This is a genomic window from Paenibacillus luteus, from assembly GCF_006542765.1.
GTDB classification, from domain to species: Bacteria; Bacillota; Bacilli; order Paenibacillales; family Paenibacillaceae; genus Pristimantibacillus; species Pristimantibacillus luteus.
In genome coordinates this window covers 1-115,343 of record NZ_SKCD01000022.1, presented here as the reverse complement: position 1 = coordinate 115,343, position 115,343 = coordinate 1, and the positions used below count along the sequence as shown (strand labels likewise).

The window sequence follows — 115,343 nt, the reverse complement described above, 5'->3', positions numbered from 1 at the left end:
TGGGAAGATTATTTGCGGACTATGCGCGGCAAAGCGAATTTCGTCATTTATCGTACGGCATTCTGGATGATGGAGGGGCGGTCATCATTGACTCCGATCCAGGCCGGGGAGCAAGCGAGGGGCCGCCATCCTGGATGGGGGAAGCAAAGGCGATGAAATACGGCAGCATCCAGAAAATCATTGACGAGAAAAAAATGGTGATTAGCTTTAGTCGAATGGAAAGCACCGGATGGATTTCCTATATTGAAATTCCTGTGAAAGATGCGCTGCAGGACTTAAATGCTCTGCGCAGATATTCTACCTTTTTCTTGATCCTTATGCTGGTTGTCTCTATTCTTCTCGCCTATGGGATGTCGGTATTTATCACAAAGCCGATTAGCCGGATGAAGAAAGCGATGAAGCTAATGGAGCGCGGCAATTTTCATATCCATATCTCCGAGCAGGGGCGGGATGAATTCGGCCACTTGATCCGGACGTTCAACCATATGAACGACCGCATTCAGACGCTCATTGAAGAAAACTATGCTTCGCGCTTAAGGGAAAAAGACGCGGAGCTGATGGCGCTTAATCTCCAGCTTAACCCTCATTTTCTCTACAATACGCTTACGACGCTTTATTGGATTGCGATAGAGAATAATCAGAAGGAGATGAGCCTGATTATTCACCATTTAGCGGATATGCTGCAGACATCGACGAGGAACAAGAAGGAGACATGGCCGCTGCGAACGGATTTGGACTGGTTAAATAAGTACATTTATATTATGTCCAGCCGGTTCGAGGAGCTGTTCCGCGTGCAAATGGATGTAGAGGAGGGGCTTATGGATAGGGAAGTGCCTAAGCTGTTCTTGCAGCCGTTTGTTGAAAATGCGATTATTCATGGGTTTGCCGAGAAGGAGCAGGGCGGGGTGATCGAGATTAAAGGTTGGTCTGACGGCGAAATGGTCTTTTTCACCGTTGCGGATAACGGCAGAGGGATCGAGAAGGAACAAATCGATCAACTAAGGTCGGGCAAGATCGGCTCGACTGGCATGCTGAATGTAGAGAAGCGGATAAAGCTGCTGTATGGCAGCCAATATGGGCTGGAGGTCCATTCAAATAAAGGCAGCGGGACGACCATTGTTATTCGAATGGGAACGTTCCCCGGCAAGCAGGACAAAACGGAGGTTCAATGATCGAGGAAAGGAGAGAGCGACGAGTGAAGAAATATGGGGGCGCAATGATGGTCATGCTATGGTTAGGCTTGCTGCTGCTTGCGGGCTGCCGCGAGCCTGACGTCGCATTGCCTAACAATGCAGTGAATCAGGAACCAGCTGCTCACGGTAAGGAAAAAGTGATCTTGACCTACGCATTCTGGGGTTCACCCAATGAGAGGCAGGCCAAGGAACGCATGATTAAAGCTTTTATGGAGAAATACCCATGGATTACGATACGATATATGTATGAGCCAGGCGATTATACGACAAAGCTTACGACCATGTATGCAAGCAACAAAGCGCCAGATGTGTTCATTCTCTACAAGCATACTGCGCTGCAATGGGCGGAGCAAGGCAAGCTTTATAATTTGCAAAGCTTTCTGGCCTCTGATGCGGAAATTAATGAAAGCTCCCTTATTTCGAACTCTATCATGTACTGGGACCAGAATAAAGTAGCGGGAATCAAGGTTGCCGAGGAATCGTTTGCGCTTTATTATAATGCTGATTTGTTCCGGGAAGCAGGCGTAGAGCTTCCTCCGTCCAAAGCGGAAGACGCATGGACTTGGGAGCAATTTATGATGACGGCAAAAAAGCTGACCATCGACCGCAATGGCCATAACGCGCTTCATCCGGAGTTCGATGCCAATCATATTACGCAGTTTGGCGTACGCTTCAATACGTGGATGTGGCATTTAATGGTGCCTTCCAATAATACGAGCGTTATCTCGCCGGACGGAAGCAGGATGAATTTGGACGATCCGGCTGTTATTGATGCGGTTCAAAGGCTGGCTGACTTGATTTACGTCCATCATGTCGCACCATCGCCAGTGCAGGAGAAAAATCTTCCTCAACCTGCCTTAGCTATGCAAAGCAGAAAGGTTGCTATGAACCTCGATGGGCAATGGGTTCAGCTTGATCTTGGCGCAGCGGGCGTTAACTATGGCGTTGGCGTTTTGCCTAAGCTGAAGACGAGTAAGACCATTCAGTTTGGCGAACCTTTGGTTATGTCATCGACAACGAAACATCCAAATGAAGCGTGGCTATTTTATAAGTGGCAGCTGGATGCTCAGAATTCTCTCGATTTACATGCCAGCGGGTTGTGGATGCCGATCTTGAAGGATTATTACACGAAACCGGGCCTAATCGCGCAGTGGGCAGAGGTAAAGCCTGGCCATCCTGATGGCTACAGCGATGCGGTGATGAGGCAGACGATTGAGAATGGCGTCAATTCATACGATTATTATCTCAAAAACAATGAAAACATTTCGGCGATTTTGCATCCGGTGCTTGATCAAGTTTGGCTGGGCAAGACCAGTGTCAAGGAAGCCTTTGAAAGCGTCTCGGATAAGATCGATGCCGCATTTCAAGGAACGTATCCGCAATAATCAAAGCAGTGGGCCTACGGCATAGCCGAGGCTTTTTTTTATTGTTTAGTTAGGCGCACCCAGCACGGCATGCTCCTATCCGGGTACCTAATGGTTATCACCTAAATCCAATGATTTTACGTATTGTCCGCCATGTAAACGCTTGCTAAGCTAGAGGCTGTCAAGAGCTGCAGCGAAAGACAAGCGAGCCTGAGCAATTGAAGGGAACAGCAATCGAAAGAGATCAGACTTATTTGTAAGCGATATCAGAATAGAAAAGGGAGGCGCTTTAACATGAAGAAAACGTTGAGCCTTGTTCTGACAGCATGTTTATTAACTCTATTGCTTGCAGCCTGCAGCAATAACGGCGGTAATCAGGAGCCGCAGAAGACAGGAGAAGATAAAGGAAATGCGAGCGGCGCGAAGGTAAAGCTAACCGCGATTATAACGAAGCATCCGTTAACAAAGCCGCTAGCGGAGATGGAATGGCTGCAAAAGGCAGAGGAAGCTGCTGGCGTGGACATTGAATGGCAAGAGATTACGGCGGATTGGGAGCAGAAGAAAGGGACCATGCTGGCGAGCGGCGATACGGCAGATTTGTTCGTAGGACCGAACGTCATTACGGATGCCGATTTTGCCCAGTTTCAAGGCCTGTTCCAGGATCTGACCGAGCTGCTGCCGGAAGCGCCAAATGTGCAGAAGATGTTCGATGAAAAACCGGAAACGAAAATCATTGCGACGCAGCCTGACGGCAAAATATACGGGTTGCCCAAATATCAGCGCTTTTGGCCAGCGTCCGCTTCAAGACAATATATTAACCAAACTTGGCTTGATCAGCTTGGCCTGAGCATGCCAACCAACTGGGATGAGCTATACGATGTTTTGGTTGCTTTCAAAGAAAAGGATGCGAATGGCAACGGCGATCCGAATGATGAAATTCCGATGGACTGGCCAGGCGGAATCGGCGGCTTCTTCAACCCCGCAGTCCTGCTCGGCGGCCTTGGCATCACATTAACGGACGGCAGCGGACAAGGCTACTTCGTGGAAGAAGGCAAAGTGAAAAACTTCCTGACCGATGACCGCTATAAGAAAATGGTCGTTTTCCTTAACAAGCTTTACAAAGCCGGACTGATTAACCCGGAAGTGTTCACCCATGATTATACGAAGTTCCAATCGGTTGCTCGCGGTGAGGGAGACCTAGCGAAGGTCGGCTTTACTTGGGGCTGGGTAGCCTCGGACCGTTTCGGCGAGCAGCTGGCGCCGCAATATACGTCCATGTCCCCTCTCAAAGAGTCAGCGGGCTATTCCGGCAAAGTCTCCTGGAGCTATGACTTTGCTACACTGAATTATGGAGTTAACCAGATTGTCATGTCAGCCAAAACGAAAAACAAGGAAGCGGCTATGCGTTTCATCAATGAACTTTATAAGCAGGAAGTAAGCATGCAGGTGCTCTTCGGATCTCTGGGGACAAACATCAAGGATAATGGAGATGGCAGCTATGCCGTTCTGCCGCCTGCGGATGAGAAAATGGACCCCGGCACTTGGAAGTGGACATCCACTTGGGCAGACAACGGGCCGATGTACCTGCCAGACTCACTTGATTTGGCGCTGGGCAAGGATATGCAGGAGGTGCTTGTGCAGTCAGAGCCGCTTAGCGACGCATTAGCGGTCGATACAGCATCGGATGTTTTCCCAGCCATGTTCATTAAGTACACAACAGCCGACAACAACACGATGAGTCTTAACAATACGAATGTGATGAATCTCGCTAACACGAATTTTGCCAAATGGGTAACCAAAGGTGCAGTAGAGGCCCAGTGGGATGAATATGTGAAGCAAAGCAAAAAAGCCGGGCTGGATCAAAATATCGAAATCATGCAAAAGTATTACGATGAGTATGTGAGCAAAAAATAACAAACAGCAAGGCAAGAAGCTATGCCGCTCTGATGCAGGGCGTAGCTTCTTTTGTTCAAAGAAACGAAGGGGGAAACAGCTTATGGGCTCTCGTTCTATCTTCAGCACCTTCAAACGGGATTATCAGCTATGGGTCATGGTCTTTCCGGCGATTGCCGTCATTCTTATTTTTAATTATATTCCGATGTACGGCATTCAACTGGCATTCAGGGATTTTGATTTCAGCAAAGGGCTTACCGGCGGCGAATGGCGAGGCCTCTTTTATTTCAAGCAGTTTTGGGAGAGCTTCCTGTTTACCGATTTGATGAGGAATACGTTTATGATCAGCTTCACCTCGATTATCATCGGTTTTCCTGCACCGATTCTATTGGCGCTGGTGCTTAATCAGATTCGCAGAAAAAAAATGAAGCAGCTGATGCAGACGACGGTTTATTTGCCTCACTTTATTTCGATTATCGTACTGGTGGGTATGATGAATGTCCTGCTGTCGCCGGAAACCGGCATTGTCGGATATTTCATGAAGTCCGTCGGTTTTGGAAATATCAATTTACTGGCGTCAACCTCAACCTTTATTCCGGTCAATATTATTTCGGAGATTTGGCAGCATTGCGGCTGGAACAGCATTATTTACCTGGCGGCACTGTCGACCGTCGACCCGCAGTTGTATGATTCGGCCAAAATGGATGGAGCAAGCAGATGGCAGACGATCCGTTATATTGATTTTCCGGCACTCATTCCGACGATCGTTATTTTGTTTATTTTAAGCATGGGCAACATTCTCAGCACGGGCTTCGAGAAAATTTTTCTGATGCAAAATTCATTGAACCTGCCTGTATCCGAGGTAATCGCTACCTATGTGTACAAGATCGGCATCGTATCCAACCAATTCAGCTATGCTTCGGCCATCGGCCTGTTCAACACGCTTATTAATTTTATTTTCTTATTTGCCATGAATGCCATTTCCAAAAAAGCTTCCAACACGAGTTTATTCTAACGGGCTGCCTAAGGAGGAGTGCTTGTGATTCGCGAACGTTTAAATGGTAGCGAAATTTTGTTTCGGGTTGTTTTGTCTGTCCTGTGCGCTATCATTTTTTTGTCCATTATCTATCCGCTGTATTTTATCGTGATTGCTTCCATAAGCGATTCCACCCTTGTATCAACGGGAAAAGTGCTGTTTATGCCCAAAAATATTAGTTTTTTTGGCTATAATCAAATTTTTCAGGATGACCGCATTTGGAATGGCTATCGCAATACCGTCTTTTATACGCTCGCGGGAACTTTTGTGAATCTTTTGATTACACTGCCTGCTGCTTATGTGCTGTCCAGGCGCGAATTCCGTGCCAGACGGCTGATCATGGTCGTATTTGTCATTACAATGTTCTTTAACGGCGGCTTGATTCCGACTTATTTGCTAATGAAAGACCTTCATTTGACCAATACGATGTGGATGTTTATTTTACCGTTTTGCGTAAATGTGTTTTATCTCATTATTGCCCGAACCTTTTTTGAATCGTCCCTGCCCTCGGAGCTTTACGAAGCGGCGGCGATTGACGGCTGCTCGCATTTCGGATTTTTTGTCCGCATCGCGCTGCCGTTATCCAAAGCTTTGATTTCTGTGATCGGATTATATTATTTAGTGGGCCATTGGAATGATTTTTTCACGGGGCTGATCTATATTCGCGACAATAAGCTGCAGCCGCTGCAAATCGTCCTCAGGGATATTTTATTATCGAACCAGGTCTTTCAAAATGGGGCAGGCACGGGCGGTGCAGCCGGAGGTTATGCGCAGAAATATGCGGATCAGATCAAATACGGTGTCATTATCGTTTCTACGCTGCCTATTCTGGTCATTTATCCGTTCCTGCAAAAATATTTTGAAAAAGGGGTTTTGATCGGCTCTGTAAAGGGTTGATGGGATCTTGAAAAAATAAGGGAGAGCGGAGCAGGAGGCTTATAAGACATTGGTCTTATAAGCCTTTTTTGTTGTGATTCATGCACGGAGCGGTTAGATAAAAAAAATCCGTTGTATTTCGCTTGGGCCTATGGTAAAGTCGGAAAGAAATTTAACATCTTTAATAAGTGCCATCCCATTATTTCATAATGAGTGATGACTGAAGGGATTTCTCACCATGAACAATGAATTAAAGGCGAAGCCAAAAATTAGCAAGACCTATGCTATGCAGCTGGCGACTATCTTCCTTGGGTTTATCATTTTCGGCATTTCGGAAAATATTAAAGGCCCGGCGATTCCGCGAATTCAATTTGATTTTCATTTGGATGAGATGCAGCTTGGCACGCTGTTGTCGCTCAATGCGCTTGGTTATTTAATCGCCTGCTCCTTTACAGCTGTGCTTACGCACAAGCTTGGCATTAAAGCGGTTAGTCTGATGGCGTTTGGCTTGATGCTGATCTCAGGCGTCCTGATATTTTTTTCGCACAGCTATCCCGTGTTTTCCTCTTCCTATTTCTTGATGTATATTGGCAACGGGATGCTGGAGATTGGCTTGGCCATTCTCGGAGCACGAATTTTCGTAAAAAATACCGGTACGATGATGAACTTATCCCATTTTTTCTACGGATTAAGCTCTACGGTCGCGCCGATGATCGCATCGGGCTTGATGAGCGTAAGCTTGTTTGGCCATATGCTGGATTGGCGTGGGATGTATCTCGTGATGCTTTCATTGTCTGTCCTGCCAATGATTCCAGCTTTTTTGAGCCGGTTTCCGGGCGATGATCTGGCTATGGAGGACCGAATTCCGCTCAAAAGTTTGGTGCGCGATCCCGCTCTGTGGCTGCTGGTTCTGATTCTTTCATTCGGGGTTGTTTCCGAGCTGGCTGTTGGCGGATGGCTGGTCAATTTTTTGGAGAAAGCGTATAAATGGGATAGTGTTTCTGCATCTGGCATGCTGTCCATTTTCTTTCTGTGCTTCTCGGCAGCGAGGCTGCTGCTCGGACCTGTAACGGATAAAATCGGCTTTAACCTCTCGCTTATTATTTTTGCGGCGGTGTCCGCTGTCTGTACCTTCATTGCTATACTTGGCGGAGAATCGGCAGCTTTCTTATTTGCAGCGGCAGGTATCGGGATTGCGCCCATTTATCCGACGGTTATGGCGTTCATCGCGAAGAGATACCCGCGAGGAAGCGACACGGCGATTACGTTTACCGTTACGCTGATGGGGATTGGCAGCGTCATTGGCAATTATTTGATCGGGGCAATTATGAAAGTGGTCCGTAATAGCTACGGAGCGGATACGGAGCTGGGATTGCTGCGCGGATTGCAGGCGGGTTATGGCTTTATTGGGCTGTGCGCTTTCATATGCGCCATATCGGGCTGTATCTTGTACAGATACTTGAAGGCGCGCAAAGAGCTAATATAAAAGTGAGAACGTCAGGGGTACAAGAAGAGCCCATCCTTGGGAAAGGATGGGCTCTTCTTGTTTAAAGCAAGATAAGTCAAGAACTGGCCATCATCCGGTTGAGCGCGAGCCGCTGCAGCCCATAGACATAATCTTGCTCCCAATCACTGATGATCAGCTCAGGAATATGGACCTCTGGCACATAATTGGCGCTGTTTGCCTTAATTTGCTGAGCATCGGAGCTCTGTATATCCCCGCTGCAAAAGATGATGGCATGCGGATTAATAATCGCTACGAAGGTGGCCACCATTCGGCTCATGGCATCAATCATGTCAGGCCCATGCTCCACGGCTTTGTCCGTCTTCTCAACAGCGCTGTGGCTGACCGCTTCAAAAAAATTATAGCGGTCATACTGCGGAATAAAGCTAACTTCACCGGAGAAGAATGTGCTGCCCCTTATAATATCACCGTTCAAGAAAATGCCGGCACCGGGTCCGTTTTTCCCTAAATAAACATAAGCAAGGGTTTCATGATCGGCTCTTCCGCTTCGGCCATGATAGCCGAGTACGGCAGCATTCATATCATTTTCCAATTGCACTGGGATGGAGAAGCGCTCCTCATAAAAGGATTTTAAATCCAACTGCGCAAATTTATCATAAAGGGGAATGAAAAATATTTTTCCGTCCCTGACCGAGCCAGGTACGCCGATGGCGATTGAGCGGATGCTCGGATTGCGGTCAATGACCGTTTGCAACTGCGAGGTTAAAGCTTCAGGCCCTTCCTTCAAAACAGTGGGCTTTTTGAAACGTTCGATCGCTTCGCCTACGTAGTTGATTATGGAATAGACCGTTTCGTCTCTCTCCAGATACACCGCCAGTCCAAGCTGATGTCCAGCATTCAATGCATATCTCGCGGGCCGTCTGCCTCCGCTGGAATCATCGATGCCCGTCAATAAGACCTCGCCGCTCAGCTCCATTTGCTCTATAGCTTTGCTGACGGTAGGGAAGCTGATATCGGTTTTAAGGCTGATCTCTGCTTTTGTTGCATCTCCATATTTTAAAAGTGTGTAGCGAATTTGCTCATGAATGGCTTGATTCATTCGTTTTGGTGTGATAAATGCTTCTCTCATCACGCTCACCCCCAAGTCGTTTTCTAGTGAAGCTATGTTTCGTTCCGGGCAATCCGATTATCGCCATCATATATCAACTAGGTTTGCACGGCAAGCTTATCCATATTGTCCAATCCTGTGAGTCGAGAAATGTCATCATATGGTACAAAAGACCGTTTAAAACGGTTAAGATTACGTTTATATTTAAAAGCGATACTACTAATGAACCAGGTAAGTTCACATTCTAATCAGAAAGAGGGAATGAACATGCATCCAACGTTGTTGAAGCAGCTTAATCTCTGGCACAATCGAAATAAATATAAGGAAATTATCTCAACGATACTGGAGCTTCCTGAGGAAGGACGAGACTATGAGCTCGTTTGCCATCTTGGAAGAGCATTAAATAATGAAGATCGCTACAATGAGGCGATTGCTTACTTTCTATCCGTGCAAGACGAGGGTGCTGCTGATCCGCTCTGGCATTATCGGCTAGGCTATGCTTATTATTACAGCGGGAAATATGAAGCCGCCGTCGCAGCGTTTGAGCATGCCTTGGAGCTTGAGCCGGATGATCAAGACAGCCAAATGCTACTGAACTGGAGCCGGAATGCCGTCAACAAGGAAGCCTTAGGTTCTGATTCTGCCGATCAGATACGGGGCGAAAAGAGGGAAGTGAACGATGAGGAGCTGGCGCCTTTTAAGCTGGTTTCACATGATAATGGCAGCCTCTCGCTGATTTTGTCGGTCGGTAGCTACAAGAGTCATATTTTTGAAGCAAGGGCAGACGAAGGTTTTGAAGGCAACGGATATGACTGGGCATCCTTGGCTGCCGTATTTTTGGACGAGAAGATGCCGGAGCTTGTAAGCATCATTAATTTCGACCCAGAAGCGGGCATGTTTGCAGCTTATACGAGCAATCAGGAGGCAATGGTAAGCTTTGCTGCCGCTTTTAAGGAAGCCTGTGAAAATGACGCTTTAATTGGCGATCTATTTTCTAGAGCAGAGCTAGATTAGAAAAAATATAGGACCAGGTAATCACTTTTAACAGTAATTGTCAACAAAAAGAAAATGAAAAATGATACCGTTTCTAGTATAATTAATATCATTAGTCATTTCTTATGTAAGTTGGTGCTTAGCATGATTATGTCTTTGGATATGAAAACCGTTTTCATTTTAATTGTGCTGGGACATCTGTTTTCAATCGTTCTTATCACGGCATATTGGCGCACGCACAAGAAGGATCGCACGCTAAATATTTTTTTGCTGGCCAAATGTCTACAGGGGATGGCTTGGCTGTTTGTTGTCGTTCGCGGCGGCGTCCCTGACTTGATTACTGTCACTGTAGCCAACTCGTTGCTGTTTGCTGGGTTTTCTCTGGAGGCCGTTGCGATGCTGAAGCTTTTGCTGGTGTTTCAGAGATCGACCAAAATCATGTACATCACGCTTACCGCTGCCACGGCTCTCAGTTTTCATGTGGTTGTTTTGTTTCATAATACGGAAAATATTAGAATCGCCGTTGCCTCGCTCGGAACGGCGAGTTTGTTGGTGCTGCCCGCTTATCACATGCTTCGAATCAAGCAAACTTCACTAATTATGAAGATCATAGGCATGTTGTATGCCATTGCTATTCTATGTCTGGTCGGTCGGGCGGGCATTGCAATTAACTTTCATGAGAAGCTGGGTTTTTTCACACCCGGACACTTCCAGAATTTCGCCTTTTTAGCTTTGTTTTTAATTATGTTTATTGGCAATACAGGGTTCATACTGCTGCTGAAGGAGAAGGTCGACCAAGAATTGCTTCGTTTAGCCAATCATGATGACCTGACGGGCATTTTAAACCGTAGAACCTTCGTCCTGGAAGCAAATCTCTCAATTGAGCAGCATGCCAAATCCCAAGAGCATCTAACGTTGGTATTATTTGATATCGACCATTTCAAGAAGATAAACGATTCGTACGGTCATCACATTGGGGACTGCGCGCTTCAGGAGCTTACGAAGCATATTCGTCTTCAATTGCGTGGAGAGGACTCTTTCGGGCGTTATGGCGGCGATGAATTTGCCATTTTGCTGCCCCGAACCGACGAAGAGGAGTCAGACCGACTTGTGGAACGATTCCGAAATGTGATTTTGCAAAGCAGCATGCCTGACATCCCGCACCCGATCTCGATTAGTCTTGGCGTCGTAACGATTGTTCCTAATCGGCAGACGAATCTAGAATCTCTTTATAAGCTTTGTGACCGGGCGCTGTATGATGCCAAGGAGCTGGGAAGAAACGGAGCGGTTCGTACTCGGGTCGCATAGTCAACCGTAAGGATTGCGAGTTAGCCAAATAGTTTTGTGTATGCGATTACAAATGATTTGCTGAGGTTAAAGTGGATATGCATCAGATACGAAAAGCCGATTGGTCAAGTTTAATAGGCAACCCAGCATATCTGGCAGAAGCTTGCCAAAATCATATTCGATCTTCATAATGAGGGAAACCCTATACGACGGCTAAATGAGGAATTTTAATGAAAATTACAATATACGATGTAGCTCGTGAAGCTGGCGTTTCCATTGCGGCAGTCTCCCAGGTCATTAACGGAAAAGGGAAAATCAGCGAGCAGCGCAGACATGAGATTTTCCAAGTAATGGAACGCTTGAACTATCAGCCAAGCGTCATCGCGTCTGCGTTAACAGGTAAGAAAACGTTTACGATTGGACTGCTTGTGCCAGACATATCCAATCCGTTTTTCGCGGAAATTGCGCGAGCGGTCGAGGATCAAAGCCATCATCTGGGCTACAGCCTTTTTATATGCAGTACTGATAATAAGAAGGAGCGTGCGGAGCGATACTTGTCGCTGATGCAGCAGAAGCGTGTGGATGGTATGATTATCGGAACGGGAATAGCGAACAAGAGCACGCTAGCAAGCCTTGTGAAGAGCCAAATGCCTGTTGTGGTGATCGCAAGGGAAGCAAAGCTGGCAGCTAAAACGGTCATTATTGACGATTTTTGCGGAGGAGGCTTGGCGGCAAGCCATTTGCTTGAGCAGAATCACTCGCGCGTCGGATTGCTCGCCGAAAACGAAGAGGTCAGCAGCAGCCGAGAGAGGATTAGAGGTTTCCTTTCGGTATGGGAGCAGGCGGGCCTGAAGGTAGAAGATGGTTTCATCCGCGCCTGCGGCGATGAGTTGGTCCGTGACGGCAAGGCGCAAGCCAGTGAGCTGCTCCGATCGCCTAATCCGCCGACAGCATTATTTTGCTGCAATGATTTGCTTGCGATTGGAGCATTGCAGGCGGCGAAGGAGCTTGGCCTCCGCGTGCCGGAACAGGTATCCCTTATCGGCTTTGATAATACGATCTTGGCAGAGGTGACGGACCCGCCGCTAACGACCGTGGCTCAACCAACGAAAGAGATGGGGCAGCTGGCTGTCGATTCCTTGGTTGCGATGCTCGAGGACGGCGATAAGGATGACAAGCGCATTGTGCTTCAGCCAGAGCTTGTCGTAAGGCAATCGACTGCGAAGAAGCAGTAGGAGCATTAGGTAGAACTGATTGATGCGAAGAAGCAGTAGGAGCATTAGGTAGAATTGATTGATGCGAAGAAGCAAAAGGAGCATTAAGTAGAATTGAATGAACAAAAGGAAATTCCTTCGTATCATAGATCATTCTGGAGATCGTTCTTGAGAAACGAAGCGACGGTTTTCGTAGCCCGTATTTCACCTTTAAGTTTCTGAGCAAATTAAAGAAGTTGGCCGCATCCGCGCCTCTAGAGAATGATCATCTCGCGTAATGACTATAACGTAAATTGTTAAACGACATATATATATAAGTTAAACTAATGATTTTAGACTCAATGAGTTTCTGAAAGCAGGATTCCATAAGGACGAACAGTCGGTCAATGATAGTCCATTTATAATTGGGGATTTCCTCCATAAATAATCGTGGATTATACTCCCATCTCCAAACAAATCTACCTCAGTGACTTCAAATGGGCAGCTTATAGCTGGGTTTTGGAGATATAGATAAGTTGAACGAGAAAAATAAAGTATATTCGAAGCGAGAAGATCGTTCTGGAGAAACGAAGTGTTCGCCATTGTAGCCGGATTCTTACCTTAAAATGTATTAGCCAATCAAAGAATCTCGTTACAACCGCGACCCTAAAGAATGATCTACTCGCGCAGCGACCAACATGAAAAACTTTAGTTAAACTTATATAGATGGAATTTATCCCGTTAAACAGGATTTATTCGATAGGAATTGAAAATAGCTGGATTTCGTCCTATTAATTTCAATATTTCCCTACAATTTCGGCTGATTTGGCCGAAATTAGATGGAGAAAATTCGTCTAAACGCTTCAAAAAACAAAATAACCTTGATTTAGTGGGAGAAAATCCTTGTAAATCAAATGGAGGGGAGTCATCATTAGCATGGCTCTTTTCTTGTTTTATTAGTCAAAATTTCATCTATGTTCCTCAAATACTCCTCCAATACTCCTCCAATACTCCTCCAATACTCCTCCAATACTCCTCTATGACTCCTTCACTTCCTATGATAATAACAAACTGTTTCTGAAATAAACGATTTGGACATATACATATGCCTATACAGTGCTTAGAATGATTGTTTGATAATGGTTCTTCAAATAATCGTTATATTATGATATTTCAATTGGCTGGGGAATGGATAGCAGCGTTTTTAAGGCAGGACGTGCTGTGGATCATGTTTGCAGCGTTTAAAAAAATAAAAAGATTGCCGGAGCTGAACTTTTGGTGTATATTAAGGTCAATTAAGCGCTTTACTTTGTTAAGTTAAGCGCTATACCGATTTGTGGAGGGAGCATCATATGAACAAGATACGGTTAACGATGGCACAGGCATTGCTGCGTTTTCTTGATAATCAATATGTATCGGTTGATGGCAAGGAAACTAAATTCGTGCAGGGCATCATGGGCATTTTCGGGCATGGCAACGTTACGGGGCTGGGTGAAGCGATTGAGAGAAGCCCAGGAGAGCTGACCTTTATTCAAGGCAAGAACGAGCAGGGGATGGTCCATGCTGCAACCGCTTACGCCAAGCAGAGGAACCGTCTTCAAATTTATGCTTGCACATCCTCCATTGGGCCTGGCGCTTTAAATATGGTAACGGCTGCAGCAACGGCTACAGTCAACCGAATTCCGGTCCTGCTGCTGCCTGGCGATAATTTTGCATCAAGGCAGCCTGACCCTGTTCTTCAACAGCTTGAGGTTGTATCTGATTATACGGTTTCTGCCGTTGATGCTTTTAAGCCCGTGAGCAAGTTCTGGGATCGTATCGTACGTCCGGAGCAGCTCATGCAAGCTGCTTCGCAAGCGATGCGCGTGCTGACGGATCCAGCAGAAACAGGAGCAGTTACGCTGGCTTTGCCACAGGATGTACAGGCAGAAGCTTACGATTACCCAGTGGCATTTTTTGAGAAAAAAGTACATTTCATCGATCGCCGTTTGCCTACGCCGGAATCACTGCAGCGTGCAGTGGATTTGATCGCGAAGAAGCGCAAACCGCTTATTATTGCAGGCGGAGGCGTGCTTTACTCCAGTGCATCGAAGGAGCTGGCAGAGTTCGCAGAAGCATTCGGAATTCCGGTAGCGGAGACGCAGGCAGGAAAAAGCTCGCTGCCTTGGAATCATCCGCTTAATGTCGGCGCGGTTGGCGTGACAGGAACGCTTGCCGCGAATCGGTTGGCTGCCGAGGCCGATCTCATTATTGGAATAGGCACGCGTTATTCTGATTTTACTACCTCGTCTAAATCTGCATTCCGCAGCGAAGACGTGCAATTCGTGAACCTGAACGTAAGCAGCTTCGATTCATTCAAGCTCGATGGCGTTGCCGTTACTTGCGATGCCCAAGCCGGCTTGCAAGGACTGCGTTACGCGCTTGCTGGATTGAGCTATCACTCCGGTTATGGCGACAATGAAGTCGCGGAGCTTAAGCAGCAATGGGATGCAGAGGTTGACCGGCTTTACGCCGCAGAGCATGAGGATGGGCTGGCGCAGACAAGAGCGCTTGGCGTCATCAACGAAACCCTCGGCGATTCGGATATTATTGTCTGTGCCGCAGGCAGCCTGCCAGGCGATTTGCACCGGGTATGGCGCTCGGTTGAGCCGAAAACGTACCATATGGAATACGGCTTCTCTTGTATGGGTTACGAGGTTAGCGGTGCGTTTGGCGCTGCGCTTGCTGAGCCCGAAAAGAATGTATATGCGATTCTCGGCGATGGCAGTTACCTGATGCTGCACTCGGAGCTTGTGACGAGCATTCAAGAAGGCCGCAAATTCACGGTGCTTCTGCTTGATAATCACGGTTATCAGTGCATTCACAATTTGCAAAGGGGCCATGGCAGCGACGGCTTCGGCAATGAATTCCGTTTCCGTACGGAGAAAGCTGGCGGATTGAAAGGCCAGTATATGCCGATTGATTTCTCGGCGCATGCACGCAGCATGGGCGCCGCGACCTATAAAGCGACAACAGCGGAAGAGCTAAGAGAGGCATTGCTGCTTGCCAAGGACGAGAAGGGCACGACTCTCATCGAGATTCCAGTCGTTCCAGGCACAAATACCTCTGGCTATGAATCCTGGTGGAACGTGGGTGTTCCCGAAGTTTCCGTTAGCGACAAGGTTGTCGAAGCACATAAGGAAATGAAACAAAATATCGATGCAGTCAAACTTATCTAATCGAGTAGAGGAGAAATTATCAATGAGCCAATTCCCTTTCAAGCTCGGCATACACCCGATTAATTGGGTCGGCGAAGATGTGAAGGAGCACGGAGACGACACAACCTTCGAGCAAATTGTAGATGATATTCAAGCGCTTGGCTTGACAGGAACGGAAATGGGAAGGAAATACCCAGCAGATCCGTCAGTTCTGAAAGAAGAGCTCGCAAAACGCGGCATTAGCCTCTCTTCCCAGTGGAAAACCGTCTTGTTCTCGGACCCGGCTTACAAGGAATCCGAGCTTGCCGATTATCGCAAGCATGCCAAGTTCTTGCAAGGCATGGGAAGCAAGGTCATCAGCACCTGTGAAGGAGGGGGCTCGCTGCATTTCGATGCGCGGCGCACGCCGAATGAGACGGAAGTGCTGCGACTGGACGAAGCTGGCTGGAGAAGCCTCGCCGACGGATTAAATGCGGCTGGCGCCATCGCCCAGGAATACGGCCTTAAGCTGACGTATCACCATCATGGCGGTACCGTCATCGAAAGCCCGGAGGAAATCGATCGGCTTATGGAGCTGACAGATCCAAAGCTAGTCTATCTGCTGTTTGATACCGGCCATGCCTATTATGGCGGCGCTGATCCACTCGAGGTACTCCGCAAGCATTACGACCGAATTGCCTATGTCCATTTGAAGGACATTCGGCGGGAGGTGCTGGATCGCTCACGCGCAGAGCAAGCTGACTTTGTCACTTGTATTCGCAATGGAGTATTTACAGTTCCGGGTGACGGCTGTATCGATTTTGAACCGATAATCAAGGAATTAGTTACCCGAGGCTACGATGGCTGGGCGATGCTTGAAGGCGAACAAGACCCTGCCGCGCATCCCGCTTACGAATACGCGAAGCAATCATTGCTTTATTTGAATTCCCTGAAGACAACGTAAAGGAGGATGCAGCATGCAGCAAGTGACTTTTCCAAGCGGCAAACCGCTTGATTTTGTAGCTATCGGGCGTCTATGCATCGATCTGAATGCAAACGAGATTAACCGTCCAATGGAAGAAACGATGACGTTTACGAAGTACGTCGGAGGCTCGCCGGCGAACATCGCGATTGGCATGTCGCGACTCGGGCAGAAAACGGCTTTTATCGGCAAAATCGCGAATGACCAGATGGGCCGTTTTATCTCTACTTATTTGCAGAGAGAAGGCATCGATACGTCGAGCGTATCCGTGGACGACACTGGAGCCGTAACCGGCCTTGCTTTTACCGAAATTAAGAGCCCGTCCGAATGCAGCATTCTCATGTACCGCGACAACGTGGCTGATTTGCTGCTGAAGCCCGAAGAGGTAAGCGAGGAAATAATCGCACAAGCGAAAATGCTGCTCATCTCCGGTACGGCTTTGGCGCAAAGCCCTTCGAGAGAGGCTGTTTTCCAAGCGCTTGAATATGCGAAGAAGCATGGCGCAGTGATTGCATTTGATCTTGATTACCGGCCATATACGTGGAAATCGGCTGAGGAAACGGCCGTGTATTATAACTTGGCTGCCGAGAAATGCGATATTCTGATCGGAACGCGTGAAGAATTCGACCAAATGGAAATGTTCGAGAACAATCCTACACACGATGACCGCGTGACTGCGACTAAATGGTTCAGCTATTCGGCTAAGATTGCGATCATCAAGCACGGCAAAGAAGGCTCGATTGCTTATACGAAGGATGGCTCGGAGCATCGTGCCAAGAGCTACCCTGCCAAGGTCATCAAAACCTTCGGTGCAGGGGATTCCTATGCGGCTGGTTTTCTGTACGGCGTCATGCAGGGCTGGACGCTGGAGAAAAGTATGGAATACGGTAGCGCGGCGGCATGTATCGTCATCTCAAGCCACAGCTGCTCGGACGCTATGCCAACTACGGAACAAGTAAACGATTATATAAAGCGCTGCGAGCGCGGTGAAATTACAGCTTCATAAGCCGAGAGGAGAGCGACAAAATGGTAAACACATTAAAAAATTATATCGGCGGAGAATGGGTGGCGGCTTCGACGACAGAGGTAGAGGCAGTCGTCAATCCGGCGACAGAAGAGACGCTCGCGAACGTACCTTTATCAACGAAAGAGGATGTCGACAAAGCGGTCCTTGCAGCCAAACAAGCCTTCCAAAGCTGGAGCAAAACACCGGTACCGAAACGCGCGCGCGTATTGTTCAAATACCAGCAGCTGCTTGTTGACCACTGGGAAGAGCTTGCACAGCTAATTACGAAAGAGAACGGCAAAAGCTACAGCGAAGCTTACGGCGAGGTGCTTCGCGGCATCGAGTGCGTAGAGTTTGCGGCAGGAGCGCCGAACCTGATGATGGGCAAGCAATTGCCGGACATCGCTTCCAACATCGAATCAGGCATGTACCGCTATCCGATTGGTGTCATCGGCGGCATTACGCCATTCAACTTCCCGATGATGGTGCCTTGCTGGATGTTCCCGCTGGCTATCGCATGCGGCAATACCTTCGTATTGAAACCATCGGAGCGTACTCCGCTGCTCGCTCAGCGCTTGGCTGAGCTGTTCGCCGAAGCTGGTTTGCCTGCCGGCGTGCTTAACGTCGTACACGGAGCACGCGATGTTGTAAACGGAATTTTGGAGCATAAAGATATCGCAGGGGTATCCTTCGTCGGCTCGCAGCCGGTTGCCGAGTATGTATACAAAACAGGTACGGCAAACGGCAAGCGCGTGCAAGCGCTGGCTGGCGCAAAAAATCACTCTATCGTGCTTCCGGATGCGGATCTAGACCTTACCGTGAAAGAAATCGTTAATGCTGCTTTCGGCTCGGCCGGCGAGCGCTGCATGGCTTGCGCGGTTGTGGTAGCGGTTGGCGAAGTTGGCGATACGCTCGTCAACAAGCTAACGGACGCTGCTAACAAAATCACCATCGGCAACGGCATGGAGGAGAATGTATTCCTTGGACCGGTCATTCGCGGCGGGGCTAAAGAAAGAACGCTCCATTATATCGAAACAGGCGAGAACGAAGGCGCCTTACTTGTTCGCGACGGACGCAAGGACGCAGCAACTGACGGAGAAGGTTACTTTGTTGGACCAACGATTTTCGATAACGTAGAAAGCGGCATGAAAATATGGCAGGATGAGATTTTTGCACCAGTACTTGCGATTGTACGCGTTGCAACGCTGGAGGATGCGATTGCACTTGCGAACAAATCCGACTTCGCTAACGGTGCTTGCCTATTCACGTCGAACGGCAGCAGCGTTCGCCAATTCCGCGAGACGATCGACGCAGGCATGCTTGGCATTAACCTAGGCGTACCGGCGCCAATGGCATTCTTCCCGTTCTCGGGGTGGAAAAAATCGTTCTACGGCGATCTTCATGCCAACGGAACCGATGGCGTAGAGTTTTATACTCGCAAGAAAATGGTGACGGCTCGGTGGTAACCCTTGTATCGATGAAGGAGATGCTGCTGCGGGGAGCCGAAGAAGGTTATGCCGTCGGCCAGTTCAACCTGAACAACCTGGAGTTTACGCAGGCGATCTTGCAAGCGGCAGAGGAGGAGCAGGCGCCGGTTATTCTCGGCGTCAGCGAAGCCTACATCCCGTATATGGGCGGGCTTGAATTTATTACGGGCATGGTGAAATCGCTGGTTCAGCATTACGGCATTACCGTACCGGTCGCGCTCCATCTGGATCACGGCTCCACGTATGACGTGTGCATCCGCGCGCTGCGTGCCGGCTTTACCTCCGTCATGATCGATGCCTCCCACCACTCGCTGGAGGAGAACATCGATATAACGGGCAGAGTCACGGACGCTGCGCATGTGCTTGACGCAAGCGTGGAAGCAGAGCTTGGCCGAATTGTAGGCCGTGAGGATGACCTTGTCGTTGACGACGCGGAGGGCATGTATGCCGTTCCGGAGGAATGCCTCCGCCTTGTCCGCGAGACGGGCATCGACTGTCTGGCTCCTGCGCTTGGCTCGGTTCACGGGCCTTATCGCGGCCAGCCGAAGCTTGGTTATGCAAGAATGGGCGAGATTCGGCAACTGACCGGACTTCCGCTTGTTCTGCATGGCGGGAGCGGATTGCCGGATGATGAGATTCGGCAGGCGATCAAGCTTGGCACTGCAAAAATAAATGTAAATACGGATAATCAAGCCGCTTTCACGCAGGCGATCCGTGGCTTCCTTGCGGAGCATCCGGACGCTTACGATCCGCGCAACTATTTAATTCCGGCGCGGAAGGCGATTCAGGAATCCGTGAAAGCGAAAATTCGGTTGTTCGGCAGTTCAGGCAAAGCGAAGCGGGAGGTATAAGGATATGACAAAGAAAATTACGATTGGCATTATCGGAGCGGGGCGCATTGGCAAAATTCACGCCGACAATCTGCTTCGTCTGCCTCAAGTACAAATTACAGCGGTGAGCGATCTGTTTGCAGGTCCGGAGCTTAGCGCATGGGCCGCTGAACGCGGCATTTCGAGGGTGACGAAGGACAGCTCTGAAATTATAAATGATCCAGCCATTGACGCGATCTTCATCTGCTCATCGACCGATACGCATGTTCCGTTGATCAAGCAGGCAGCGCAGGCGGGCAAGCATGTATTCTGCGAGAAGCCGCTTAGCATGGACATTAAACGGACCGAGGAAGCCGTAGCGGCTGCGGAAGCAGCCGGCATCAAGCTGCAAATCGGCTTTAACCGCCGTTTTGACCATAACTTCAAGCGTGTACGCGAGCATGTGCTGATCGGTTCAGTAGGCACGCCGCATATCGTGAAAATTACTTCACGCGATCCGAATCCTCCGCATGAAGAGTACATTAAAGTTTCCGGCGGCATCTTTATGGATATGATGATCCATGATTTCGACATGGCACGTTTCCTGACTGGCAGCGAAGTGACAGAGGTTTACGCGCAGGGCGGCGTTCTGATCGATCCGGTCTTCGGTAAATATGGCGACGTGGATACAGCCATCGTCACCCTTCGTTTTGCCAACGGCGCGCTTGGCGTCATTGACAACAGCCGCCAGGCGGCTTACGGTTACGACCAGCGCGTTGAAGTTTTTGGCTCCAAAGGCAGCGTTGCAGTCAGCAATGATCACCCGAACACGGCAGAGGTAAGCTCGGCTGAAGGCGTGACGCGTGACAAACCGCTGCATTTCTTCTTGGAGCGCTACAACGAGGCTTATATCGATGAAACTAGACAATTCGTAGATTGTCTCAGCAACGGACAGCCGCTACCGGTCACTGGCGAGGATGGCGTGAAGGCAGAAACGATCGCGTTGGCCGCCAAGCTTTCCTATCAGCTCGGGCGCCCCGTTCAAATTAGTGAAGCGGTTCAGTTGAAGCAAGAAGCAGAAGGGGCGGGTAGCCATGTCTAAGCTAATCGTCAAGCCAACAACCCCGAACGAAGAAGGCATTGTGCTAGCGGTATCGCCCGAATCAGCCGGCTGGGAATATGTCGGGTTCGAGGTAGCGAAGCTGGAAGCTGGACAAACGTTGAAGCGCAGTACCGATGGCCTTGAATATTGTCTCGTTCTGCTGTCCGGCCTTGCTGATGTGTCGACACAGGAGGAGAGCTGGACAAGTGTGGGCGAGCGGATGAGCGTGTTCGAGAAGAAGCCGCCTTACGCTATCTACGTTCCGAATGCTGATCACTTCGAGGTTACGGCGACAACGGCTTTAGAGCTTGCTATTTGCAGCGCACCAGGCAAAGGGAATTTCAAAGCCCGGCTTATCGCGCCTTCGGCAGCTGCTTCAGAGCTGCGTGGATATGGCAATCTGGAGCGTCAAATTTACAATATTCTGCCCGAGAGCGAGCCGGCGGACAGCCTGCTTGTCGTTGAGGTGATTACGCCGGAGGGCCACTGGTCCAGCTATCCGCCGCATAAGCATGATCAGGACAATATGCCTCAGGAGTCGCTGCTAGAAGAAACGTATTATTACAAAATCCAGCCGGAGCAAGGCTTCGCTGTTCAGCGGGTCTATACGGACAGCCGTTCTCTCGATGAGACGCTGATCATCAAGAATGGTGAAACGGTGCTTGTGCCGGAAGGCTACCATCCGGTAGCAGCGCCTCCGGGCTACGAGGTTTATTACTTAAACGTCATGGCAGGCCCGACGCGGGCTTGGAAATTCGTGAATGACGAGGTTCATGCATGGATTATGACGAAGCCGAGCGACCGGGCCTAATGCCCGAGCAGCTTTGGTTGTCGATAGGCAATCGGCCATAAAGCACCATCATGCAGTCATAGCGTTAACTACAGGAAGGCGGAGAGCGGGCAAACGCTCCCGCCTTTCATTGAAATATAAGCTCTTTACAAGTTTGATAGCTTATAAAGAGGATATCTGGTATCATGCCCAGTATCAATTACAGATACATTTTCGTTAATCAGGTCCATTGCCGCGCGTCACCCGCGATAGTAAGATACAGGTATAGCTGAACGGGGGCCAGCGATAACAATCACTGATCATGGAGAGGGGATCTGTACGATGCTAGAAAAGGAATCCAAACGATTAAAGCCGCTTACGGACGCTCAGCTTGAGCAGTATAAGCGGGATGGATTTATTATTATCAAACAAGGGTGCAGCTCCGATTTAATTGATGCTTTTAACAGACACATCTTTGAGATTCGCTCAGCACCGCTAAGCGAGATGCCCGAATGGGCACGCACCTCGGAGAAGGCGCGTTTCTCGACAAGATTGTTCAATCCGCACCAGCATGACAGCTTTTCGAGGCAAATGATGAAGCTTCCAATCGTACGAGGCACATTGGCCCAGCTGATGGAGCGGGAAGCGGTATGCGTGCAAAGCATGTTTTTCTATAAGGAACCCGGCTCGCATGGCCAGGCTGCGCATCAGGATTATTATTATATTAAAAATGATCCGATGACGATGGTGGCTGCATGGATTGCAACGGAAGACAAGGTGGATGAGCAAAATGGCTGTTTATGGGTCATTCCGGGCACGCATAAGCTTGGGCTGCTACCGCATGGCAAGGTTAAAAATCTCGAGGAGCATGAAGAGTGGACGGATGAGACCGAGGGCGTGGATTTGACGCAGCAAATTCCGGTTATTATGGAGAAAGGCGATATTTTGTTTTTCCATGAGCTGCTGATTCATTCCTCCAACCGCAACCGAAGCACAGATCGCTGGCGCCGCTCTTACGTATGCCATTATATCCGTGAGGATTCGGCCGTTACGCTTCGTGAAGATTTGCGCGAGAAATATTCGTTGGTTTAAACAGCGCAAGGCCCCGGTTAGCTCAGTTTAGAACGCAGGAAAAAGCGGCAAGCTTCAGGCTATTGCAAGATGGCCCAAGCGAGGTCGCAATTTCCATTGTCATCCACCGCTCTAAATTGTTAGAATAGGAACACGAAACTCGTCGATTTTCGTAAGCGCTTACAGATATATGGAGCAGCATCTTGTGAAATGGGGATGAAAATAATGAGCAAAACGTGGTACTACCGCCTGCTCTTCTCTTATATGCCCGTATTTTTCTTAATGATTTCCTTTTTATTTTTTATCTTTTTTCAAATGCTGACGGAGCGCGCCCAGCAGGATACCGCCCATATTTACGCCAGCGTGAACAATCAAATCGTCCAGAGTGTAGAACAGCCGCTGCAGTCGATTGACCATATGATGGTAACCATTCAGACGCGGAGCAGCAATTCCTCCGAATTCAATATGCTCGATTATTTTGACCAGGAGGGGCCGCCGTCCGTTTTTTTTACGTTTCAGATGACCAAGGAATTCAATAATATGAGACAGCTTTACCAAAGCATTCATTCGATTTATTTAGTTCGGGAGCGGGACGGCTATGTACTGAGCTCAAACACGGTTTCGCCAATGGAGCAGTTCTCAGATCGGGCGTTCATCGAAGAACTGCAGCGGGATAACTACTCGTACCACTGGACGAATGAACGAAGGTTTAAGGAGTTTCAAGCCTCGCGAGAGGAGCCGGTCGTATCGCTTGCACGCAAATATTTGACAAGCCGCGGCGAGAGCGGCTTGATGATCATCAATGTCAGGACAAGCTCGCTTGAAGGGCTGGTCTCGCAAAAAATGGATCAAACGACCAGCTACGTTACGATAACCGGCAAGGATCATGAGCCGATCTTCGCTACGGAAAAAGTGGAGGCAGCGAGCCGAAGGGCGATTTCTACCGTCGTGTCCGATTATACGGGCTGGACTTACGAGAGCGGACTGGAGAAAGGCAGCGGCTTTACGATCCTGCAAACCTTCTCGAATGTATGGATCATGCTGGCCGTAATCGTTGCGATATTGGGGCTGCTCTCGATTGTTTATATGACGCATAGAAATTATCGGCCGCTGCGCGCGCTGATTTCCAAGCTGGATAAAATCTCGCAAGCATCGGGTGAGCAAAGCGAGGCAGAACGAAATGAGTTTCATTATATCGAATCGACGGTAGACTCGCTTGTCCAGCGCTTTAATTTGTTCAAATCCCAATCCGACTTGAATAGCGGCTACCGCAAAAAATCAATTTTCCTTGAGGTGATGAGCGGCTCAAGATCGCTTGCCGCTGCGGAATGGGATACGGAGATGGAGCGGCACGGCTTTGCAGGCAGCTTCAGTAAGGCAGTCGTTATCGTCATTTCTATCGATAAATATTCCGATGTTTTATCACGCTACAGGGAGCAGGATATGATTTTGTTTCGGTTCATCATCCAAAATATGTACATGGAGCTGATTCAGAAATATAGCTTGTCGAGCTGGAGCGAATGGATGAACGATAAGGAAATGTGCGGCTTCGTCTATGTGCAGGAGGAGCATGCGGAGCTGTTAATGGACAATCTCCTTAAGCTGTCCGAGAGCGCGCATCAATGGATCAGGTCCAATCTGCCTTTTACGGTCACGATAGGTATCGGGCAAATGACGGATTCCGTGGCGCAGCTCAAGACCTCTTACAAAAAAGCGATGGAGGCTGTCAACTTCAGGCTGGTATTCGGCAACAATCGGACGATTGGCTACTGGGATACCGAAACGGGAGCCACCTTCGAGCTATACAACCAGCTGGAGCAGATTCGCAGCCTGATTTACGCATTCCGGTTAATGGAGCCGGAGTGGCGCCTCAAGTACGGTTCGTTGTTCGAGCAGTTCAGGCAAAATAAGCTCAAGCGCGAGGATATGGTTAATTTGCTCAATTATTTTGTTTTTTATTTATTTGAGCATGTGCAGGGCACCATTCTTAACGATGAGATGATCGAGACGAACAAAGCGATCATGAAGGACGTTATCGATCAATTCGAGACGCTGGAGGATGTGCAGGAAGAAATTCTGGGCGTGATGGAGAAGCTGGAATATGCCCTTGAGCAAAAAACGGGCAAAGGCGGCGGCGCCGAAATTGCCGTTAAGATGAAGCAGTATATCGACGAGAATGTTTCCAATCCGGATTTATCGCTTATCCATCTCAGCCAGCAATTCGATATTCCTTCGAAAAATGTAAGCTCGTTATTTAAAGAACAATTCGATATCAAATTTATCGATTTTCTGATTCACCGAAGAGTAGAGCTCGCGAAGCAGCTGCTGCAGGAGAAGGATTTGAGCGTACAGGAAATTGGGCGAGCGGTCGGGTATTTGAATCCGGTATCCTTCAACCGCGTCTTTAAGCGCGTCGTTGGCATGCCTCCCGGCGATTACCGCAAGGAAAAGCTCGGTTAATCAAGGAAAATGGTTAATCCAGCAGTCGGATCGCGCCGTAATGGCGCGGTCCGATTTTTGTATACCGCCGGATTCTTGTCAATTGCCGGGTGATTCGGTTGTGGGGTATAGTTGCCCCAACAAAACAATCCATAGTCACAAGGAGGCGTTGCAAGGTGTCCAATATGACCCCTATATCTGCCGCAGCCGGCATGCCGGCGGAGCCGCTTCGGCGCACAGCTCGAAGCGAGGTAGCCAGAAAGATGCGCCGTCATTGGCAGTTGTATCTGCTAATTCTGCTGCCGCTGCTCTATTTTATTTTATTTAAATACGTTCCGATTCTAGGCGTGCAGATCGCATTTAAGGATTTGAGCGCGAAGGCAGGCATTTGGGGCAGCCCTTGGGTGGGGTTTAAGCATTTTGAAGCTTTTTTCAACCACCCTAATTTTTGGCTCCTCATTAAGAACACATTGTTTCTAAGCTTGTATACGCTTGCAGTCGGGTTTCCCGCTCCAATTATACTCGCACTCATGATTAATGAGCTAAGGAACGGCATGTTCAAAAGAACCGTTCAAATGGTGACCTATGCGCCATACTTTATTTCTACCGTCGTCATGGTTTCGATGATCCTGCTGTTTCTGGCACCGCGAATCGGCGTGATCGATCATATTCGGACTGCGCTTGGGTTTGATTCCGTTAATTTTATCGGGGAGCCCTCCATGTTCAAAACGATCTTCGTGTTATCGGATGTATGGCAATACATGGGGTACAGCGCCATCATTTATATCGCCGCCCTGGCTGGCGTCAATCCGCAGCTGTATGAGGCATCCAAGCTTGACGGCGCGAGCCGGCTGCAGAAAATCATCCATATCGACCTGCCAAGCATTATGCCAATTATGGTGCTGCTGCTGGTGCTGAATATGGGGCAGCTGCTCAATATCGGCTTCGAGAAGGTGTATCTGCTGCAAAATCCGCTGAACACCAGCGCCTCGGAAATCATTTCTACCTATGTCTATAAGGTTGGTCTGGTGCAAGCGAATTACAGCTTCTCCGCCGCCGTCGGTTTGTTTAATTCGTTGATTAACTTGCTATTAATACTGCTTGCCAACTTCGGGGCAAGACGCGCTACAGGATCGGGGTTGTTCTAACATGGCAAAATCGAATGCGATTAAGGAGCCGTTGTCGGACAAGGTATTGCTCACCTTCATTTACATCGTGCTGATAATCATATTGGCGGCGGTGCTTTATCCGCTAATCTACATCGTGAGCTCTTCCTTGAGCTCGCCGCAGGCGGTTGTATCCGGACGAGTGTGGCTGTTCCCGGTCGAGCTCTCGCTGAAAGGCTATACGGCCGTTCTTAGCAATCCGCGGATTTGGTCAGGCTATTCCAACTCCATCTTCTATATGTGTGTTGGCACGTTGATAAGTGTCTTCCTTACTTTTGCGTTAGCTTATCCGCTATCGAAGAAAACCTTCTATGGGCGATCGACGATTATGTATCTGATTATCGTAACCATGATTTTTAGCGGCGGCCTGATTCCTTATTATTTGACGGTAAAAAGCCTTGGGATGATCGATACGCGCTGGGCGCTGCTGCTGCCTCAGGCCATAGCGGTCTGGCAGGTCTTCATTGCCAAAACCTTCTTTCAAGAGTCGATCCCGGATGAATTGAACGAAGCGGCTGAAATGGACGGCTGCAGCGATCTTCGGTTCCTTTGGTCGATAGTTCTGCCGCTTTCCAAACCGGTCGTAGCCGTATTGGCGCTTATGTATGCGGTTACCGCATGGAATGCGTACTTCGATGCGCTAATTTTTCTGAAAAACGTCAATCTCTATCCGCTTCAACTCATTTTGCGAGAGATTTTGATTCAGAATTCCGTCGACAATTCGATGATGGTAGACGTACGAACAATGGAAGCCAGACAAGGAATGAAGGATTTGCTGAAGTTTTCGCTCATCGTCGTTTCGAGTTTGCCTGTCCTCATCATATATCCATTTGTTCAGAAGCATTTTGTAAAGGGGGTCATGATCGGTTCTCTGAAAGGTTAATCTAAACAGATCATTGGTGGAGAGTAGCAATAGGGAATTATCCATAACGAATCTGAAGGGGTGTCTGACATGAAAAAATCTTGGAAAATGGTAGCTGGAATCGTGCTTGCCGCAACGCTGCTTGTGAGCGCTTGCTCGAATAACAATAATTCTGCAGGTTCAAGTACGAACGGGGCCGTTAACGGCGGCGAATCGCAAACGCCGGTCAAACTGTCTGCATTCATTAATCAATCGCCTAACCTTGCTAGCCTAGACAATCCGTTCACGAAGCTGGTTGAAGAGAAAACGAACGTCAAATTGTCGTTCACGGTCGGCCCTCCGAACGATAATAACGACAAGCGCAACGTGCTTATGGCAAGCGGCGATTACCCAGAAATTTTTCTAAGCGGCAACTTTACGCCAGCGGAACAAATGAAGTTCGGCAAGCAGGGCGTATTCCTGCCGCTCAACGATCTTATTGAGCAATACGCGCCGAATATTAAAAAAATCTTCGAAGAGCGTCCGGATTTGAAAACCGCGATTACTTCCTCTGACGGCAATATTTACGGCATGCCTCAGGTGAATGAGTGCTATCACTGCTGGTATGCGCAGAAGCTGTGGATCAACCAAAAGTGGCTCGACAAGCTAGGCTTGGATATGCCGACAACGACGGAGGAATATGCCGAAGTGCTGCGCGCATTCAAAACGAAGGATCCGAACGGCAATGGCATTGCGGATGAAGTGCCGCTAAGCGGCGCATTGTACACTTGGCACGGTGACATTACAGGATTCCTGATGAATCCGTTCATTTACAACAACGGGGATGGTCAATCCTTCTCCTATATCCGAGTGAAGGACGGTCAAGTGCAGCTTTCGGCTAATCAGCCGGAATGGAAGGATGGACTAGCCTATCTGGCTTCGCTTTACAAAGAGGGCTTGATCGACCCGCAGGCATTTACGCAAAATCAAGAGGGCTTGCAGCAGCTTGGCAACAATGTAGGCGAAACGATACTCGGCTCCTTTGCGATTGGCCACGTACAGATGGCAGTAGCCGCAACCGATGAGCGCAATCAGTATTATGTAGCCGTTCCGCCGCTTAAAGGCCCGAATGGCGTTCAATTATCCGGCTATTACAAATCGGTCGGCAACCAAGGCCGTTTTGTCATCACAGATAAAGCTAGTGAAGAACAGCAAATCGCAGCGATTAAGATGTTGGACTATCTGTGGACAGAAGAAGGAACAAGAGGACAGGTATTCTCGGTGGAAGGGCATTCCTGGAGCAAGGCAAGCGCCGATCAGCTTAACGTGAACGGCAAGCCAGCCAGCTACCAAGTGGACCCGTCCTACCGCAGCGAAACCATCCATACGGATGGCTGGGACCAAGCGGGTCCGGACTTCCGTCCGCGGGACCGCTTCGAATCGGAAGCCGTATCCCAAGATATGCTGTCGCCGGAAGGCTACGAGCTGCGCTTGGTCACGGAGACGAATAAGTATGAAGGGTTCGAGCCGAAAGAGGATGAAATGTTCCCGACGGATATTTTCATCAGCGCGGAGGATGGGGAGAAAGCCGCCCAATACAAAGCGACAGTGGAGGATTACGTTCGTTCGAACATGCTGCAATTCATTACGGGGCATAAAGATATCCAGAAGGATTGGGACAGCTATGTGCAAGGCTTCGGCGGCTTGAAGCTGAGCGATTACTTGAAAATTTTGCAAAGCGCATACGATGCGAACCTGAACAAAATGAAATAAGGTCCTATTGATGGCGTAAACGGCAGCCTGCGGCGCAAGCGCTGCAGGCTGCTCATTTTAGAACGAAGGAAGTGAGACGATGAAGCAGCAGCTCCCGTACATTCAAAATCCTATTTTGCGCGGCTTTAACCCGGATCCGTCGATCGTAAGGGTTGGCGACGACTTCTACGTGGCGACTTCTACCTTTCAATGGTTTCCTGGCGTGCAAATTCATCATTCCCGCGACTTGATTCATTGGCAGCTGCTCACGCGTCCGCTGGATCGATTAAGCCAGCTCAATATGCTGGGCAACCCGGATTCCGGGGGCGTATGGGCGCCTTGCCTGACTTACGACAATCATTTGTTTTATCTGGTCTACACTGATGTAAAAAGCCATGCGGGTGCTTACAAGGATACACACAACTATGTCGTTACCGCTCCCGACATTAAGGGTCCATGGTCGGATCCGGTTTATTTGAACAGCAACGGATTTGATCCGTCGCTATTTCATAACGAAGACGGAAAGAAATGGCTCGTGAACATGCAATGGGATTACCGGAAAGACCGTGACCCGTTTAATGGCATCTATTTGCAGGAATATTCCGAGGAGGAGCAGCGGCTGGTCGGGCCATCCTATTTGATTTATCAAGGGTCCGAGCTGGGGCTGACGGAAGGTCCTCATTTATATAAGAAGGATGGCTATTACTATCTGATGGTTGCCGAGGGCGGCACCAGCTACGAGCATGCGGTAACGTTAGCTCGGTCCAAGGCGCTTACCGGACCCTATGAAACGGATCCTTCGGGAGCGATGCTCTCCGCACGCCATAATCCGGAAGCCATGCTGCAGAAGGCCGGGCATGCCAGCTTGGTGCACACGCAGAGCGACGAGTGGTATATCGTTCATCTTTGCGGACGTCCGCTGACGACAGAAGGCAGGCGCTGCAATCTGGGCCGGGAAACGGCCATTCAGCGCTGCGAATGGTCGGAGGATGGATGGCTCAGGCTAACGGGAGGCGGTAATACTCCGTTTAATGAGATCCAGGCGCCTGCGCTTCCTTGGCATCCCTTCCCTGCACCATCTCCTACGGATCATTTCGAAGAGGGAACGCTCGATATTCAGTGGCAGTCGCTGCGCCAGCCGATGACGGAGCAGTGGCTGACGTTGACGGAGCGGCCGGGATATTTGCGCTTGAGAGGCATGGAGTCTCCCAATTCGCGCTTCAGGCACAGCCTGATCGGCCGACGCCAGCAAGCTTTCCGCTGCGAGGCGGAGACTGCTCTCGAATTCGAGCCCGGCACCTATCAGCAGATGGCAGGCTTAACCTATTATTATAACTCTCAAAACTATTATTACCTTCGATTGGGTTATGACGAGAAGGCGGACACGAACCTTGCGATTCTTGCCAACGATCATGGCGTTTATCACGAGCATACTGCGGAGCCAGTCCCGGTTCCTTCGGGCGCACGCGTTTATTTGCGGCTTGTCATTCAGGATCGTTGGCTGCAATTCTATTATTCCTTGAACGGCAGCGAATGGTTCGCGATAGGACCCGAGCTTGATGCTAGCAAAATATCGGATGAGTATGCGACTCATCTGGTAGATGGCTATTTTACGGATTGGGGCTTTACGGGTGCCTTTATCGGGTTATGCGCGCATGATTTATCGGGCGGGCGCAGGGCTGCAGATTTTGATTATTTCCGCTATGAAGAGAAGGAGTGAGGGAGAATGGCATTATCCAATGATTCATTAATAGGAAAGCATCTCGTATTTGTCTGCGGCGAGGATGAATATGAATCGGAGAATACGATGCCGATTCTAGCAGGGGAGGCAGCGAGGAAGCATGGCGCCAAAGTTACGGTGCTGACTGCTGGCCCAGATCCTGCGAATCCGACAAACATTGCAGGGCTTGAAGCGCTCGAAACGGCGGATTTGGCTGTGTTTTACATTCGCTTCCGCCAGCTGCCGGAGGAGCAGTTCCGCTATATTCGGGAGTATCTGGATGCAGGCAAGCCGGTGATTGGCTTGCGAACAAGTACGCATGCCTTTCTGTATCCGGAAGGACATCCGTTACAAGAATGGAATGACGGCTTTGGCATAGATGTGCTGGGCGCCCCGTGGATTCGCCATTTCGGCCATTCCTCAACGACTAGCGTTTCCGTGGCTTGGGCTGCGGTAGAGCATCCAATTCTGAGAGGCGTTCCTACGCATTTCGAATGCCGATCCTGGCTCTATCAGGTGCTTCCGTATCCGCCAGAAGGAACGATTCCGCTGCTGAACGGGGCGACGATTAATCCCGAGGATAATGGATGGTCCTATACGAGCGACACCCCTCGCGTGCATCCGGTAGCTTGGACCCGGACACACGGGGGCGGCGGACGGGTGTTCACGACGACGATGGGACATCCCGAGGATTTTGAGCTGGAAGCGTTCAGGCGATTGCTGCTTAACGGCATGCATTGGGCAGTCGGAGCAGAGCATTTAATAGAAGGAGGATCGAAATGATGAAACTAGCAGCGATTACAGGCGAGAAGAAAGCAGAGCTGATCGAGCGGGATCGGCCTGCATTGCAGGAGGGCTGGGCGCTCGTTAAGGTCCATGCTGCGCCGATGTGCGCGGAGTATAAAAGCTTCGTCCATGGCGACCATTCGGAATGCTTGGGCCATGAGGCGGCTGGCGAAGTTGTTGAGGCAGCGCCTGGCAGCAAGGTAAAGGTTGGCGACCGGGTAGTGGTCATGCCCCAGTATCCATGCGGAGAGTGCGATCTGTGTATCGCAGGCGACTTCATCTATTGCGAGCACAACCAGAATCATTACGAGCCTACGATGACGCAATATTTGTCGAAGCCTTCCTGGCTGCTTGCTCCAATACCGGATGGCGTCTCCTATGAGAAAGCTTCGTTAGCCTGCTGCGGCCTTGGGCCGTCGCACGGGGCCTTCTCTACGATGGGAGTTAATGCTTTCTCAACGGTATTGATTACAGGACTTGGGCCAGTTGGTCTTGGCGCGATCGTCAATGCGAGGTTTCGCGGCGCAACCGTCATAGCGGTAGAAATGAACCCTTACCGCGTGGAGCTGGCTGAGCGGATGGGCGTTCAGCATATCATCGATCCGCGGGACCCGGAGGCCGTTAGCCGGATTAAAGCGTTGACCGGAGGAAGAGGGCCGGATTTCGGGCTTGATTGCTCAGGTGTGTTAGCTGCGCACCGCCTTCAGATTGACGCGGTCAAGCGCAAAGGCAAGATCGCTTTCGTTGGGGAATGCTTCTCCGAGACACCAATCAAGGTGAGCGACGATCTGCTGCGCAAAGGCATTCACCTGATCGGCTCTTGGCACTACAACTTAAATGAATTTCCGCATTTGATGAAGGTGATTGAGCAATCTCCGCTTGCCGAGCTGCTCATTACACATACCTTTCCGATGAGCCGAATCCAGGAAGCGTTCGAAGTGTCCGCTTCACAACAAAGCGGCAAAATCATATTGAAACCATGGGAGTGATCCGGTCATGAAGGTTGGCATGAATCTGTTGTTGTGGACGGATAAGCCAGATCCCTCCAAGCATCTGCATTTGCTGCAGGACATTAAGAAATGGGGCTTTGACGGCGTTGAGCTGGCCGTCGATAACATGGACGCTGCGGATGCGAAGGCATTTGGCCTGATTTTGAAGGAGCTGGGGCTTGGAATCACGGGCATTGCAGCACTTGACGCAGCTGTGGCAGATCCCGCAAGCAGCGACGAGGCGTTAAGAGGACATGCGCTTGAGATTCTGAAGCATGCGATAAAGAATACACAAATGATTGGCGCTGAGGTGTTGTGCGGCCCCTTGTTTCAAGGACTTGGGCGCTTCAGCGGGCAAGGCCCGCAGCCCGAGGAATGGGGCTATGCGGTGGAGACGCTGCGCGCCGCGGGCGAGTATGCCGCGGAGCTTGGCATCAAGCTTGCGCTTGAGCCCATCAACCGATTCGAAATGTACCTTGCCAATACGCTGGAGGATGGCGCCCGGTTCGTGGAAGCGGTTGGACTATCGAACGTAGGACTGCTCGCCGATACTCATCATGGCAATATCGAAGAGCTGAATGTTCCCGAGGCGTGGCGGAGAGCGGCGAAGCATATTGTTCATGTTCACATCTCGGAGAATAACCGCGGGGTTCCGGGCAGCGGCCATGCGGTGCCTAAGGAAATATTCGACGTGCTGCATGACATTGGCTATGACGGCTGGCTAACGATTGAAGCTTTCGGCCAACAGGTTCCAGGCCTTATCTCACGGCTGCATCTGTGGCGCGATTACGCTGAGCATCCCGACGATGCGGCACGGCTAGGCGTTCAATATATTAGAAGCCATTTGGCTTAACGAGAGGAGAAATTCACCCATGCCTTTGATTCAGACCAATGGAATTGAGCTGTTTTATGCGGAGCGGGGAGAAGGAGAACCGCTTGTGCTGCTAATGGGGCTAGGGGCCGACGGCAGCCTATGGGAGGAACATGTGCGCGCATATGAACAGCATTTCCGCTGCATTCTAGTCGATAACCGCGGCGCGGGCGGCTCCTCCCAGCCCATTGGGCCCTATACGACAAAAATAATGGCAGCCGATACGCTCGGCCTGCTTGATGCGCTCGGAATCGAGCGTGCCCATTTCTCCGGCATCTCGATGGGAAGCGCGATTGCCCAGGAAGCGGCATTATCGGCTCCTGACCGAGTGATCAGCCTAACGCTGAATTGCTCCTGGTCGATGTGCGATGCATATACGAAGCGCGTTTTCGAAACGCTCGGCAATGCCTATTCGCTTATGGAGGCGGATGATTTCCAGAAACTGCTGCAGCTTATCATTTATACGCCAAGCTACCATGAGCAGCATTTGTCGGTGCTGGAAACCGCGCAGCAGGCAGCGCTCGCCCATCCCTCGCCGATGACGATTCATGCGTTCCTGTCACAGTGCGAGGCGTGCATTTCCCATCATACGGCGGGAAGGCTCGGAGCGATTACAGCGCCGACGCTCATTACGGTGGGAGATCAGGATATCTTCACGCCGCTGCCTTTGTCGCTAGCTATCGCGGAGGAAATTACGCACGCCGAGAAGCACGTCTTTGTAGGCAGCGGCCATACGCATCACTGGGACCGGCTTGAGGAGTTCAACCGAGTTACGCTGGACTTTATGCTGCGCCACAGGGAAGCCATCCAAGCGAGGAGAGATGAAGATGAAGCCTAAAATTTCAATCGGATCATGGGCGTTTGCATTCGGTCCTTTTGCAGAAGACCCATGGTCTTTTACACGAATTTTGCAGTATGCCGAGCAGGCCGGTTATGACGGGGTAGAAATGAACGGCTTTGCTCCCCATCCGACACCGGATCTTTATCCAACAGCTGCAAGCCGTCAAGCACTGCTGGAGGAAATCCGGTCTTACGGGCTTGGCATTTCCGGTTATGCGCCGGACTTTACTTCAGCGCCGCCGGACCGAAGCGAACCAGCGGTTTATTTGAAACTGATGGAAGGCTATATCGATTTCTGTACTGACCTCGGCATCGATACGATTCGAGTGGATACGGTCAGCCATCCAGAACAATTGCCAGAGGATGCGTACGAGGACCGTTTTAAAACGCTGGCTTTGACGTGGCGAGCTTCCGCGGAAATGGCTGCGACCAAGAACATGCGCATCGTTTGGGAGTTTGAACCGGGCTTCTGGCTGAATAAGCCTTCTGAAGTGAAGCGGCTCGTGGAAGCGGTCAACCATCCTGCCTTTCTAGTGCTGTTCGATACGAGCCACGCCTATATGAGCGGGGTTGTTGGCGCACGCCAAACGGGCGAGAAGGAGCTGTTATCCGGCGGGATAGTGGAATATGCGAGGCTGTTGGAAGGCCATATCGGACATTTCCATCTGATTGATTCGGATGGGACGCTGCATGATGAAGAAACCAGCACGCATGCTGCTTTTGGAGCGGGAGAAATTGACTTCCAAGCTCTACTGAAGGAGCTAAAGCCGGTGGTGTCAGGCATGGAATGGTGGTGCGTCGATTTCTGCTTCAACGCAGAGGTGGAAGAGTGGGGCCGCCAGGCGGTTCCATTTATACGCAAGGCCATGAAGGAGGCGGAATAAGGCATGGCAATCTCCATTGGTTTCCAAACCTATACGTGGCAAATGTCTTATGAGAAATATTGCGACCAATTGGATCATATTCTCGCGGCGGTAAAGGAAGCGGGCGGTACCGGAATCGAACCGGAGGTGTGCATGCTGGGGTGTTATACGGATGCCCCGGTCGCCTTGCGGGAAGCGCTGGATGGCCAAGGACTTCGCCTTGGCGCGCTTTGCCTTGCTTTGGCGTGGCAGCATCAAGAAGAGACAGCAGAGGAGCGGGCGGAAGCGGATCGCGTGATCGCATATTTGAAGCATTTTCCGAATACGGTACTGACCTTGGTACAGCTTCCGGGCAAGGATCGCAGCGATCTCGCGCGCCGGCAGGCGAATGCGCTGGCTAACATTAATGCGGTTGCGCGCCGCGCTTCAGAACAAGGAATTGCTTGCGCTTATCACCCCAATTCGCCGAGCGGCTCGCTCTTTCGCGTGGAGGAAGATTATAAGGTGCTGCTGAATGGCTTGGATACGCGGTATTGCGGCTATGCGCCGGATACCGGGCATATTGCCAAAGGCGGCATGGACGTCGAGGCGATCTTCCGGACGTACCGGACGATGATTAAGCATGTTCATTTTAAGGATATGAGTGTGTATGACAGCTCGTGGACGGCACTTGGCCAAGGCTCCATTGACCATGTAGGCATCATGCGGTATCTGAGCGAAACCGGTTATGACGGTTGGGTGATGGTGGAGGAGGAATCAAAGGGCGCCGAAGCGGATCCGGATGGGGTTACCTTGCAAAACGGGATATATATTCGCGAGGTGCTCGAACCGTTAGGGAAATAGCCGTTTCGCAGCGCAATTGCATTGCAAACGAACGTTTTTTCAATCGAACAATTAAAGGAGTGCGGATCATGAAACAGCGTATTTATCTCGTTGGCGCAGGAGCCATTGCCGGCTACCACGTGGAGGCCATTGCCAGACTAACTGAATCTGAGCTCGAGCGGCCTACCGTATTTGTCACCGACGTCAATCCGAGCGCGTTAGCAGCGTTTGTGGAGAGGTATTCTTGGGTGATCCCTGCCGAGCAGCTGACTTCGATGCTGGAAGAGCCCGCAGGGGAAAATGATATTGTGATCGTTGCGACGCCACCCCTTACGCATGCTGACATCACCTGCCACGCCCTGCGATCCGGACGGCATGTCTTATGCGAGAAGCCGCTGGCCATGAACAGGGAAGAGGCGGAACTTATGCTCCGAACAGCCAAGGAGACGGGAAAAATGCTGGGATGCTGCAGCTCGAGGTTCGCAGGCCTGCAAATAACTGATGAAGTCAAGGCTAAGCTTGGCCAGGGTGAGCTTGGCGAGCTATATCAGGCACAGTGGATACAGAGGCGGAAAAGATCGCGTACGGGAATCGAGTACCAGCCGACAAGCCGGTGGTTCCTGAAACGTTCGGTAAGCGGCGGGGGGACCTTGATGGACTGGGGGCCGTATGACATGGCGGGCATGACGGAAGTTCTCCAGCCCGTGAAGGTGGAGGTGCTTCATGCCTGGATGTCGAATCCGGTGACGGGACATCCTCTTGAGGCTGAAATCACGAGCGACGTAGAGCAGCATGTCGGCGCACTGTTGAATTTCCAATTGGCGGATGGCAGCGTAGTGCCGGTTCATTATGAGCGGGCGGCATGCTGCCACGGCGAAGAACGGAGCCTAACCGAAATCGAGGGGACGGTGGGAGCCTTGCAATGGGAATGGCTCTGTTTGGATGGGAGCGGCGAGCTGGCTCGGTATTATGATGAGGCTGGCGAACCTGCAGAAGACCGCAGCAGCGTAGCGAATGCCCCGCTTGGGATGATGGATAAGCCCATCGTTTATTTCTTGCAAGCGGTATCCGGACAGGCATCGCACGCGATCGTGAACGAGCAGGCTGTATTCAATTTCAGCATTCTAGCCGCGATCTATGAGAGCATTCAAAGCGGGGAGAAGCTAGTCGTAACGAAGGAGAGGGCCTAATGAAAAACGTCTATGCCATGGATACTTTTTTCTATAACAGCTTAGGCAATTATCCGTTTGCAGTGCGCTGCGAAATGCTCTCGGAGCTCGGTTATGATGCAGCCTATTTGACCCTTTGGGATGAGCAGGCATGGAAGGATCTGGCGTTGATTCCGGGCGTGAAGGACACCTACGGGCTAGAGGTTGCGGCCGTATATGCCGTTCTTGACGTTACCTTGCCGAAGGAACATCCGGACGCAGTTAGAATCGTTGCCATGCTGGAGCAATTGGAGGGCTGCAGCCGGGTGGAGCTTGCGTTAACGATGGGTGACAATCTATACGCGCCGTCGGACCCGGCAGGGGACGCTTTGGCACTGGAATGGCTGTCGTATTTGCTTCCTATTGCCGAGCAAAGAAACATTAAAATTTCGCTCTACCATCATGTCTTCTTCTGGTTGGAGCGCTGGGAGGACGCGCATCGGCTGATCAACCAGCTGCGCCATCCTTTGCTGGGCATAACCTTTAGCTCCTTCCATTGGTATGGGATCGATGGCACGAGGCTGAATGAAGCGCTGTCCGCTTGTGTGCCTTATCTGCATGCGGTCAATGTCTGCGGAAGCCGAAAGCTGCCTCCCGGCGGCTTGCCGGCCTCTATTGAAAGCATTGACCAAGGCGAGCTTGATGTGTTCAGCTTTATTGCTGCGCTGAAGAAGCATGGTTATATCGGAAGCATTGGCTTCCAAGGTTACGGAATGGGCGGGGATCCCTTCCATCATTTAGAGAAGAACATTCAGGTGCTCAGCAAGATTGAGAAGCGCCTCCTTAAGCACCCAAGCTGGTCGTTACTATAAGCAGTTTGTCGAAGCAGGAAGGAACGGGACCGTTGGTCCTGCGTTTTTGTAAGGGGGGCCGGTTGTTGTTTGGGCCGGCTCTTTTAACTAAATAAAAGGTTTTATATGTTTTATCTTATAAAACAGCCTTGTATTTCTACGAGAAACGAATTCGCTTTTCTTATAAAGAAAGCCGAAGCCGTTTCTTCTTGTTTTATGTAAGGATAAGAAAAGAGGGAAAAACATGAATATAAGAAACGCGGTTAATGATGGTACTCATAACGCGCCAAGGCTGGAGCTGCAGCAATCCTGGTGGGCTATGGGGCAGCTCGGAGAGCATGGCAAGGAATGGACGATGGAGCAGAAATTCGAAAAAATCGCAGAGGCGGGCTATTCGGCGATTAGCGCCGCCGTGCCGCCGCCGGAAGAAAGGCAGGAGTGGCACCGCCTGCTGGATCGTTATAAGCTTGGCTTTAACGCCATCGCTTTTCCTTCGAGGGTGGAAGATATCTTACAGAGCATGGAGGAAGCGAGCCAATTTGGGTCTGTGCAATATATGAATTTGCAGGTCATGGATGGATTCGTCATTGATCAGCAGGCGATCGAGCTGCTGTCTGGCTTGCTGTCGAGAGCAAAGGAGACTGGCATGCCAACCTTTATCGAGACGCACCGAGGGACTCTCACGCAGGACCTTATCCGAACGGTATCCTATGTCCGCGAGCTCCCGGAGCTTCGCTTGATGATCGATTTGTCCCATTACGTCGTAGCTGGTGAGTTGAACGGCTCGCTTGCGCGCGCGGAGGAACATTTTGCTGTGCTGCTGGAGCGCACCTCGGGCATTCATGCCCGCGTATCGAACGGCGAGCAAGTCCAAATTGATGTAGGGCCCGAAGGTGATCATCCGATGCTGCCTCATTTTGAACGCTGGTGGCGCACAGGAATGAGAAGCTGGCTTCGGCAAGCACAGCCTGGTGACGTATTGCCCTTTGTAACGGAGCTAGGCCCTCCAGGCTATTATGCGGTCACGCAAAGGACAGCTGCGGGCAACGAGATTGAAATTTCCGATCGCTGGCAGCAGGGGTTATTGTTGAAGAGATTGGCTGAGGTGCAGTGGCAGCAGGCGCATAGCGAGTTGGAGTAAATCGAAGGTAACAGAACAAAGGTAACAGAACGAAGGTAACCTTACAAACGAAAGACTGAACAGAAAATGTTTTTCTGTTCAGCCTTTTTGCATAGGTGCATCTATCTCAGAAGAGACGGTAAACGGTGAGCCAGCTCAATTTAGGACGGAAGCAGTGCTTTTAATTTAAGGTCCGGTTGTGCAAGAGCTTTAGAATCGAGTACCGCCTGAGAGCCAATAATCATTTCAGCAAGCCGTATATCCTTGGCTATGCCGGGACCGCCGATGCCGCTTGCCGCCACGAGTCTATTCTCAGCCGTTAAATGGAAGAACAAGTCGCCTTTGGCGCCGAGGCTGCGATGAACGGTCGTTGTGCCGGCATCGGGCAAGCCCGCGACTTGCAGAGTCAGGTCGTATTGGTCCGACCAGAACCAAGGGACTGCTGCATAGGCAGCTGCAGCACCAAGCATGCTTCCGGCGGCATGCGTGCCTTGGTCCTGGGCGTTGCGCCAAGCCTCAAGGCGAATTCGCCTGCCACCATAAAGCGGATGAGGGAAGGAGCAGCAATCGCCGGCTGCAAAAATATCCGGATCGCTCGTTGCCAACCTCTCATCAACACGAATGCCATTTTCGACGGCTAGTCCGCTCTCAGAAGCAAGTGCTGTTTCGGGAATGGCTCCTATCCCTGCAACGATTGTATCGCAGGCTAATGCTTCACCGTTACTGAAGCGGATGAGGTACTCTTTCCCGCTGCTCGACATTCCGGAAATCGCGCTGCCAAGCTTGAACTGTACGCCAGCCGATTGATGGCGAGCATCGACAAGGCTAGCAATCGCTTCGGGAACGCCTCTCATAAGAATACGCGGACCTGCTTCGATAACGGTAACTTCACATCCGCGTGCTCTTGCGCTTGCCGCAACTTCGAGGCCGATAAAACCACCGCCAATGACGACAATTCGTTTTCCAGGCTGCAGCTGTTCTCGAAGCGAGACGGCATCGCCATAGGAACGAAGATAATGGATGCTAGGCCATGCCAGCGGGGTGTCGGAGCCGGGCAGGGGGCTAGCAAGTTTTCTGGGCTGTGCGCCGGTTGCGAGCAGAAGGCGCTCATAAGTAAGGCTGCTGCCATCGTTTAAAGTAATCCTATGGTTCCTTGTATCAATGGCAACGGCTTTGCATGCTTTCCGCAGCTCGATGCGCTGCTCCGTCGCCTGCTCTGCACGGAGGATAGCTGCAGGGGAAGGCTGATCTTCCTCTTGCAGCATTTGCTTGGATAAGGGCGGGCGCTCGTAGGGAGCATGCGCCTCTTCGCCGATAAGCGTAATCCTGCCTGTCCAGCCCAAGCTGCGGAGCTCAGCGGCTGCGCGTGCGCCGGTTTCGCCGGCTCCAATGATAATCATGCCATGGTCTGACAAATTGACGCCTCCTTAATTGATTCGGATCCAGATATGCCCGGATTCCTGTTTGAGCGGGTAGGTTTTGAGCGCTTGGCAGACGGGGGCCCGCTTGGCTTCTCCAGTCGTGTAATCGAACCGTCCGTTATGCTTCGGGCATTCAATATGATTGCCCATAACCAGTCCGTCTGCTAAATGAAATTTCTCATGCGTGCAGAAGCCATCCGTGGCAAAATATTTGTTTTTTGCGGAACGGTAAATCGCAAAGGTCCGTTCCTCATAGTCGAATCGGATGACATCCTCTTCCTCAATATCTTCTTCTTCACAGGCGGCAATCCAGCCTTCGTATGCCATAGGGGCACCTCTTTTCTTATGATGGTTTGTATTCGACATCGCTGCTACCTTCCGTGCTTGGGCCATAAGCGTAAGGACGGGCCGTTGCTGGAAGCGTTCTCAAAACGGTATATGAAGGGTCTTTACGCTGGCGAATGAGGGCCGAGAACACCTCTTTAAGCGCCGCTCCAAGGCTTGGCGATGGTGCGGGACAGTCATGCTTCATTTCCTCATGCAGCTTAGGCAGGGCATGATAGGGCACCATTGGGAACATATGGTGTTCGATATGGTAATTCATGTTCCAGTACAAGAAACGAAGAACCGGATTCATATAGGTGGTACGAGTATTGAGGCGATGGTCAAGCACATCCTCATAGAGCCCGAGATGCTGGGACAGGCCGGTCATGAGCACAAGGAAGCTTCCGAAGAAGGAAGGCAGAACAACAAACATCGCCGGAAGAATGCTGCCTTTATAGATGCACGCTGCAATGACAACGAGAAAAATCAGCATGTATACCCGGGATTCCGTACAAGTTTTGCGTATTTCCGAGGCGGGAATATATTCCTTCTCCTCTGCGTCGAGCTTCCCAAAGCAATGCAGGAGCATTCGCTTTAAGTCCTTCGGCCCGCCATACAGCTTGAAAAATTCCATCACGATCACATACCAGACTGGCGGGCGCGGGGCTACGATTTCCGGATCCCTGCCTACAATAATCGTGTCGGTATGATGCCTGGAATGGCTCCATCTCCAAGGCGTCGCCGGTCTTAAAATCATAAATGAAGCGATTTGGTAGATGACTTCATTCATCCAGGATGTTTTGAATGCGGTACCATGTCCACATTCATGCCAGCGCGAATCGGCGGGTGAAGCGTAAAGCACCCCATAAAGAGCAAATGCCGGGAGGGCCCACCAGGTTCCCCAAGAGAAGTAAGCCAGAAAGCCGGCAGCGGCAAGTGCGCCAAACCAGATGAGTGTATCCCGGATGGCCGGGCCGTCCTTTCGTTTCATAAGCTCCTTCAGCTTGGAGCGGGGGATGGGGGTGAAATACCATTCTGCTGCGACCAGCCCCTTTTGCTGCGCCAAATCGCTCTCGGGTCCGGTCAAGCTGTAGTCCCGTTTATGTCTTGTTGTGGTCGGCAAGAGCTCTTCCTCCTTCATTAGATGTTTATATGGATCGTACACAATCCGGAAGCGCTAAACAATGCGTGCAATTGATGTTTTTTTATCTGTAATTGATATTATAAAGAAATATAGAATATAGGGATTTTTAGGGTGAAATAAATTGTAGGAAAGCAGGCTCTCCTGTATATTGGGGAAAGTTAAGCGGTTCACTTTGTCGATTTTCTCACGACTTCGATAATTGAAGGAGAAATAACTATGAAAGATCAGTAAGAAAAGGATGGGTCGGAGCGGGGGGTAAAATCATCTAAATGTGTCTATTGGTGGCTTGTGTCTGGTGAATGATCTGGTGCTTGCCGAGTAGAAGAGCCATAAAGGAGAAGCGAGATTGCCTTATGCATAAAGTGCTGTTGGTAGATGACGAAGTATTTGCATGCAAAGGGCTGGGATGACCCTAGGGTGAGTCAAAGAAGAGCATGGCCAGCATGTAAAAACAGCAGCCCAGGAATGTTTTATTCCGGCTGGCTGCTGTTTGATTGCTTTAAGATTTTCGCATGCCGCTCCAAGATAATCGCCTAATTTCCGATGCGGTTCTTCCGGTTATTTGCTTGATCATTCTAGCAAAATGATGCGAGGTCTTGAATCCACAGCGGTGGGCGATCTCAGTCACGTTTAGACCTGTGCTGGTTAACAGCTCGACTGCCCGATCAATGCGGTAGCTCCATAAATAAGCAATTGGCGTCGTATGCTCATACTGCTTAAACAGCCTGACCAGGTGCTCGGGAGACAATCCAACGCGGTCCGCTAGCTCGGCTAGCGTCAATTCGTCCATGTAATGCTCATAGATTTGGGATAATACCTGATAAATGGCCGGATGCTTCTCTTTCTCAAGCAGCGCTCTTCTAGATTCAGTCGGATAGAGATATAATGCAGCTAATCCAAGGCTAATCATGGCCGGATCCTCTGCTGAGGCGTAACGCTGCATGTTCAGCATTAAATCAAGCAGCCGGTTCATTTCTTCCGTGAGCGGCAGATATTCCGGCAGTTGGTCAAGGAGCTGCCTTGTCTCTTCGGGCAGCTTGTTAATATGTACAGCAATCCAGCGATGCCAAGTCTCCTCGGTTCTGGAGAAGGTAAAGTTTTCTTCGCAGCCGGGCTTCAGCAGCACAACATGGCCTGGGCCGATTCTGACCATTCTTCCGTTAATTTCAACGTTCATCTCTCCGGTGTAGAGCATGACTAGCTGAACATCCTGCTGAATGCGAGGGCCGAGCCGGCCTCCTGGCGGATACACGATTGAGCCGGCGGTTGCATGGCCAATGTCCTGAATAGAGAGGTTGAGCGGTAGGCTGGACATCGTATTCACCTCAAGGAAGCATAATAAGGAACTAGCCGCATTATATCAATGATAGGCACAAAATCGCAACATAAAGCCATTGCCACCGCAGGAGCTGCGCAGTATGCTGGTGTAAAAGGCAAAGGAGCCGCATCTATGACTGATTACGATAGCTTTCAAAATTATACTTCGCCGACATACGGGACGATCTTTGCCGGACATTTTAATGAATCGGACCGATATATGACCACTCGTCCTGCGGGAATGACGGATTGGCTCCTTGCCTATACGCTAGAGGGCAACGGTTACTTTCGAACCCCGGCGGGAGAAGAGAGCTGCTCCGCAGGTGATCTTGTGCTGCTGCGCAGCGGCGTGCCTCACCAATACGGGACAGTAGCAGGCAGCCACTGGAATTTCATCTGGGCACATTTTCCGGGCATGATTGAAACCAATTATTTGCCTGAACAAGAGCTTATTATTCAGAGTGTCGGTAAAGCCCAAATGCAGAAGCGGGTTTATCAGGCGCTAAAAAATATTATCCAAGATTCGCGGGAACAGCGGTCCTTCTGGCTGCCGATATGCGAGAATGAAATTCGCGGCATCTTATTGCTAATGGCAGAGCGGGGCAGGCGCAAAGGCGATCCACGAGTAGAGGAAACCTTGCATTATTTGTCCAAGCATATGAGAGAAACCATTCGAATTGAGGACATTGCCGAATCCGTCGGGTTATCGAGTTCCAGATTGTCGCATTTATTCAAGGAAGAAACGGGCTCGACGATTGTGGAGACGGTCAACGCGATGCGAATCCGGCAGGCTGCCTTGCACATCCGGAACTTTGGCCGGACAGCCTCCGAATCCGCCTATGACGTCGGGTTTCACAACTATAACCATTTTGCCGTGTTATTCCGCCAGCAGATGGGCATGAGCCCTAGGGAATATGCCAAGCTTCCCATTAGCTAGTGAGCATGGCCGATTTGCGCAAAGGATGAGTTTAGCCGTTACTGTGGGTGCCGGCCGTAGATCTCTTCCAATCTTCATGTGCAGCCTGTACACGCGACCAAAGCTCATCTTTCTCCGCGCTGCTGTAGTTCAGCAATTTCTCTCCGAAATGATCAGCCAGCGCTTCGAGCCACATGGATTTGGTATGCAGCTCTGTCTTGTGAACACCATACTGATCATGCTTCTTCAAGACACAGCCACGGATCTCAGCGCCTTCTGCGGCGCTTCTATTCCGAATAAGGAACAGATCAAACCAAGGGGACTCGGGTGCGCGGCTATAAAAGTCGTGTTTCGGCTTGAATTCCTCCAAATCCTCTACCGCCATGGGATCAAAATCGACCCCAGTGATGGAAGCCTGCGGATCATGCTCCAGGCGCCAACCCTCTTTGGCAATGCCAGAAGCCGTCACTTTATAAACAAACGGGGCTTGTTTGTACTCACCATATTTAAGCGGCAGCGGCTCAAACGGCATATCTCCGAGCCCGGCGTCGATAATCCAGGTTTCTTCCTCCAGCTGTTCATTAAGCAGGCTAACGGTAAGTCCGAGATGGAACGAGTTGATACGAGGCTCAGCTCCTAATGGCTGGACACCGGCGCGGTGCATCGAAACTCTATATCCAAGCGATCGGAGAAGTACGCTAAATGCTCCGTTAAGATGGAAACAGTAACCGCTTCGGCCGCCCAGAACAAGCGCAATGGATTGCTTGTAGTCAATGGAAGCCGGTTTGCGGGCAAAGATGTCAATCGTTTGCCAAGGGAGTGCTTTGATATGAGCCTTATGAAGCTCGAATAAATAGGCCTTCGATGGAGCCTCGACATCGACGATACCGATTCTATATAAATAAGCTTTAATTTCATCCTTGGACATGGTGTACATAGCGAGCACCTCTTTTTATAAAGATAAGAATGTATAAGTTTGTTAGGTTATATAGGGTTTATATTTCACCGTCAAAGCTACTTTAGCGTCGGAAGGACGCCGAAGGCGTTTTTGCTTGTCAAAATGAATTAGATTTGCATGATCGTTTGCTTGTTATCATCGTAAAGGAGATGAGCGCGGGCCACAATGAACAAAAGGGTCATCTGTACCGATACAGAAATGGTTTACCTCATTTTAATGCATGGTAGCCAAGTCTAGAGGCATATAATTCCTTGAAGAACGTTGTGAGGGGAGACCGCATGGAAAATAATCAGATTCGCTATTATAAGCCTTTTGTTGGTCCATTTGATCCCTGTCCGCCTATCCGCCTGAAGAGCTTCAGCACGCCGCCGCAATTATTTATCCCCTTTCAGCCTCCGAATTTGCCGCAGTTCTCACCCTATGAAGCGCTCAAATATGGAACGCTCTGGCCCGCGTTATTTAGTCCTTATGATTCCAAAAATACGAAACTGGAAGCGGGTGATTAACGATGTCCGCTGTTTTGAACGAGGACTATTACAAGCTGCTGCACGAGCTGCAGGCGATCGATTTTGTTCTGGTTGAATTGAATTTATATTTGGATACCCACCCGAATGACAGCAATGCTATACAGCAATATAATCATTGCGCGGAGATCAGGCACCAGATTGCTTACCAATATGAGACAAAATATGGTCCTTTGAAGCATTTTGGCCAAAGCTTGTCGGGTGTGCCTTGGTCCTGGAATGAGGCGCCTTGGCCTTGGCAGGTATGATGATGGAGCTGTCTCTGGCTGCTGAATACGGTAGAGGAGGTGTCGTGCATGTGGGTGTATGAGAAAAAGTTGCAATATCCCGTACGCGTCAGCAAATGTGATCCTTTAATGGCGAAATTCCTCATGGAGCAGTACGGCGGCGCCGACGGCGAGCTTGCTGCGGCGCTTCGCTATTTAAACCAGCGCTATACGATTCCGGACAAAGTCATTGGTTTGCTTACGGATATTGGAACGGAGGAATTTGCTCACTTGGAAATGATTGCTACGATGATTTATAAATTAACAAAAGATGCGACGCCTGAGCAATTGAAAAAAGCGGGGCTTGGCGCACATTACGTTGCCCACGACAGTGCTTTGTTCTATGAGAACGCAGGCGGCGTTCCGTGGACGGCAGCCTATATCCAGGCCAAAGGCGATCCGATCGCGGATCTGTATGAGGATATTGCAGCGGAGGAGAAAGCGCGCGCTACTTATCAGTGGCTGATTGACCTGACAGATGACGTGGATTTGCAGGACAGCTTGAAGTTCCTGCGGGAGCGCGAGATCGTGCATTCGCTGCGGTTTCGGGAAGCGGTGGAAATCCTTAAGGAAAAACGGGATGAGAAGATTTTTTATTAGAGGGAACCTCTCTACAGCGATTTTGGCTGTGGGGAGGTTTTTTGGTAAGCGTCAAACAGCCCTCAACTTGATGACAAGGTGGGGGCTGTTTGACGCTTAGTGTGTCCTGAAGAAAAGCAGCAATGAATGGAGTGATAAAAGCAGCTTTTCGAGCTTTGCATGAGATGAGGTTAGGCCCCTTAGAATCGACATTCAGCTGTAGATTTTAAACGGCCGTTGGGTGCTGCAATCAAAAGTTGTGGTGCTGAGCGCAATTGGAAAAGGCCAAGTGAATTGGGCGGTAAGTGTCATGAAGATGAACGAATGTGAAGAACTGATGAAACGTCGTTAAGATAATGTACGGTCGAAACCAGAGATTTTGAGCGGTCGCTGGGATAAGGTCTAGCTTATGTGCAATAAATCTGTTTCCATCGAGGAATTAGCCAAGTTAATAAATCCGGTTATTCGTGGTTCGTTTAACTACTTTCTCGAAATTTGCGACAGGCTCTGCCAAAAGAATCCTCACTTATATAAATCTCACCTTAGCCAGATAACTGAAATTTAAAAGAAAAATAACGGAAATATAGAAGCTGAGTGTAAAACATACAAGTACAATGAAGTAGGATTAAAAAGATTTAAACGTTTTTAAATGAGGAATAGTCTTCTATGCCTCAGTGTTTTTGATTTCAGTATTAAGGCGTAATCACTACAGCGCATAGTAGCAATAGAAATATAGGGGATAACGACAACAGATACCACAGTGGAATCAGGAACAAGAAGAAACCATATAACCTGTAAAAGATGGGAGAGCTACTATGAAAACAACGACCATAAATCTTACCAATAAGAATGTAACGTTAACTACGTATTTGCTAGATCCTTTTTCTAATACTCGTAATCGTCCTTCCATCCTCATATTACCTGGTGGTGGTTATCAAATGCTTGCGGACCATGAGGCCGAACCTGTTGCAATGGCTTTCTTAGCTGAAGGCTATCATGCGTTTATCTTGCGATACTCGATAAAGGAAACTGCATCGTTTCCTAAGGCTCTAAACGATGCGGAAGAAGCTTTGGAATTAATAAGAAATAAAAGTAGTGAATGGGGCATCGATCCAAATAAAATCGCCGTATGTGGGTTCTCCGCAGGAGGGCACTTGGCTGCTGCACTGGGTACCATGGGGGAAATCAGGCCCAATGCCTTGATTTTAGGTTACCCTTGTATTCTAGAATCCATGAGTAATATTCTAGCCTTTCCAGTTCCAGCTGTGAATGAAGCTGTAAATCCCGCGACTCCCCCTGCCTTCATTTTCCACACCTTCGAGGATGCTGTAGTACCAGTTTATAATTCACTAGCCTTTGCAACTGCTATGGATAGAGAAAAAATCCCTTTTGAACTTCATATATTTAAAAATGGAAATCACGGATTGTCGCTCGCTAAGCCTCTTTCATCATCTGGTATGCGGACGATGGTAAATAACGACGTGTCAAAATGGTTTGATCTCTGCGTGGCTTGGATTAAGAATGTTTTTGGTGAGTTTGATACAAACCGAGAAATGCTGATACACACTAAAATTGAGGATATCATTGAATACAACCTGGATGTTCAAATAGGATTGTTATGGGATAACCCGGTTTGTAAAGAACGAATTATTATCGATCTCCCTGAACTCAAAGATAACCCTTCGGAGCTTACCATGATGGGTTCTATACGTGTGATATTAGAGATGGGTGGGGATTATATCTCGCTCTCTGAAGAGGCAGTCAGAAAATTAGAATGCGATCTTAAAGCGATACCTCTTGCTATAAAAAAAATCTAAAAAGGATGGTTTTCTGATGAGTGATAACAAACAGAATCATTTATTTTCAAACGTAGACCCTACTATGATGGAAGTCATCAATAATGCAGTTAACATGCTTAATACGCAGAAGCTCAACGCCTTTGTCGGCTTGAACAAATATGCAAAAGAAAGCGGAGTCGTATTTATTGGTGATTCTATTACAGAAGGCTTCCCAATTCACGAGTTACTGAAGAGCGATAAGCCAATGTACAACAGAGGAATTGCAGGTGATCAAACGCGGGACCTGCAGGAAAAGCTCCAGAATGTAGTTCTGGACTTAAAACCGGAAAAAGTCTTTTTGCTGATCGGGACGAATGATCCCATGGACACAGACACTCCAAATGAAATAGTACGTCGAATAGAAGAAATTTGCAAATCAATTTTGAGCTCGCTGTCCGAAGTAAAACTTTATGTACTATCCGTGTATCCGATAAATCCGAATGAAGAAGTGAACAAAACCACTTTGCAGGTAATGGGGGCCCGGACTAACGAAATCATTCAAACTATCAATGCAGGAATAAGAGATATGACAGCAAACCTTAAGATAACTTTTATTGATGTATACCCATTACTGCTTGATGCAAATGGTGAATTAAATGCAACATATACTTATGATGGTCTTCATTTGAATGCGGAAGGTTATATGGTTGTAAAAGAAGTCATTCAAAATTATTTGTAGAATCTATGTATTCTCCTATCAATGGTACCATTGACAGGGCTCAAGGCGATTGCGGCGCTTGTTGTTTTCTAGTTTTCAAGTAATCACGTCATATATTGGGAACTAAAACTAACTAATGCAAGATGAAAGGCGAGATAAACTATGATTAGAAATTCCTTTAACGATGATTGGACAGTAGGACCGAAAGCAGGGTTTTTCTCGGAAATTGCAGCTTCGCCGGTAGTTTCTAAGAAAATTACACTTCCGCATGACGCCATGATCTGGAACAAGAAACTTAAACCTGAGGAAGGCGGGAACGTCGGCATCGGTTCCTTCCCGGAAGGGAGCTATGACTATAAAAAGAAGTTCTTCGTACCGTTGGAGTACAAAGATAAGAGGGTAACCATTGAGTTCGAGGGCGTTTACATGAATGCAATGGTGTACATTAACAGTGATTTTGCCGGTCAGCATCCATATGGGTACTCGAATTTTTATATTAAAGCGGATCGATTCCTAAAGTATGGTGAAGAGAATGAAATTAAAGTCGTCGCTATGAATCTTAAAGACGCTCGTTGGTATTCCGGTGCAGGGATCTATCGGAATACCAGGCTAATTGTGGGGAATTTGGTACATGTCGCTCTGGATGGCGTGAAAATATCGACGCCCGATATTAATAAGGAACGTGCTGTAGTTACCGTGGCAACTGTGATCGAGAACGAAGGCCTTCACACTCGAACCGTTACCGTACAGACGGAAATCGTTGATTCAGACGGCAATGTTGTAGAACGAGAGATTTCGCCGATTACGACTTTCGCAGGAGAAAGCGCGACGCTAAGGCAACGTATCTATGTCAGAGAGCCAAAACTTTGGTGCGTCGATAAACCGAATTTATATCAATGCCAAACCCGCATTTTATCGGCGGATGGGGAATTGCTGGACGAGGAAGCGAACACTTTCGGAATTCGCTCGTTAACGGTGGATCCAGATAAAGGACTGTGTGTTAATGGGGAGGTCGTTAAGTTGCGGGGCGCTTGCATTCACCATGACAATGGCGTAATCGGCGCCGCTACCATAGACCGGGCAGAGGAGCGCAGGATTGAAATCCTGAAGGGAGCAGGCTTCAATGCACTGCGTAGCGCGCATCATCCGATGAGCAAGGCGCTTCTTCATGCTTGCGACCGTCTAGGCATGTTGGTGCTGGACGAAAGTTTTGACATGTGGACCTCGACGAAAGGCGATCATGACTATGCGCTTAATTTCCCAACATGGTGGGAGAAAGATATTCAAGCGATGGTTGATAAAGACTACAATCACCCGAGCGTCATTATGTACACGATCGGCAATGAAATTCCGGAAACCGGAAGACCGATTGACTCAGTTTGGGGTCGCAAAATGGCCGAAAAAATCCGATCACTTGACGACACCCGATATATTACGAATTCCATCAACTTCATGGTATCCTCATTGGACGGTATCGTTAAAATGATGAAAGCAAACCAACCAAATAGCGGCGAAGGCGGAAGTGAAGGTATCAATACGATGATGAATAACTTGGGGGAACATATGGCTGCAATCGTGGCTAGCGATCTTGCTAAAGAAAATACGTCCGAATCCTTCGCTTATACAGACATTGCCGGATATAACTACGGGGAAGCGCGCTACTTGATGGATATGGAACAATTTCCGAACCGCGTGATTGTTGGTAGTGAAACGAAACCTAGTGATATAGATAAAAATTGGAAGATGGTAAAAGAAAATAGTCGTATCATTGGCGATTTTACCTGGACTGGCTGGGATTATATAGGCGAGTCTGGAATCGGCAGAGTTGTTTATAATCCAGCTGAATTAGCATCGGGCATTGTAGGCAGCTATCCGTGGTTTACGGCTTGGTGCGGAGATATTGACATCATAGGGAATCGACGCCCTGTATCATACTATCGCGAAATTGTATTTGGTTTGCGCAAGCAACCGTACATCGCAGTTCAAAGGCCGTTACATTATGGAAAAGAAGTGATTCCGATGATGTGGAGTTGGAGCGATTCCGTATCAAGCTGGTCCTGGAATGGGTATGAAGGTAAACCGATCAAAGTGGAAGTGTATAGCGATGCGGAAGAAATAGAATTTATGGTGAATGGCTTATCGGCCGGTAGGGCGGTTGCAGGTGAACCGAACCGCTTTATAGTTGAGTTCGAAACGGAGTATCATGCAGGGGAAATTGTAGCGGTAGCCTATACCGATGGACAAGAAACGGGTCGGATGAAGCTTTGTTCGGCTACAGGTGAAATCATGTTGAAGGTGGAGGCGGATCGAACAGAGATTTTCGCATCGGACAACGATCTGTCGTTTATTATGATTAGCTTGGTAGACGTGAAAGGAAATCTGTATAACACAGCAGATAGGAAGGTATCCGTCACGGTAGAAGGTGCGGGTATGCTGCAGGGATTCGGAAGTGCCAATCCGAAGTCGGAAGAAAACTTTTTCGATACCTTTCATTCGACTTTCGACGGGAGAGCCCTTGCAGTTGTTCGTCCAACCAGCGCCGGAGTGATTAAAGTGACGGTCACGGCTGATGGCTGTACTCCAAAGTCCGTGCATATCAATGCACTTTAAAAAACAGAGTTTAATGATAAGTAACTCTATAGATTTTGAAAAATCTCCTTTGGAGAATGGTGAACGGAGCTAAACATTCTATCTTCACATGGTTTCAGGAATCGATTTTGATTAAGTTTTTCTACGGATAGTAGAACATCGTCCACATCCAGGACGATGTTCTTTTTCTTCATTTGTGTAGTTAAAAGGAGATTTCTCGAATTACTCATGTTAATTCAGGAGATAATTAAAACAAAGGTTGAATGTTCAGTTTGTCTTGTATAATGAATAGGATTTCTGAATTGTGGAGAAATACCAATACAGGCCTTCAACGGTCGATTTAATAAAATTATTTTCGGGTAAACTAATGTGTTAGTTGCTTATTTAATAAGTATATCTCTTATAAAGGTAAGGTGTGTATGATCAAATATAGGTCAGTAAACCGTACAATATTTAATTCAATTCGCTTTAAACTAACCGCGGGCCTTGTTATCATTATCATGCCTATAATAATATTTTTGAGTTACAACAACATGTACTCGATCGAGGTTGTAAGGAATCAGGTGGCACAATCCAACAGCAATTTAGTCAACCTTTACATGAATTTAAGCGACGCCACTTTAGATGATATTGATCGATATTTATACAAGATCGTATCAGAAGATAGTGGGCTCTCCATTCTATCTCGTTCAGAAGAGACTAATCTTGATCTCTATAATATGGGAAAGTATTTGTTATTTCGGCAACTAATCGATAATAGTGTCTATTACAAAGGTCTAGATTATTTCTTTGCTTATTCTACAGTAAATGACGATTTGGTTTTTGCTCCGAAACCGACTGGGCATGCATACACGGGGAACGATTCAATTCAGCATGTGATTGTTAACCTATTAAAGAATGAAGACATGAATCAAGGCTATACAAATGACAAATGGACAGCAGTTAAAATGGAAGAGAGTTTCTATCTTATTCATATCATTAAATCTGGAAACGTATACATCGGGGCTGGCGTTAACGCGAACGATATTATGGGACCTCTTGATTTGTTGAATTTAGGAACCAATGGAAAAGCAGTGATTGTTGACGATAACGATGAACCTCTTCAAGATGAGACATTCTTTATTGAAAATCATATCAGCTTAATTAATAAATCAGATTCGTACTATATAACGGGCCAAAAAGAAAAATATTTAGTGACCGATAAACATTCGGTGAGGGGGAATTTCAGACTGGTTGCCGTTATTCCCGATGAGGCTATTCTGGAGAAACTTCCGTATCTTCAACGAATTATTTTATTTATTATAGTCGGATCTGCATTTCTATTAGTGGCGACTTTATTTTTTATTAGAAAGGTCATTTTGGTGCCGATTAATCGGCTTGTATTCGCTATGCGAAAAATAAAAAAAGGGTTCTTGGAAGAAAGAATTGACCTACTGCCTTCTTCCAACGAATTCGAGCTGATGAACGAGACGTTTAACAGCATGGTTTCCGAAATCCAACAATTAAAAATTAATGTATACGCAGAGCAATTAATTAGCCAAAAAGCTGAGCTGAAACATCTGCAGCTTCAGATAAATCCTCATTTTTTTCTGAATAGCTTAAACGTTGTTTACTATCTCGCACAGGAAAAAAAATATAGTTTAATACAGGAATTATCTATTTCCTTGGTTCGTTATTTTCGATTTATGTTTCGGAGTAATACGAACTTCGTTCGACTGCGGGATGAATTGGACCATACCGAAAATTATTTAAAAATTCAGGGGTTTCGTTTTCCTGGAAGCTTGACTTACACTATTTCCGTTCAAGAAGGTATGGATAATTGCTTAGTTCCACCTTTAATGATCCAAACTTTTGCTGAAAATACGATTAAGCATGCGATTAATACAGATAAGTCCACTCATATCGAAATCATAATAAACGCAAATGGTAGATGTTCTGAAGAAAGATTCATCAAAATTCATATCCGGGATACTGGCAAAGGATTTTCTGAAGATGTACTGCACCAGTTAAAGCAACAAATAAATCTAGCTAACGAAGATGGAGAACATATTGGTATTTGGAATGTAAGGCGCAGGTTGCTCTTACTGTTTCAGGAACAAACTAAGATTGATTTCTCGAATGATAGTGGAGCTGTCATCGACATCATTTTGCCGTATAAAGAAGAGGAGATGTGAAATGTATAGACTATTGATTGTGGACGATGAAATGTTCATTGCAGAAGGAATTAAATCAAGTGTGAATTGGGAGCGCTTGGGTTTTGTGGGCGTATTCGTTGCCTATAACCTACGACAGGCTAAAGAAGTGTTTGATAATCATCCGATTGATTTGTTGATATGTGATATCGAGATGCCAGAAGGAAATGGGTTAGAGCTTGTTGAGTGGGTGAGGGAGTCATATTCGCAAACGGAGTGTATTTTTCTCACGGCACACCCGAATTTTAATTACGCCAAAAGAGCCATACAACTGAATAGCTTTGAGTACTTATTGAAGCCCATTCCTAAAAATGAATTGGAGGATGCCGTTATCAGGGCTATCGAGAAGATCAGAAAAGAAAAGGAATCGGCAACGATTAAGACCGAAACTTTCTGGAGGGATGTCTTGAGTCAAGCTATTCCTTCCGTTCCAAGTCGCATGGAGGAAGTCATTCGAAAACTAAATATCCCTTACTCAAAATCAATGTCGTTTTTGCCTGTCCTCATTTGGGTTCAACATTGGGATAAGTCCTTTAGCTCTCGCGATACTCAAATTATGAAGTATGCGTTGAGAAATGCATTAGAGGAGTCATTCATTCAAGATAATGCTTCGTCAGAGTTTTTGTGGATCGATGAAGAAAGCATATTGGTGATTATGCCGAATGTGAATGGGGAGAAGGAGGAACTTCCCCGATTAAGAAGAAGAATAAGAACGCGTTGCGAGTCTTTTGTCGAAGCTTGTAATAAATATTTCTATTGTCATCTTTCCTGTTATATCGGGACCACCGCATTAGTACATGAAATTCGAGATATGGTTGAAAGCTTGATTAATTTCCAGAAGAGTTATGTCAATTTTACTGACCGTGTAATATTACTGGAAGACGGAAAAAGAAAGGAATTTCAGCTCTCCATGCCTCCCTTCCATATATGGTCAGAGATGTATAAGCGAGATGACAAAACTAAGCTTATTGAAGAATCTTGGTTATTTTTGGAGTCTTGGAAGCGAATTGAAGGTCTTGATGTGAAATGGATCACCCACTTTTATCAGAGCTTTCTGCAGATGATTATGGCTACCCTACAGCAACAGGGCTTCCGAGCCGAGGATATTCTGTCCGTTCATTTGTCTCCAGGACGAATACAAGTCGCAACACGTTCCGTAAAGGATTTACAGGAATGGATGCTTGATGTTCTAGAGAATGCGTTTGTGCATACAAAGGAAGGGGGGGCGAATGAAAAGGTCGTTGAAAAAATAAAAAAATATATATCCCTTCATATCGATGAGGATTTGTCCAGACAGTGTATTTCCGATTATATCGGGCTTAGTCCTGATTATATTGTAAAGGTATTCAAAAAGGAAACAGGCAAGTCGATTACTGATTACATTCTGCAAGAGCGGATTAATCTGGCGAAGGAACTGCTGAAGAACACAGACATAACGATTACCAACATTGCAATGGCTGTCGGTTTTTCCACCAATTTCCCTTACTTTTCGACGATATTTAAGAAACAAGTATTGATGACCCCTCAGGAGTATAGAAAGAATCATCATAAGGAATAATATGGTTAATATAAATGTCGAAGATGGCTGAGGAACTCGCCAACTTCGGCATTTTTAATTGGTTGGTTGTATTTTTAAATTAATAATCAATAATGACGGAATTTTAAAAGAGGAATGCCTGATATTTAAATGTTGCTGTTTTCGTAATGCTTTAGAATGAAATTAATCAAAATGATACGAAAGGTGGCAAAGGCTTTGAAAAATGAAGTCGCGTACAAGTCCCAGGCGGACCACTCTAAAATGAAATGGACAGCAAAATTGGCTCTGGAGCTTAGAAAGGCAAAAAGGTACAGGGCGCTTGTATTTATGGCCCTCCCAGGCTTACTTTATCTGCTTATTAACAACTATTTGCCAATGTTCGGAGTAGTTGTCGCTTTTAAGAACTACAACTTTACTAAGGGGATACTAGGCAGTGAATGGATTGGATTTGAGAATTTCAAGTATCTCTTTGCAACAAAGGATGCTTACATTATTACAAGGAATACAATACTTTACAATTTTCTTTTTATAGCGCTGACTACTTCGGCCGGAATTGGGACAGCAATCATTCTTAATGAGATTAGAAAGCGGTTTTTGACGAAGATGTATCAAACATTCATACTTTTACCGCATTTGATCTCGATGGTTATTGTTGCCTATCTGGTGCTTGCGTTCCTCGACGTTGAGAAGGGCTTTTTAAATAACACCCTCTTGCCAATGTTAGGCATAGACCCAATTTCTTGGTATTCCGAGACAAAATATTGGCCGTGGATTCTTACACTTGTTAGCTTATGGAAAGGAATCGGTAACTCTTGCATTATTTACTTTGCCGCTATAATTGGCATTGACAACGAATATTATGAAGCCGCAAGGATTGATGGAGCCAACAGGTGGCGGCAGATTTGGAACATCACAATACCTTCTATTATGCCTTACGTCTCCATTATGACATTGCTTGCGATTGGTCGGATCTTCTATTCGGATTTCGGTTTGTTTTATCAGGTTCCTCTTAACTCAGGGTTACTCAGTTCGGTTACCAATACAATCGATACTTATGTATTTCGTGCGTTGATGACCATGGGTGACATTGGGATGTCCTCTGCAGCCGGACTGTATCAATCCTTCGTTGGTTTTATTCTTGTTGTGGTTTCTAATGCTATAGTAAGCAGAAAAAATAAAGACAATGCATTGTACTAAAAGGAGGTAGTTACAGTGAAATCAAATAAACTAAATCAAATAATTCTTAATATTTTCATGATTTCGTTATCCGTATTCTGCTTAATACCCATTTGGTTGTTATTTTCAGCTTCGTTGACGGATGATTCAGAAATTATCCGTAATGGTTATTCATTTCTTCCAAAGGATATTTCAATCTCTGCGTACTCCTATTTATTCGATGGTTCTCTAGGAATTATGAATGCTTATGGTATTACGATTTTAGTCACTATTATTGGCACAGTTACAGGTTTGGCTTTAACAGCGATGCTAGCATACCCACTTTCACGATTCGAGATGCCATTTAAAAATACACTGGCCTTTTTTATTTTTTTTACAATGCTGTTTAATGGCGGACTCGTACCAACTTACTTGATTTACACTAATATTTTCGAAATCAAAAATTCTTTGTGGGCATTAATCGTACCCAGTTTGCTGATGAACGGTTATTTCATTATTCTGATGCGTACTTTCTTCGCTACGTCTATACCTCGTCCACTAATTGAATCGGCACAGATCGATGGAGCAAAAGAATGGAAAATTTTCTATTCAATGATCATCCCGCTTTCGACACCTGTATTTGGAACAATAGGACTATTTTATACGCTGCTCTACTGGAATGATTGGAACAATGGTTTGATTTATATCACCGATAGTCATTATTATAGTCTACAAAACTTGCTGAACAGGATATTGCAGGATATACAATTTTTACAGTCATCAACTCAAATGGGCAACAAGGGTGATGAGTTAGTGGCTAATCTACCGCTTGGTTCAATGCGTATGGCAATTGCGTGTATAGGTATTGTTCCCTTGTTGATTGCATTTCCATTTTTCCAAAGGTTTTTCGTTAAGGGTCTAACTATTGGTTCAGTAAAAGGCTAGAGGACTCAATGAAGCAGTTAATGACTGATAATTGAAATTGAAATGTCGGATATGAGAAAGTTCCAAAACATGTTCTCTGTTAGGATGATAGTGCAAGTCGTTACATCAAATGAAAAGGGGAGGCAATTAAAATGAGAAAAAACGCTTTAAAAACAGTGCTTTTTGCAATTATGGCATTAACTTTAGTGATCACGGCGGCATGTAACAATGGTAAGAGTGGGAATTCTGATACAACATCCAACGAAAGTGGAGAAACAAGTAGTGATTTAAAACCGGTCAATTTAGTAGTGGCATTCCCAATGGTTACTGACCAGAAGGATATGGAATTGGTTCAGAACGAGATTAGCAAAATTACGAAAGAAAAGATCAATGCGACCGTAAAACTGGTACCAATCGGATTTGGAGCGTATAGTCAACAAAAAACGTTGATGTTGTCCTCAAACGAACAAGTGGATTTGATGATTAGCGGTCTCGGGACCCACAGTCAGGATGTTGCCAAAGGGTTGTACGTAGAGTTAGATGATCTTTTGGAGAAGAAGGGGAAAGGAATCAAGGACGCGTTCGAAACGACGATTGGCTCCGATATTTTGAATGCTGTGAAAATAAAGGGTAAGACTTACGGTATTCCGGTTATTCGAAACATGGCACAAGATATTTCTATTTTGATGCGCAAGGACCTGGTAGAAAAATATAAGATTGATGCCTCGAAAATAAAAACTTTAGATGACTTGGATCCAATCTTCAAGATTATTAAAGAAAATGAACCCAATATAACACCAATAGCAAAATCCAGTAACTCTATTCTTACGGTTCTTAATGGTATTAACGGTGAATTGCTTGGTGATGGAACTGGACTTTCAAACAAAGATCCTGGATTAAAGGTGGTAAATTGGTTTGAAACTGAAGAAAATGCATATTTGTTGAATACCGTTAGAAGATGGTATCAAGCTGGTTATATAGACAAAGATAGTGCTACGAGTACGGAGACTGGTTTTCATCTTATGAAAGCAGGAAAAGCTTTTTCATATCCCAACTTAATTGACCCGTGGTTTAATGAGGATTCATCAACCGGAAGAGAAACCGTAGTTGTACATCTCAAGTCTGCTCCTATTGCCACAAGTTCGATAAATTCATTTATGTGGAGTATGGCCAAAAACACGGTGAATCAGGAACGCGCAATGATGCTACTTGAGCTCATGTATACGGATAAAGATGTGGTTAATTTATTGAACTACGGAATCGAAGGAAAACATTATGTAAAAGTATCAGACGACATTATTGACTTCCCAGAGGGTGTTAATGCTTCTAATTCTTCTTACTTTCCTGCTCAAGTATGGATGTTTGGAAACTCTTTACTATCGTATCATCTTAAGGGTGAGGATCCTGAAGTTCACGTAAAGGCAGCTGCGGCTACTAAAAACGCTTTGAAATCGAAAGTTTTAGGATTTAACTTTGACTCTGAACCTGTCAGAACGGAAATCGCAGCTGTTACCAATGTTATGAATCAATATCAAGTAGCATTGGAAACAGGTATGATTGACCCCGCTACTAAAGTGCCGGATTTTAATAAGCAATTGAAAGCTGCAGGTATGGATAAAATAATTGCAGAGAAACAAAAACAACTTGACGCTTGGGCAGTAAGTAATAAATAAAGATATTAATAAAGCTTAGGGTCCCATGTCGGGATCCTTTGGTTTATTTCTTGTTTGAAGGACAATTAAAGGAGTTGAATAAATATGCAACAAGGAATTAATCCATATCTGCCATCTTTCGAATATATCCCTGATGGAGAACCGTACGTATTCGACAATAGGGTATATCTGTATGGTTCCCATGATAAATTTAACGGATATGCTTTTTGCTTGAACGATTATGTATGCTGGTCAGCGCCAGTGAATGATCTGGCGGATTGGAGATATGAAGGGTGTATTTATAAAAAAACAGACGATCCAAGAAATTCAGATGGTGAAATGTGCCTTTATGCCCCGGATGTGGCTAAAGGTCCAGACGGAAGATATTATTTGTATTACGTTTTGGACAAACAACAAATTGTATCTGTAGCAGTATGTGAGACCCCGGCAGGTAAGTATGAATATTACGGTGATGTACACTACGAGGATGGTACGCTTCTAGGAAATCAGGCGGGAGATGAACCTCAATTCGATCCTGCTTTATTAGTTGAAGGAGACACTGTGTATCTCTACACTGGGTCCTGCATGACAGGTGATGCATCTAGAAAGGGAGCGAAGGTAACTGTCTTAGCATCAGATATGATTACCATAACAGAATCATCGAAAGTGGTTGCACCTAGTGATTCTTATGGTAAAGGTACCGGATTCGAAGGGCATGAGTTCTTTGAAGGGTCTTCGATAAGAAAATGGGGTGACACCTATTACTTTATTTATTCCTCTATTAATTATCACGAGCTCTGCTATGCAACGAGTAAATCGCCTACTCATGGGTTTAAATATAGGGGGACCATAATCAGCAATAATGATAGCTATATCGACACCTACAAACCTTCTGAACTCGCAATGTATTTTGGAGGCAATAACCATGGGAGCATCGTTAATATTAAGGATAAATGGTATGTATTTTATCATAGGCATACAAACGGAACGTGTTTTAGCAGGCAAGGATGTATGGAACCAATTGAGATTCTTGAAGATGGAACGATACCTCAAGTGGAGATGACATCATGTGGTCCGAATTGTGGGCCTCTGATTGGTAATGGTGAATATCCGGCCTATCTTGCTTGTAATCTATTTTGTATTGATATTGAGCCCTCTATGCCAGGACCGGGTGATTGGATGGACTGCCGTTTCCCTAAGATTACACAGGAAGGTAAGGACGGAGACGAAGAAATCGGCTATATAGCCAACATGAGAGAAGGCGCAGTAGCGGGCTTTAAGTATTTTGATTGTAGAGGTGTCAAGGAAATTACAATAAAAGCTCGCGGAGGCTGGGGAGGAGCTTTTAAGGTTATGACTACATGGAACGGACATGAGCTTGGCAGTATTCCGGTGAAAATGATGAACGAATGGACAGAGTATTCAGCCCCTATATCTGTTCCGGATGGCGTGCAGGCGTTGTATTTTAAATATGTGGGGTACGGCAGTGTTAGCCTTGCTTCGTTTAGGCTTGATTGCTGAGGTTAAACTGCTTTATGGTTCGGCCGTATAATATAACTCTATGAGGTTCTCGAACATCTATATGTTTCAGTAGACTTTACAGCTCAATGAAAAAAATAACAACTAAATTACTATATATGGATTGATTATGTAAAGAGGAGACTCGGTAACTATGCTAAAAGCTAAAGAAAAAACAGTAATTTATCAATTGTTGGTCGAATCGCAGGAAAATCCTCTAGGAATCGATGTGAAAAAACCGCGATTTAGTTGGAAAATAAGTTCGAAACGTAAAGGCGTATATCAAACTGCTTATCAAATTGTTGTGAAAGTTCTTGATTCTTTTTCCAATAGTGTTATGCATTGGGACAGTGGGAGAGTTACAACAGATCAATCGGCTTATGTCCCTTATATAGGTCCCGAACTTGTTTCTCGCATTCGTTACGAGTGGAAGGTAAGAATATGGGATGAACAAGGTACAGAATCCGAGTGGAGCACCATGGCGTTTTGGGAGATGGGGCTGCTTCACCCATCGGATTGGTCGGCTCAATGGATTGAGCCGATGCAAAATCTGGTCACAGGAGAAGCGCCATTTGATTACATGAATATGCACGAGAATAAAGTGGAATTGCCGATCACGGAGCGTCTTCATCCATGTCCTATTCTACGAAGATCGTTTGATGCGAATGGTCAGATCCAACGTGCACGAGTTTATGTTACCGCCCATGGAATTTATCATCTGGAACTTAATGGTTCGAAAATTGGAAACTTTGAGTTGGCGCCAGAATACACATCATATCCTGATTATTTACAATATCAGACTTACGATGTTACCTCGTTACTTAAGGAAGGAAACAATGCAATCGGAGTTATACTTTCGGATGGCTGGTACGCAGGTAGAATCAGTTTTTCCGGAGAAAGCTGTCAATATGGTAATAAACTTGGCTTGTTACTTCAGTTAGAAATAGATTACGTCGATGGAAGTAAACAATTAATGGTATCTGATGGACGCTTTAAGTCTTCATATGGGTCCGTGAGATACTCGGATCTTTTTATCGGGGAAATGGTAGATGCTCGTCTCGAACAAGCAGGATGGAGCGAAGTTGATTTTGAAGACTCGCATTGGAATGAAGTTGAGATAGTTAACTATGGATTTGAAAACATCGTAGCACATTATGGTGAACCGGTAAGAGTGATCGATGAAATTCAAATTGATCGCATTTTAATGACTCCTAAGGGCGAAGTAGTCCTCGATTTTGGGCAAGTCATCGCTGGCAGAGTACGTATGCACGTAAATGGACAAAGTGGAACCGAAATCGTCCTAGAGCATAGTGAAGTGCTTAATGAAGACGGGAACTTTACTAATAATATTTTAGGACGAAATAAAGAACAAAAAGATATTTATATTCTTAGAGGTGGAACATTAGAAACTTTCGAACCTAAATTCACGTATCATGGTTTTCGTTTTATTAAAGTAAGTGGTTTTCCCGGTATTGTGAGGAAAGAAAACTTTACTGGCATCATTCTCTCGTCGGACTTGAGAACAAGTGGAGAATTCACATGCTCGGATCATCGATTGGATAGACTTCAACAAAATATTGTATGGAGTCAAAAAGCAAATATGTTATCTATACCGACGGATTGTCCGCAGCGAGAAAAGGCGGGATGGACAGGGGATATTCAGGTTTACGCCCCTACTGCTGCTTTTAATATGGACATGAATGCCTTCTTAACGAGGTGGTTGCGCAATGTTGTTATTGAGCAATTCCCTGATGGTCAAGTTCCTAATGTTGTTCCAGCTCCTAGTGCCTATCTGAAGGAGACCGCAGCGGCTGGACTTGAATCCAGTGCGGGTTGGGGAGACGCGATTGTCATTGTTCCTTGGGTCCTTTATCAAGTTTATGGAGACACCCGCATACTTGAGGATAATTATGAGGCGATGGTCAAGTGGGTCTCCTATATCGAGAAGACAGCAGCAGAGCAGATTCCAAATGAAATTGCAGGTCGACAGTTGACTGATGAAGAACGGGAACGTCAGAAATATCTTTGGAATACGGGACAACATTTTGGTGACTGGAACATTCCGAGCTTTGATCAAGGCGATGGACCAGATCTCATGCAAAACATGAAAATGACGAAGGACTGGGTTGCTACAAGCTTTTTTGCACATTCTACTAAATTATTGTCTAATATCGCATCTGTGATCGGTCATGAAACAGATGCACTTCGTTATAATAATTTAAATATTAAAATTAGAAAAGCATTTTCGGAGGAGTATCTTAATGGAGATGGTACGCTGAAAACACATTTTCAAGGCATGTGCGTGCTTGCGCTGCACATGAACATGATTCCTGATTCGGTGCACAGCAAAGTATTGGATCAATTGGTACAGTTAATTGAGAATAATGGGAATCGGTTAGATACAGGCTTTGTTTCTACTCCCTTCTTATTAGATGTTCTTTATAATAACGGACGATCAGATGTTGCATATCAATTACTTTACCAAACGGAAGCTCCTTCGTGGCTGTACGAAGTTGAGAAGGGAGCGACGACCATCTGGGAGAGTTGGAAGGCTATTCGTCCAGATGGGAAGATTACTGATGTATCATACAATCATTACGCATTTGGTTGTGTAGGAGATTGGTTGTATCGAAGAATTGCTGGAATAGATAAAACCCAAGCTGGTTACAAACACATTATCATTCATCCGGACTTAAAGTGTAGCCTCACTTACGCTAAGGCCTCATACGATTCGATATATGGAACAATTGTATCAGAATGGAGCATTAACGCACAAAAAGTCGAGGTTTACATCGAGATTCCGGCCAATACTACAGCTACGCTCGTATTAACAGGAGTTCGTAAACGAGATATAGAGTTAGAAGATGGTATTCGTTTGATTACGGAAAGTGAAGCGGGAGTCACAGTAGAAGTAGGTAGTGGGGAATATAGCTTTGCTTATGAAATGATAAGCTAGTACAAAAATAGTTATCAGGAACTGATACAGACGAAGTTCCAAGCATTGAATTCTAGTTAGATTGTGATAGGACTGCTGGCGGCAGGATATTGGAACTATAAAAGAATAGATAAGTCGTTCTGAGGGGGTTTTGTTCATTATCAGAAAAACTCAGAAATTTTTTTAGAGATAGTTAGGAGTTGGAGTAAATGGAAGTTGCAAAACTCAAGTCCGAGATTGAGACGAACCATCAAGTGAAGCATGAGGGAATATTCGGTGGCAAAAGAAATGGATTAATTGTAATTGTTATGATTCTCGGAGTATTTGTAGCCATTATGAACGAAACGCTGTTGAATGTAGCGTTGACACCGATAATGAATGATCTGGGTATTACGGCCAATACTGCACAGTGGTTGAGTACAGGATATTTGCTGGTAATAGGAGTGCTTATTCCGGCTACCGCCTTTTTAATAAAAAGGTTTACCACAAGAGACTTGTTTCTTTCGGCGATGGTGGTGTTTACTACAGGTACTCTCGTGGCGGCGATTGCTCCGAGTTTTGTTGTTCTATTTGTCGGTAGGTTAATTCAAGCAGCGGGGACAGGATTGTTATTTCCATTATTGACAAATGTCGTGCTAGCGCTTGTCCCCCATCATAAACGGGGAACAGCCATGGGGACGATCGGTATTGTTATTACCTTCGCTCCCGCAATCGGTCCTACGTTATCTGGTTTTATTGTCACACATTACAACTGGAGAGTGCTGTTCTACAGTATATTACCAATTGCAATAGCCATAATCATATTTGCTTATTTCAGTTTGAAAAATATAACGGAATCACGTAACCATAAGTTCGATTTATTGTCGATACTGCTTTCAACTCTGGGTTTTGGAGGGGTGGTTTACGGATTTAGTAGCGCAGGGGAAGGACATGGGGGTTGGACTGAGCCCATGACTATCTTTTCAATTGTAACTGGTTGTATAGCTCTTGGAATATTTTGTTGGCGGCAATTAACTATGAAAGAACCTATGTTAGATTTAAGAGCATTTCAATACCGAATATATAGGATATCGGTCATTATCTCGGCGATTGTAAATATGGCGTTATTCGCAAGCATGATGCTGGTCCCTATTTTCCTTCAGAACGCCTTTGGATACACCTCACTAAAGGCTGGTTTAGTTATGCTACCAGGTGGGATTATTATGGGAATCATGTCACCTGTTACAGGTAGATTGTTCGATAAATTCGGAGCTAAATGGCTTGTGCTTATTGGACTCACTCTGATGGCCTCCACCTTATTAGGGTTTGCATTCATGACGGTGTCGACCGCCTATTCGATGGTGACTACTTTAAATGCCTTGTTCATGCTGGGTATTTCCATGCTGATGATGCCAGTAATGACGAATGGGCTAAATGAATTGCCAAAATCGCTGTATCCACATGGTACAGCAATAAGTGGTACACTCCAGCAGGTTGGAGGCGCTATAGGCATGGCGTTGCTCGTGACAGTCATGACAACAAGCTCCAATAATTTTTTGGTTAAGAACACGGGAACGATGACGATATTGAATTTGGAAGTATTCGCGATGACTGAAGGCATGAAACATGCATTCCTACTTGCATTCGCTTTAGTAATTATCGCCTTATTCTTAGCTGTAATGTTTCTAAAGCGTTCAATTCCTCCTGTAAGTGAGATAGAGAATGAGCGATTCTTATCACATTAAATTTGTCATTAATCCATTTGTTTGTGTTTTTGTTTATTATCCTGTAAAGAGCAAAGTAATAAATATATTATCTTCAAAAAGAATCATGGTATAGAGTTACTGAGTAAAGAGGACTCACCAGACGTTCTACAAAATTTTTCGAGGAGTTGACTTGACTTTGGTCTATAACGAAAACATTAAAATTGGTCAGTTGCTGGAAAATGAGGAAGCATATAAAATTCTGACGAGGTATTTGCCAGAGTATGTGAATGAACCACTTTTTAAAATGGCGTCTAATTTTACATTAAATCAATTATCAGCTTTACCTCAGGTGAACATTTCTTCAAACGTACTTGACTCACTAAAACTCGATTTATCGACGATTTCTTTCGAGACTAATACTGCTATAACTAAAAATGAAGTCTCAAACTCTGAGTCTAGACCTCTTACTCATGCAGGAAAAGTGATCATCATTACAGGAGCAGGTAGTGGAATCGGAAGAGCCAGTAGTATTAAGCTTGCAGCTCGAGGCGGGAAAGTAGTTCTTGTTGATTTTAATGAAAAGTCGGGTCGAGAAACGCTTGATCTCGTCAAAAGTTTCGGCGGAGAGGGATTTTTTGTACAGGCAGATGTATCTAAAAGTGTGGATGTGAAATATTATGTGCAAAAGACCGTAGACACCTATGGGAAGATTGATGTTCTATTCAATAATGCCGGAATCATGCAAAGATTTCAGCGTTTTCAAGACATCTCCGAGGAAGAATTCAGTCGGGTAATTGATGTCAATCTCAAAGGAATATTCTTAGGCATGAAGTATGTTCTTCAAGTGATGGATAGACAAGGGTACGGAAATATTATCAATACAGCATCTACCACAGCGATCCGGGCTGAGCATAGTCTTGCGTCTTATACCGCCAGTAAGCATGGGGTAGCTGGTTTGACAAAAGCCGCTGCAATTGAATATGTAAGAAAAGGGATTCGGGTAAATGCAATCTGCCCTGGTGGGGTTGCGACCAGTATGACAGCCGCTGTACCACAAGAATTGGAAGAGAGTGGATACAAACCTGAAGAGTTTCCTAATATGAGAATTGGACGTTTTGCTGAGCCAGAAGAGTTGGCAGAGATTGTTGCGTTTCTGGCTTCAGATGCTTCCAGTTATATGACTGGCTCTATTGTATTAGCAGACGGTGGTTTGACACTCTAGATTCAATTGAGAAGTATTAAATGAAAAAAGTTGATCAGCGTTGTTCGATCAACTTTTTTTCGTTAAAGACACAAATCCTTTTTATAAATTTAACGAGTCTAACTGTTTTGATATTCTTGGTGTGTGGTATCGCACTGTTTCTTTAAAATTATTATTTAAAATAAATAAAATGAGAATCGAAAAGCCATAATGTATATAGGAAAATCATCACTGTCAATTACAATGTACCAACGAATTTGCTCACCTAGAGATGATCGCCACCATGATCTACAAGCTGACAAAGGATGCGACGCTGGAGCAATTAAAAAAAGCCGGGCTTGGCGCACATTACGTCGCCCACGACAGTGCTTTGTTCTATGAGAACGCTGGCGGCGTTCCGTGGACGGCTGCCTATATTCAGGCCAAAGGCGATCCCATTGCGGATCTGTATGAGGATATTGCAGCGGAGGAGAAAGCTCGCGCTACTTATCAGTGGCTGATTGACCTGACAGATGACGTGGATTTGCAGGACAGCTTGAAGTTCCTGCGGGAGCGCGAGATCGTGCATTCGCTGCGGTTTCGGGAAGCGGTGGAAATACTTAAGGAAAAACGGGATGAGAAGATCTTTTATTAGAGGGAATCTCTCTGCAGGGTTGGGTGCTGCGGGGAGGTTTTTTTTGCCTACTTATGTTATTAAGCTCCCTCGGTACAATACATTTTTCTCGCGAATGCTCGTTTATTCGCAGGATTTCTCCAATAGATAAATCGTTATTCTGATTGAAGAGTAGTGAAAAGTATTTCCAACTTCCGATGAACACTCAGATCGTGCATCTGTATACCTCGCTAACCTGTTTGGCGGTATTCTCAAGTTTGGCGAATATAGAGTTTTTTGTACGCTCATTTAATTAAGAACAAATGTTCTCGTTTCCCTTTTCTTTTGAGCAAATATTTTGTATGATAAAAGAGTAGTGAATGATAGAGGAGTAGTTTGGATGTATCGACAACTGGATGATTTTTCAAAGGAATAGGCAGTTGCTGTGAAAGGGACATTGCAAGTATTACAAGCCGTAACCGATGACAAATTAGGACAATGTATTTTGGAAGATCATAGTACACTAGGTTGGTTAGGCTGCATTTAGTAGAAACAACAGGTTATTTTAGTCATTTAGCAGGTTTAACTGTACCTATGATTGGTCAAGATGAACCAGCTCCAGCGACAGCAAAAGATATTGTAGCAACTTACGAAAAAGCAGCAGAGGCAGTCAAGGTAGAGGTAGCCAAGCTATCTGATGAGGATTATACGGCTGATTGGTTGGTTTGAGTTCGATATTACATTGGACTCAAGCCAGCCGATAAAAAGTACAAGAAACATTCTCAGCGAGTACGTGAAATGAATTTTCCTCCACGTCTTCTTTTTTTTCCTCCAGCCTCCACTGTAATATAATAAAAAACTAAACTAGAGGTAGGTGCGAACAAACATGATTCAATTAACAAACCGCCAGGCACGGCAATTTCTGTTGTTGAAGCATGGGCTTTTGGGCAAATATAAATTTAGTGGGAAGCAGGGCGTATTGGATTTTGCTCGGCAGGTCAACTGTATTCAATACGACCCCATCGATGTTTGCGGAAAAAACGCAGAATTGGTGCTACAGTCGCGAATTAAGGGATTTACTAAGGGAATGCTCGCCGAGTTGCTTTATGAGGATAGAAGCCTTGTCGATTATCCCGACAAGAACCTGGCCATTATCCCTGTCGAGGACTGGCCGTATTTTGAGCGATACAGGCAAGCCGCAAGGCAACATGCCGAACGCTATCCCGAAATGGAAGCGTTGACAGCGCAAGTACGGGCTCATATCCAAAATCACGGTGCGCTAAGTTCGAATGATTTAAAATTGGATGGAGATTTCTCTTGGCAATCGGTCATCCATTGGAGCGGTGGAAACAATTCATCTCGATCGGTGCTGGAACAGATGTATTCGACGGGTGAGTTGATTATCCATCATAAAAAAGGAACGCGTAAATATTACGATATCTCCAAGAAGTACATACAGCCAAATCTGCTGAATGCATCAGAGCCGTTGGAGGATGAGCTTGAGCATCATAAGTGGCGGGTACTTCGTCGAATTAGCTCTGTTGGTCTCTTATGGAATCGTGCGTCAGATGCATGGCTGAATATATGGGGGTTGAAAGCAGCACAGCGTAACGAGGTTTTCCGCCAGCTATTACATGAAGCTTGCATTGTTGCTGTTGCCGTGGAACAAATGAAGGATATGCTGTACTGCCTCGCGGAGGATTTACCGCTTATTGAAGCCGTTCTGCAAAATCAGGAGCCGAAATTGCGTTGCGAGCTTATTGCCCCGCTAGATAATTTCATATGGGACAGAAAACTTATCAACGAATTGTTTGACTTCGATTACACCTGGGAGATTTACACTCCTGCAATCAAACGAAAATTCGGCTATTATGTACTGCCTTTATTATATGGAGAGAGCTTCATTGGGCGAGCCGAGATCATTGCGGAGCGAAAAACTGGAACTCTCGTTGTTAAAAACATCTGGTACGAGAACGGTGTGAAGCAAACAACACAATTGCGAACAGCCTTGAACAGTTGTTTCCAAAAGTTTGCGTTATTCAACGGGTGTGAGACGATTTCGGCAGATTCTATGAACTGATATTTCCTGTATTTGTATATAGATAATAAAGTTGTTTAATTCGTTGCCGAATCTTCAACTTTTGCCCTTTACCTTGATCGGTTGCCTCGTTACGCTCCCTCGGTAAAATGTAGTTTTCTCACGAATGCTCGCTTATTCGCAGGATCTCTCCAATAGATAAATCGCTATTCGGATAGAAGAGGGGTGTACCGTCAAATTCGGCAATGGAAGCGCATGCGGGAACAGAAGAGGCGAGTTTTCGCTCCTTTTTTACTGTTCTGTTGCACGCTTCTCCACGTACTTCCGGAGGCCGGTTATCCTAACGGTACGGGTCTGTGCCCTTTTGCTCAATGCAATCCGGTACTCCGTGCAGTCTTGAGATCCTGCGAATAAGCCAATTTTCGTGCTAACTGAGAAGCGGCTAAGCAGTTTGTTTCATAGAATGAGCTCGATCCGGTTCATAAGCTTCGCCGCTATGTGCCATAGCAACTAGGAGGCGAGCCAACTTGCCGCAAAGCTTCATCACGGAACGCATAGGCTTCATGTTTTTCATCTTAACATTCAATTCGTGCTGTCGTTTAAACGATACATCGTTCATGATGAGGGCCATGGTTGCCATGAAAAGAGCGTGTCGAAGCCTTGGTCGGCCACGTTTGCTGATGGACATCTGGCCCTTCCATTTGCCTGAACTCGCTTCAGCCAGGTTAAGGCCGGCATGCCGTAGCAACGCGTTACCATGTGCATAGCCACTGAGATCCCCAGCTTCACCGAGAATGCCGGCGACTGACAGGATACTCATACCCTTAATGGCTAGCAGCGGCTCGGCTTGTGGAATCCGGACCAGTGCAGCCGCGACTTCATCCTCGATGACCTGCAGTTGCTCCTTAGCTAGATCGTATTCGGCGAGCAGCTGTTGCAGATGAAGTTTGTAGGCTCTCTCGGCATGCTTGGCGCCGACTGAGCGTGCTGCTAGAGCCAGAAGTTCGCCAGCTCTTCGTTCACCGCTGTGGCGCTTCATGACCGTTTTCCAGCCGTCGATTACCTGGCAAACGGTGAGTTTTTGAAGATCGGCGGGCGTAGGAAAGAGACGCAGTGTAGCAAGCGATCCGGAGCCAATGAGATGCTTGTATACCTGCCGCAGCTCAGGGAACACAATGTCAACCCAGCGGTGGATCTGGTTCTTGACGCTGACGAGACGATGGACAATGGTCTCCCGGTTCGCCATGAGAACGCGCAGTTCCATGAACACTTCACTGGTTTCTTTGATGAAGGTGTAGGAGCCGTTTTTCACCATATCGGCGATTACAAAGGCATCTTTGATGTCGCTTTTAGATGGAGTATTGTCGCGGTTTTCCTTGTTCTTTTTGACGAGATGAGGATTCACCAAGACAACCTCGAGTTTGCGGTCTTTGAGCCAAGCAGCAAGGCCGAGCCAGTAGTGGCCGGTGGGTTCCATGCCGATGATGGTGTCGTTTAGTTGGTGCGTTTCCTGCAAACCTCTCATCCACTGTAACAATAGGCCGAAGCCGGTGTCGTCGTTGGAGAAGTGAAGCGGAGTGCCTAGCAGAATGCCACGGAAGTTGACGGCCGCGCTACGTGGGTTTGTTGGGCGATGTCGATACCGACGACAAGGTGCTGAGTTGAAATACGTTCGAGCAGTTGATTTTGTTTGGTTTGAGCTTTAAACTTCAAGATAGAGCGACCTCCTTAAGATGGCTAAAGGGCTATGACCCGTGACTACCCCATCTTACTGGAGGCGCTCGTTTTTGTGCAAAGCGCAAAATTAACGCTCTACAGGAATCCTGACGGGAAACGATAGTTAAACGATCTTGTATTATGTTGAGATATCAAAGACTTTGAATCGATAAGTTGTAACATAAGCTTGAGACGAGATTTTGGTTGTTGAGTTGCCACTCATATTCAAAAGGAGTTAAGACCGAATTATTCAAAATCGAAATGCCTTACTTTTCCAAAGAAAAACATCACTGTCAATTACAATGTACCAACGAATTAGCGCATTATAATTAACAGTGATACTTTTAAAGAAGAACATACAAATGGAAATCAACAGCAAAGTAACCTAAATTACGAAAGCCCATAAGAATAAGGACTTGAAAAAATCAGCAAGGTAACCACTTCCATTTGAAGCCACGCCCATTGGTTTTGAAACAATTCTGATAGTTTTAAGGTGACCTGGCGACCACTTCGTACCAGCACACCGGTACAGTGAATAAACTCTCGCCGAAACCGCTGGATCGTAAAAGAGCGTTGAATTGGGTCGCAACATTAAAGCGTTAAGCGCTCAAATCGATTGTAATCAAACATTTTGAGCAGCAGATCAATCTCTTTGGCAGCAAAGGACGGGGTCGGAATACGATGAATGGAGAAATAATTCTTGCCCTCCTTGATGTAGTTTTCCATACAGCTGCGCTGGTTGTAGAAACGCCATACAGCCAAGGCTTCCCACACCTCGGTGGTGACCACCGCTTCATATTGCCAGAGGAGATCTAATTCAAGGTGACTCTGATCCTGATCGTAATGCTGAATCTTACGAATGACCGCGAAGTGCGGCATTCACCAGCATCCTGGACTCTCCTTCATACACGAGCAAGGGATAATAGCTCTTGCGTCCTTGCTTATGGCTGTTGTAGCCTACCTCGTCACCCTTTTGGTTGCCGTAGACTGTATCGACGGTGGAATCCAAATCTAGAATGAGCGACTCCGGTAGCAAGGAAGTCACCATCTCCACATTAAGCTTTCTGAGCGCAGGAGCGAGCTCCTCATGGGAAGCACCGAAGCGAAGAAACTCTTTGATCAGCAGACAGTGATAGGGGCAAACGACCGCCTAGCGCATGACGGACCAAAGCATCGCCTTGTAGAAATTTAAAGTGAAAAAGACGCTCACAGCCTAGGAGCCAACCGATGATGAGATACTGAAGGATGTGGTGGGTAGGGAAAATGGCGTTCGCCGTCTTAGCTAGGCCAAGGGTCTGCAAGGCTGGATTCAAGCGGATTGTTTTTATTAGCAGTCAAGCTTATGAAGAAGATAGGTTATGATTAAAACGATTTTATCGAAAGATTAAAGTTAACAAAGCGCTTTTTATTTCTCCAAGTTGGAATATGATTATAATCCCTTAGATAAAAAGCGAGGCTCCTCGCAGATACGCTCATTAAATGCGTGCATCCCGGAGCCGTGGCGATCAATATCGGCGTATATAGAAATACAGGCTTCGGCAAGCCGGTTTTCCGAACCCTGTTTGAAGGAGCGGAAACTGTCTTTTATTTGGCTGCGAGCGACGAAACGGCTGGTCTGACCGGACACTATTTGATCGACAACAAGAACGTCGCCACTTCAAGCAAAACAACAAATACTGAGCTTGTTCTTCGGTTTTGGACATTGGACATGGAGCGAGAAGCAGGTTGGGCTTACATAATGCAGAGGAAAGAGGCAACATTAAGGCAGACTGGATCCCATATCTCCGGAGGTTTCGCTTATTTATGAAGCATTTGATAGACATAAACTAGCTGCTTTCAGGCGAAAAGGGACTTATTATCAATACGCATGGCACGCCGTCTGAGATTTACAGCAGAACAGGCATGTATGATGGCCTCAAAATGTTTTCATATACCAGTATTTATGAGTTTTGCGGCAATAAGCCAGAAGGATATATCTTTTTTGGAAGCGCCCTCCAAATCGATGAAGATGCTCGCAAGCGAATACTGGAGGAAGTCAAGGACAAAGCGATTAATTTATTTGAATAAAGAGTTGGAAAGAGCCGTTCGCGATGACGCGAGCGGCTCTTGCTGCACTTCATCCTCTCGTGTTTTACATGGTATGCTTGTCCTGCTCGCGCATCAGGAGTATGATAGATGGCAAAAAAGAGCAGAAAAAGAATGGGAGATTCAGCATGAGAACCGGTATACGCACCAAACTGTTCGCAAGCTTCTCGGTTGTGATCATCGCTTCCCTGTCTATCGTAAGCGTACTCTGGTACAACAAATATTACGACAGCCAGCGGGAATCTGCGGAGAGCTTTATGTCACGAACGATACTGGACGCGAACAAGAGCTTCGAGCTCACATTGAAGGATATTGATTACATAAGCACGATTATTTCATTGAATAAACCGAATGTCATTGACATGCTGCTGCCCGATGCGACGGAAACATTAATCGAACGGCTCGAAAAGGACCGTAAGCTCGACAATTTCATTTCGAGCCTATACGGCTACAAATATTACATTTCGAGCATCCTCGTCTCAAGCATCGGTGGGCGCAGCTATACGCAGGGGTCTACGGTACCTGCTGATGAATTCATGCGCTCGATTTGGTACGAGCAGCTTCTTAAGCAGCGGGGTAATAAAGTATTTATTACGACGCATGCCAATACGAAGCTGAACAAGGTGTCCGCCTATTTGAATCAAAACGTCGTATCCATCTCGCGGGCAATCATGAACGGTAGCGAAGCAGTCGGATACGTAAATGTCGATTTTAACTACGAGGTGGTCGAGCGCATATTCAATACGCCGCTGCCGAATAAGAGCCAGCTGTTCCTGCTGGACAATAAAGGGGGCTTTGTGTATTCTCCCCGCGCGGAGGATATTAATAAGCCAATTGCCGGAACGGATTACGCGAGTGTGCTTCCCTTGCTCACGGACAGTTCAGGAAAACTTAGCATGCGCATAAACGGCGAGGAGCATCTCGTTGTCTACCATACATCGGATTATACGAACTGGACGACGGTCGGTCTGATTCCGCGAAGCGAGCTGCTCGCCGAGAGCAGGAAAGCAGCTAATAACATCATGCTGATTCCCGTGCTGACGCTCATTGCAGCCTTGATCGTCGCGACGATTATTTCGAACCAAATCACGAAAAATATCGGACGCTTGCGTCATGCGATGAAAAGGGTAAGCGCCGGAAACCTGTCCGATCCGATTGCGATTTCGTCTGGCGACGAGATCGAGGAGCTGAGCCGCGGTTTTAATGCAATGGTTATCAATTTGCGCGAACTGCTCGATGACGTGAAGAAGACGGAGGAGCAGAAGCGGTTACTCGAATTCAAGGCGCTGCAAGCCCAGATCAATCCGCATTTCTTGTTTAATACGTTGAACCAGATCAAATGGCTTGCCGATGTTCAGAAGGCTGACAATATCAAGCAGCTGGTTACATCGCTCGTTACGCTTCTGCACAGCAGCATGGGCAAGGGCGGCGAATTTATTTCGGTGCGGGAGGAGCAGCAATATTTAGAGCATTATTTGAACATCCAACAGTTTCGCTATTATGATAAATTTGATGCGGTCTTCGATATTGAAGAAAGTATTTTAGAAGCACGTATGCTGAAGTTCTTGCTGCAGCCGATCGTGGAGAACGCGCTGATCCATGGACTGGAGCCATTAAAGGGAAGAGGCCAGCTTATGGTGAAAGGGTACGGCGATGAAGGCCATATCATGCTGCAGGTATCTGATAATGGCGTTGGAATCGAGCCGGAGCGGCTAGCGGCTATATTCGATCAGGTGGCAGAGAAAAATCAGTCGCGGTTCAGCGGAATCGGGCTCGGCAATGTCCAGGAGCGGATCAGGCTCCATTACGGAGCGGGCTACGGGCTCCAGATTGAAAGCGTGTCAGGCTTGTTTACAACGGTGACGATGAGGATTCCGATCGAAGCGGAAGGGGAGAACGAGGATGCTTAACGTGCTATTGGTGGACGATGACTTGCCTATGCTGAGCAAGCTGAAAAACATGATGAACTGGGAAGCCAACGGTTTCCTCTTATGCGGAGAAGCAAACGGAGGGCAGGCGGCACTTAAGCTCCTGGATGAACGCAATCCCGAAATTGTAATTACGGACATGAGCATGCCCGGCATGGACGGGCTTGCACTTATTAATTACATCGCGGAGCGATTTCCCCATACGCAGGTAATTGCAATCAGCAGCTATAGCGATGTGCATTACGTGAAGAACAGTATGCGCCGTGGCGCGGTGGACTATATCCTGAAGCATGAACTGGATGCGAGCATCTTGCAGGCAGCGCTGGCTGGTGCGAAGGAGCTGCTCGCCAAAGAGCAGGAGGCGCACGAGAAGACGATACATATGCAGAAGCAAATGCAGCAGAACCAGACGACGATGCTTCGGGACTTCGTAAGAGATCTTGTTCAGCACAGCTATGGCAGCGAAGAGGAACTCCTGCTGAAGGCGGATAAGCTTGATGTCGCGTTGAACCTCCGTATGCTGACAGTGGTCGTTGCGGAATGGGATAGCCGAAGGAAGCTAGAGGACCGATTCGATGCGAAGGAGCTTGCATTCATGAACGGCTCCTTTATGGATATTACGGATAACATTTTGGCTGATACGGGAAATGCGTATATGGCGCCCATTGAAAACGGGAAATTCGCCTTCGTTTTTTCTTTTGATACGAACAGCAAGTTTATATGGCACACAATCATATCGGAGGCGTTGTCGCGTATTAGAGTGAGCGCGAAGCGTCAGCTAAATTTAGTCATAAGCTGCAGCGTAAGTGAAATATGCAACAAGGTGGAGACGCTGCCGAGTTACTACAAAGACGCGGACAAGGCGCTGCAGGAGCGCTTCTATGAAAGCGGAGACGTCGTGATCTGGCCTGGACTTCAGCGGAAGGAAGCCTCCAGCGTCAGTTTCTCCGTAGACGTAAAGCTGGAAAGACAGCTGCTGTCGCTGCTTGCGACGCTCAATGAGGAGGAGCTCATTCTTCGAATCGACGAGCTGTTTGCCCGGATGGGGAAGGCGCGAGCTCCGCATAAGACGACTCAGATGGTCGCGGTCGAGCTTATTCATCTCGTTAACCGCAAGTCGAAGGAGGCGGGCATAGCTGAGCAGGAGTTATTCGGAAACGACCATAATCCTTACCAAGCTATAGGCAAGTTCGATACGCTGACTGAGCTGAAGGAGTGGATCTTGGAGATTTACCGTAAGCTTGTACAAGCGCTGCGTCCGTTCGTGCATGATACACTGTACTCCGATAACACGAGGCGGACGATGGAATGGATCCGCAGGCATTATGCAGAGCCGATAACCTTGCAGGAGGCTGCGGAGGTCATTGGGGTCAATGCCTCCTATTTGAGCCGAATGTTCAAGGAGGAGTGTGGACAGGGGTTTACCGATTATGTTAACCATGTGCGGGTGGAGCAGGCTAAGCTGCTCATAAGGACCGGTGACACAGACCTCAAGGGTGTGGTGAAGCAGGTTGGTTTTAACCACTATAATTATTTTTTTACTGTATTCAAAAAAATAACCGGAACGACACCGCTTGAGTACGAAAAACAGCAGAAGCGGTAGTTCGACTACAAAAAGTAAAAAAGATAGAGTAAAAGTAAAAATAATGGAGTCCGCGAACGGGCTCTTCTTTTTTATGATTAAGGAGCAAGAAGAGAAGCACACATCTAAGGGGAGATGGGAATATGAAAAAAGGATCATTTAAATTTGTACTTGTACTGGCATTGTCGGTTTGCCTGCTGCTGACAGCTGCGGCATGCGGTAATAAGAACGCAGAATCAAACACGGGAAATAACGGAGGCGCTGCCTCCGGCGAGCAGGAAACGGTGACCTTCTGGTCATGGGTACCGACTGACGTACAAGCAGAGAAGGCCATTGCTACTTTCGAGGCAGCTAACCCGAACATCAAGGTTGATTACTGGCGCGGCGAGCAAACGGATTTCCAAAAGAAGCTGCAGGTTGCCATGGCTGCCAATGAAGGTCCGGATCTGCTAGGCATGCAAGTAGGCGGGATGCTGAATCAATACGCGAATACACTGGAGCCGATTGAGGCGCTTGCGGACAAAAATTGGGGAGCAGGCTGGCAAGACAAATTCGTGAAAGCGTCGATTGACCAAGTTAAAGCTACGGATGGCACGATGGTAGCTTTGCCGCTTAATCTTACGGGCCAAGAGTTCGTGCTTTATAACAAAACGATCTTCGATAAGCTTGGCATTACGAAGGTGCCTGCAACCTACGAGGAATGGCTTACCGTTAATGCCACCATTCGTGAAAAGGGCAACGGCATCGTTCCCGTAGCTTTCGGAGCAAAGGATATCTGGCACGACGTCGATATGTTCGTATCGCTTAGCAACCAGTTCGCGTCTGGCAAAATTTATGAAGCCGAGCAAGGCAAGCTGGCATGGACAGACCAGGTATTTGTTGACACGATGACGGCTTGGAGCAAGCTATTCACCGACAAAGTGATGCAGGACGGAGCACTCGGCTTGTCGACTTATCCGGATGCGCGTGACCAATACTTCTACTCCGGCAAAGCAGCTATGTTCCTAACTGGCTCATGGCATGCAGGCTTCAGCCTGCCGGGCGGCGAGAAAGACGGTACCGCAATCGAAAATGACGAAATCGGCATTTTCCTGCTTCCGCAAATCGGACCAAATGAAGCAAGAGCGGTGGCGAGCGTAGATACGGCGCTGTCAATCAACAAAAGCTCGAAGCACAAGGAAGCGGCATGGAAGCTGCTTGAGTTCATGACGCAAGGCGAAGGCCAGCAAATTATGGCGGACTTCATTCAAGGCTCGCCTGCCAAGGTTGGCGTACAAATTCAATCGCTCGATCAATTCAAGTTCGAAGCTGAGCGCGAAGGCATCAAAACTGTAAATGACGCTATTGCCAATGCGATCGGCAAACGTCTGCTCGACTATCCGGAGCTTACGAATGCAATCGGCGTAGCGATGCAGGATGTCGCGGCAGGCAAAAGCATAGAAACGGCACTCAAGGATATTCAAAAGATTTCGGACGGCATTGACCGCAATTAATCGGTAAGGAAAACAAAGAGCATGGATATGCGAGTCGGTATTCATGCTCTTTTCTTGTTAGTAGAGAGAGAAGCAAGCTAGAGAATTGGCAAATGGAGGAGTGATGCACCATGACTGGCAACCGTTCAGTGCTTTCCGGCTGGAGAGCGTATCTTTATGTACTGCCGATACTTGTATTGTCGGGATTGTTTCTGTATTACTGCATTGGATTTACCGTATACACAAGCTTTCATTCCTGGAACGGCATCGACACGGACATGAAATATATCGGCTTCGATAACTATATCAAGCTGTTTGACGATAAGTCTTACCATATCGCGTTACGCAACAATTTAATCTTCTTCGTATGTACGGTCGGCGTACAAGCAGCGCTTGGCTTAATGCTGGCAGTGCTGCTGCGCGCGAGGCTGAAGGGGCATGCGATTTTCCGTTCGGTTTATTTCATCCCGACGATTATGGCGCCGATTATAATCGCGGCGATCTTCCGCATTATTATGGATACGAATTTCGGTAGTTTGAACGAAGGTCTTCGCGCAATCGGGCTTGATTTTCTGGCCGTTTCCTGGCTGGGAGATCCCAAATACGCGCTGATGTCCATTATTATCGTAAATATTTTTGAATGGATGGGCTTCAGCATGACCCTTTATTATTCGGCGCTGCTGGCTATTCCGGATGAAATCTATGAGTCTGCCAAAATTGACGGCTCCGGCTTCTGGCGTACGCTGTTCAAGATTACGGTTCCGCTCGTTGGGGGCACGACCTCTACGCTCGTTATTCTCGGCATCGTCGGATCGCTCAAAACGTTCGATATCGTCTCGCTGCTAACTGGCGGCGGTCCCGGACGCTCGACGGAGTTTCTGACCACCTATGTGTATAAAAAAGCGATAGAGGAATTTAACGGAGGCATGTCCGCGGCAGCAGGCGTTACGATTCTGGTTATCGCGCTTGTGCTTGCGGTGCTGCAAATCCAATATACGAACCGCCAGCAGCGTGATCTATAACAGGAAGAGGTGAGTCCTATGTTTATTAATTTGCGAAAAATAGATAAGTGGGCGATTCAGGCCGTGTTGGCCGTATTCGCGCTCATTTGGCTGTACCCGCTCGTGCAATCGGTTATTAAATCGCTTGGAATCAACGGCTTCGGCAATTATTTGGCGGTCATCCAGCATCCGAAGGTCAACTATTTCCTAGTCGTATTCAACAGCTTCTTCATCGCCGTGTGTACGACGGCTGTTGTCGGGCTGCTCGCTACGCTTGCTGCCTATGCGTTCTCCAAAATGCAGTTCAAGCTTAAAGATGTGCTGTTCTATTCGCTCGTAGCCTGCTTGGCAATACCGGCAACTGCGGTAATGTCCCCGCTGTTCTTCACGGCCAAGACACTGGGCATTATGAACAGCTACGCAGGCGTTATTTTGCCGCTGGTAGCCTTCAATGCCCCATTCATGCTGCTTATTCTCAAAAACTATTTCGATTCCATTCCGAACGCGATCTTGGAGGCGGGCATGATTGACGGCGCCTCGTCGTTCCGCATGTACAGAACGATCATGATTCCGCTGGGCGTACCGGCCATTATCAACATCGCAGTGCTGACCTTTATTTACTCGTGGAACGATTATATTATTCCGCTGCTGCTCATTCGCGACGAGAAGATGTATACGGTAACGCTGGCTACGCAGTTTTTCACGGGAACGACGAATCAAACGCCGGAAATGGTCGCCCAGCTGTATGCAGCGCTCATTCTTATGACCATTCCTTCTGTCATCGTCTACATGTTCGGCCAGAATGCGATGAAATCCGGATTGACTGCTGGGGCAGTAAAAAGCTAAATTAGAACATTGGAGGATAATCATATGGACAAAAGAACGCAAGCAGATGGAATGCCGCTGAATGGCGCCAATTCGTATCACAATCCGCTTCCGATTAAGGCTGGAGCTGGCCAGGCAGAGCCGTTGACGCTCGTGCATCCAGACCCGTATGTGCTGAAGCATAATGGATGCTATTACACCTATGCGACTGGCGAAGCGGGAGTAGTCGTACTCCGCTCGGATGATCTGCTAAGCTGGGAGCATTTTGGTATTGGCTTTCGAATACCAGGACGCAAAAACTATTGGGCGCCTGCAGCCGTTTACGAAAACGGCCACTTCTATTTGTACGTTTCCTCTATGCCCGAGCATTCAGAGGATGTGCATGAGGAGCGCTTGATGGTTGCCGTATCCGAGACACCGGAAGGACCGTTTGAGTATGTACGGACATTTTATGATACGTTTTCGCTGGATGCGCATGTCGTAAAGGATGAGCATGGCGATTATTATATGTTTTATTCTAATAATGAATACTCTGGCGTAGATCGTGACCGCGCAGGCACGGTCATTCTGGTTGATCGGCTCCTCGATATGGTGACGCCGGCGGGAGAGCCGCAGATTGTCGTTGTACCTACGATTGACGAGGAAATTTATGAAGAAAACCGTTTCGGCGACGGCCGTGATTGGCATACGATCGAGGGAGCTTTCTACTTGAAGCGCGGTTTGAAGCATTATATGATGTACAGCGGAAATGCCTATGTTCGGCCGAACTATTTCTTGGGCTATTCAATGGCGGATGCTGGCAAGGGGCAATCGCTTCTTGAGCTGGATTGGCTCAAATATCCTTCCGATGATCAATATAAGCCGCTCCTTCGCAAAAATGAGGGCGTAGAGGGAGTCGGGCATAACTCTGTCATCCGCGGACCGAACAACGTAGATCAATGGGTGTTCTACCATGGGCGCAATGCGGCCGATGTGCTCGACATGAACCGCGAGCAGCGCACGATGCGTGCCGACCCGCTGCTTTGGAGAGGAGACCAGCTATATATCGCTGGTCCTTCGTACGCGGAGCAGCCGGCACCTGCACGGCCAGCCCTGCGTGATTTGTTCGATGGCAGCGGCGAAGGTTTAGACGGACATTGGCTGACGATGGCTGGCGATTGGTCGCAAGCAAACAGGGAGGCCCTTCAGGCGAACCGAGCCGTTGTTGCCGGAGCTGTAACCCGTGAACAATATACAAACTATGTTCTTGAGGCCAGCATGAAGTGGCATAACGACCATACAGGCGGCTTGTATGGAATCTATGCTGCATATTTGGACGAGAGCAGCTATGTCTCGGTATTGTTTGACGTAGGCCGGAGGGTACTGCGGGCACAGGCTGTCTACAAAGGCGTTCAGCATGAAGCGATCGAGCATGCGCTGCCTAAGGCTTATCGTTTTGCTGCCTTTCATTTGCTGCGCGTAGAAAAAACGGGAAGGCATTTCATCATTAAGCTTAATGGCGTTTCGGTCATCGAGGCAAGCTTCCCAATCGTTAGCGGCAGCGTAGGCATGCATACGCGCTATACGTCAGCAGCTTTCGCTGGCTTTGAGGTTACGCGGCATGCCGCTTTGACTTCTGAGAATGGAAGCTCTTTCGCAGAACTCCTGCAGCGTGTGGACGGTGAAGGCGTTTGCCGCGTGAGCGGCGGAGAGCTGCACTGCCGCAGCAATCATAATCGCCGCACCTTGTGGCAAATACAGCCATTCGGTGCTGCTGAGGCAGGCCATGCCTATCGCTTCGAAACGGATATTCTGATCAAGCGCGGGGCTGCGTTCGGCATGCTTGCATCGTACTCCGATGAAAGCAACAGGGTAGAGGTCATCTTGAGCCGGGCTGCTGAAACGATTACGACCTTGCAGCGCATGGACGGTGCAGTGAACGTAATTTTGGTTGCATCGCTAGCCGCCGATTCTTTTGACTGGACAGGCTGGCATACGCTATCCTGCACGGTGGCGGGAAGCAGCCTCACCATCCGCGTAGACGAGCATATATGGTTTGCTGACGCGATAGATGGGCTAGGAGGCGTACCGGGCTTTATCGGAACAGGAGAGGCGACTTTCCGTGAAACCAGCTGTACGGCCTTGTAGGCGAACGGTCTACCCCTTTAACTTAAGACTTGCATAGGAAAAGCTGCTTCATTAGGTTATAACGACCTTAGTGGAGCAGCTTTTGTTTGCTTTGTTTTATCGCTCATAACAGGATAGTTGTAATCGGTATTCTCCAACTTGATCAGAATGTTCATTTAGCGGATATGGGCCCTTGTCTTGTCTGTGCCGAGTGAAGGGAATAGCGTAATTTCATCATCACGATGGGTTTGGTCCAGCTACCGCTGGAGCTCATTGATCTGTTCGAAAGTGCCTACTAGCGTCTGCTGATTGTTGAAGATTTTTTTAATTTGAGGTAGCTTGCGTTTGTGGAGCCGAGTGCAATCGAGCAGGGCGAATAAGTGGAATAAGGAGAGGCTGGCACAATTGCGCTGCCACTTATTTGCAGCACCAGCTTGAAGATGAACAGCGGCGTGAATCGCGGTAGCTTTCAAAGTGATAGCGCCTTATGACGCACACTATTTCGATAGATTCAAATCAGCTAAGTTTGGCGACCAATTCCCATAACAACTCTCGTCTGCTGTTCAAGACGACTTTAGAGAAAATGGATTTGAGATGGTCTTGGATAGTATACGCGTATATATGAAGGGAAAATGCCATTTCCTTCCTGGAGAAGACTTGAGGTATTGCTTACTAGTTGAACACTACAACCAAATAGTTGTCCCCTGATGAAATATCATTCGCCATTTTGAATCTCGGAAAGCGGTGGAAATACTTAAGGAAAAGCGGGATGAGAAGATCTTTTATTAAGAGGGAACCTCTCTGTAGGGTGCTGCGGGGAGGTTTTTTTATATTTACTTCATGATGTTTTTAAACTGACGGGCAGCATCCCTAGTATGAAGAAATACAAGGTTTGAGAAATAAAAAGACTCCTTGGTGTGATGTTAATGGGTCCATAACGCTGGCCAGCTACTGGATCGATCTCCATAATAACTATGGGTTACTTTATGTCCGTGCGCAGCTCTTTTAGTTGTAGTAAAACGAAAGAGAGGATATAATTGGAAGTATTGTAAGCATCAATAGGTGTACAATCATCGCAGCAAGACCTAAATATTGTTTTTATATGTCATGTATTAGCTTAAATTCAACAAGGAGGAGAACTTCATAAAAACTATATCAAAGAAAAAACTCGTTTTTGCGATAGTAGCTGCAGTGATTGTCCTAACAAGTATTTATGTCCTGATGCAACCCAAAACAAAAATTGATATCAATAAGTTTTCCGAGTTTATGCTGACGTCATCGGTTTATTACAAAGACATGAAAGAAATGGATATTTCCAATATCAAGGAACATTACAGCGGCGTAACCGTCGCAGATGTTTCCAGCGCGAAAGTGCTCGTTAGCACAGATGGCACCGCCAGAGAATTTGCAATTATCGAAGCGAATAGCCCACAAAGTGCCGACATTATTCAAAGTGCGATAAGCTCCTATTCCAATGAGCTTATGAACAAATATCAATCGGAAAATGCAGAAGAATATGATCGCCTGCGAGGATATTACATCCATAGAACAAGAAACTATGTAATTTTAACAATCAGCGACAGCACTAGAAGTGGCAATCAACTTGTTGAATCATATCTTGACAAAATCAATTATGATAAGAGAGCATGATTGCTCAACCTAAAAACATTGTGCTAAGGGGTAACGCGTGTTCAATAAATCAGCGACTGATTAGTACTTTGTTTTTTCGTCCTTGGGAGTCGCTGTTTCAATTTCTAGGTTCTAATAAATTATTTTCTGGTGACACCTGTAGGAAACCAATGATACTATTTGTAACTGATCGTCTTCGATTTGTTATTTAAATCGAATGAGAGGTATTTCTGAAACAATACCACACGGTGACGAAGTTCTGACTGACACTGTGGTGTTCCAAGGTAGCAAGTGATATCTTTCGCTATATTCGAATCTTCAACGGATTGTCGTTTTAACGAATGAGGATGTACAAGCATGACATTTTCTTTGATACGAGTAACAAAATACTGTTGTTCTCTAGCATATTGATCAAATCGTTTGATTTTTCCATAAGCACGATCTTGAACAAGGATGTAATTCTTATTTGCGAGTTTTTCACCGATGGGCCCATCGTGGATTTTACCGATCGTTTTAATGACTTGAACGGGTTGTTCCGTGGCAGCACTAAGTGCAACATGAAGTTTAATACCCGCTCGTTGAAATATGAGGATATCGCAGCGGAGGAGAAAGCACGGGCTACTTATCAGTGGCTGATTGACCTGACGGACGACGTGAATTTGCAGGACAGCTTGAAGTTTCTGCGGGAGCGCGAGATCGTGGCAGTGGAAATACTTAAGGAAAAGCGGGACGAGAAGATATTTTATTAGAGCGAACCTCTCTGCAGGGTACTGCGGGGAGGTTTTTTGTTTTAAGAAGAAAAATTTGGAAAGCTGGCTAGATACGAACAATACATAGTTCTGAACTGTATCTTTCCTTAGAATAGGCGTCTAGCTGATTTCTATTGTGCAAATTTGCAGAGAGGAAGTTCGGGCAACTGACTTCAAAAACATTAATGAAGTCCGAACGGTTTATAGGTGGTCGCTGAACGATTGGTTGTTTGATACCTAATGATCTCGATTTACTTTACCGATGGTATGTCTCCGGCAATATTATGATAAGATAATTTCAGTTCAATGGTTCAAGTGTTTTGACCAAGGAGGGACTCGATGGATCAGGACTTTGAAAATCAAATAATGCATGAATTTAAAAAGAATCAATCCGTATTAATTGCTATTGGGAATGAAACTCGACAAGCCATTCTAATTACTTTGGCTCAGGGGTCTGGAATGCGTGTAGGAGAAATTAGTACGAATACACATTTATCTAGACCTGCAATTTCACATCATTTAAAAATACTAAAAGACGCTGGAATTGTAAGTGTTCATAAAGATGGAACTAAAAACTTTTATCGAATAGACGCCAAAAACAAAATGCAATCCTTACGAGATCTAGTTGATGATGTAATAAAACTATGTGAATAAATCATGATACAACAATTATAAACAATACCAAAAGGGGGGGAATCGATGAACTTATCAGTTGAAGCGATAAATGGGGTGAAAATTCCTCAGCTTGGATTTGGGGTCTATAATCTCAAACAAGGTAAAGATGGAGTTTTTGAAAAGACCGTTAGCGAAGCCATTAAAGCAGGTTATCGACATTTCGATACAGCACGAATATACGGTAATGAAGAAGCTTTGGGGCGAGAAATACAAAAAAGTGGCATTGCCCGAGAAGATTTTTTTCTTACGTCAAAAGTATGGACGACCGATCTAGGTTATTCACAAACGCAACGGGCTTTTGAGAAAAGTTGTAAAAAAATGAATACAAATTACCTCGACATGTATCTCATTCATTTCGCTGGTCCCCATTACGTAGAGGCTTGGAAGGCAATGGAGAAACTTTATACTGAGGGAAAAATACGAGTCATTGGAGTAGCCAACTTTGAGATCGAGCACCTTGAACAACTTATGAAGCATGCTAAGATTGCTCCGATGGTCAATCAAATTGAGACCCATCCAGAGTTTCAACAACATCGATTGCGAGAGTACATGTTACGTCACCAGATTTTACATGAGGCTTGGGGGCCGTTGGGCCAAGGTAACAAGTCTTTGTTTGAGAATGAGGTACTCAAATCTATTGCGCTTCGTCATCAAAAAACGGTTGGACAAGTCATTTTGCGCTGGCATTTAAATAGAGAGACTATCGTTATCCCAAAATCCTCGAATCCAAAAAGGATAAAAGAAAACATCGACATACTCGATTTCAATTTAAGCGATGAAGAAATGGATCGCATCGGGGAATTGGATACGGGGAAACGATATTCTGTAAATCCGAAGGGGTACAATGTAAATCCAATTGTAGTAAACTTGATGAAACTATTTTTGAAGTAACATAGGAGCTTTACCGTCACATTGGGACGGAATTTTGACAATGGCAAGAATGGGCGGATTTACTTTTACCTTTTCAATGTTCTCGCTTACCTCAAATAGTAGAGCTAAGGAATAGAGGCGATGTAGCTAACACTACATTGCCTCTTCTTTAGGTTCATAGTAAGTAGTCAAGCAATCTTAGTGATACACTATCTGTGAATTCCTGTATTGCGTACCCAAAAGTATTATGAAAATTGATGCGCTTCAAAAAACAAAATCAGGTTTTTTGAAACGAAAAAAAGATTACATTTAAGGTATTTCAAAAAGCATATTTTATGGAACATGAAGTGAAGGAACATGGAGATGGTGTATTGGCTATCAGAAATAATTTCATTTTTAAATCATCGAAAAAAGAATGTACGTTCGCATGTAATGAGATGAGAGCATTCGAATGATGCTACCTGAACATATTATTTAAATTAAAGCTACAGATGTATCACGAGCTTGAAGAATTAGTGGTCATAGGTATCGTGGATCGGCTCAATCTGTTCCAAGCTCGCTTTATGGTTGATGGCGATTGGTTGCTTACACATCTGCTGGATGATTTGTATCAAGGTAAATTTGACGAAGAAAAAAAGCAGCTTAGCGAAGTTTGAATTCGCAAGCGTCTTTCATATAGTTCATGCCGTTAATGGTTACGGTGTGCTTGAAAATGACGGAACAACGAACCTGTCAACGGATGAATACACGGTTAGCGAAGGGAAGATCACCTTCAACGCTGGCGTACTGGCAGCGGGCAGCCATACGAAAACGATAATGGAGAACTTCAATAAACCGATCTCGCGAAAAAGATATACACGACTACCGTACAACGCGTCGCGGCCTCAACAGGTGGAGGAGGAACGACCGCACCTGCAACTGACAGCAAACAAACGCTGTCTGCCAGAGCATCGGAGAAGCAATTGACGAATATGGTGGAAAGGTGCTCCAATCTTCTCTAAACCGATTACGATAACGTTCGATTCGGCAGCAGTTGGAGCGAATCAAATCGCTTCACTCTTCGATTACGATGAGGTGAAGAAGGTTTAATTACTCGAACTGCATAGGTCATGTTTTAACTTTACGAATGCTTAAAACTGCAAGCGATTAGATATAACAAATCTCAGTTATAGTAAACATACTTTGTCGAAAGGGGATTTGTTTTAAATGAGTAGAGTACGAAAAAAAATGTCAAGGTGGATGACGGCAATGTTGGTCTTGCTGGTAGCTGCCACCGGAATTGTAAAACCTATGCCGGCTCAAGCAGCTCCACCCGCGGCTATTCCGTCGCAAATCACATTGGCTATAGGCGGAGGCGCAGCCGATGGTAAAACGGCTATGGCTTTCAACTGGGTTGCGGATGCGACGGTTAACACGTCAGATATTGTTTACGGTACTTCTCCTGACTTGACCGGCGGTACAACAAAAAGCGCCGCAGTTGCCACAGTCAATGCTTCAACTGTGACTGGCAGCGTTCCGGACAACAAGCTGGTTAACGTTAAAGAGGTACGTACATATCGTGTAGTTGTTCAGGATCTGACACCAGAAGCCAAATACTATTACAAAGTAGGAAACACAACGAACGGTTATTCCGCGGTCTCCAGCTTTACCGCGCCTGCAGATCCTGCAGCTAGGAAACCGTTTTCTTTTTTGATCACTCCTGATACGCAGGGAACATCCCCAAGCACGTATCAAAACACCGCCGACTTGTACGATTATATTAATGCGAACCATCCAGATGCCGCATTTCTCGTCCATAATGGCGACGTAGTCGAGGATGCGAGTTTTTCAGACCACTGGCAGTATTTCTTTGATGCTGCTCAAAACCTTTCTAGTATGATGCCGATCATGGCTACTCCTGGTAATCATGACAATTCAATCTATGATAAAAATTCTATTCAGTATACGAATAGATTTAATTATGCATCTTTAAATAGGCCAAGCGGTCTGTCTGAGGCTGCTGTTGGAACCGTGTATTCCTTTGAATATGGAGACGCTTTGTTTATCTCTCTTAATTCTTTTGGTCTAAATTCCAGCGATGATGCCGTACAATGGAAATTCCTGGCTGATGAGACGGCGGCAACGACTAAGAAGTGGAAGGTTGTAAATCTTCATGCTTCGCCTTATGACCCGGGTTCAAGCCATTATGCAGTCGACAATGTGATCGGTAAAAAGTTTACCGATGCCGGCATCGATCTGGTTCTTGCTGGTCATGAGCATGCCTATGCCAGAACAACATTAAAGACAAATTCAACTGCGGCAGGCACAGGAAGCATTCAAAAAGCGAAGTTCGGCGAAGCGCCGACTTATGTCATTGGAGGATCGGTATACAACTATGCGTACAGCCTGCACGGCAGCAATGACACGTCTTGGAACGACTATTTCTATGACCTTCGCATCAACAAGACGGGTACTGGCGGAGGATCCATCTATTCCCCAGGCGTATACAGCAGGGCTGAGGTTACGAGTAATGCAATTATTTATAAAACGTATTACAAAGCGACAGGCTCTGACAAACCATTCCGTGTCATCGATGAATTCACTATTACCAAATCCGAGGATCAGATTACCCAACCGACAGGTGGCGGTACAGAACCTACCTCAATAACATTCATGTTCGACAATTATAATGAAGAAACACGCAAGCCGGATAAAGACAAGTACATGGCTCGCTTTAACTGGGTAACTCCAGTAACAACGAAGACGACGCAGCTTTTTTATGCAAAAAAATCGGATTTTGAAAGCAACGGCGGCAAGTTTACGAATTTTGTGTTGGGGACCAATTTTACGGTAGACCTGCGGAGCAATATTGCGAATGCGAATTATACGGGCGCAGGGACGCAATACTCTGTCGACCCAATTCAAAGCCATAAGGCAGAAACGGAAGTCCTTGAACCGGATACCGAATATGTTTACAGCGTAGGCGATGGCGCTAAAAATGTGACGAGCGTTACAGCACCGGTCAGCTTTAAGACTCCTGCCAGCAATATCGATACGTTTAACTTCAACTGGATTTCCGATGCCCAAGCAAACGATACAAGAGGGTATGCTGCAACGCTCGATAGTTATAAAAATATGAGCAATAAAGCGCTGACACAAGCCTTTACAGATTTTCCAGATGCGGCTTTTGTTGTGAGCTCGGGCGACCAGGTCAATTTTGGTTTTGACACATGGGAATGGGATGCATTCTTCGAGGCTAACCAGGATTTGTTCTCGAAAGTGCCACTCTATATGGCGACAGGCAATCATGAGTTCGACGGAGCGGGCAACAGCTGGGCTAATAACAGTTGGACTCCTGTGGACCCTACGCTGCAGAACTTTCTGGGCCGCCATAATCCGCCTAAAAATGGCGCCTCCTTCTACGGCGGTGGCGACGGCACAGAGCGCATGGTTTCCGGTATGACGAAATCACAACTAGAGTCTAGCAACTACTACTTCGTATATGGCGACACGCTGTTCTTGGTGATGGATTATCAGGATCAGAGCAGCGCCGCACAGATCAAAGCACAGCAAGACTGGATGAAGGCCGTCGTAAAGCAAAATCCGACCAAATGGCGTGTAGGAATGTTCCATAAATCGCTGTTTGGCTATCGGATGGCCAGCCCTGTAGCTTCATGGACGAACGCTTTTGATGAAGCAGGCATTGATGTGGTACTGATGGGGCATGACCATATTTATGCTCGCACTAAGCTTTTCGCAAGCGGCAAAGTCGTTGCGGATTTCGGCGACGGAACAACCTATCTGTCGAACTACTCTGCAAATAAGGACAATCGTGGACCGTTATACAAAGTTGATCCTGGAAACCCTGCCATTGCGTACATCGATACAAGAGAAGTCGGACGGGGATTTGCCAATATTACGATTTCGCCTGATCAAATTAGAGTAACAAGCAAAGGTTTTGATAAAAACGATGTACTGCAAACCGGGGATGTCGACGTGCTGGTTACCAATAAGCCGCGCACGTATGATTTGAATGCTTGGAATTATCCAGCGGTTCCGCAGGAAGTCAATGAATTTACCATCACGAATATTTCCGTCAACGGGTTTGCCAAAGAAGGGCAAACATTGAATGCCTCGATTACGCCGTCGAGTGCTACTGCATCCTTCAAATGGGAAAGCTCGAAGGACGGTGCGTCGTGGACGGCTATTGCAGGAGCGACAGCTGCTAATTACGTAATCAAAGCGGCGGACGTAGGTTCCTATTTGAGAGCCGTTGCAACGGGAACAGGTTTTTATAACGGAGTCGTAACCAGCACTGCCACAGGCAAGGTCACTCCGCTTGCCGGCAGCGGCTCAGCAAAAATAAAAATCAAAACAGCAAACGATCTGGTTGCACTGTCACAGAAATTCGGCACGCCTGAATATCCGTTTGACGGGAATTACGAACTGTCAGCGGATATTGATATGACAGATGCTGCGTTTACATCGATCGGCAGAGACACGGTTCCAAAACAATTTATTGGGACATTTAACGGAAAAGGATATATCATTCGCAATCTCAAAATTTCGTCCACTGATACCAGCACGGGCTTCTTCGCTTATATCGGATCTGGTGGCAGAGTAGTAAATCTTAATTTGGCAAATGTAGACATAACTGGTATGAATAGAACTGGAATCATTGCAGGGGTATCCAGCGGTACGATTGAAAACAGCTATGTGGACGGCAAAGTAACCGGCACCGGTTATACAGGCGGTATAGCAGGACTGCTCTATGCGGGTACATTGCAAAACACGGTCATGAACGCAGATGTTAGCGGGACCACAGTAGGCGGCTTAGTTGGAGGCACCAATTACAACGGTTCTGGTTGGTCGCTTATTCAACAAACAGTTGGAAATGTAATTTTGAATAACGATGTGAGAGGTACGGTTACAAGAATCGGTGCAACTCAATATACCGGTGGTATCGTCGGTGATATGGGCGGCGGTTCGGGTAGCGTGCTTCAGACCTTTAATGGTAATGCATTCTTATCTGAAATTATTGAAAATCCTATGAAGCTGCTTGCAGGCTATTGGTCGGGCAGCAGGCCGATCGTCGACTCCAATCAAGTGAATTACTATGACAGTGCCAAGTTAAACACAAGTGGCATACCTTCGGGAACCGTCCCTGTTTTTGTAGCGAAGTCGGCAGCTGATTTTGCACAGCAAGCAACTTATGTGGCCTTGGGATGGGACTTTACGGGCATTTGGAAATGGGATGCCACGAATAACGTACCCGTGCCTCGCGTTCTTGATCTTGGCGGGGGCTCAGATAAAATAAAAATCAAAACTCCAAGCGATTTGGTCTCATTGTCGCAGAATTTCGGTACGCCTGAATACCCGTATGATGGGAATTACGAGTTGTCGGCGAATATCGATATGAAGGATGTGGAGTTTGCCGCGATCGGCGGAAAAGACACGTCAAAGCCATTTATAGGGACGTTCAACGGAAAAAGATATACGATAAGTAATCTCAAAATTTCAACGACCAACAGCAGTACAGGTTTCTTTGCCTACATCGGCAATGGAGGCAAAGTCGTAAATCTGAAATTGTCGAATGTCGATATTACCGGCGGCAATAGCACAGGTGCCATTGCAGGAACTTCCATGGGCACAATTGAAAACAGCTATGTGAGTGGTAAAGTCACAGGTGGAAGCAATACAGGCGGTATTGTAGGTACGCTCCATGCAGCCACTTTGCTAAATTCCTTCATATCTGCAGATGTGAGTGGAACAACAGTTGGAGGCTTGATTGGCGGTACAGGTTGGAACAGCGCAGGTTCGCCAATTCCTGTTCGATATGAGACTGTACCTACCGTAATTCTGAATAACTATGTGGGTGGAACGTTTAATAAGCTGGGCACATATTCCGGTGCAATGGTTGGGGATATGGGCGGTTCTGCTGGAAATCTGCTCCAAACCTTGAATGGCAATGTGGTAGCCAATGCAATTAATGGACCTGCTCCTGGTCCAATCGCAGGGTATTGGTCCGGCAGCAGGCCAATCGTCGACTCCAATAAAGTCAATTACTATGACGGCGCGCGTTTAAGCACTAGTGGATTGCCTTCAGTGATTATCCCAGCATTTGCTTCAAAGTCGGCTACTGATTTTGCGCAGCAAGCAACCTTTGAAGACTTGGGTTGGGACTTCACGAACGTATGGGTTTGGGATGCAACGAACAACATTCCTGTGCCTCGAGTGCTAGATCTTGGTGAAGAAGAAGAAGAAGGAACAATCTCTGCTCTAACTGTTGCCGGTGGTACGGTTGAAGTAGACGGAGCTGCCGCAGGAAGTTCTGCACAGGTTGAGGAAGGCTCGACGGTTAAAGTACTTGCGGCTGTTCCAAACGGACAACGCTTTGTAAAATGGAATGCGACAGGGCTTGCATATGGAAGCAATACAACAAATCCACTGACATTTACAATGCCGGCAAACCCGGTTTCATTGACGGCTGAATTCGAAAATGTACCGATGACGAACGCGGATTTGAGTGATCTTAGGGTAGACGGCACGACAATAAACGGATTTGACTCCAATACGTTGAACTACACGGTAAACGTGCCGAACGTAAAAACTTCCGTGACGGTAGCGGTTTATGCATTTGACACGAAGGCAACTGTCGCTGTCGCAGGCGGCAGTAACCTGGTTGTTGGAGACAACACGATAACGGTTACTGTTACGGCTGAAGACGGAGAAACAACGAAGGTCTATACGATAATCGTAAAGCGCGGGACAGTGGGGCTGTCTTCCAATGCCGAACTGAGCGATTTGAAAGTGGACGGCACGACAATAAACGGATTTAACGCCAATACGTTGAACTACACGTTGAATGTGCCGAACGGTCAAACTTCCGTGATGGTAGCGGCAACCGGGTCCGACTCGAAGGCAACTGTCGCTGTCGCAGGCGACAGTAACCTGGTTGTTGGAGACAACACGATAACGGTTACTGTTACGGCTGAAGACGGAGAAACAACGAAGGTCTATACGATAATCGTAAAGCGCGGGACAGTGGGGCTGTCTTCCAATGCCGAACTGAGCGATTTGAAAGTGGACGGCACGACAATAAACGGATTTAACGCCAATACGTTGAACTACACGTTGAATGTGCCGAACGGTCAAACTTCCGTGATGGTAGCGGCAACTGGGTCCGACTCGAAGGCAACTGTCGCTGTCGCAGGCGGCAACAGCCTGATTGTCGGTGACAACGCCTTAACGGTAACCGTAACAGCGGAAGACGGAGCGACGAAGAAAGTATACACGATTATCGTACATCGCGCCGCCGCCTCGACAGGCGGAGGAGGAACGACCGCACCTGCAACTGACAGCAAACAAACGCTGCCTGCGGGCATAGGGGGGACGGCCCAGTTCGATAAAAATGCCGTCACCATGGTGGTTCCTGCCGGAGCATCGGAGAAGCAATTGACGATTACGGTGGAGAAGGTGATCGAAACCTCGCAGCTCGTAACGAACAAGGACATTCTACTTAGCCCGGTCTATGAAATTCTGAAAAACTTTACAGAAAACTTCTCGAAACCGATCACGATCACGTTAACGTTCGATTCGGCAACAGTGGGAGCGAATCAAGTCGCTTCTCTCTTCTATTACGATGAGCTGAAGAAGGTTTGGGTGGAAATCGGAGGGACGGTGAGCGGCAATCGGATTACGGCGGAAGTTGATCACTTCACGAAGTTCGCTGTATTCGCCGTAGCGAAGATAGAGCCCGAAGAAAACGTAGGTGAAGGAGCGACGTTCAGCGACATAACAGGCCACTGGGCGGAAGAAAGCATCAAGAAGGCGGCTGCGAAGGGCATTGTCGACGGTTATGCTGACGGCATATTCAAGCCGAACGGCGAGATAACCCGCGCCCAATTCGCGGTGATGCTGGCCCGTGCTCTGAAGCTGGAAGGCAACGAAGCAACATTGGCGTTTACCGATAAGGAAAGCATCGGCGACTGGGCGAAGAAAGGCATTGCACAGGCCGTTAAAGCGGGCATCGTGAACGGATACAGCGATGGCAGCTTCAGGCCGAACGCGAAGATCAGCCGCGCCGAGATGGTAACGATGATCGCGAATGCGCAGGGTCTGACTGCAAAAGCCAATGCGGCAACTGCGTTTGCGGATCATGCCGACATCCCGGCGTGGGCGGAAGCGGCAGTATCGGCAACGGTCGAGAAAGGCATCGTTCAAGGCATCGGTGACAACAAATTTGCTCCGAACCAAACGGCAACGAGGGCGCAGGCAGCAGTCATTCTTCTTAGAGCGCTTGAGCTTGCCAGCAATTAAATCTTCATTCGCTCTTTAAAGCCAGGCCCCCGGTACTTGAGCTGGGGGCTTGAATTTAATAATTGCACCGGACGGTTTCCTGAAGAAACAGTCACAAAATTGAGAAAGCAGTTGTCGCAGCGTTTTCACTGTGATGGCTGCTTTTGATATTTTGGGCGGAGAGCAATCTTCGCAATAACGAGAATAAAATACTAACTCAGACAGATTTGAAATGATACACTACAACTGTAGCTAGAAATAATAATAGTTTAATCACTGTTAATTACCATGTATCAACGAATTTGCTCACTTAGAAATGATTGCTACAATTATTTGTTAATCAGTTGCATAATAACTATTAAAGGTTGTGGATGTGTTTGTAAAGATATTGCATATTAAATGACAAGGAGCTACAACTTTATTTCAGAATATAGATCTGAAAGCAATTAGTAAGGAGTATTTCGAATTCTGGCTTAAAAACAAGGGATTTATACCCGAGCCTGGCGATATGAGTCAGCGCCGCCCATCTCGTCTGAAAATTCATATTAAGGAAGTAGGTATCGACACAAACGATGAAAGATCGGATTTTGTTCTATGAAGGATTAAAGGAGAAGGTTGAACTTACGGAGGAAAGTCATCGCGTCTACCTGCAAGAGGGATTTACGATCGAAAATAATTTCACTTTCGGTCTATATGAATTTCGTGGATTAATAGAACTTTTATACGAGAAAGGCGACGTCAGCAAGCTTGCAGATTATTTCGAGTTATTTGGAACGGCCAATCGCAGCTTAATGCGGGACCATTCGAATCGATTTTGGTTTGTTTACCCTCCTCTTGTCTGGCTATTGTGCAGCACATTCTATCACTATAGAACTGGCAGAGCTGCTTATGCAGCGAACTTGGCGAAATTTAACTACTCCTACATGGAGGAGTTGAAGATAGGCTTGACGCATGGCTTTGACAATATTCTGATTGGCGACACGGAATTAGGTATGTTTGATGAGTTAATGGGCTACTTCTCCTTGTTATTTGATCCATCTCGATTCGAGGCTCATATGTGTGAGGCAAAGAGGCTCATCGAACAACATGTGAATCACTGCAATGAAATAAATGTGAAAGTGGCAGATGAAGATGATGAGGATACGGACGATATGAGGGGGCTCGACGAGAATACGATCGTGAGCGAATATACCTACCAAGAGGCGCAGAGAACATTTGATATTGTGCTCATCCTTTGTTTCGAAATTGACGAACGGACTATCACGTTTGCGGAGCGAGAACAAATCTTTGTTCGATTGAAGAAATTCTTTGCCTTTCAGCCAGATTGGGATACGATGAAGAAGCCGTCGCTTCGCATGAACCACTTTGAAATCATGAGTCCATATCAATAATAGGGTTAACAGGGGATAGGTGTATGGCTTGTCAAATATGCGCGGGACTTGCTTTTTTTATTAAGCTGACGGGCAGATGAGTTTAATGATTTAATCCTATCTTCAGAAGGAATTCATCATCGTTATGAAGAAATAATTGTAGCAAAGTATATATCATCATAAGAAAGGGGTGTCGTTATGAAATGTGTTAGTAAAACAATGTTTCGTGAAATTTTACTGATGCAGAGTTTGGAGATTCGCTCCATGCAAAGTCTATATGACATTAACGCGGTTATTTGCATGGAGCCTAGTTTTCTAACCTTATAACAAGGAATTTACGGCAAGAAACCGGTTGTCATTTAGGCTTTGCAACTTTCCATCGCTATTAGATGAAGGGGCGAAGCCAATGAAATATGTTTCAGCAAGCGATATTTTACCAGAAAAGTTACTTCGTGAAATACAAAATTATATACATGGCAAGACTTTATATATCCCCGCACCCAAAGGATGCAGAAAAAAGTGGGGACATGAATCAGGGCAACGTGAATATCTTTTGAACCGAAACTCAGAGATCCTGAAGCTTTTCCGGCAGGGGATGAATGTGGAACAACTCGCGAGTTCCTACTGTCTATCCCATGACAGCATTAAGAAGATTGTTTATAAAGCGAAGGCATAATAAAAGGCTCGCATTGGATAAAACCAACGCGAGCCTTTTGTTATGTAAGAAATGAATAGAAGAATACTCTGCCTATAAAGGATGCCATATTCACTTTATACTGATGCTAGGAAAGAATGATGGTATCAGTGATATCGATGATTGAAATTAACGAAACCGGAGGGGTTGCAAAATGAATCATGTTAATCATGAAGTAAATAAGTTAAATGTTACCGTACGACTATGTGGTTTGGAAGAGAAGTTTATTATCAACAATATTTATCCACTGTATCTTCATGATTTGTCCGAAGTGTGGGAACACAAGATCAATCGTTACGGGGTGTTTGAGAATGATGATACCCGAACTTTGGTTGATCAGAATCGTGTGTTCGATATTTGGTGGGAACATCCGAACGTTCTATTCCCTTACCTTATCACAGTGGATGATATACCTGCAGGTCTTGCTTTTGTGGCGACTGCACCTTTCACACCATGTCCACACTATATCGATTATTACATGAATGAATTCTTCCTATTACGCAATTATCGAGGAAAGGGCGTTGGAGAAGAAGCGGTGCGGCAGATTATTGAAAAGATGCGAGGGCAATGGGAAGTTCAAACCAATCCCACCGATCGAAACGAACGTGCGAAACGTTTCTGGCGTAGGACGCTTAACACATGCACCAACGGGAAATACTCCGAAGAGCTTGGTCCTAATCCTGAAGTTGGAGAAATGCTAGTCTTTCGCTTCAACACGAGTTTTGACCAAAGTGAATAATTAGAGAGGTTATTCTCGATTCATAGTTTTAGTAATAAACAAGGTTTTCCGATATTCGTTGAACTGAAGGGACACGTTAGTTGAATAGACGGAGCCCCTTTTTTGTTTAGCTAAAGGAGATGAATATCTTCTGTCGAAATACAAGTGATACTAGTTTATGGAGGAAATGCGAATGATGCAGCCGAAGCCGTCACTGGAGGTAATCAAACCATTATTCTTGAATGTAGGTTTGGAAAGATACTGGGAGAAATACAAACAATTAGTGAAGCCTGGTTTCTTCATAGACCCAACTATAACACCAGAGGATCAACTCTCTATCGGAAAAAGTAAGATTGGGGGTAGCCCTGATACCCCAACCGGATTTACGTGGCCGGACTGGGAAGGCCACCCAATGAGTTTTATAGCACAAATAAATTTAGAGGAATTTCCTATATCTTCAATAGATCAGAATTATCCTACCACTGGAATTCTTCATTTTTTTTATCCTTGTGATGATGATGTGCTCTTCTCTCATGAATTTTTATATGACACCTTTCCCAAAGATCAAAACGTGGTGCTATACACATCTAATTTATCCGATCTGAAACGATTTCAGGCAGGACCGGATATTAATTCATTTTCGAGTTGCTTAATGAATTTTAAATTTGAAAACACGATTCCGGTTAACTCATTTATTATTGAAAAACGTTTTTTTGACAACGACGAGGAAGCGTATGTCCTATACGAGAAATTCTGCTCTTCGTATTATGAGATGTGTCAGCATGATATTGGGTTCCGTTTTTTTGGTTATATAAATGGGTTACAGTATGGCTCTCAAGATGCTGATACTGAGTTACTATTTCAGGCAGATACCAATGATGAAATAGGAATGCAATGGGATTTGTCAGGATTACTTTATTTTTATATTACAAAGGAAGATATGCTGAATAGAGATTTTAATGAAGTCTTTACTGATCTGGTCGGTACTTAGTATGCGGCCCCATAAAATCCCCTCACTTGAAAGGAACTAAATAGAAATACTATATTAATTCCACTACGTTTACCGAAAGCCTAGGCACTCAGCGGTTCAATAACGGGAGACTATAGCTCAAGAACCCAAGATAAGACTGCCATGAAAAAACGCGACACAAAACTGTTATTTAAGCAGTTTGGTCGCGTTTTATTATACTGTGAATTAAATGCATTCTGGTGTCGGTGCAAACAATGGGTTACCTTACAAAGGTGGGTTTTCTTGTTTCAACTCAATTAATTCGTAACAGAATACAGATTCTGTTACGAATCAGATAGCTAAACAATCATCAGAACGAGGCTGTCGGAATAAAACGGCAGCTTCGTTGAACTAACGGACAGGATACTTCCAATATGTGTTACTATAGAATCGGTTAATATCTGGAGCAGAAGCCGTGCGGCAACTGCTCTATTTTTCATTACTGCTAACAGGCAGCTCCATAATTTCATAGGATCGATGTTTGAAAATACTTTTGGGTGTTCAAAATTTTGTGTCTTTTTTGGAAGTGGATTGTCTTATAGAAGATCGATGTACAGACTAGGAAGAGGGGATGGGGCTGAAGGATTTTGCAGATGTATACGCTGAATATGCCGATCAAGTTTTTCGCTTTATTCTATCAATAACGCGTAATGAGACTTTAGCGGAGGAGTTAACGCAGGAAACTTTTTATAAGGCCTATCTACACATAGGCAAATTCAAGGGTGAGAGTTCCTTGTATGCGTGGCTTTGTCAGATTGCAAAGAATCTTGTGTACAACGACTATAAGAAGAACAGAAGGCTAGTACAAGTTGATCCTTCAATAGAGGATAGAGTAAGAAAAGATAATCATATCAGTGAGGATTTCATACTTAGCTTATTGAAGAAGGAGCAAGCAACACTATTGCATCGGATTTTGCATACCTTGCCAGAGCCATATAAAGAAGTGTTCACACTACGAATCTTTGGGGAATTGAAGTTTAGAGAAATTGCGGAGTTATTCGGCAAGACAGAGTCGTGGGCGAAGATTACATACTATCGGGCGAAGGAACGGATTGTCAGTGAGATGGAGGCGAGGAAATGAATAGAGGAGAATCAAAGGGACAGAGATTAAATACAAGCTGTAACATTATTTATGATCTACTTCCATTATTTGTTGATGAGGTATGTAGTGATGAGAGTAAGGTTCTTGTTTTAGAGCATCTGGATGAGTGCCCACAATGCAAGAAAAAATATGAGGCAATGGCAGGAGATTTAATCGTAGAAAAGTCTGTAGGCCAAGAGCGACAAGTTCAGGCTCCGAACAATCAGTTAAAAGATCGCTCAGCTGTAAAAGTGTTAAAAAGGATTAGACGAAGATGGCTCATTTCTTTTCTAGTAATGGTGTTGCTCCTTCCCACACTCTGGCTCAGCTTTAATCAATATCGAGGTGAGGGAGTCTCATTTACGAATTTGTATGACTATTATAGCTCTGGAAGGTTTGTTACTGCTCTGGAGCAAGGAGATTATGATAAGGCATTTGAATATATTAATGTATCTGCTTATTATGCAATCATACAACGGAACAAAGATGATGTTTATTCTTCCACAATTAATCGTGAAGAGTACCAGCTAATGACTAATGAAGATGGTAGACAGGAATATACAAATGGAGAAATAACTATACCCGCTGAAAATTTTAATCAATGGCTAATTGATGCTAAGCAGGAACTGGTTGAATTAAGAGAATGGTATGATCAGTCGCCTTATAAGGATATGACCTATGATGAATTCTACACGATAAGCAAAAGATATTTTATTCGCAATTTAAAAGAGGGTAAAGCGCTAGACTACATCTTAAAGGGGCGAAAGGTTGTCGAGTCCTATGTTGGTGATAATGGCTTGACGGAGTTGAAATACAGTGTTCGCATTTCTAAAAAGAATCATAAAGGAGAGAATGGAACCTTGTCGTTTCAGGGGAATGGCAAAGGGAAGTTTGTAGTTACAAGCGCCACGTCTACTCCTGGCGAAACTATGATCAGTGAGTATTTGGAACATCTGAGCATTTGGGAATAAATAATTATGAGGGACATATTCAGCGGGTTCAACTAACGAGGGAATTTAGCATAATTATGACCAAGACGAGGCTGCCGGAATGAAACGGTAGCCTCGTTGAGCTATACAAGCTAATAGCTTGTCAAGATTATCAGTAAAGTCATTCTAAATCATGTACGGTGTAGAGAGGTATTGAGACCACCACCTCGAATATAACGAATATTCAAAAACTACGTTGAAATGAGTGGGTATTATTGGAAGAGAGCAGAAGAAAAGCCTATTTAGCCCTTAATTATCAAGCGTTGTTAGATATCAAGAACAGTGGTGAGTTCAATATAGATAACTTTAATCGAGTATTTCGAGTTGCACATGCTTTTCATAATCTTGCCTTGTACATTATGGAGGACTTTGTAGGTTTTAACGAGGATGTGTTGAAACAATAATATGGATTATAAGGAGACTGAATTTTGTACAATCCGTGGCAAGAAATTAAATTGGATATATATGAAAACCATATGAAATCTGAAGCTGTATTTCAATTACAAACTTTAAATCAAATAACTAAAGAACAATGTGAAAATTATGGGCACGAGATTGTTGGCATCCTAGGGGTTGCTGGGGGAAATGGTTTAGAGGGGATTGATTTACATACTACAAAAAAAATATATGGTTTTGACATAAACAAAGATTACTTAGATGTATGTCAAACTAGATACTCTTATATGGGTAGTACTCTTGAGCTAGTGCAATGTGATATTAGTGATAATTCTTTTACATTACCAAAAACAGATTTACTAATTGCAAATTTAATTATTGAGTATGTTGGAGATGCATCATTTGTTTCCTTTATAAATCAAAATAGAAATCATGTGGGAGTTGTCTCGTGCACTATTCAGAATAATCAAGCTGACGGCTTTGTAAGTCAATCAGATTATATATCAGCCTTTGACCCATTACTTACAATTTCACACAATATAGATGCAAAAAAAATAATTAAACAGTTTTCTAATGAAAAATTTAGATGTCTAAAAACCAAAGAATATATTCTTCCTAATGGTAAAAAATTCATTAGACTAGATTTTAAGAAATCATAAGAGATACGGTAACGTGGGGAACTGCCGAGAGGCCTGCTCCTTTTTGATACACATTGAAATCCTTCTAAATGATTCGGTTTACTCACTCAGACTCATGCATTCGCAGGATTTCACCCTAATGCAAATGTGAGAGAAGAAGACTTATAAGAGTAGGTAAAACAACGACTAGATGATGAACGGTAATGTTTTCAATGAGTTGATTTTGTTTTTCTTGAGTTGACAAAGGACGCGATACTGGAGCAATTGAAGAAAGAGGGTTTTGATGCTCATTACGTCGCCCATGACAGCGCTTTGTTCTATGAGAACGCAGGCGGGGTTCCGTGGACGGCTATCTATATTCAGGCAAAAGGCGATCTGATTGCAGCTTTGTGTGAGGATATCGCAGCGGAGGAGCAAGCGCGTGCTACTTATCGATGGCTGATTGATCTGATGGACGACGTGGATTTAAAGGACAGCTTGAAGTTCTTGTGGGAGCGGAAGATTGTAAATTCGCTGCGTTTCAGGGAAGCGGTGGAGATCCTCAAAGAAAAGCGGGATGAGAAGATTTTTTATTAGAGATAACCTCTCTGCAGGGTGCTGCGGGGAGGTTTTTCTAATATTGGCTTATTCATGTTATTAAGCTGAACTGGAAGATTAATGTAATAAAAACAGCATAAGCACTATATAAAGGTGGTTCCAGTAGAAAGATCCTGAAATAACATGCGGTAGCCCCAACCTGTAAATTTTCCAGCTATTCTCTTGTTATTTGCATGCCGATGTTTTATATTGACATAATAGTAGGTCAAAAAAAGAGGTGATCAGTCGAGATGACTCCACGCACGAAGGAACAAAACGAAGAGATCCGACTGCGGCGTTTGGCGCAAATCCGTAAAGCCGCTGCCGATGTGTTTTTGAATAAAGGGCCTTTACTGGAAATCCGCGATGTGGCCGTGCAGGCGGGCCTCGGTTATGGCACGGTATACCATTATTACAGCAATAAGGGCGATTTGCTCCACGATTTGCTTTGGGATGCATTGGTGCGGGCCGAGGGATGGCTGGAGGCCCCACGCGCTTCGACTTCGGGGGAAGCGCCGAATGGCAGGCATTTCGGCTTGGCGGCTGCGCCGGACACTGGGAACATTGAGGCTGCTGCGGATACACGAAACGGAAGCCGCGAAACGGCCGCTGCCGCAGAGCTTGGCCCCGTTGCCGCTGCCGGCGTACGGCTGATGCAGCTCTGGGCGGAGGACCAGGCTCTGTACCTGCTGTATAAGCTGGCCGGTGAGGGGTTTGCCTCTCTACCTGAGGCGCGGTCGACCCCGATCTTGGCAGCCTATCGCCGGGAGGTGCTCGCGCCGCTTGCCGCGCTGCTGGAAACCGAGCGTGTGGCGGATGGGGCTGCTGCTTCCGGCGGAAATGCGGCGGAGAAGCCGAATCGACTACAGCACGCGGAAATGCTGCTAGCCGCCCTGGTAGGCTGCGCATCGATTTCGCTTCGCCGCGGAAAGCTGCACGAGGAGGCCAGGGATATTGTCCGGATTTTTAAATTTTAGAATTGATAAGGAGCGAATCATTAAAAAATGATCATTTTAAAATCACCTAGGGAAATCGAAGAGATGAAAACTGCGAGCCAAATCGTTGCGGACTGCTACCGCGAGGTGGCCAGATTAATCGAGCCTGGAATCACTACCTGGGAAATCAATGATTTTGTTGCCAGACACATCACCAAGCTGGGCGGCAAGCAGTTTACGAAAGGGTACAATGGTTTCCCCGCCGAAACCTGCATCTCGGTCAACGATGTGGTGGCCCATGGCATTCCTTCGAACCTGGCGCTTAGGGACGGCGACTTGTTGAAGCTCGACATCGTCGCGGAATACGGCGGATGGTTTGGCGATTCGTGCTGGTGCTATGCGGTGGGCAATATCCGGCCGGAAGCGCAAAAAATAATGAAGGTGGCAAAGGAATGCTTGGATCTGGGGATTTCCCGGGCGCTTCCCGGGGGCCGGCTCGGCGACATAACGTCGGCGATTCAACAGCATGCGGAAGCGAACGGGTTTTCGGTTGTCCGCGATTTGCTGGCGCACGGGATCGGGCGGAGCCTGCACGAAGAGCCGAGCTACGAGCATATCGGCATAGCCGGCAAAGGCATTCGGTTAAAGGAAGGCATGGTATTTACGATTGAACCGATGATCAACGAAGGGACGTTCCGTATCACGATTGACGACGATCAGTGGACGGCGAGAACGGCTGACGGCAAGTTGTCGGCGCAATATGAGCATACGATCGCAGTCACATCGGACGGACCGCTGATTTTAACTGCCCAGTAAGAAGAGAGGCGAACGGACTGGAATGACTCATTTTAGGAAATAAGTCGCAAACCGGACCTTTATTATTAATGAATTGAATCTACCTATGTTGGATCGTATCTATTTAACTGAAAATCAGATAGAAGATTTATCGATTCTTAGTCGATTTCAAAAATTATTTCACATTTATGTTTTATCCAATCTAGTTAAAGACATCAGACCGTTGAATGAATTGCTTTACCTGGACTGCATTAACAATATTTAGTTATTAATGCTAAGGAGATGAAAAGAATGAACCAAGACGAGCTTTTTATGAAAGAAGCCATCAAGCTAGCAAAACTTGCCGTTGATCATGGTAACGAACCTTTCGGAGCTGTTCTAGTTAAAGATGGAATGATTGTGTATTCTAACGAAAACCAAATCTATTCAGCAACAGATCCAACGTTTCATGCAGAAGCTGGGTTACTTCGAAGATTTTGCGAAGAAACGCATATCACAGATTTGCATGAATACACCTTATATTCGAGCTGTGAACCTTGCTTTATGTGCAGTGGTGCGATGGTATGGACAAACCTGGGGCGCTTGGTTTTCGGTGCTAGCAATCGGGATTTGTGCAATCTACTGGGTGAAGAGGGAAGTTCCTGTTGTGAAATTGTATTTGAACATTCCCATCATAAACCAGATTTCATTGGGGGTATATTACGGGATGAGAGTTTGAGTGTATTAGCCAGCTATTTTCCGCATCATACGAAAGGTTGATACCTATTCTGTAAACGTTCAAATCGGCGGCAGCCTTAATACGTTAAGAGTATAGTTTATAGTGGAAAAAGCATTAGAGGCACTCAGTCAATATATACCAATACTTTACTATTGAAGTAAAAAAAGTAAGCGTTAAGGCTAACAGAAAATGTTAGCTAAGCGAACCATGGAGCAGTTGCCAGTAATTGATGCAGAAAATTATTAAACTAACTTAGTAAGATAGTTTAAAGAAGAAAGGAGCAGTTTGCTGCGGCAGCTGCTCCTTTCTTCTTTAAGTTAACTGGCAGAAATTCCTATTTATTCTATATATAACTGATAATTGAGGTGATCATTTCTTGTTAAGAGTTTGTACAGAATGACATGTTATAATTGGAAATGTGCCAATTAGCATATATTTTTACAAATTGTTGACAACAACCAGGAGGAAAAATCATGCACGTTGAACATTTTCACAAAGATTCTTTTTTCAAAAAGGTTTTATTGGTTATTATTTCAATTATTTTAGTATTCACCGCGGCACCGATTACGCCTGTATTGGCGGATTCTGAGCCGGATTCGCTGCCAATCTATGTGGGCTGGCAACAATTCGCACACACCGGCTCTACTGCCAATGTATCAAATGATGCGACCAGAGTGCTGAACTTCCCAATTATTCCGGGCAGAAATAACAACGCCACAACAGCGGGCGGGCGATTGAGAGTTGTGCCGGTAACGAACGGATCGAGCGGTATCGTCGTTCGAACAAATAAGATTAAGCTTGAGGGCGGATTTAGTACTTATTTTGTCATGCATTTGAATGGAAGCACCTCTTTGAATAATACTGGCTTCCCTGGACCCGCTGATGGACTAACTTTTATTATTCAGGATAACCCTACTCCTGTTTTAGGCGGGGTTGGAGAAGGAGTGGGCTATGCTGGTATTCCAAATTCTGTAGGTGTAGAGTTCGATACGTGGAAAAACCTCGGACCTCATCTAGGGATTCAATACAATGACCCTAATCTGCCTTATAGTCTCTCAAATCGATATCATCCGGTAACTAATCCAAACGGCCCTACTGCCGATCATGTCGCTATTGTCATGAATGGCAACAACAATCACCCACAGGGCAGTGGTGACGTTATTGATAATTTGCAAGGCGCTAACTTCCGTTTATACGATTACGGGTCACGCAATGATTACGTTCATGTTTGGGTTGATTATGACCAAAATGGCTTACTTACCACAACCTATGGACTAAGTGATAATAGAGCCAATGCAAATAACAGATCGATATCCCGTAATGTCGGCATGTCCCTTATGAACAAAGAGGTATACGTAGGCTTTGGAGCGAGTACAGGTGGAGCTAACTCCCATCATGATATTCTGGCATGGTATTTCAAAAACTCCTACGTTGTGGGCGGACTAAAACCCGACGGAAATTATAAACAAGGACCAAGTGCAGTTACAATCAAAAAGATAGTCTCTACTGATGTTGGAGCGCAGACGGGTATTGATATCAAGGTCAATGGAATTAGCAGCAGTGATAATCTGCCTAATGAAAAAGTTGATATTTACGTTAATAACCAATTAATTACTGGAGAGTATAGCACAAATAGTGAAGGCGTACTTGTTTATACCTTCAACGATTCAAGTAATTTACAGGTCGGCAACAACATCATTACCGTCGTTACCCGCAACGGAGGTACTTCCGCACAGACTACGGTGGTTAAGACGGCAGCGCCTGTGGCGAATAATATCGTATTAGCCTACACAACTAAAGGCATTGTGACGATTGATGGCGTTCCGAATGGAGTTGCCGTAACCCTTTACGACGACAATCATGAAGTCATTGCAACTTCGCCAGTGGCAACCAACGGAAAGGTTCGCTTCAATTTGACAGACGCCAGCAAGGATATCCTAGCTAACGCCAGCCAAATTGATATTTCATATGCTAAGAATGGTGAAGCAGCCAGCAACTTAACAGCAGTAACTCCAATTGTACGGAGTAGTGCACCTGAAGAAGTGAATATTGTCACGAATGTACCCAAAAACACAGTAACCGTTAAAGACGTCCCACCGGGCTCAACTGTTAAAGTGTATGGCGACGATGACGAGCTCATCGGTACGGCAACTAACAACGGCGATGAAGAAGCAGACGTTGTAGTCACTATTGAATTGCCAACCAAGCTCCAAGAAGGTGACCTTATTGAGGTTACAATTACTGAAGAAGACGGCAAGACAGAAAGCGAACGAGTAACGAGCAAAGCAAAGTTGGAGAGCGACACGCTAGTTGAGGAAAGTATTATAACAAACGCAACGAAAAATACAGTAACCGTTAAAGACGTACCACCAGGTGCGACCATCAACGTATATGACAAGAACGGCGATGTTATTGGTACAGCTACTAACCCCGGCTCGATAGGGGATATCGTAGTCGAGATTAATTCACCGCATACGCTTGAGGCAGGCGACATCATTAAAGTTACAGTTACAGAGACAGGCAAGCTGGAAAGTAACCCATTGTCTAGCGAAGCGAAGCTAGACAGCGTACTTGACACGAATAACGTTAAGACGAACGCAACAAACAATACCGTAACCGTCAAAGATGTACCGCCGGGTGCAACCATCAACGTATATGACAAGAACGGCGATGTTATTGGTACGGCTACTAATACAGGCTCAACGAAAACAGCCGTTGTAGTTACGATTGAATCTATACCCGAACTTACTGAAGGCGATATTGTAAAAGTTACGGTCACAGAAAACGGTCATCTGGAAAGTGAACCGGTAGTGAGCGAAGCGAAAACGGAAAGCTCGCTGCTTGATACCGACAATGTAGAAACAAACGCAACGAAAAACACAGTAACCGTTAAAGACGTACCACCAGGTGCGACCATCAACGTATATGACAAGAACGGCGATGTTATTGGTAAAGTCACAAACACAGGTCCTTCCATTACAACCGTTGTAGTTAACATTGAAGCTCCTCATGTACTTAATGAGGGAGACTTGATTAAGGTTGGAGTGACGGAAACTGGAAAACTGGAAAGCCCGTCGATTTCAAGCCAAGCAAAATCGGAAAGCAATTCACTCGAGAATTCAACTGTTAAACCTAGTGTAACAACAGGCAGCGTTAAGGTAGTAGAGGTGCCTGCAGGCGCCACCATTATCGTATACGACGAGAATGGTACAGAGCTCAAAAGAGCAGTAAATACCGGAGCAGAGACAGGCGCAGTTGTCATCGAAGGACTTGACCTTGAGCCGGGAACTAAAATTCAAGTGACAATAACCGAAGAAGGCAGATATGAAAGTAAACCTTTGCTTATAACTGTCGAATTCACGACAGACGAAGCCATTAATGATGCGCTTCGGGCTTTGCAAATCGGTTACCAAGCAAACGATACATGGGAGAGCGTTACACTTCCTGTACTCATTGTAACAACAGGAGCCAATGAAACGACCGTCGAGTGGGCCTCCAACAAGCCGAATGCGATTGAAATTTCATTGCCCGAAAATGGAACGGTTAAGACACTTGTTCATCGTCATGCAAAGGATGAAAGTGTTATACTCACCGCTTCTGTTTCTAAAAACGGTGTAACAAAAACCCGCACATTCCTGTTAATTGTCAAAGCTGAGAACTTAACAAAGACAACAATCGAGAATTATCGACAAGTTCGGGTTGTTGGCGGTTCAGATGATGAGGTGAATGAGCAGGTTGGTATTAATCGTGTTATGTTATCAAACGGAGTTAAGATTGACAAAGCTATTTTCGATTCCGCAACAGCAACAAGGTTTGTTAATGATCTTAGAACAAAAAACGGGGTTTCAACCGTATATATTAATGAAGTTCCGGGAGATGAACCAGGTGAAATTGCTGTCGAAATTCCTGGACAATCTGTAAGACTGTTAAACAACAACCAAAATACGCTGGATATACGCACGGAATATGCGACCTTATCTATTCCAGCAGATACGCTTACCCAAATGGCAGACCGTTATCTTGACTTGTTTTTCCGCTTAATTCCTGTAAAAGATGCTGGTCATCAAACTGAATTAAATGCCAGCATTGTGAATGACACGGTTGTAAGAACAGCAGCTGGAGGCAGAAATGTTGAAGTAATCGGCTCCTCGCTGGAAATTGAAACAAACTATCGTGACTACACAACAACACTGTTCTTACCGTTCGCAAAGAACGGAATCATAGTGCCTGCAAGCAACTTTGATTCCTTCCTGAATTCACTTCGGGTGTTTGTAGAGCATAGCGATGGAGAAAAGGTTGTAATGAACCCTACCGTTGTATATAACGGTATCACTCCAATTGGGCTAGAGATTAAAATTGATAAGTTTAGCATTTTCTCAGTGATTCAGTTAACAGAACGATCGACAGGTGGAAGTACTGTCCTACCCGTTCAGCCAGTGACGGAGCAGGTGAAGAAGACTACCTTCGATCCCAAAGCGGGAACTATTGTCCTTGATCTAGTTGACGGCAGCGGCAAGGTGGATACATCAGGATTTATCGTGAAAGTTAGCGGTAAGGCAGTAGAAATACAAGAAGTTAAAGTGAACGGCAGTCAAGTTGTTATTCAGCTGAAGAATCCTATCCCAGCTGGTTATGAAGCAACCGTATCTTATACGCCAGGCAGCGGCTTCACAGGCACTCTGAAGTCATTCACCGACCTGAACATTGCAAACCCTGCCCATCATATTGCTTATATTAAAGGCTTCCCTGATGGCACATTCCGCCCGAATAATACGATTACGAGAGCGGAAATGTCGGCTTTACTAGCACGTAACAAAAATTTATCTAATGTTTATGAATACCAGAAGTTGTACCCAGATGTTGCAAAAGGGTTCTGGGCAGCAGCTAACATCGAGCAGCTACAAGATATTGGATTAATGATCGGTGATAAGCAGGGCAACTTCCGACCAAGTGACCGCATAACGAGAGCCGAAATGGCAATGATTGCGGCCAAATGGTTAAACGCCGATCTTGACGCACCATTCACGAACACTTTTGAGGATGTATCCGATCAGCATTGGGCTGCAGCCGCTATTGCCGCTGTTAACAAAGCGGGGGTTATGATTGGTTTTGAGGACGGCTCGTTCGGTCTGAGGGAATATGTAACACGTGCCCAAGCTGTTACTATTATGAACCGTTTGCTTGGAAGAGGGCCGCTTACAGGTGTGACAAAACCAACATGGCCGGATGCGACTTCTGCTCACTGGGCATATGAGCATATTGAAGAAGCATCGCAGGATCACTATTACACGTACCTTCCGGATGGTAAAGAGCTGTTATTCAAGCAATAGCACCATCTTGGTGTAACTGAATAAATAAAAGCTCGACCATTCATACATGAACAAAAGCCAAGAAATTACCGGGTTACTAACCGGTATATTTCTTGGCTTTTCTCTTGCTAGCATAGCAGAGCAAAATTGCTTGAAAAATAATATTAATATGAATATAGACACCACCGACTTCAAAAGAACGCTTTTTGATGAAAATCACTTTAAAGAGTACGATATAATTATTGCAATGAGTGAACTTCATAGAGATTATATTAAAGAGAAGTACAATCGTGAAATCTCATTATTCAATGAAGTATATAATGGTCAAAAAACAGCAGTGAATATAGGTGCTCCCGATAGTGAAGATTTTGTGGAACAAATGAAAAAATGGGTTCATCTCTTTTATGAAGCAGCGTTTAGTATCATGAATAATCTAGAACAAATTAAAGGAGAGTAATGGGGCATCTGCGTGGAAGGTTTCTTGCTCCTGAGAATGATAATATCTTAGTAAGGATTATGGATAAAAAATGAGAGAATGCAGGTGAGAGATTGAACTTTGTTTTCATTAGAAGATTTTTAATAGTAGTAGCAATTTTTCTCATTTGGTTTATCATTCACACTACTTTCGTAATCATAGATGGGTTGAATGATGAATTGAAACCTGTTGACGCAGCTGTAGTATTAGGAAATAAAGTAGAAGTTAATGGACAGCCTTCTGACCGGTTAAAAGCAAGATTAGATAGGTCCGTAGAACTTTATGATGGAGGCTATTTTACTTTTATCATTGTTAGTGGTGGTATTGGTAAGGAAGGTTTCGATGAGGCAAAGGTTATGAAATCTTACTTAATAGATAAAGGGATAACGGAAGATAAAATTATAGAGGATAATAATGGGTACAACTCTTATATAACCGCCCAAAATACCAGCAAGATTATGGATGAATTAGATTTAGACTCGGTAATGGTTATTACTCAATATTTTCATGTATCTAGGACAAAATTAGCATTTAGAAAAATGGATATGAAAGCAGTGTATTCAGCTCATGCCAAAATCTTTGAGTATAGAGATATTTACTCCATTATACGAGAATTCCCAGCTTATTATAAATATCTTTTTAAATAATGATAGTTATAATGATAACCTTAAATTCCTGCAGAATTAGATGGTAGCTACGCGTTTGATACACTCGAAGGTGTTGAAGAAGTAAACCTAATTGAAATCGATTTGCCAAGATATATTAGTGACATTTTAGAAATCGCTATAACTGGTGTTGCAATTTCCATTTCTAAAGAGTTCTCATGGATGATAGATGAAGACCATGGATTAAGTTAATAAGCTCATGGGTAATTATAAATTAAACAATCACTATTGATAAGGAAAAAGATCTGCAAGAGCAGTATCGACTGTTCGCAAAACACGCCATATTCACAAAATGGAGAATTAAACTTTGAATCGTTTTAATAACAAATCCTCCATTTATTAACCTTATGCTCTAAGCAAACTCCCTTTAAATAACATGTCAATTGTTCGAATAAAGAGAACGATTAAAACGATGCTTACAAAAGCTAAAATGATCACCGAAATGGTGATTAACAGCCAAGAATGCACAAACATCGCGTATTTTAAAGCGGCATTGCTGAGAGCGGCCATTGGAAAGCCTACAGCCCACCAAGAGGCGCTAAACGGAATGGATTTTTTGAATATTTTGAAGAACAAAATGATGAACAAGAACAGACCAAAGTAAAACAAGATGGAGGCGAATGGATCAATTCGCTGCTCGAAGTTTGTATAGCCGAGAAAACCGACTTCAAACGGTGCAATCATGATCATCATGGATGGCATTAATCCTGTAGGCAGTGGAGCTTGATGAATTAATCTGGATAAGATCAAAGAAAGGAAAATTAAAGCAATAATTCCTCCTATCGCGAGGGATAACAGATTCATTTCATGAGCCCAAGGGAACGTCATTGTTCCACTGGTAACAGCAATATTAAGGGTACCAACCACAGGAATTAGTAAAGCAGGAACTACGTTACTTGGATCAAGACCCCCGTTCAGCAAGCGTGTAACGATGACAAAACAAAGGGCTAAAGTGAGCACAGTTCCAATGACCCACATCATTTGCCCCAATATTTGACTATAGGTACCTATCACGGAGGAAAGTAGTAAAATGGAAATCGTGATCGTTCCAAAAAAATTACCTATCACGGGATGCGTAAATTCTGCTTTTACATTTTGTGGATATAGAACCCATTTTGAAATATAGCCTATGCTTAATGCAACAAATGCCAGAATTGCAACGATTCCAATCATATCAGCGATGACGCGGGAAGTGCCGAATAGCTTGCTTGCTTGTATCCAAGCCAATGACAGACCTGAAATACCCATAACCGAGGCAAAGAGATTAACGGGTAAGAATTGAATAGAACCAATGCTTTTTTGTTTTTGTAAGGCAGACATGGTTTGCATGAATAGTCACTACTTTCTATTATCGAATGTAGAGTGCAATCGTTTTATATTTTTGTGGCAACTGCCTTCTCTCGGATGCCTCATTATATGAGATTATAAATTATAGATCAATATTCTTCTTTCTATGAAAACGATTGATGAAATCTATAGTACAGAGTTTTCAAATTTTAAGATGCAAAATTGCTTATCGTGTCACGAATAAAAAAATTCCTGCGACGTATGGAAGTAAGGGTGAAAACGTACCAGACTTTTGGGAGGAAGATTTGCATGACTACGGATTTAAAACGCGACATCATCGCTATTATACTAGCCATGTTGATTATTGGCGGAATCGCCTTTAAAACCTATTTGCCCGACGCATTCAAAAGCAAGCCCGCTTTGACTTTATCTTTTGAAGATGCTAGCAAGCGCTTAGAGAGTATTATTTCAAGGAATGGAACGAATATAAGCCGCTTCGATAGCCATGCCCTTGAACCTGTTGTATATGAAGCGCTAGCACACACGGTAAATGATTACGGGGCAGCAAATGATATTATGTATGCAGCAGAATTAGTGGAGAAATTTAATGAAGAGGGGAATTTGGAGAATTTACGCGAAGCATTAATAATAGTGAACGATATAAGAGAGAGAGATTTATTTTAAAGAGATTTCAGAAGAATTTGGTTAAGCTAACGATAAATGATAGCACCATACTAAAGGTTGCCGGTCTACTGAAATCTCTTATGAAATAACTGGAAAGTGACCGCAGTGCGGTCACTTTATCCCAGGCTATATTTCGGTCTATGCCTACGGATCAGAGCCCTTCATTCTTTAGCCCAATAAGTCGTTTTGAATAACAATGTCTATTCTTTCCACCGTACATCGGTCGCGTGAACAAGGGCAATTCTACTTCTAGTACTCCAAATTCAGATCCTAAGTTACTCTCGCTTACACCGGGAAATGCCAAAACTGAATAAGCAACTAATGTCCCATTATTAAAAGCACCATATATCTCACCCTGTCCATTAAAAAGATCGAGGAAGCCATTTTCATCATCCATTGCAAAAAGATCTTGGAAAGGCAGTCGCGAAATAACATCAAACATAAGTGCTTGTATTTCCTGTAGTTCCAGATGATATAAACGTCGAATCTCTAATTGGTAACCCTCTTTTGTATGCAATGTTAGAGTTCTCTTCATATGTTGTTGTATTTATAATTCTTTCGTCATAAAAACACTGTTGGGGTCTTCCGTGTAATCCACAAACGGACCGCAGTATTCAAATCCAAATTGTTCGTATAACTTTCTAGCCGGTTCGAAAGCTTCCATGGATCCGGTTTCCAAGCTCAGCCGTTGATAACCTCGTTTCTTAGCTTCCTCAATGATATGGGCAAGCATTTTTGATGCGATGCCCTTCCTAAGGTGCTTGGTAGAAGTACGCATTGACTTGATTTCAGCATGATAGCACTCCAGTTCTTTAAGAGCACAACAACCTAAAAGTTCGTTTTGTTCCCAGGCACTCCAGAAGGTGATTTCCGGCGCTTTTAATCCATCCAAATTTAACGCATGTACACTCTCCGGCGGGGAATGTTTAAACATGCTCTGTAAATGTTCACTGATTAATGCGATTATTTCGGATCCTGTTAAATCATCGATTTTAAACTCCATTCGATTCACTCCAATGATATGATAATGGTTTATTTTTTTTGCGAAAATCGTCATAATGAATTCAACAATAATTATAAGCATACACAAAAACATTATTGTTGTAAATGCAATAAAAAGTGGATTGGTTGGTGATTGAATGAAGGAGATACTTCGTGAAGTTGGAATGATTGCTAGGGCATTGGATTCCATTAGTAATATAGAGTTTAAGGAAATAGATCTTACAAAAGGACAATATTTATATCTTGTTCGTATATACGAGAATCCTGGAATTATTCAAGAAAAAGTTGCTGAAATGATAAAGGTCGACCGAACAACCGCATCACGTGCGATTCAAAAGCTTGAAATCCAAGGTTTTATTGAAAAGAAAGACGATGAAACGAACAAAAAAATTAAAAGGCTCTTTACAACTGAAAATGGTAAACAAGCGTACTCTTTTCTGAAGAGAGAAGGAGATTATACAGACTCTGTTGCTTTAGCAGGATTTTCTGAAAAAGATTCAGAAAAATTGTTTCAGCTTTTGCAAAGAGTGAGAAAAAATATTGAGGTCGAGTGGGATTTCGTAAAGAAGGGAAATAAAAGAGAGTATTGAAATCACCAATTGTTATTGAACTCCTTTGAAAAGATTCAGTTTCCGCATTCAGATTCATGAATTGCAAATCAATTAAAAGGAGCAGATACCATAGCCCTGTGCTTTTTTTTATTCCGATTATTACAACGCAAACTATAAAAGAGAGAGTGAAAATGTGAATATTAGAGTAGCAAGGGAATCAGACTACGCTGATTTAAGAAGTATATATCTTGAATCTCGTCGTAAAAGTTTTCATTGGGCAGTTGCAGAAGAAATGACTTTAGAAGATTTTGATAAGCATACGAAAGAAGAATATATCATTTTAGCAGAGGAAGATACTCAAATCCTTGGATTTGCCTCTTTATACCTCCCAGATGATTTTATACATCATTTATTTGTTCATCCAGACTTCTCAGGTAAGGGGGTTGGTGGTCAATTGGTTAACGCCTCCTTAGTAAAAATGAATAAACCAGTCAGATTGAAATGTATATCTGAAAATCAAAAAGCGATGAAATTTTATGAGCATAATGGTTGGAAGAAAGTTGTTGAAGAAGGTAGTTCAAAAGAGAAATATTGGGTTATGGTTTATGAATAAATTGATTGTTAAATTATTTTAAAGAAGAAGGTAATTTCACCCCTATTAGTTTGCCGGGCGTCTATATGATGAGGAATCCATCTTCTTTATGTAGATAATCTATTCTGATGGATGAGAAAAAAATTACCAATATATCTACTTTATCTCATTGTAAACGTAAAGCCTCAGAAAATGTTGCTAAAGAAAGAATGCTTCTTAACTATCACCAGAACGAGGCGGAATCAATCAGGTGTTTCTCTTTTGTTTAAAAATTGAAACAAAGTAAAGGATTAGATCGTCTGTTATTATAAGAAAAAAATGGGAGGTTTGTGGTTTGAAGAAATGGTTTATTTTTGCGATAAGCTTTATGTTATTAGCTTCACTTACTAATGCTGCATACGCCTCTAGTTCCGCTGCGAACGAAAGACGATCCCTTAGTGGAATTGTGGATATTGATTTTACGGTTCAGGCAAATGGAACTGGGATTGCTCTAGACGGAAATGGAACGGTTTGGTATTGGCATGACAACGAACTCGCAAAGCGCGGACCAAGCGTTCCAGGTGCCGTCAAAGTGACTTCCAAGTTGCTGCTCAAAAAAGATGGAACGGTTTGGAACTGGAAAGAGGGTTCCTCTGTCTCTTCACAGGTTCAGGGTTTGTCGGGCATTCGCAAGATAGCTAGCAGTAGCGCAGGAAGTATTGCCTTGGACGGTAGCGGCAAGCTTTGGGCCTGGGGGCAGAGCTGCCAAGTGGCATTAGCGGCGGATTCGAAATTGGCCCAAAATATGTGCTCTGTGTAAATGCTAATCTAAACATGTACAGAAGTGCTTGAATAATAATGTACAACTTTGACGAGATGAAACATACTGGTCTCAAGGGAGAGATGAGTATGTACATCACGTTGAATGTTCAATCCAACATCGAGATTCGTAGTTTGCTAGACTTACCTAAACTAAAATCATTG

At 45.8% G+C, this 115,343-nt stretch carries 94 protein-coding genes and 4 pseudogenes (1 of these 98 running past the window's edge); 84 read left to right on the top strand and 14 right to left on the bottom strand.

All coding sequences use genetic code 11. The features are described from left to right. The 6 genes from E0496_RS17255 to E0496_RS17230 form a co-directional block, all read left to right on the top strand. Positions 1 to 1,172, top strand: the 3' portion of a protein-coding gene (locus tag E0496_RS17255) for a sensor histidine kinase (protein WP_141503014.1). Its footprint begins 685 nt before the window's first position; only the last 1,172 of its 1,857 coding nucleotides appear in the window; its start codon lies off the left edge, out of view; it ends in the stop codon at positions 1,170 to 1,172. 23 nt (positions 1,173 to 1,195) lie between these two features. Beyond that, complete coding sequence (locus E0496_RS17250) at positions 1,196 to 2,578, top strand: ABC transporter substrate-binding protein (RefSeq protein WP_241674840.1); 1,383 nt, start codon at positions 1,196 to 1,198, stop codon at positions 2,576 to 2,578. 273 nt (positions 2,579 to 2,851) lie between these two features. Continuing rightward, the gene (locus E0496_RS17245; protein ID WP_141503013.1) at positions 2,852 to 4,471 is read left to right on the top strand and encodes an ABC transporter substrate-binding protein; all 1,620 of its coding nucleotides are present in this window, start codon (positions 2,852 to 2,854) and stop codon (positions 4,469 to 4,471) included. Between the two features lie 82 nt (positions 4,472 to 4,553). Beyond that, positions 4,554 to 5,465 (top strand): ABC transporter permease, encoded by a 912-nt coding sequence (locus tag E0496_RS17240; RefSeq protein WP_141503012.1) that lies wholly within the window; start codon positions 4,554 to 4,556, stop codon positions 5,463 to 5,465. A 24-nt stretch (positions 5,466 to 5,489) separates the two neighbouring features. Beyond that, positions 5,490 to 6,383, top strand: coding sequence for a carbohydrate ABC transporter permease (locus tag E0496_RS17235; protein ID WP_141503011.1), 894 nt, complete (start codon positions 5,490 to 5,492; stop codon positions 6,381 to 6,383). Positions 6,384 to 6,600: 217 nt separating this feature from the next. After that, positions 6,601 to 7,848: an MFS transporter gene (locus E0496_RS17230; protein WP_141503010.1), complete on the top strand. Its 1,248-nt coding sequence runs from the start codon at positions 6,601 to 6,603 to the stop codon at positions 7,846 to 7,848. A 76-nt stretch (positions 7,849 to 7,924) separates the two neighbouring features. On the opposite strand, the gene E0496_RS17225 is transcribed toward E0496_RS17230, so the two are convergent. Then, the gene (locus tag E0496_RS17225) at positions 7,925 to 8,956 is read right to left on the bottom strand and encodes an ROK family protein (protein ID WP_141503009.1); all 1,032 of its coding nucleotides are present in this window, start codon (positions 8,954 to 8,956) and stop codon (positions 7,925 to 7,927) included. 246 nt (positions 8,957 to 9,202) lie between these two features. Between E0496_RS17225 and E0496_RS17220 the strand changes: the two genes are divergently transcribed. From E0496_RS17220 to E0496_RS17100, 25 genes are all read left to right on the top strand, one after another. Next, positions 9,203 to 9,949 carry an Imm51 family immunity protein gene (locus E0496_RS17220; RefSeq protein WP_141503008.1) on the top strand — a complete coding sequence of 249 codons (747 nt, stop codon included), beginning with the start codon at positions 9,203 to 9,205 and terminating at the stop codon, positions 9,947 to 9,949. Between the two features lie 141 nt (positions 9,950 to 10,090). Continuing rightward, entirely contained in the window at positions 10,091 to 11,236 is a 1,146-nt protein-coding gene (locus E0496_RS17215) for a GGDEF domain-containing protein (RefSeq protein WP_206669794.1), read from the top strand. 209 nt (positions 11,237 to 11,445) lie between these two features. Continuing rightward, the gene (locus E0496_RS17210) at positions 11,446 to 12,450 is read left to right on the top strand and encodes a LacI family DNA-binding transcriptional regulator (protein ID WP_141503006.1); all 1,005 of its coding nucleotides are present in this window, start codon (positions 11,446 to 11,448) and stop codon (positions 12,448 to 12,450) included. Between the two features lie 1,310 nt (positions 12,451 to 13,760). After that, a complete protein-coding gene (gene iolD, locus E0496_RS17205; protein WP_141503005.1) occupies positions 13,761 to 15,626 on the top strand; it encodes a 3D-(3,5/4)-trihydroxycyclohexane-1,2-dione acylhydrolase (decyclizing) in 1,866 nt (621 codons plus the stop codon). A gap of 22 nt (positions 15,627 to 15,648) precedes the next feature. Next, entirely contained in the window at positions 15,649 to 16,548 is a 900-nt protein-coding gene (gene iolE, locus E0496_RS17200; protein ID WP_141503004.1) for a myo-inosose-2 dehydratase, read from the top strand. A 13-nt stretch (positions 16,549 to 16,561) separates the two neighbouring features. Next, positions 16,562 to 17,572 carry a 5-dehydro-2-deoxygluconokinase gene (gene iolC, locus E0496_RS17195; RefSeq protein WP_139997371.1) on the top strand — a complete coding sequence of 337 codons (1,011 nt, stop codon included), beginning with the start codon at positions 16,562 to 16,564 and terminating at the stop codon, positions 17,570 to 17,572. A gap of 20 nt (positions 17,573 to 17,592) precedes the next feature. Continuing rightward, on the top strand, positions 17,593 to 19,038 hold the full coding sequence (locus E0496_RS17190; RefSeq protein ID WP_141503003.1) for a CoA-acylating methylmalonate-semialdehyde dehydrogenase: 1,446 nt from the start codon (positions 17,593 to 17,595) through the stop codon (positions 19,036 to 19,038). An 11-nt stretch (positions 19,039 to 19,049) separates the two neighbouring features. Beyond that, entirely contained in the window at positions 19,050 to 19,910 is an 861-nt protein-coding gene (gene fba / locus E0496_RS17185; protein WP_141503319.1) for a class II fructose-1,6-bisphosphate aldolase, read from the top strand. Between the two features lie 4 nt (positions 19,911 to 19,914). Further along, positions 19,915 to 20,970, top strand: a complete 1,056-nt coding sequence (gene iolG / locus E0496_RS17180; protein WP_141503002.1) for an inositol 2-dehydrogenase — start codon at positions 19,915 to 19,917, stop codon at positions 20,968 to 20,970. After that, positions 20,963 to 21,781 (top strand): 5-deoxy-glucuronate isomerase, encoded by an 819-nt coding sequence (gene iolB / locus E0496_RS17175; protein ID WP_141503001.1) that lies wholly within the window; start codon positions 20,963 to 20,965, stop codon positions 21,779 to 21,781. The genes iolG and iolB overlap by 8 nt, the downstream gene beginning before the upstream one ends. Positions 21,782 to 22,081: 300 nt before the next feature. Next, the gene (locus E0496_RS17170) at positions 22,082 to 22,831 is read left to right on the top strand and encodes a phytanoyl-CoA dioxygenase family protein (protein ID WP_141503000.1); all 750 of its coding nucleotides are present in this window, start codon (positions 22,082 to 22,084) and stop codon (positions 22,829 to 22,831) included. Between the two features lie 204 nt (positions 22,832 to 23,035). Next, entirely contained in the window at positions 23,036 to 25,270 is a 2,235-nt protein-coding gene (locus E0496_RS17165; protein WP_161601455.1) for a helix-turn-helix domain-containing protein, read from the top strand. Positions 25,271 to 25,434: 164 nt separating this feature from the next. Then, a complete protein-coding gene (locus E0496_RS17160) occupies positions 25,435 to 26,397 on the top strand; it encodes an ABC transporter permease (RefSeq protein ID WP_141503318.1) in 963 nt (320 codons plus the stop codon). A gap of 1 nt (position 26,398) precedes the next feature. Beyond that, positions 26,399 to 27,298, top strand: coding sequence for a carbohydrate ABC transporter permease (locus tag E0496_RS17155; RefSeq protein WP_139997377.1), 900 nt, complete (start codon positions 26,399 to 26,401; stop codon positions 27,296 to 27,298). Positions 27,299 to 27,367: 69 nt separating this feature from the next. Next, complete coding sequence (locus E0496_RS17150; protein WP_141502998.1) at positions 27,368 to 29,029, top strand: ABC transporter substrate-binding protein; 1,662 nt, start codon at positions 27,368 to 27,370, stop codon at positions 29,027 to 29,029. 79 nt (positions 29,030 to 29,108) lie between these two features. Continuing rightward, on the top strand, positions 29,109 to 30,728 hold the full coding sequence (locus E0496_RS17145) for a glycoside hydrolase family 43 protein (protein ID WP_141502997.1): 1,620 nt from the start codon (positions 29,109 to 29,111) through the stop codon (positions 30,726 to 30,728). Between the two features lie 6 nt (positions 30,729 to 30,734). Further along, positions 30,735 to 31,511: a ThuA domain-containing protein gene (locus E0496_RS17140; protein WP_141502996.1), complete on the top strand. Its 777-nt coding sequence runs from the start codon at positions 30,735 to 30,737 to the stop codon at positions 31,509 to 31,511. Beyond that, positions 31,508 to 32,503, top strand: a complete 996-nt coding sequence (locus tag E0496_RS17135) for a zinc-dependent alcohol dehydrogenase (RefSeq protein WP_141502995.1) — start codon at positions 31,508 to 31,510, stop codon at positions 32,501 to 32,503. The genes E0496_RS17140 and E0496_RS17135 overlap by 4 nt, the downstream gene beginning before the upstream one ends. 7 nt (positions 32,504 to 32,510) lie before the next feature. Then, a complete protein-coding gene (locus E0496_RS17130; protein ID WP_141502994.1) occupies positions 32,511 to 33,356 on the top strand; it encodes a sugar phosphate isomerase/epimerase family protein in 846 nt (281 codons plus the stop codon). A 19-nt stretch (positions 33,357 to 33,375) separates the two neighbouring features. Further along, a complete protein-coding gene (locus E0496_RS17125; protein ID WP_141502993.1) occupies positions 33,376 to 34,212 on the top strand; it encodes an alpha/beta fold hydrolase in 837 nt (278 codons plus the stop codon). After that, positions 34,202 to 35,098, top strand: a complete 897-nt coding sequence (locus E0496_RS17120) for a sugar phosphate isomerase/epimerase family protein (protein WP_161601454.1) — start codon at positions 34,202 to 34,204, stop codon at positions 35,096 to 35,098. The genes E0496_RS17125 and E0496_RS17120 overlap by 11 nt, the downstream gene beginning before the upstream one ends. Positions 35,099 to 35,101: 3 nt before the next feature. Further along, on the top strand, positions 35,102 to 35,920 hold the full coding sequence (locus E0496_RS17115) for a sugar phosphate isomerase/epimerase family protein (RefSeq protein WP_141502991.1): 819 nt from the start codon (positions 35,102 to 35,104) through the stop codon (positions 35,918 to 35,920). Between the two features lie 68 nt (positions 35,921 to 35,988). Next, a complete protein-coding gene (locus E0496_RS17110; protein ID WP_141502990.1) occupies positions 35,989 to 37,089 on the top strand; it encodes a Gfo/Idh/MocA family protein in 1,101 nt (366 codons plus the stop codon). Beyond that, entirely contained in the window at positions 37,089 to 37,919 is an 831-nt protein-coding gene (locus E0496_RS17105) for a sugar phosphate isomerase/epimerase family protein (protein ID WP_141502989.1), read from the top strand. Before E0496_RS17110 ends, E0496_RS17105 begins: the two co-directional genes overlap by 1 nt. Positions 37,920 to 38,142: 223 nt before the next feature. After that, a complete protein-coding gene (locus E0496_RS17100) occupies positions 38,143 to 39,039 on the top strand; it encodes a sugar phosphate isomerase/epimerase family protein (protein WP_141502988.1) in 897 nt (298 codons plus the stop codon). 140 nt (positions 39,040 to 39,179) lie between these two features. On the opposite strand, the gene E0496_RS17095 is transcribed toward E0496_RS17100, so the two are convergent. The 4 genes from E0496_RS17095 to E0496_RS17080 all read right to left on the bottom strand — a co-directional run bounded on the left by E0496_RS17095 (position 39,180) and on the right by E0496_RS17080 (position 43,222). Further along, positions 39,180 to 40,433, bottom strand: coding sequence for an NAD(P)/FAD-dependent oxidoreductase (locus tag E0496_RS17095; RefSeq protein ID WP_206669793.1), 1,254 nt, complete (start codon positions 40,431 to 40,433; stop codon positions 39,180 to 39,182). A 12-nt stretch (positions 40,434 to 40,445) separates the two neighbouring features. Further along, a complete protein-coding gene (locus tag E0496_RS17090) occupies positions 40,446 to 40,766 on the bottom strand; it encodes a MocE family 2Fe-2S type ferredoxin (RefSeq protein WP_141502987.1) in 321 nt (106 codons plus the stop codon). Between the two features lie 16 nt (positions 40,767 to 40,782). Continuing rightward, a complete protein-coding gene (locus E0496_RS17085; RefSeq protein ID WP_175598079.1) occupies positions 40,783 to 41,886 on the bottom strand; it encodes a fatty acid desaturase family protein in 1,104 nt (367 codons plus the stop codon). Positions 41,887 to 42,406: 520 nt separating this feature from the next. After that, positions 42,407 to 43,222, bottom strand: coding sequence for an AraC family transcriptional regulator (locus E0496_RS17080; protein WP_141502986.1), 816 nt, complete (start codon positions 43,220 to 43,222; stop codon positions 42,407 to 42,409). 48 nt (positions 43,223 to 43,270) lie between these two features. On the opposite strand from E0496_RS17080, the gene E0496_RS17075 reads away from it, so the two are divergent. Further along, positions 43,271 to 44,161: a helix-turn-helix domain-containing protein gene (locus E0496_RS17075; RefSeq protein ID WP_241674839.1), complete on the top strand. Its 891-nt coding sequence runs from the start codon at positions 43,271 to 43,273 to the stop codon at positions 44,159 to 44,161. 31 nt (positions 44,162 to 44,192) lie between these two features. On the opposite strand, the gene E0496_RS17070 is transcribed toward E0496_RS17075, so the two are convergent. Then, a complete protein-coding gene (locus E0496_RS17070; RefSeq protein WP_141502984.1) occupies positions 44,193 to 45,077 on the bottom strand; it encodes an arylamine N-acetyltransferase family protein in 885 nt (294 codons plus the stop codon). Positions 45,078 to 45,376: 299 nt separating this feature from the next. On the opposite strand from E0496_RS17070, the gene E0496_RS17065 reads away from it, so the two are divergent. From E0496_RS17065 to E0496_RS16980, 19 genes and pseudogenes are all read left to right on the top strand, one after another. Further along, positions 45,377 to 45,604, top strand: coding sequence for a spore coat associated protein CotJA (locus E0496_RS17065; RefSeq protein WP_141502983.1), 228 nt, complete (start codon positions 45,377 to 45,379; stop codon positions 45,602 to 45,604). A 2-nt stretch (positions 45,605 to 45,606) separates the two neighbouring features. Then, entirely contained in the window at positions 45,607 to 45,870 is a 264-nt protein-coding gene (locus E0496_RS17060) for a spore coat protein CotJB (RefSeq protein WP_141502982.1), read from the top strand. A gap of 48 nt (positions 45,871 to 45,918) precedes the next feature. Next, on the top strand, positions 45,919 to 46,488 hold the full coding sequence (locus E0496_RS17055; RefSeq protein WP_139997396.1) for a manganese catalase family protein: 570 nt from the start codon (positions 45,919 to 45,921) through the stop codon (positions 46,486 to 46,488). Positions 46,489 to 46,876: 388 nt separating this feature from the next. Continuing rightward, entirely contained in the window at positions 46,877 to 47,032 is a 156-nt protein-coding gene (locus E0496_RS37190; protein WP_141502981.1) for a group II intron maturase-specific domain-containing protein, read from the top strand. A gap of 250 nt (positions 47,033 to 47,282) precedes the next feature. Next, on the top strand, positions 47,283 to 48,284 hold the full coding sequence (locus tag E0496_RS17045; RefSeq protein WP_141502980.1) for an alpha/beta hydrolase: 1,002 nt from the start codon (positions 47,283 to 47,285) through the stop codon (positions 48,282 to 48,284). A gap of 16 nt (positions 48,285 to 48,300) precedes the next feature. Then, the gene (locus tag E0496_RS17040; RefSeq protein WP_141502979.1) at positions 48,301 to 48,984 is read left to right on the top strand and encodes an SGNH/GDSL hydrolase family protein; all 684 of its coding nucleotides are present in this window, start codon (positions 48,301 to 48,303) and stop codon (positions 48,982 to 48,984) included. Between the two features lie 141 nt (positions 48,985 to 49,125). Beyond that, on the top strand, positions 49,126 to 51,573 hold the full coding sequence (locus E0496_RS17035; protein WP_141502978.1) for a glycoside hydrolase family 2 TIM barrel-domain containing protein: 2,448 nt from the start codon (positions 49,126 to 49,128) through the stop codon (positions 51,571 to 51,573). Positions 51,574 to 52,151: 578 nt separating this feature from the next. After that, positions 52,152 to 53,726: a sensor histidine kinase gene (locus E0496_RS17030; protein ID WP_241674838.1), complete on the top strand. Its 1,575-nt coding sequence runs from the start codon at positions 52,152 to 52,154 to the stop codon at positions 53,724 to 53,726. A 19-nt stretch (positions 53,727 to 53,745) separates the two neighbouring features. Next, positions 53,746 to 55,302 carry a response regulator gene (locus tag E0496_RS17025; protein WP_241674837.1) on the top strand — a complete coding sequence of 519 codons (1,557 nt, stop codon included), beginning with the start codon at positions 53,746 to 53,748 and terminating at the stop codon, positions 55,300 to 55,302. Between the two features lie 240 nt (positions 55,303 to 55,542). Further along, positions 55,543 to 56,478 (top strand): ABC transporter permease, encoded by a 936-nt coding sequence (locus E0496_RS17020; protein ID WP_241674870.1) that lies wholly within the window; start codon positions 55,543 to 55,545, stop codon positions 56,476 to 56,478. A 57-nt stretch (positions 56,479 to 56,535) separates the two neighbouring features. Continuing rightward, the gene (locus E0496_RS17015; RefSeq protein ID WP_141503311.1) at positions 56,536 to 57,381 is read left to right on the top strand and encodes a carbohydrate ABC transporter permease; all 846 of its coding nucleotides are present in this window, start codon (positions 56,536 to 56,538) and stop codon (positions 57,379 to 57,381) included. A 131-nt stretch (positions 57,382 to 57,512) separates the two neighbouring features. Then, the gene (locus E0496_RS17010; RefSeq protein WP_141502976.1) at positions 57,513 to 59,033 is read left to right on the top strand and encodes an ABC transporter substrate-binding protein; all 1,521 of its coding nucleotides are present in this window, start codon (positions 57,513 to 57,515) and stop codon (positions 59,031 to 59,033) included. Positions 59,034 to 59,117: 84 nt separating this feature from the next. Further along, the gene (locus tag E0496_RS17005; RefSeq protein ID WP_141502975.1) at positions 59,118 to 60,533 is read left to right on the top strand and encodes a family 43 glycosylhydrolase; all 1,416 of its coding nucleotides are present in this window, start codon (positions 59,118 to 59,120) and stop codon (positions 60,531 to 60,533) included. 151 nt (positions 60,534 to 60,684) lie between these two features. Beyond that, positions 60,685 to 63,486, top strand: a complete 2,802-nt coding sequence (locus E0496_RS17000) for a glycoside hydrolase family 78 protein (protein ID WP_141502974.1) — start codon at positions 60,685 to 60,687, stop codon at positions 63,484 to 63,486. Between the two features lie 188 nt (positions 63,487 to 63,674). Next, the gene (locus tag E0496_RS16995; protein WP_141502973.1) at positions 63,675 to 65,189 is read left to right on the top strand and encodes an MDR family MFS transporter; all 1,515 of its coding nucleotides are present in this window, start codon (positions 63,675 to 63,677) and stop codon (positions 65,187 to 65,189) included. 385 nt (positions 65,190 to 65,574) lie between these two features. After that, a complete protein-coding gene (locus E0496_RS16990; RefSeq protein ID WP_241674869.1) occupies positions 65,575 to 66,372 on the top strand; it encodes an SDR family NAD(P)-dependent oxidoreductase in 798 nt (265 codons plus the stop codon). A gap of 226 nt (positions 66,373 to 66,598) precedes the next feature. Continuing rightward, positions 66,599 to 66,985: pseudogene (locus tag E0496_RS16985) on the top strand (manganese catalase family protein); the annotation flags it as partial. A 552-nt stretch (positions 66,986 to 67,537) separates the two neighbouring features. Then, the gene (locus tag E0496_RS36900; RefSeq protein ID WP_277755863.1) at positions 67,538 to 67,672 is read left to right on the top strand and encodes a hypothetical protein; all 135 of its coding nucleotides are present in this window, start codon (positions 67,538 to 67,540) and stop codon (positions 67,670 to 67,672) included. Between the two features lie 157 nt (positions 67,673 to 67,829). Beyond that, the gene (locus E0496_RS16980) at positions 67,830 to 69,023 is read left to right on the top strand and encodes a winged helix-turn-helix domain-containing protein (protein WP_141502972.1); all 1,194 of its coding nucleotides are present in this window, start codon (positions 67,830 to 67,832) and stop codon (positions 69,021 to 69,023) included. A 400-nt stretch (positions 69,024 to 69,423) separates the two neighbouring features. Here E0496_RS16980 and E0496_RS16975 read toward each other — a convergent pair. The 3 genes and pseudogenes from E0496_RS16975 to E0496_RS16965 all read right to left on the bottom strand — a co-directional run bounded on the left by E0496_RS16975 (position 69,424) and on the right by E0496_RS16965 (position 71,742). Then, a pseudogene (locus tag E0496_RS16975) lies at positions 69,424 to 70,694 on the bottom strand (IS110 family RNA-guided transposase). A 594-nt stretch (positions 70,695 to 71,288) separates the two neighbouring features. Next, positions 71,289 to 71,576 (bottom strand): transposase, encoded by a 288-nt coding sequence (locus E0496_RS16970; protein WP_141502971.1) that lies wholly within the window; start codon positions 71,574 to 71,576, stop codon positions 71,289 to 71,291. Then, entirely contained in the window at positions 71,551 to 71,742 is a 192-nt protein-coding gene (locus E0496_RS16965) for a transposase (protein ID WP_206669792.1), read from the bottom strand. The genes E0496_RS16970 and E0496_RS16965 overlap by 26 nt, the downstream gene beginning before the upstream one ends. Positions 71,743 to 72,180: 438 nt before the next feature. On the opposite strand from E0496_RS16965, the gene E0496_RS16960 reads away from it, so the two are divergent. From E0496_RS16960 to E0496_RS16925, 8 genes are all read left to right on the top strand, one after another. Beyond that, complete coding sequence (locus tag E0496_RS16960) at positions 72,181 to 72,504, top strand: Rossmann-fold NAD(P)-binding domain-containing protein (RefSeq protein ID WP_206669791.1); 324 nt, start codon at positions 72,181 to 72,183, stop codon at positions 72,502 to 72,504. Between the two features lie 95 nt (positions 72,505 to 72,599). Continuing rightward, the gene (locus E0496_RS16955) at positions 72,600 to 72,764 is read left to right on the top strand and encodes a hypothetical protein (RefSeq protein ID WP_241674836.1); all 165 of its coding nucleotides are present in this window, start codon (positions 72,600 to 72,602) and stop codon (positions 72,762 to 72,764) included. A gap of 146 nt (positions 72,765 to 72,910) precedes the next feature. Then, entirely contained in the window at positions 72,911 to 74,692 is a 1,782-nt protein-coding gene (locus E0496_RS16950) for a cache domain-containing sensor histidine kinase (protein ID WP_161601453.1), read from the top strand. Next, entirely contained in the window at positions 74,685 to 76,313 is a 1,629-nt protein-coding gene (locus E0496_RS16945) for a response regulator transcription factor (RefSeq protein WP_141502967.1), read from the top strand. The genes E0496_RS16950 and E0496_RS16945 overlap by 8 nt, the downstream gene beginning before the upstream one ends. A gap of 122 nt (positions 76,314 to 76,435) precedes the next feature. Next, entirely contained in the window at positions 76,436 to 77,785 is a 1,350-nt protein-coding gene (locus tag E0496_RS16940; protein ID WP_141502966.1) for an ABC transporter substrate-binding protein, read from the top strand. A gap of 110 nt (positions 77,786 to 77,895) precedes the next feature. Beyond that, positions 77,896 to 78,786, top strand: coding sequence for a carbohydrate ABC transporter permease (locus tag E0496_RS16935; RefSeq protein WP_141502965.1), 891 nt, complete (start codon positions 77,896 to 77,898; stop codon positions 78,784 to 78,786). Positions 78,787 to 78,804: 18 nt separating this feature from the next. Further along, on the top strand, positions 78,805 to 79,611 hold the full coding sequence (locus E0496_RS16930; protein ID WP_141502964.1) for a carbohydrate ABC transporter permease: 807 nt from the start codon (positions 78,805 to 78,807) through the stop codon (positions 79,609 to 79,611). Between the two features lie 24 nt (positions 79,612 to 79,635). Further along, positions 79,636 to 81,717 (top strand): glycoside hydrolase family 43 protein, encoded by a 2,082-nt coding sequence (locus E0496_RS16925; RefSeq protein WP_141502963.1) that lies wholly within the window; start codon positions 79,636 to 79,638, stop codon positions 81,715 to 81,717. 236 nt (positions 81,718 to 81,953) lie between these two features. Here the strand turns inward: E0496_RS16925 and E0496_RS36205 are convergent, their stop codons facing one another. Then, positions 81,954 to 82,169 (bottom strand): hypothetical protein, encoded by a 216-nt coding sequence (locus E0496_RS36205; RefSeq protein ID WP_206669790.1) that lies wholly within the window; start codon positions 82,167 to 82,169, stop codon positions 81,954 to 81,956. 748 nt (positions 82,170 to 82,917) lie between these two features. Between E0496_RS36205 and E0496_RS16920 the strand changes: the two genes are divergently transcribed. Next, the gene (locus tag E0496_RS16920) at positions 82,918 to 83,346 is read left to right on the top strand and encodes a DUF4358 domain-containing protein (protein WP_141502962.1); all 429 of its coding nucleotides are present in this window, start codon (positions 82,918 to 82,920) and stop codon (positions 83,344 to 83,346) included. 155 nt (positions 83,347 to 83,501) lie between these two features. Here the strand turns inward: E0496_RS16920 and E0496_RS37185 are convergent, their stop codons facing one another. Further along, entirely contained in the window at positions 83,502 to 83,843 is a 342-nt protein-coding gene (locus tag E0496_RS37185) for a hypothetical protein (RefSeq protein ID WP_421924209.1), read from the bottom strand. Positions 83,844 to 83,906: 63 nt separating this feature from the next. On the opposite strand from E0496_RS37185, the pseudogene E0496_RS16910 reads away from it, so the two are divergent. From E0496_RS16910 to E0496_RS16820, 20 genes and pseudogenes are all read left to right on the top strand, one after another. Further along, a pseudogene (locus E0496_RS16910) lies at positions 83,907 to 84,074 on the top strand (manganese catalase family protein); the annotation flags it as partial. A 339-nt stretch (positions 84,075 to 84,413) separates the two neighbouring features. Then, positions 84,414 to 84,728 carry an ArsR/SmtB family transcription factor gene (locus tag E0496_RS16905; protein ID WP_141502961.1) on the top strand — a complete coding sequence of 105 codons (315 nt, stop codon included), beginning with the start codon at positions 84,414 to 84,416 and terminating at the stop codon, positions 84,726 to 84,728. Between the two features lie 45 nt (positions 84,729 to 84,773). Next, entirely contained in the window at positions 84,774 to 85,640 is an 867-nt protein-coding gene (locus E0496_RS16900) for an aldo/keto reductase (RefSeq protein WP_141502960.1), read from the top strand. A gap of 470 nt (positions 85,641 to 86,110) precedes the next feature. Beyond that, a complete protein-coding gene (locus tag E0496_RS36200) occupies positions 86,111 to 86,275 on the top strand; it encodes a hypothetical protein (protein ID WP_206669789.1) in 165 nt (54 codons plus the stop codon). Next, positions 86,241 to 86,585 carry a hemoblobin-interacting domain-containing protein gene (locus E0496_RS16895; protein WP_141502959.1) on the top strand — a complete coding sequence of 115 codons (345 nt, stop codon included), beginning with the start codon at positions 86,241 to 86,243 and terminating at the stop codon, positions 86,583 to 86,585. Before E0496_RS36200 ends, E0496_RS16895 begins: the two co-directional genes overlap by 35 nt. Before the next feature lie 240 nt (positions 86,586 to 86,825). Further along, positions 86,826 to 93,917, top strand: a complete 7,092-nt coding sequence (locus E0496_RS16890) for an S-layer homology domain-containing protein (protein ID WP_141502958.1) — start codon at positions 86,826 to 86,828, stop codon at positions 93,915 to 93,917. Between the two features lie 551 nt (positions 93,918 to 94,468). After that, positions 94,469 to 95,287 carry a hypothetical protein gene (locus E0496_RS16885; protein ID WP_141502957.1) on the top strand — a complete coding sequence of 273 codons (819 nt, stop codon included), beginning with the start codon at positions 94,469 to 94,471 and terminating at the stop codon, positions 95,285 to 95,287. Between the two features lie 385 nt (positions 95,288 to 95,672). Continuing rightward, entirely contained in the window at positions 95,673 to 95,942 is a 270-nt protein-coding gene (locus tag E0496_RS16880) for a CD3324 family protein (RefSeq protein WP_141502956.1), read from the top strand. A gap of 172 nt (positions 95,943 to 96,114) precedes the next feature. Then, a complete protein-coding gene (locus tag E0496_RS16875; protein ID WP_141502955.1) occupies positions 96,115 to 96,699 on the top strand; it encodes a GNAT family N-acetyltransferase in 585 nt (194 codons plus the stop codon). A gap of 172 nt (positions 96,700 to 96,871) precedes the next feature. Continuing rightward, positions 96,872 to 97,669, top strand: a complete 798-nt coding sequence (locus E0496_RS16870; RefSeq protein ID WP_161601452.1) for a YwqG family protein — start codon at positions 96,872 to 96,874, stop codon at positions 97,667 to 97,669. 589 nt (positions 97,670 to 98,258) lie between these two features. Continuing rightward, positions 98,259 to 98,768 carry an RNA polymerase sigma factor gene (locus tag E0496_RS16865; RefSeq protein WP_206669788.1) on the top strand — a complete coding sequence of 170 codons (510 nt, stop codon included), beginning with the start codon at positions 98,259 to 98,261 and terminating at the stop codon, positions 98,766 to 98,768. Then, positions 98,765 to 99,739, top strand: coding sequence for a zf-HC2 domain-containing protein (locus E0496_RS16860; protein ID WP_141502953.1), 975 nt, complete (start codon positions 98,765 to 98,767; stop codon positions 99,737 to 99,739). Before E0496_RS16865 ends, E0496_RS16860 begins: the two co-directional genes overlap by 4 nt. 446 nt (positions 99,740 to 100,185) lie before the next feature. Beyond that, positions 100,186 to 100,812, top strand: a complete 627-nt coding sequence (locus tag E0496_RS16855) for a class I SAM-dependent methyltransferase (RefSeq protein ID WP_141502952.1) — start codon at positions 100,186 to 100,188, stop codon at positions 100,810 to 100,812. Between the two features lie 213 nt (positions 100,813 to 101,025). Then, positions 101,026 to 101,367: pseudogene (locus E0496_RS16850) on the top strand (manganese catalase family protein); the annotation flags it as partial. Positions 101,368 to 101,618: 251 nt separating this feature from the next. Continuing rightward, positions 101,619 to 102,344, top strand: a complete 726-nt coding sequence (locus E0496_RS16845) for a TetR/AcrR family transcriptional regulator (protein ID WP_141502950.1) — start codon at positions 101,619 to 101,621, stop codon at positions 102,342 to 102,344. A gap of 27 nt (positions 102,345 to 102,371) precedes the next feature. Continuing rightward, positions 102,372 to 103,118 (top strand): type I methionyl aminopeptidase, encoded by a 747-nt coding sequence (gene map, locus E0496_RS16840; RefSeq protein WP_141502949.1) that lies wholly within the window; start codon positions 102,372 to 102,374, stop codon positions 103,116 to 103,118. A gap of 270 nt (positions 103,119 to 103,388) precedes the next feature. Further along, the gene (locus tag E0496_RS16835) at positions 103,389 to 103,856 is read left to right on the top strand and encodes a nucleoside deaminase (RefSeq protein WP_141502948.1); all 468 of its coding nucleotides are present in this window, start codon (positions 103,389 to 103,391) and stop codon (positions 103,854 to 103,856) included. 432 nt (positions 103,857 to 104,288) lie between these two features. Further along, positions 104,289 to 109,145 carry an S-layer homology domain-containing protein gene (locus E0496_RS16830; protein ID WP_141502947.1) on the top strand — a complete coding sequence of 1,619 codons (4,857 nt, stop codon included), beginning with the start codon at positions 104,289 to 104,291 and terminating at the stop codon, positions 109,143 to 109,145. A 46-nt stretch (positions 109,146 to 109,191) separates the two neighbouring features. Continuing rightward, a complete protein-coding gene (locus E0496_RS16825) occupies positions 109,192 to 109,581 on the top strand; it encodes a hypothetical protein (RefSeq protein WP_141502946.1) in 390 nt (129 codons plus the stop codon). 92 nt (positions 109,582 to 109,673) lie between these two features. Next, on the top strand, positions 109,674 to 110,246 hold the full coding sequence (locus tag E0496_RS16820) for a YdcF family protein (RefSeq protein ID WP_141502945.1): 573 nt from the start codon (positions 109,674 to 109,676) through the stop codon (positions 110,244 to 110,246). Between the two features lie 363 nt (positions 110,247 to 110,609). Here the strand turns inward: E0496_RS16820 and E0496_RS16810 are convergent, their stop codons facing one another. Then, positions 110,610 to 111,593, bottom strand: coding sequence for an SLAC1 anion channel family protein (locus tag E0496_RS16810; protein ID WP_141502944.1), 984 nt, complete (start codon positions 111,591 to 111,593; stop codon positions 110,610 to 110,612). Positions 111,594 to 111,860: 267 nt separating this feature from the next. On the opposite strand from E0496_RS16810, the gene E0496_RS16805 reads away from it, so the two are divergent. Continuing rightward, positions 111,861 to 112,235, top strand: a complete 375-nt coding sequence (locus E0496_RS16805) for a hypothetical protein (protein ID WP_141502943.1) — start codon at positions 111,861 to 111,863, stop codon at positions 112,233 to 112,235. Positions 112,236 to 112,386: 151 nt separating this feature from the next. On the opposite strand, the gene E0496_RS16800 is transcribed toward E0496_RS16805, so the two are convergent. Continuing rightward, on the bottom strand, positions 112,387 to 112,770 hold the full coding sequence (locus E0496_RS16800; RefSeq protein WP_141502942.1) for a hypothetical protein: 384 nt from the start codon (positions 112,768 to 112,770) through the stop codon (positions 112,387 to 112,389). Positions 112,771 to 112,782: 12 nt separating this feature from the next. Further along, complete coding sequence (locus E0496_RS16795; protein WP_141502941.1) at positions 112,783 to 113,238, bottom strand: GNAT family N-acetyltransferase; 456 nt, start codon at positions 113,236 to 113,238, stop codon at positions 112,783 to 112,785. Positions 113,239 to 113,374: 136 nt separating this feature from the next. Here E0496_RS16795 and E0496_RS16790 point away from each other — a divergent pair, with 136 nt between their 5' ends. The 3 genes from E0496_RS16790 to E0496_RS16780 all read left to right on the top strand — a co-directional run bounded on the left by E0496_RS16790 (position 113,375) and on the right by E0496_RS16780 (position 115,179). Continuing rightward, the gene (locus E0496_RS16790) at positions 113,375 to 113,827 is read left to right on the top strand and encodes a MarR family winged helix-turn-helix transcriptional regulator (RefSeq protein WP_141502940.1); all 453 of its coding nucleotides are present in this window, start codon (positions 113,375 to 113,377) and stop codon (positions 113,825 to 113,827) included. A gap of 154 nt (positions 113,828 to 113,981) precedes the next feature. Beyond that, a complete protein-coding gene (locus tag E0496_RS16785; RefSeq protein WP_141502939.1) occupies positions 113,982 to 114,401 on the top strand; it encodes a GNAT family N-acetyltransferase in 420 nt (139 codons plus the stop codon). A gap of 313 nt (positions 114,402 to 114,714) precedes the next feature. After that, positions 114,715 to 115,179, top strand: a complete 465-nt coding sequence (locus E0496_RS16780; RefSeq protein ID WP_141502938.1) for an RCC1 domain-containing protein — start codon at positions 114,715 to 114,717, stop codon at positions 115,177 to 115,179. Positions 115,180 to 115,343: the final 164 nt, after the last annotated feature.

Bases quoted from the DNA above. Each gene is read 5' to 3' on its own strand.
- E0496_RS17245 (WP_141503013.1), top strand. From the start codon at position 2,852: ATGAAGAAAACGTTGAGCCTTGTTCTGACAGCATGTTTATTAACTCTA.
- E0496_RS17240 (WP_141503012.1), top strand. From the start codon at position 4,554: ATGGGCTCTCGTTCTATCTTCAGCACCTTCAAACGGGATTATCAGCTA.
- E0496_RS17230 (WP_141503010.1), top strand. From the start codon at position 6,601: ATGAACAATGAATTAAAGGCGAAGCCAAAAATTAGCAAGACCTATGCT.
- E0496_RS17225 (WP_141503009.1), bottom strand. From the start codon at position 8,956: ATGAGAGAAGCATTTATCACACCAAAACGAATGAATCAAGCCATTCAT.
- E0496_RS17220 (WP_141503008.1), top strand. From the start codon at position 9,203: ATGCATCCAACGTTGTTGAAGCAGCTTAATCTCTGGCACAATCGAAAT.
- E0496_RS17215 (WP_206669794.1), top strand. From the start codon at position 10,091: ATGAAAACCGTTTTCATTTTAATTGTGCTGGGACATCTGTTTTCAATC.
- E0496_RS17210 (WP_141503006.1), top strand. From the start codon at position 11,446: ATGAAAATTACAATATACGATGTAGCTCGTGAAGCTGGCGTTTCCATT.
- iolD (WP_141503005.1), top strand. From the start codon at position 13,761: ATGAACAAGATACGGTTAACGATGGCACAGGCATTGCTGCGTTTTCTT.
- iolE (WP_141503004.1), top strand. From the start codon at position 15,649: ATGAGCCAATTCCCTTTCAAGCTCGGCATACACCCGATTAATTGGGTC.
- iolC (WP_139997371.1), top strand. From the start codon at position 16,562: ATGCAGCAAGTGACTTTTCCAAGCGGCAAACCGCTTGATTTTGTAGCT.
- E0496_RS17190 (WP_141503003.1), top strand. From the start codon at position 17,593: ATGGTAAACACATTAAAAAATTATATCGGCGGAGAATGGGTGGCGGCT.
- fba (WP_141503319.1), top strand. From the start codon at position 19,050: ATGAAGGAGATGCTGCTGCGGGGAGCCGAAGAAGGTTATGCCGTCGGC.
- iolG (WP_141503002.1), top strand. From the start codon at position 19,915: ATGACAAAGAAAATTACGATTGGCATTATCGGAGCGGGGCGCATTGGC.
- iolB (WP_141503001.1), top strand. From the start codon at position 20,963: ATGTCTAAGCTAATCGTCAAGCCAACAACCCCGAACGAAGAAGGCATT.
- E0496_RS17170 (WP_141503000.1), top strand. From the start codon at position 22,082: ATGCTAGAAAAGGAATCCAAACGATTAAAGCCGCTTACGGACGCTCAG.
- E0496_RS17165 (WP_161601455.1), top strand. From the start codon at position 23,036: ATGAGCAAAACGTGGTACTACCGCCTGCTCTTCTCTTATATGCCCGTA.
- E0496_RS17160 (WP_141503318.1), top strand. From the start codon at position 25,435: ATGACCCCTATATCTGCCGCAGCCGGCATGCCGGCGGAGCCGCTTCGG.
- E0496_RS17155 (WP_139997377.1), top strand. From the start codon at position 26,399: ATGGCAAAATCGAATGCGATTAAGGAGCCGTTGTCGGACAAGGTATTG.
- E0496_RS17150 (WP_141502998.1), top strand. From the start codon at position 27,368: ATGAAAAAATCTTGGAAAATGGTAGCTGGAATCGTGCTTGCCGCAACG.
- E0496_RS17145 (WP_141502997.1), top strand. From the start codon at position 29,109: ATGAAGCAGCAGCTCCCGTACATTCAAAATCCTATTTTGCGCGGCTTT.
- E0496_RS17140 (WP_141502996.1), top strand. From the start codon at position 30,735: ATGGCATTATCCAATGATTCATTAATAGGAAAGCATCTCGTATTTGTC.
- E0496_RS17135 (WP_141502995.1), top strand. From the start codon at position 31,508: ATGATGAAACTAGCAGCGATTACAGGCGAGAAGAAAGCAGAGCTGATC.
- E0496_RS17130 (WP_141502994.1), top strand. From the start codon at position 32,511: ATGAAGGTTGGCATGAATCTGTTGTTGTGGACGGATAAGCCAGATCCC.
- E0496_RS17125 (WP_141502993.1), top strand. From the start codon at position 33,376: ATGCCTTTGATTCAGACCAATGGAATTGAGCTGTTTTATGCGGAGCGG.
- E0496_RS17120 (WP_161601454.1), top strand. From the start codon at position 34,202: ATGAAGCCTAAAATTTCAATCGGATCATGGGCGTTTGCATTCGGTCCT.
- E0496_RS17115 (WP_141502991.1), top strand. From the start codon at position 35,102: ATGGCAATCTCCATTGGTTTCCAAACCTATACGTGGCAAATGTCTTAT.
- E0496_RS17110 (WP_141502990.1), top strand. From the start codon at position 35,989: ATGAAACAGCGTATTTATCTCGTTGGCGCAGGAGCCATTGCCGGCTAC.
- E0496_RS17105 (WP_141502989.1), top strand. From the start codon at position 37,089: ATGAAAAACGTCTATGCCATGGATACTTTTTTCTATAACAGCTTAGGC.
- E0496_RS17100 (WP_141502988.1), top strand. From the start codon at position 38,143: ATGAATATAAGAAACGCGGTTAATGATGGTACTCATAACGCGCCAAGG.
- E0496_RS17090 (WP_141502987.1), bottom strand. From the start codon at position 40,766: ATGGCATACGAAGGCTGGATTGCCGCCTGTGAAGAAGAAGATATTGAG.
- E0496_RS17080 (WP_141502986.1), bottom strand. From the start codon at position 43,222: ATGTCCAGCCTACCGCTCAACCTCTCTATTCAGGACATTGGCCATGCA.
- E0496_RS17075 (WP_241674839.1), top strand. From the start codon at position 43,271: ATGATAGGCACAAAATCGCAACATAAAGCCATTGCCACCGCAGGAGCT.
- E0496_RS17070 (WP_141502984.1), bottom strand. From the start codon at position 45,077: ATGTACACCATGTCCAAGGATGAAATTAAAGCTTATTTATATAGAATC.
- E0496_RS17065 (WP_141502983.1), top strand. From the start codon at position 45,377: ATGGAAAATAATCAGATTCGCTATTATAAGCCTTTTGTTGGTCCATTT.
- E0496_RS17060 (WP_141502982.1), top strand. From the start codon at position 45,607: ATGTCCGCTGTTTTGAACGAGGACTATTACAAGCTGCTGCACGAGCTG.
- E0496_RS17055 (WP_139997396.1), top strand. From the start codon at position 45,919: ATGTGGGTGTATGAGAAAAAGTTGCAATATCCCGTACGCGTCAGCAAA.
- E0496_RS37190 (WP_141502981.1), top strand. From the start codon at position 46,877: ATGTGCAATAAATCTGTTTCCATCGAGGAATTAGCCAAGTTAATAAAT.
- E0496_RS17045 (WP_141502980.1), top strand. From the start codon at position 47,283: ATGAAAACAACGACCATAAATCTTACCAATAAGAATGTAACGTTAACT.
- E0496_RS17040 (WP_141502979.1), top strand. From the start codon at position 48,301: ATGAGTGATAACAAACAGAATCATTTATTTTCAAACGTAGACCCTACT.
- E0496_RS17035 (WP_141502978.1), top strand. From the start codon at position 49,126: ATGATTAGAAATTCCTTTAACGATGATTGGACAGTAGGACCGAAAGCA.
- E0496_RS17030 (WP_241674838.1), top strand. From the start codon at position 52,152: ATGAATTTAAGCGACGCCACTTTAGATGATATTGATCGATATTTATAC.
- E0496_RS17020 (WP_241674870.1), top strand. From the start codon at position 55,543: ATGAAATGGACAGCAAAATTGGCTCTGGAGCTTAGAAAGGCAAAAAGG.
- E0496_RS17015 (WP_141503311.1), top strand. From the start codon at position 56,536: ATGATTTCGTTATCCGTATTCTGCTTAATACCCATTTGGTTGTTATTT.
- E0496_RS17010 (WP_141502976.1), top strand. From the start codon at position 57,513: ATGAGAAAAAACGCTTTAAAAACAGTGCTTTTTGCAATTATGGCATTA.
- E0496_RS17005 (WP_141502975.1), top strand. From the start codon at position 59,118: ATGCAACAAGGAATTAATCCATATCTGCCATCTTTCGAATATATCCCT.
- E0496_RS17000 (WP_141502974.1), top strand. From the start codon at position 60,685: ATGCTAAAAGCTAAAGAAAAAACAGTAATTTATCAATTGTTGGTCGAA.
- E0496_RS16995 (WP_141502973.1), top strand. From the start codon at position 63,675: ATGGAAGTTGCAAAACTCAAGTCCGAGATTGAGACGAACCATCAAGTG.
- E0496_RS36900 (WP_277755863.1), top strand. From the start codon at position 67,538: ATGATTGGTCAAGATGAACCAGCTCCAGCGACAGCAAAAGATATTGTA.
- E0496_RS16980 (WP_141502972.1), top strand. From the start codon at position 67,830: ATGATTCAATTAACAAACCGCCAGGCACGGCAATTTCTGTTGTTGAAG.
- E0496_RS16970 (WP_141502971.1), bottom strand. From the start codon at position 71,576: ATGCCGCACTTCGCGGTCATTCGTAAGATTCAGCATTACGATCAGGAT.
- E0496_RS16955 (WP_241674836.1), top strand. From the start codon at position 72,600: ATGTATGATGGCCTCAAAATGTTTTCATATACCAGTATTTATGAGTTT.
- E0496_RS16950 (WP_161601453.1), top strand. From the start codon at position 72,911: ATGAGAACCGGTATACGCACCAAACTGTTCGCAAGCTTCTCGGTTGTG.
- E0496_RS16945 (WP_141502967.1), top strand. From the start codon at position 74,685: ATGCTTAACGTGCTATTGGTGGACGATGACTTGCCTATGCTGAGCAAG.
- E0496_RS16940 (WP_141502966.1), top strand. From the start codon at position 76,436: ATGAAAAAAGGATCATTTAAATTTGTACTTGTACTGGCATTGTCGGTT.
- E0496_RS16935 (WP_141502965.1), top strand. From the start codon at position 77,896: ATGACTGGCAACCGTTCAGTGCTTTCCGGCTGGAGAGCGTATCTTTAT.
- E0496_RS16930 (WP_141502964.1), top strand. From the start codon at position 78,805: ATGTTTATTAATTTGCGAAAAATAGATAAGTGGGCGATTCAGGCCGTG.
- E0496_RS16925 (WP_141502963.1), top strand. From the start codon at position 79,636: ATGGACAAAAGAACGCAAGCAGATGGAATGCCGCTGAATGGCGCCAAT.
- E0496_RS16920 (WP_141502962.1), top strand. From the start codon at position 82,918: ATGCAACCCAAAACAAAAATTGATATCAATAAGTTTTCCGAGTTTATG.
- E0496_RS16905 (WP_141502961.1), top strand. From the start codon at position 84,414: ATGGATCAGGACTTTGAAAATCAAATAATGCATGAATTTAAAAAGAAT.
- E0496_RS16900 (WP_141502960.1), top strand. From the start codon at position 84,774: ATGAACTTATCAGTTGAAGCGATAAATGGGGTGAAAATTCCTCAGCTT.
- E0496_RS36200 (WP_206669789.1), top strand. From the start codon at position 86,111: ATGTATCACGAGCTTGAAGAATTAGTGGTCATAGGTATCGTGGATCGG.
- E0496_RS16890 (WP_141502958.1), top strand. From the start codon at position 86,826: ATGAGTAGAGTACGAAAAAAAATGTCAAGGTGGATGACGGCAATGTTG.
- E0496_RS16885 (WP_141502957.1), top strand. From the start codon at position 94,469: ATGAAAGATCGGATTTTGTTCTATGAAGGATTAAAGGAGAAGGTTGAA.
- E0496_RS16880 (WP_141502956.1), top strand. From the start codon at position 95,673: ATGAAATATGTTTCAGCAAGCGATATTTTACCAGAAAAGTTACTTCGT.
- E0496_RS16875 (WP_141502955.1), top strand. From the start codon at position 96,115: ATGAATCATGTTAATCATGAAGTAAATAAGTTAAATGTTACCGTACGA.
- E0496_RS16870 (WP_161601452.1), top strand. From the start codon at position 96,872: ATGATGCAGCCGAAGCCGTCACTGGAGGTAATCAAACCATTATTCTTG.
- E0496_RS16865 (WP_206669788.1), top strand. From the start codon at position 98,259: ATGGGGCTGAAGGATTTTGCAGATGTATACGCTGAATATGCCGATCAA.
- E0496_RS16860 (WP_141502953.1), top strand. From the start codon at position 98,765: ATGAATAGAGGAGAATCAAAGGGACAGAGATTAAATACAAGCTGTAAC.
- E0496_RS16845 (WP_141502950.1), top strand. From the start codon at position 101,619: ATGACTCCACGCACGAAGGAACAAAACGAAGAGATCCGACTGCGGCGT.
- map (WP_141502949.1), top strand. From the start codon at position 102,372: ATGATCATTTTAAAATCACCTAGGGAAATCGAAGAGATGAAAACTGCG.
- E0496_RS16835 (WP_141502948.1), top strand. From the start codon at position 103,389: ATGAACCAAGACGAGCTTTTTATGAAAGAAGCCATCAAGCTAGCAAAA.
- E0496_RS16830 (WP_141502947.1), top strand. From the start codon at position 104,289: ATGCACGTTGAACATTTTCACAAAGATTCTTTTTTCAAAAAGGTTTTA.
- E0496_RS16825 (WP_141502946.1), top strand. From the start codon at position 109,192: ATGAACAAAAGCCAAGAAATTACCGGGTTACTAACCGGTATATTTCTT.
- E0496_RS16810 (WP_141502944.1), bottom strand. From the start codon at position 111,593: ATGCAAACCATGTCTGCCTTACAAAAACAAAAAAGCATTGGTTCTATT.
- E0496_RS16805 (WP_141502943.1), top strand. From the start codon at position 111,861: ATGACTACGGATTTAAAACGCGACATCATCGCTATTATACTAGCCATG.
- E0496_RS16800 (WP_141502942.1), bottom strand. From the start codon at position 112,770: ATGAAGAGAACTCTAACATTGCATACAAAAGAGGGTTACCAATTAGAG.
- E0496_RS16795 (WP_141502941.1), bottom strand. From the start codon at position 113,238: ATGGAGTTTAAAATCGATGATTTAACAGGATCCGAAATAATCGCATTA.
- E0496_RS16790 (WP_141502940.1), top strand. From the start codon at position 113,375: ATGAAGGAGATACTTCGTGAAGTTGGAATGATTGCTAGGGCATTGGAT.